The organism is Micromonospora sp. CA-248089 (assembly GCF_050948515.1).
GTDB lineage: Bacteria > Actinomycetota > Actinomycetes > Mycobacteriales > Micromonosporaceae > Micromonospora.
In genome coordinates this window covers 5,559,381-5,673,150 of record NZ_CP192016.1, presented here as the reverse complement: position 1 = coordinate 5,673,150, position 113,770 = coordinate 5,559,381, and the positions used below count along the sequence as shown (strand labels likewise).

Below are 113,770 nucleotides of genomic sequence, written 5' to 3'. Positions count from 1 at the left end.
TACCCATGTCGCGCTCGTCAGTCAGGAGCACCACGTGTTCATCGGCACGCTCGCCGACAACGTGGCGATGGTCCGGCCGGACGCCGGCCCGGAGCGGGTACGCGCCGCGCTGGCCGCCGTCGACGCGCTGGACTGGGCGCTGGCCCTGCCGGACGGGCTCGACACGCCGGTCGGCGCGGGCGGCCACCCGCTCACCCCGGCGCAGGCGCAGCAGCTCGCGCTGGCCCGGCTGGTGCTCGCCGACCCGCACACGCTGGTGCTGGACGAGGCCACCTCGCTGATCGACCCGCGGGCGGCCCGGGCCCTGGAACGGTCGCTGGCGGCGGTGCTTCAGGGCCGTACCGTCATCGCCATCGCGCACCGGCTCTTCTCCGCGCACGACGCGGACCGCGTGGCGGTGGTCGCCGACGGCCGCATCACCGAGCTGGGGTCACACGACGAACTGGTAGCGGCCGGTGACTCGTACGCCGCGCTGTGGCGGTCCTGGCACGGCTGACAAACGCGCGACGGGCCCCGGCGCACGTGCGCCGGGGCCCGCTCGACGGCCGGGTCACGAGCGGCGGGTCAGCCGCCAGGTCGCGTACCCGCCGGTGCCCAGTGCGATCAGGAACACCGCCCACACCAGTCCGGTGCCGACCTGCAGCCCACCACCGCTGCCCACGTTCGCCTGGGCGGCGGCGACGAGCGAGTCGCTCTGCGCGGGGGGCAGCGCGGCCGGCGGCAGCTGCTGCCAGCGCACCAGCCCGGTGCTCTCCAGCATGGTCATGTGGTCGTTGACGAACGTGTTCGCGTCCTCGGCCAGCTTGCGCACGATCGGGTCGCGGGTGCTGGCGCGGACCGCGCCGATCACCGGGAAGATCTTGCCGTGGGCGACCCGCAGCCGGGTGACGAAGATCTGGTCGAACCGGGCGCCGGTGGCGTTGCGCATCTCGGTCAGCCAACCCTGCTGCTCGGCCGTCGGATCCGTCGGCAGGGTGGCGCCGAGCTTGTTTGCCGCCTCCACCACCAGCTGATCCAGCTCCGCGTGCTGCTTGGCGATCTCCGCGCCGACCTCGCGTACCCGGGCGGACTGGCCCTTCTCGGCCGCCATCTGCCCGGCCGGCATCTCCCACAGCCCGGCCAGCCGTACCCCGTTGAGCAGCGTCATGTCGGCGGCGTTCATCTGCACGCCGGGGTTGGGCGCGGCCTGCGCCGTCCCGGGAACGACGCCGATCCCCGCGCCCAGCGCGGCGAGCAGCAGTACCACCCGGTGCGCCAGCTTGCGGCGTGCGGATTTCAGCGATGCCATGGTTGCGGTGCCTCCTCGGTCCGGACCGGTACGCGGGGTGTCGTGGACGGCCGCGCAAGCCGGCCGCCCGTCCGCACACTGGTACGGATCGGCGGGCCGATCAGTTCAGCGGGTCGGCGAGGAGTCGTTCGAACGCCAGCTCGGCGGCGCCGATCAGCGCCGCGTCGTCACCGAGCTTCGGGGTACGCAGCCGCACGTGCTCCAGGCACGCGGGCAGCCCGTTGGAGTTGAGCCGGCTGCGTACCTGCGCGGCGGAGGCCAGGTAGAGGTCGCGCATGGTGCCGCCGAAGATGACCATCTCCGGGTTGAAGATGTTCACCAGGTTCGCGACGCCGAAGCCGAGCCAGTCGCCGGCCTGCCGTACCGCGGTCTGCGCGCGGGCGTCGCCTCGGTCGGCGGCGTCGAAGACGGCGAGCAGCGCGTCCCGGCCGCGCGCCTCGGACCGGCCGGCGGCGCGCAGCAGCCCGTGCTCGCCGATCTCGGTCTCCCAGCAGCCGCGCCGGCCGCAGTCGCAGCGCACGCCGTCGCGGACCACCACCATGTGGCCCACCTCGCCGCCGTAGCCGCCGTGGCCCCGCAGCCGGCGGCCCCCGGCGATGATGCCCGCGCCCACACCGACGTCGCCGTAGATGTAGATGACGTTGTCGCAGCCGACCGCCGCGCCCCGGGCGTGCTCGGCGTACGCGGCCACGTCGGCCACGTTGCCCACCGTGATCGGTACGTCTATTCCCAGCTCGACGGCGAGCGCCGCACCGATCGGCTCGTCCACCCAGCCGGTGGTCGGGCTGAGCCGCACCAGCCCGTCCTCGCGGCGGACCATGCCGCACACCGCCACCCCGGCGCCCACGCAGATCGCGTCCGGCGGGACCGACTGGTGCATCTCCTTGACCGCGCCGGCGAGCAGCGGGGCGGCCTCCCCGGCGACCAGGTTGCGCGGCCGGTCCATCTCCCGGCGGTCGAGCACCTCACCGCCGAGCCCGACCCGCGCGGCCCGCAGCCGGTCCACCTCGACGCTGTACGCGTACGCGTAGACCCGCTCCGACTCGGGCCGGACGACGAGTGACGGTCGTCCGGCCCGGCCGGTCTCCTTCGGCGTCCCCTCGCTGACCAGCCCGGCGCCGGCCAGGTCCGCGGTCAGCGCGCCGATGGTGCTGCGGTTGAGTCCGAGCGCGGTGGTCAGCTCGGCGCGGGTGGTGGCCCCGTGAACGTGTACGTAGCGGAGCAATGCGCCCAGGTTCTGCCGACGGATCTCGTCCTGACTGGGGCCCGCGCGCATTGCCACTGCCATGGTGTCGATAACCGGGATCAGCGGGTACCGGTTGCGGCCGAACGTCGCCGGGACAGCGCGTCTACGCCGGCGGCGAGGAGCAGCACCAGGCCGGTGAAGATGAACTTCAGCCCGGAGCTGAGGTCGAGCAGTCCCATACCGTTGATGATGACAGCCACCACCGCGCCGCCCAGCACCGCGTTGATCATGCGGCCTTTGCCCCCGAAGAGGCTGGTGCCGCCGATGACGGCCGCGCCGACCGCGTAGAGGAGCACGTTGCTGCCGCCGGTGTTGGGATCCACCGACCGATCCCGGCTGGCGGCGATGATGCCGCCGACCGCCGCCATGCCCGAGCAGATCACGAAGGCCGAGATCTTGAGCCGGTCCACGTTGATGCCGGCCCGTCGCGCCGCCTCGGCGTTGCCGCCGACCGCGTAGAGGTGACGGCCGTAGGCCGTGCGGTTGAGCACGAACGTCCAGAACACCAGTAGGAGCGCGACGATCGGCACGACCACCGGCATGCCCTTGTTCGAGGTGATCAGCGGGTTGATGCTGCGCTCCTGGTTGAGCACGTAGACCGCGAGCACGATCAGCAGCGCCAGCCCGCCGATCCGGGCGCCCATCACGGCTGCCGGTTCGGTCACCAGGCCCCGGGAGACGCGATTGCGGTGACGCAGCAGCTGGGCGACGGCGTAGCCGAGAATCGCGACGGCGGCGAGCAGCCAGCCGATGGCAGGCGCGATGCGGCCATTCTCGATGCCGACGATCACGTCGTCGCTGATCGAGATGTTGCTGCCCTCCTTCATGAGCAGCAGCACCACGCCCTGGAAGGCGAGGAAGCCGGCCAGGGTCACCACGAAGGACGGGATGCCCACCTTCGCGACCAGGAATCCGAGGATCAGGCCGATCAGCACACCGGTGATCAGGGCCGCGAGGACGGCGACGTACCACGGGTAGCCGAGCACGCTGACCACGTTCGCCAGGATTCCGGCGCAGACGCCGCTGGCGAAGCCGGCAGAGAGGTCGATCTCGCCGAGCAGGAGCACGAAGATCAGCCCCATGGCGATCACGGTGACCGCGGCGCCCTGGGTGAAGAGGTTGGCGAAGTTCCCCGCGGAGAAGAAGACCGGGCGCACGATGGTGAACACCACGCAGAGCACCACGAGGCCGATGACCGCGGGCAGGGCGCCCAGGTCACCGCCGCGTACCCGGGCGAGGTAGTTGCGGACGTGGTCGCCGACGGTGTGTGCGGGCGTGACGGCGGCCGGTCCTTCCTTCTTCACGGCGGTGGCGGTCATCGGAGCGCTCCCGAGGTTGCGTCGGCGGATTCGGTGCCGTTGCCGGGTTCGGTGGAGAGACCGAGGTTGCCGGAACGGCCCGCGGTGATCAGCTCGACCACCTGCGAGTGGGTGATGTCGCTGGTCTTGACCTGGGCGACCATCTGGCCGAGGTAGAGCGCGGCGATCCGGTCGGAGACGGCGAAGACGTCGTTCATGTTGTGCGAGATGAGCACCACGGCCAGGCCGTTGTCCGCCAGCCGGCGCACCAGCTCCAGCACCTGGGCGGTCTGCGCGACGCCGAGCGCGGCGGTCGGCTCGTCCAGGATGACCAGCTTGCTGTTCCAGAGCACGGCCTTGGCGATGGCGACGGTCTGCCGCTGGCCGCCGGAGAGGCTGGCCACGTGCTGGCGCAGCGACTTCACGGTGCGCACGCTCAGGCCGGCGAGCGTCTCGGCGGCCATCTGCTCCATGGTCGGCTCGTCGAGCACGATGCCGCTGCGCTTCTCCCGGCCGAGGAACATGTTCTGCACGATGTCGAGGTTGTCGCAGAGCGCGAGGTCCTGGTAGACGACCTCGATCCCGAGGTCGGCGGCGTCGCGGGGGCTGTTGATGCTGACCGGCTTGCCGTCGAAGAGGAACTCGCCGGCGTCGGTGGGATGGATGCCGCTGATGCACTTGACCAGGGTCGACTTGCCGGCGCCGTTGTCGCCGACGAGCGCGGTCACCTCGCCGGGGTGCGCGGCGAAGGCGACGTCGCGGAGCACCTGGACGGGACCGAAGCTCTTGTCGATCCCGCGTAGCTCCAGCAGGGGGGTTGCGGACACGGGTTCTCCTTTGGGCGGAGGGAGGTCTCGGATCCCGTCCGGCGCGGGCGCCGCCCGGCACGGGGTTCTCCCGTGCCGGGCGGCGCCGCGTGAGGCGGGTGGGTCAGCTCACGCCGGCGTCGGTGCAGAGCTTCGCGAAGGCACCGGTGCAGAGCTCTTCCTTGGTGACGTAGCCGTCGGCCACCACGTCCTTGACGTTGTCCTTGTAGATGGCCTTGGGCTCCAGCAGCACGGACGGCACGTCCCGGCCGCCCTCCGGGTCCTTGACCGTCTGGCCGGTGTCCTTCCGCTCACCCTTGGCGAGCGCGATGGCCAGCTCGGCGGCGGCGTCCGCCTCCTTCTTGACCGCCTTGTAGACGGTCATGCACTGGTCACCGGCGAGGATGTTCTGCAGACCCTGGACGGTGGCGTCCTGGCCCGTCACCGGCACCTTGCCGTTGAGCTGGTTCTTCTTCAGCACCGAGATGGCCGCGTTGCCCAGGCCGTCGTTGGCGGCGAGCACGCCGTCGATCTTGCCCTTCTGCTGGGTGAGCATCTGCTCGAAGATCACACCGGCCTGCGCGTTGTCCCAGTCCGGGACGTTCTGGTCCGGGCCCTTCGTGTAATCACCCGAGTCGAACTTCGGCTTGAGGATCGAGTCGTAGCCGTTCTTGAACAGGGTCGCGTTGTTGTCGGTCTGGGAGCCGTTCAAGTAGGCGACGACCGGCTTCTGCGCGCCCTTGTCGGTCAGGCACTTGCTCAGGCCCTCGCCCTGGAGCTTGCCGACCGCCTCGTTGTCGAAGCTGACGTAGTACTGGGCGGAGCCGCCCAGGGTCAGCCGGTCGTAGTCGATGGTTGCGACGCCCTGCGACTTGGCCTTCTCCAGCACGGCCTTGCCGGTGCCCGAGTCCAGGTTGACGATCATGAGGGCGGTGACGCCGCTGGTCAGCATGCCGTCAGCGATGGTGGAGAAGGCGGACTTGTCGCCCTGGGCGTTCTGGATCGTGTAGTCGACGCCGGCGGCCTTGAACGCCGCCTCCAGGTACTTGCGGTCCGCGCCCTCCCAGCGGGCGGAGGACTTGCTGTCCGGCAGGATCACGCCGATCTTCGGCTTCTTGGCGTTGGAGCCGCCGGCCTCGTCGGAAGAACCGCCGTTGTCACCACAGGCGGCCATGCTGCCGGTCGCGAGAAGACCGACGGCCGCGAAGGTGAGGAAGCCCTTGCGCATGTGCAGGGTCCTTTCGGAGGTGGGGGAGTGGTGCTGGTTTGTTGTGTCCGGCAACGTATTCCCCGCCTCCCATGTGCCGCAAGACTGCCGAGGTCAGAAGTTTGTTGGCGGCGGTAACAATTCAGCAACGTTCGCGTAACTGGACAAAGTGACAGAGGGTGGGCTGAGCGTCGGGTCGACTCTGCTGCAGCATGTTGCCCTGCGCCTGGGGTGGAGGGTGAGTGCGTGCGGAGAGTGAAGCCCTTGCGTCCGGATCGCCCGATTCGTAGGGAAAGGTTCCACAAATATTCCGCATCTCCTATGGGTTGAGGATGGTTTGAGCAGGTGAAATACAGGCTTGGCCTTTGATCTACCTAGCGTGATCGCCTTCAAAGTCTTGCAATGAAGGCTGTCGCTTTCTAAGCTGACTTTACTTTCTAGTAGCGGGGAGAATTCGTTGTCTATGAGAAAAACGGCCGCCAGGTTCGGTGCGGTGGCACTGCTCGCGTTGGGGGCGGGCGCCTTCGGTGCGCAGCCAGCGCAGGCGGCAGTGAGCAAGTGCACCTCTGGAGGAGGTTTCCAGCTCTGTATTGGCTATCTGGTCAATTCGTCCGGTACGCTGACCGCCTACACTTCCACGGGATGCAATCTCAACGAGGCGGGAACTTCGATTAGTGCCAGAGTGACCATCCGAAAGAATGGTACTGTGATCGGCACGAAAACTGAGAAGACTACCTCTGGCAGCAGTTCGGCGGATGCGTGCGTAACTGCCACGGGCACGTCCACTAGAAATAACTCTGTGGATAAGTGCGGCGCCCTGTATGTTCCGTCTGACTCAGGTTTTGCATTGCTTACTGTTTGCGACAAGCTGACGGGGTAATTCTGCAGTAGGGGGGGCGGTATGAGTCCGCTCCCCCTGCCTTATTGCGGGGCGGGCTTGCTCTTGTTGTGAGTTATTGAGATTGTGCGCGCTGCACAAAGCGCAATTAGATCAAGCGGGTCAATCGCCACCTGCAACCCCCGGCGGCCCGCCGAGACGTACACCGTCGAGTGCGCCAGCGCGGAGGCGTCGATGACAGTCGGTAGGCGCCTGCGCTGCCCGAGCGGGCTGATGCCGCCGCGGACGTATCCGGTCGCCCGCTCGGCGGTCGTCCGGTCCGCCATCGTGGCCCGCTTGCCGCCGGCTGCGGCGGCGAGCGCCTTCAGGTCCAGCTCGCCGGTCACCGGCACCACCGCCACCGTCAGCCCGCCGTCGACCTCGGTGACGAGCGACTTGAAGACGCGCTCCGGTGCCACCCCGAGCGCGGTCGCGACGAGCGCGCCGTAGTTCGGCGCGTCCGGCGACACGTCGTAGGTGTGGGTGCTGTGGGCGATCTTCCGCTTGCTCAGCAACGCGATCGCCGGAGTGCCAGGGCCCGCCATGGGCGTCAAGCTAGCCCGGCCGGCGGCAGGCCGCGAGCCGAAACCGCGCGCCGAGGTCAGCCGCCGGGCGGAACCGGTCGGCAGACGAGCACCGTCGGGTCGCCCGCGACCCGGGTCAGCGCCAGACTCGCCGCCTCGTCGCCGGACAGCCTCAGGTCGCGGCGCAGCTTCTCCGGCTCCAGCGCCGACCCGCGCTTGCGGATCTCCACCCGGCCGACCCGCCGTTCCCGCAGCAGGGCGCGCAGCCGCTTCAGCGAGAACGGCAGCACGTCGGTGATCTCCAGGCAGCGGGCGAACGGGGTGGGCCGGGCCTCGTCCGCGTACAGGTAGGCGATCGACGGGTCGGCGAGCGTGGCGCCGAGGTCGGCGGCCAGCTCGGCGACCAGGTGGGCGCGTACCACCGCCGGGTCCGGGTCGTAGAGGAACCGCCGGACCGGTCCCACCGGCGCCTCGGCCGCGCCGGTGCCGGTGAGGTGATAGGAAGGGACCCTTTTACTACCGGAGGCGTTAAGAAGGGGCCCTTCCTTCTCGCGCAGCACTGTGGCGCGGCGGGGGACCTCGGCCAGCTCGCCGCACCACAGCGCCGCCTCGACCAGGTCGCCGTCCACGCTCACCCACTCCGCCTCGGCGCCGGGCGGGATCAGCGCGTGGTCGAGCCCGGGCGCCACCTTCACCACCGTCCGCGGCACCCGCGCGGCCAGGCCGGTGACGAAGTCCCACGGCGGGGAGTAGGCATTCGGGTCGAAGACGCGCCGCCCGGTGCCGGCCCGCCGCCGCGCCGGATCGCAGAACACCGCGTCGACAGGGCTCACGTCGAACTCCGTGGCGTCACCGCAGGAGACCGTCACCAGGTCGGCGAGCCCGGCCGCCTCGGCGTTCACGGCAGCCATCGCGGCGGTCAGCGGGTCGGCCTCCACCGCGTACACCCGGATGCCGGCGCGGGCCGCGGCGAGCGCGTCGGCCCCCAGGCCGCACCCCAGGTCGGCCAGCGTGGTCACGCCCGCGGCGCGCAGCCGTGCCGCGCGCCGGTCGGCGACCGCACGGCGGGTGGCCTGCTCCAGCCCGGCCCGGGTGAGGAACATCCCGGCCGCCGCCGCGCCGAACTTGCCGGCCGCCCGGCGGCGCAGCTCCGCCTGGGTGAGCGCCGCCGCCGCGAGGTCGCCCGGGATTCCGCCCGAGCGCAGCGCGGCCGCCGCCGCCAGCGGGTCGCCGCCGGCCACCCGCTCGGCCGCGGCGAGCGCCGCCGACCCCTCGGGGGTACGCAGCGCGGCGAGCTGGTCGAGATCCACGCGCTCATTCTCCCGGCCCGGTTCCGGCGCGACACGGAGGGCGACGCGTTGGCACTCTCCTTGACGGAGTGCTAGCCGAGGAATAACCTGCGATTAGCACTCTCACCCTGAGGGTGCCAACGCCCGAGCCTCGTGCCCGGGGGTTGAGCGCCAGGCGGACCGGCACCCGCGACGACGGCCCCGCCCGGTGGCATGTGGCAGATTGACGCTGGTCGGCGTGCCGGCCGGCAACGACACCAAGTACCCGGGAGGGTATGCCCGTGACTACCGCGACCAAGGTTGCGATCAAGCCGCTCGAGGACCGCATCGTGGTCCAGGCGAACGAGGCCGAGACCACCACCGCCTCGGGCATCGTGATCCCCGACACCGCCAAGGAGAAGCCGCAGGAGGGCACCGTCCTCGCTGTCGGCCCGGGCCGGATCGACGACAAGGGCAACCGCGTGCCGATCGACGTGAAGGTCGGCGACACCGTCCTCTACTCGAAGTACGGCGGCACCGAGGTCAAGTACGCCGGCGAGGAGTACCTGGTGCTCTCCGCCCGCGACGTCCTCGCGGTCATCGAGAAGTAAGCAACCGATCAGTGTCGTTGCCCCGGTCCGGCTCGCCGGGCCGGGGCAACGTCGCTTCGAAGGGATACTGATGGCGAAGATCCTCAGCTTCTCGGACGACGCCCGGCACCTGCTCGAGCACGGTGTCAACGCCCTCGCGGACGCGGTGAAGGTCACCCTCGGCCCGCGCGGGCGCAACGTCGTCCTGGACAAGAAGTTCGGTGCGCCCACGATCACCAACGACGGCGTGACCATCGCCAAGGAGATCGAGCTCACCAACCCGTACGAGAACCTCGGCGCGCAGCTGGTCAAGGAGGTGGCGACCAAGACCAACGACGTCGCCGGCGACGGGACCACCACCGCCACCGTGCTGGCCCAGGCGATGGTCCGCGAGGGCCTGCGCAACGTGGCCGCCGGCACCAACCCGACCGGCCTGAAGCGGGGCATCGACGCGGCGGCCGCCAAGGTCTCCGAGGCGCTGCTCGGCAAGGCCGTCGAGGTGGCCGGCAAGGAGTCCATCGCGCACGTCGCGACCGTCTCCGCGCAGGACGCCGCCATCGGCGAGCTGATCGCCGAGGCGATGGAGAAGGTCGGCCGCGACGGCGTCATCACCGTCGAGGAGGGCTCCGCGCTCGTCACCGAGCTGGAGGTGACCGAGGGTCTCCAGTTCGACAAGGGCTTCATCTCGCCGAACTTCGTCACCGACCTGGAGGCGCAGGAGGCGGTCCTGGAGGACCCGTACATCCTGATCACCACCCAGAAGATCTCGGCGATCGAGGAGCTGCTGCCGCTGCTGGAGAAGGTTCTCCAGAACAACAAGCCGCTGCTCATCGTCGCCGAGGACGTCGAGGGTCAGGCCCTGTCCACGCTCGTGGTCAACGCACTGCGCAAGACCGTCAAGGTCTGCGCGGTCAAGGCCCCCGGCTTCGGCGACCGCCGCAAGGCGATGCTCCAGGACATGGCGATCCTGACCGGTGCCGAGCTGGTCGCCCCGGAGCTGGGCTACAAGCTCGACCAGGTCGGCCTGGAGGTGCTCGGCACCGCCCGCCGCGTCGTGGTCGACAAGGAGAACACCACCGTCGTCGACGGTGGCGGGCAGGCCGCCGAGGTCGCCGACCGGGTCGCGCAGATCCGCAAGGAGATCGAGGCCTCCGACTCCGACTGGGACCGGGAGAAGCTGGCCGAGCGGCTGGCGAAGCTCTCCGGCGGCATCGCCGTGATCAAGGTCGGCGCGGCCACCGAGGTCGAGATGAAGGAGCGAAAGCACCGCATCGAGGACGCCATCGCCGCGACCAAGGCCGCGGTCGAGGAGGGTACGGTCCCGGGCGGCGGCGCTGCCCTGGCCCAGATCCTGCCGGCGCTCGACGACGACCTGGGCTTCACCGGTGACGAGAAGGTCGGTGTCTCGATCGTGCGCAAGGCGCTCGTCGAGCCGCTGCGCTGGATCGCCCAGAACGCCGGCCACGACGGCTACGTGGTGGTGCAGAAGGTCGTCGGCCAGGACTGGGGCCACGGCCTCGACGCCGCCACCGGCGAGTACGTCGACCTGGCCAAGTCCGGCATCATCGACCCGGTGAAGGTGACCCGCAACGCGGTCAGCAACGCCGCGTCGATCGCCGGCCTGCTGCTCACCACCGAGAGCCTCGTGGTGGAGAAGCCGGCCGAGCCGGAACCGGCCGCCGGTGGGCACGGCCACTCGCACGGCCACGGCCACCAGCACGGCCCGGGCTTCTAACCCGAGGAGTACGCCCGACGTCAGGGCACACCGCCGACCCGGTGGTGTGCCCTGACGCGTATGTCCTTACGGATCGCTGACGAGATTGGCAGCCGGCCCCGCGGGGCGACCAGACTGGATGCCGTGAGCACCCTTTCCCGCCGCCGCGCGGCGCTGGCCGGTGTCGTCGCCGCCGTGGTGGCACTCGGCACCGCCGAACCCGTGGCGGTCCTGACCGGTCCCCGGTCCGCTCCGCTCGTCGCCGTCGGCGGACTCGTCGTGGACCTGGTGCCCGAGCCGCTCAAGCAGTTCGCCATCGACGTCTTCGGCACGTACGACAAGATCGCCCTGCTGGTCGGTACGGCGCTGCTGCTGGCCGCCGTCGGGGCGCTGCTCGGCCTGGCGGCGGTCCGGCGCCTGGCGATCGGCCTGACCGGCGTCGCCGCGTTCACAGTGCTCGGCGTCGCCGCCGCGTCGACCCGGGCCGGCGCTGACGCGTTCGACGCGCTGCCCTCGCTGGTCGGGGGCGCACTGGGCGCGCTGACGCTGTGGGCGTTCGTGGCCGGTCCGCTGAGCGACGACCCGGCCCGGGGGCGGGCCGGGCGCGACCGGACCGACGCCGTGCGACGCGATCCGGCCGAGGCCGATCCGGCGAAGCACGCCGGGGCGGACCCGGCGGACGGCGAGCCGTCGTCCGCGCCGCCTCCGGCGGTTGCCGCGCTGGCCCGCGAAGGAGACGCGCCGGGCGGGTGGGAGCCGGTCCGGCACGACGACGACGCGGAGTCGCGTCGGCGGTTCCTGCGTGGCGCCGGGCTGCTGGCCGGAACGGCGGCGGTGGCCGGGCTGGGCGGGCACTGGCTGGCCGGACGGCGTGGCGTGTCGGCGGCCCGGGAGGCGGTGACGCTGCCCGCCTCGGCCGCGCCCGCCCCGCAGGTGCCGGCCGGAGCGGACCTGTCGCTGCCCCGGCTCGCGCCGTACGTGACGCCGAACCGGGAGTTCTACCGGATCGACACGGCGCTTGTGGTGCCGCAGGTGGACCCGGTGACGTGGCGGCTGCGGATCCACGGGCGGGTGCGTAACCCGATCGAGCTGAGCTTCGACGACCTGCTGGCCCGCCCGATGGTCGAGCGGTACGTGACGCTCGCCTGCGTCTCGAACGAGGTGGGCGGCGACCTGATCGGCAACGCGCGCTGGCTCGGCGTACCGATCAAGGAACTGCTCGACGAGGCCGACCCGGCCGACGGCGCGGACCAGGTGGTGGGGCGCGCGGTCGACGGCTGGACCTGCGGCACGCCGACATCGGTGCTGCGCGACGGGCGGGACGCGCTGCTCGCGGTCGGCATGAACGGCGAGCCGCTGCCGATCCGGCACGGCTTCCCGGTGCGGATGGTGGTGCCCGGCCTCTACGGGTACGTGTCGGCCTGCAAGTGGCTCACCGAGCTGGAGCTGACCAGCTTCGCCGACTTCGACGCGTACTGGGTGCCGCGCGGCTGGTCCGCGCAGGGCCCGATCAAGACGCAGTCCCGGATCGACACGCCCCGGCCCCGCAGCCGCCCGTCGGCCGGGCCGGTGACGGTGGCCGGTGTGGCGTGGGCGCAGCATCGCGGCATCGGCCGTGTCGAGGTACGCGTCGACGGCGGCCCCTGGCAGGAGGCGACACTGGCACCTGCCGTGTCGGCGGACACCTGGGTGCAGTGGTCCTGGCGGTGGGACGCGACACCGGGCGAGCACACGCTCCAGGTGCGGGCGACCGACACCACGGGCGAGACGCAGACGGAACAGCGCGCCCCGGTCGCCCCCGACGGTGCAACGGGATGGCACACGGTCAGGGTCACAGTCGCCTGACCCGCTGACCGCACCCCTCCTGAGTCGGGCCGTGTCCCCGCTCCTCGGCGCCTCTGCAAGAGATCTTGGTAGGAAACGGCCCCTATAGGGGCGTAAAGCTTTCAAGATCTACGGGTGTCCTAGCGACTGGAACGCTGATCCTGGTATTCGAAACGGATGGCCGGCGGATGCCCCCGGGGCCACGACACGACGCCGCGCCCCGGGGTCCGGGGCGCGGCGTCGAGGATCGTGAACCGGGTCAGGCGACCTTGCGCTGGTCCGGCACGGCGGTGTTGTGCGGCCGGCCGAGGCGCGCCTCCAGCCGGGCGATGTCCACCCGGGTCTGCCGGCGGTCGGCCAGGTCCTCCCAGCCGAGTGCGAGCAGCCGCAGCCGCTCGGACTCGCTGAACCCGCCCCAGACGCCGTACGGCTCGCGCACGGAGAGCGCGTGGGCGGCGCACTCGGCGCGTACCGGGCAGGCGCGGCAGACCGACTTGGCGCTCGTCTCGCGGCGCATCCGGGAGGAGCCGCGCTCGCCGTCCGGGTGGAAGAACTGCGCGCTGTCGCGGCCACGGCAGGCTCCGAGCCGCTGCCAGTCCCAGAGCTCGTCGATCGGTCCAGGCAGCCTACGTACGTTCGACATCAGCACCCCTCCTCCCGCGCGGCACCGCGGAGAATGTTCGTTGCCAGCTACCGGGCGGCGGTCCGCGCGGGATGCCGGTTCCGGATGAACCCCTCGGTACCCGAGCGGTCCGCGCCTCACACATCTGTGATCGAAAACCTCGGACACTCGGCGGCATATGCCCCATCTGTCGGAAAAGTTCGGATGATTGCCCGGAACCCCCTCCCGACCCCACCTCCGCATGGTCTGCTCTGAGTCGGAGAGGAGACCACTGTGCGTAGTGTTCTTGTGTGCGTTCGGACACCATTGGCGGCCCAGCATCTGACCTCCGCGGCGGCGCGGCTCGGGCTGTCCGGCGTCGTCCGGACGGCCGTCTCCGACCCGGAGGTGATGTTGCGGCTCGCCGAGCGTCCGGTGGACGTGGTGCTCGCCGACACCGCGCTGACCCGCCCGGACAGCGCCGGCTTCGTCCGGCGGGTGCTGGCCCGCGCCCCGCAGGCCGCGGTGCTGCTGCTCGGCGCCGAGGAGTCGGAGTCGGCGGCGGCCACCATCAGCGCCGGTGCGCGCGGCCTGATCCAGAACGCCGACCACGACCTGACCAGCGCGGTGGCCAAGGCGCTGCTGCTGCTCTCCGCCCCCGGGCGGAGCAACAGGCACCGGGTGGCGGACACCGCCCGGGACGCGGCGGCGGTGGGCGGACCGACCCGGTCGGCGGGGCGTACCCAGGGTGGGCCCGGCTGGCCGGCGACGGCGCCGGTGGACGCGGCGGGCCTGCCCACAGTGGTGCCGGTGCAGCGGGGTGAGGACCCGGACGACCCGGCGGCGGCCGACGGCGCGGAGGCACCCCGGGCCGGTGCGGCCCAGCGGCCGGCGCGGGCGCCGCGCAGCGCGATCGGGCTGACCGAGCGGGAGCTTCAGGTGCTGCTCGGCATGGCCGAGGGCAAGAGCAACGCGGAGATCGGACGGGAGCTGTTCGTCTCCGAGGACACGGTCAAGACGCACGCCCGGCGGCTGTTCCGCAAGCTCGGCGCGCGCGACCGGGCGCACGCCGTGGCGGCCGGATTCCGGGCCGGCCTGGTGGCCTGACCCGCGCGGGGATCACTCCTGCGCGGTGTCGTCGGTGCCCTCGGTGAGCGTGTCGTGCACGCCGTCGGCGTAGCCGCGGGCGTAGTCCCAGCTCACGTAGTGGTCCGGGTCGGGGTCGTAGGCCGGTTCGTGCACCCGGGGGCGCCCCGAGTTGAGCAGGTGGCGCAGGTTGCCGCGCAGCAGGTCCCAGTCGAAGTAGTGCGGCTCGCGGCAGTCCTCGCACTCGATCACCAGGCCGCGCACGCCGATCGGCTGGAGCAACGCCTGGTAGATCTCCAGATCGGCGAGATCCTCCAGGACGTCCTGACGCTCGACCTCGGTCAGCGGGTCGAGCGCGTCGTCGTCGCCGGGATCGTGCAGGCCGGCAGCCGGATCGGCCGGGTCGCCGTTGAACGGGTCGATGGGCTCGTCGTGCACCCCCTCACCGTAGACCCCGAGCCGCCGGAAAGCCCGCCCCAGCCCGTGCTGTGGCCCGGCCTACCCTCGGGCCCGCCGCTGCCCGGGCGCGGACGGGTAGGTGGGTACGATGAGGCGACGCGCCGTCACCCGGCGCCTGCCGGTGCCCCCGCGCGCCGCCTCGCTGCAGCCCGTTCGACCAGCTCAGGGGAGCAATCGTGGAGAATTCGCCCAGCACCGAGATTCCGGCCGGCGCCGACGGCGGGGAGCTGGGTGGCCATCTGCCCGAGCTGCCGGCCGGTTCGGCCCGCGTGGTGCCGCTCGGGCTGACCTTCGACGACGTGCTGCTCCAGCCGGGCGAGTCGGACGTCGTGCCCAGCCGCGTCAACACCCGCACCCGCCTCACCCGCAACATCGAGCTGACCGTGCCGCTGCTGTCCAGCGCGATGGACACGGTCACCGAGGCGCGGATGGCGATCGCCATGGCCCGCCAGGGCGGCATCGGCGTGCTGCACCGCAACCTCTCCGTCGAGGACCAGGCGCTCCAGGTCGACCTGGTGAAGCGCTCCGAGTCCGGCATGATCACCAACCCGGTGACCGCCAGCCCGGAGGACACGCTGCGCGAGGTCGACGCGCTCTGCGGGCGCTACCGCATCTCCGGCGTCCCGGTCGTGGACGGCCAGGGCCAGCTGGTCGGCATCGTCACCAACCGCGACATGCGGTTCGTCTCCGACCCGGCCACGCCGGTGCGCGAGATCATGACCCGCACCCCGCTGATCACCGCGCCGGTCGGCGTGAGCAAGGACGACGCGCTCGGCCTGCTGCGCCAGCACAAGATCGAGAAGCTGCCGATCGTGGACGCGGGCGGCAAGCTGCGCGGCCTGATCACGGTCAAGGACTTCACCAAGAGCGAGCAGTACCCGAACGCCACCAAGGACGACGCGGGCCGGCTCCGGGTCGCCGCCGCCGTCGGCGTGGGCGAGGACGGCTACAAGCGGGCCCGTGCCCTCGTCGACGCGGGCGTGGACGTCGTCATCGTGGACACCGCGCACGGTCACCAGCGCGCCGTGCTGGAGATGGTCGCCCGGCTCAAGCGGGACGTCACCATCGACATCGTGGGCGGCAACATCGCCACGTACGCGGGCGCGAAGGCGCTCGTCGAGGCCGGCGCGGACGGCGTCAAGGTGGGCGTCGGCCCGGGCGCCATCTGCACCACCCGGATCGTCGCCGGGGTCGGCGTACCGCAGATCACCGCGATCATGGAGGCGGCCCGTGCCGCCCGCCCGGCCGGCGTGCCGGTGATCGGCGATGGCGGCATCCAATACTCCGGCGACATCGCCAAGGCGCTCGTCGCGGGCGCGGACACGGTGATGCTCGGCAGCCTGCTGGCCGGCTGCGAGGAGAGCCCCGGCGAGCTGATCTTCATCAACGGCAAGCAGTACAAGGCGTACCGGGGGATGGGCTCGCTCGGCGCGATGCAGTCGCGCGGCCAGGGCAAGTCCTACTCCAAGGACCGCTACTTCCAGCAGGACGTGCTCGCCGAGGACAAGCTGGTCCCGGAGGGCGTCGAGGGCCAGGTGCCCTACCGGGGGCCGCTGTCCGCCGTCGCCCACCAGCTCATCGGCGGGCTGCGCGCCGCGATGGGGTACGTGGGCGCGGAGAGCATCCCGGAGCTGCACCGGCGTGGCCAGCTCATCCGGATCACCGCGGCCGGGCTCAAGGAGAGCCACCCGCACGACATCCAGATGACCGTCGAGGCGCCCAACTACCACTCCCGCTGACCCACCACCCCCAACCACCTGGAGTCCCCCATGCGTGACGTGGTCGAGATCGGGCTGGGCAAGACCGCGCAGCGCGGCTACCACCTGGACGACATCGCCATCGTGCCGAGCCGCCGCACCCGGGACGTCGACGACGTCTCCACCGCGTGGCAGCTCGACGCGTACCAGTTCGGCATCCCGTGCGTCGCGCACCCCTCCGACGCGACCATGAGCCCGGCCTCGGCGGTCCGGCTCGGTCAGCTCGGCGGCCTCGGCGTACTCAACGTCGAGGGCCTCTGGACCCGGTACGAGAACCCGGCCAAGATCCTGGAGGAGCTGGCCGGGCTCGGCGAGGACGCGCGGGCGACCAAGCGCCTCCAGGAGGTCTACGCCGAGCCGATCCGTCCCGACCTGATCGCCGAGCGGGTGCGCGAGCTGCGCGAGGGCGGCGGGACGGTGGCGGTGCGGGTCTCCCCGCAGCACACCCTGGCGCTGGCCCCGGTGATCCTGGACGCCGGTGTGGACATCCTGGTCATCCAGGGCACGCTCGTCTCGGCCGAGCACGTCTCCACCACCGACGAGCCGCTGAACCTCAAGGAGTTCATCGCCGACCTGGACCTGCCTGTCGTCGTCGGCGGCTGCACCGACTACAAGACCGCGCTGCACCTGATGCGTACCGGCGCGGCCGGCGTGATCGTGGGCATCGGCGGCGACGACTGGTCGACCACGGAGTCGGTGCTCGGCATCCGGGTGCCGATGGCCACCGCCATCGCCGACGCCGCCGCGGCCCGCCGCGACTACCTCGACGAGACCGGCGGCCGGTACGTGCACCTCATCGCCGACGGCGACATGCAGACCTCCGGCGACATCGCCAAGGCGCTCGGCTGCGGCGCGGACGCGGTGATGCTCGGCGAGCCGCTGTCGCTGTGCGAGGAGGCTCCGGCCGGCGGTGCCTGGTGGCACTCCGCGGCCAGCCACCCGTCGCTGCCCCGTGGTGCGTTCGAGGTGGCCGGCGAGCCGCTCGGCTCGATGGAGAAGCTGCTGTTCGGCCCGGCCGACGAGCCGGACGGCCAGCTCAACCTCTTCGGCGGCCTGCGCCGCGCGATGGCCAAGTGCGGCTACCGCGACCTGAAGGAGTTTCAGAAGGTCGGGCTGGTCCTCGACCGCTGAGCACCGGCTGAGCACCGCGTGACGGCGCGGGCGGCGGCGCGGACGTGTTCCGGCCCCGCCCGCGCCGTCGCGCGTCTAGGCTCGCCGGGTGAGACGGCGGCGGGTCTGGGCGGCAGGGCTGGTGGCGGCGGCGCTCGCGCTGGGCGGCTGCATCGGCGGTGACGACGACAACGGGTTCCGGCCGGGCGCGGCGGACGCCGGTGACCCGTACGTGCCGGGAGCCGGCAACGGCGGCTACGACGTGGGCCACTATGCGCTGGACGTGCGCTACGACCCGGCCGGCGACAAGCTCACCGGCACCGCGACGCTGACCGTCACCGCCACTCGGGCGCTGTCCCGGTTCCAGCTCGACCTGGCCGGGCTGGACGTCGAGCGGGTGCGGGTGGACGGGGAGGCGGCGAAGCACCGCCACGACGGTGCCGAGCTGATCGTCACCCCGCCGCGCGGGCTGCCGTCGGGGAAGCGGTTCACCGTCGAGGTGACGTACGGCGGGGTGCCGAAACCGCTGCCCAACGCCGAACTCGGCGACGGCGGCTTCCACGCCACACCGGACGGTGCGATAGCGCTCGGCCAGCCCGAGTCGGCGAGCACGTGGTATCCGGTGAACGACCACCCGTCGGACAAGGCCACCTACGACCTCGCGGTCACCGTGCCGGACGGCCTCGCCGCGCTGTCCAACGGCGTGCCGCGGGGCAAGACGTCCAGCGGCGGCTGGACCACCTGGCGCTGGGCGGAACGCGCGCCGATGGCCAGCTACCTGAGCACGCTGGTGATCGGCGACTACCGGGTCAGCAGCGGCACCCACGCCGGGAAGCCGCTGGTCACCGCCGTCGCGGCGGCGCTGCCGCCGGACGGTCCGGCCGCCGCGTCGGTGGCCCGCACCGGCGAGATCGCCGACTTCCTGGCCGCGCGCTTCGGGCCGTATCCGTTCGAGGCGTACGGCGGTGTCGTGGTCGCCGACGAGCGGATCCGGTACGCGCTGGAGACGCAGAGCCGGCCGGTCTACGGGCCGGGCTTCTTCCGGGGCGACCGGCCGAACACCGAGGTGGTCGCGCACGAGCTGGCCCACCAGTGGTTCGGCGACAGCGTCTCGGTGGCCCGGTGGAGCGACATCTGGCTCAACGAGGGCTTCGCCACGTACGCCGAATGGCTCTGGGCCGAGCACGACGGCGGGCGGACGGTGGCGCAGACCTTCGCGGAGCGCTACGCGGCCACCGACTGGTCCAGGCCCACAGTCGACCCGGGCCGGGCCGGGATGTTCGGCGACGCGGTCTACCAGCGGGGTGCGCTCGCGGTGCACGCGCTGCGCCGCGCCGTGGGCGACGAGACGTTCTACCGCGTGCTGCGCGGCTGGTTGGCGCAGCACCGCGACGGCAACGTCACCACCGCGGACTTCGTCGGGTACGCCGAACGCACGTCGGGCCGCCCGCTGCGGGCGCTGCTGGACGCCTGGCTGGTCGGTGGTACGCCGCCGGGACTGCCGTGACGCACGCGTGACCGCCGCTGGGTAGGCTGCCGCGGTCGGGGCGGCCCATGGGCGGGGCCGCCGAACGGCGCGGGAGGGATCGAGGCGATGACGCGGCGCGGCGCACGACGACGGCTCGGGTTGCTGACCTGCGGCACGCTGCTGGTCGCAGGTTGCGGTTCGGGCGACCCGGACCCCGGTCCCGCGTCACCCACCACGCCCACGCCGGCCGCCTCGCGAACCTTCGCGCCGGGTGCCGCCGGGGCCGGGGATCCGTACTTCCCGAGCTACGGCAACGGCGGGTACGACGTCGCCCACTACACCGTGAAGGTGCGCTACGACCCGGAGACGGACAAGCTCAGCGGCACCACCACGCTGCGGGCCACGGCAACCGCCAATCTGTCCGCGTTCAACCTGGACCTGGCCGGGCTGACCGTCCGCTCGGTCACCGTGGACGGCACCGCCGCCCGGCACAGCCGCACCGACGACGAACTGGTGATCACCCCGGAGATCGGGCTGACCTCCGGCAACGGGTTCACCGCCGAGATCCGGTACGACGGCCGGCCGGAGCCGCTGCGTACCGAGTCGCTGGGCGAGGGCGGCTGGCTGCACACCACCGACGGGGCGATCGCGCTCGGTCAGCCGGAGTCGGCGAGCACCTGGTTCCCGGTCAACGACCACCCGTCGGACAAGGCCACCTACGACATGGAGATCACCGTCCCGAAGGGACTGACGGCGGTCTCCAACGGCGTGCCGAAGGGGAAGACGACAAGCGGCGCCTGGACCACCTGGAAGTGGTCGGAGACCGCCCCGACGGCCAGTTACCTGACCACCGTGGCGATCGGGAAGTTCCGGGTCACCACCGGGGAGCACAAGGGACGACCGGTCTACAACGCGGTCACCACCCAGGTGGCGGAGGGCGCGCCGGACCGGTCCATCGCGCGCACGATCGAGGTCGCCGACTACCTGGAGAGCGTCTTCGGGCCGTACCCGTTCGAGGCGTACGGCGGCGTGGTGATCGACGACGAGCGGATCCGGTACGCGTTGGAGACGCAGAGCCGGCCGGTCTACTCGGCGAGCTTCTTCCGGCAGGGCGACAACACCGGTGTGGTCGCGCACGAACTGGCCCACCAGTGGTACGGCAACAGCGTGTCGATCCAGCGCTGGCAGGACATCTGGCTCAACGAGGGGCTCGCCACGTACGCCGAGTGGCTGTGGGCCGAGCACAGCGGCTCCACCACGGTGCAGCGGACGTTCGAGCAGAAGTACGCCAACGCCGGCGGGCAGGTGTGGCGTACGCCCCCGGGCAAGCCGGGCGTGGCGAACCTGTTCAGCCGCTCGGTCTACGACCGGGGCGGGATGACTGTGCACGCGCTGCGGGTGGCGGTGGGTGACACCGCGTTCTTCACCGTCCTGCGCACCTGGGCGGCGGAGCGGAAGAACGGCAACGCCACCACCGCCGACTTCGTGGCGCTGGCCGAGCGGATCTCCGGCAAGAAGCTGGCGAAGGTCTTCGACCCGTGGCTGTACGGCACCGAGCGCCCGCCCGCCCCCAAGTCGCTGTAGTGGGTCAGTTCTTGACGCGCAGCGACGGGTGGGCGGCCAGGAACGCGTCGGCCCGCCCGCCGCGCAGCGCGGTGAGGAAGTCGCGGCCGAGCGGCTTGAGCTGCTCACCCCGGTAGGCGCCGCCGCTGCTCACCCCGGCGCCGGGCAGCACGACGAGGGTGAGCCGGTCGGCCGGGATACCACCCAGGGCGTACGCGAAGTCGATCAACTTCCGGCCGCCCCCGGCGTACACCAGGGTCTTGCCCAGCGCGGCCACCACCTGCTCGACCCGCTGCGGGTCGCGGGCGGTGCCCTGGTCGAGGATCTTGCGGGCCAGTGCCCGGAGCAGTTGCTGCTGGTGCCGCTGCCGGGTGTAGTCGCCGCCGGCGGTGTAGCGCTGCCGCGCGTAGTCCAGCGCCTGCCAGCCGGTCAGGTGCCGGGTGCCCTTCCGGTAGACCATCTGCGGCCCGACGTATCCGCCGCCGGTCAGCGTCCGCATGGTGCCGTCCGGGCGGCGGTGCCGGGAGGCGACCTGCTGGTCGACGTAGAGGTCCACCCCGCCGAGCGTGTCCACCAGCTTGTCGAAACCGCCGAACGTGATCACCGCCCCGGCGTCGATGCGCAGCCCGGTGTAGCGGGAGACGGTGGTGCGCAGCAGCTCGTACCCCTGGGCGGTGCTGGGGTTGGCCTTGTCGCCCGGCACCCGGCTGCCGTAGCTCATCGCGTGGGTGAGCTTGGTCCGGCCGCCCGGGTAGCGGGCCTTCGGGTAGGCGGGGATGTCCACCACCAGGTCGCGGGGCAGCGAGAACAGGTACGCCTTGTCCAGCCCGGCCGGTACGTGCAGCAGCAGCACCGCGTCGGCGTGCGGCTCCCAGCCGGGGATGCTGACCCGGGTGTCCACGCCGACGAGCAGCAGGTTGAGCGGGCCCTTCAGGTCGGCGCCGGGCGGCGGCGTCGGGCTGGCGGTGGTCGGGGCGGGTGTGGGGGAGGCCGGCGGCGCGGTGCTCGGTGCGGCGGCCGGGGCGGACGGGCGCCCGGACACCAGCCGGGTGGTCACCACCGCTCCGGTGGCCACCAGCAGCGCCGCCACCAGTGCGGCCAGGCCCAGCAGGCGTCGTCTCGTCACGTTCGTGCCTCCCCGTGGAATTCGACGCGCCAGGGGATGCCAAAGGTTGCAGCGGCGGGAATCCCGGCGAATCGAGCGCTCTGCATGATCTGCGAAAAACACTCGCTGGCGCCATAGCTACCGGTCGGTAATGATGCGTTCATGCGTTACGACGTGCTCGTCATCGGTTCCGGGTTCGGCGGCAGCGTCACCGCGCTCCGACTGGCCGAGAAGGGCTACACGGTGGGCGTCCTGGAGGCGGGACGGCGCTTCGCCGACGACGAGTTCCCGCGTACGTCCTGGCGGGCGCGACGGTTCCTCTGGGCGCCCCGGCTCGGCTGCTTCGGGCTCCAGCGGATCACGCTGCTGCGCTCGGCCGACCGCAAGGCCGGCGGCGGCGTGCTGGTGCTCTCCGGCGCCGGGGTGGGCGGCGGGTCGCTCGTCTACGCGAACACGCTCTACGAGCCGCTCGACGCGTTCTACGCCGACCCGCAGTGGCGGGACATCACCGACTGGCGCGACGAGCTGGCCCGCCACTACGACCAGGCGAAGCGGATGCTCGGCGTCACCACGTACCCGATCGACACCCGGGCGGACCAGGCCGTCCGCGCGGTGGCCGAGCGGATGGGGGTCGCGCACACCTACCACCCGACCCCGGTCGGGGTGCACATCGGGCGCCCCGGCGAGCGGGTCGCCGACCCCTACTTCGGCGGGGCCGGACCGGACCGCACCGGGTGCAGCCACTGCGGGTCGTGCATGACCGGCTGCCGGCACGGCGCCAAGAACACGCTGGTGAAGAACTACCTCTGGCTGGCCGAGCGGCTCGGCGTGCAGGTGCACCCGCTGACCACTGTCACAGCGGTCCGCCCCGACCCGGCCGGCGGGTACGCGGTGCACACCGAACGCACCGGCGCGTGGCTGCGCAAGCGGCGCGAGGTGATCCACGCCGACCAGGTGGTCTTCGCCGCCGGCGCGCTCGGCACCCAGCGGCTGCTGCACGGCATGAAGGCGACCGGCGCGCTGCCGGCGCTCTCGCCCCGGCTGGGCGAGCTGACCCGGACCAACTCCGAGGCCATCCTCGGCGCCTCGGTGGCGCCCGGCGCGGCCCGGCGGCGCGGCCTCGACTTCACCGAGGGGGTGGCGATCACCAGCTCGTTCCACCCCGACCCGCAGACCCACATCGAGCCGGTCCGCTACGGCAAGGGCTCCAACGCGATGGGCCTGCTCCAGTCGCTGCTCGTCGACGGGGGTCCCCGCCGCGTCCGGCGCTGGCTGGGCAGCATCGTCCGGCAGCCCGTGCTGGCGGCGCGGATGCTGTCCGTGCGCCGGTGGTCCGAGCGCACCGTTATCGCGCTCGTCATGCAGTCGGTCGACAACTCGCTGACCACCCGCTACCGCCGGGGCCGGCTGGTCTCCGGCCCCGGCCACGGCGCGCCCCACCCGACCTGGATCCCGGCCGGCAACACGGCGGCCCGGCTGCTCGCCGAGGAGATCGGCGGCACCCCGGGCGGTGCGGTCACCGAGCCGTTCAACATTCCGGTGACCGCGCACATCCTCGGCGGCGCGGTCATCGGCGCCACCCCGGACGAGGGCGTGATCGACCCCTGGCACCGGGTGTACGGCCACCCGGGGCTGCACGTGGTGGACGGCGCGGCGGTCTCGGCGAACATGGGCGTCAACCCGTCGCTGACGATCACCGCGCAGGCCGAGCGGGCCATGTCGTACTGGCCGAACAAGGGCGAGGCGGACCCACGCCCGGCGCTCGGGTCGGCGTACACCCGGGTCGAGCCGGTCCCGCCGCGGCGCCCGGCCGTCCCCCCGCACGCCCCCGCCGCCCTGCGGTGAAAGGAAGGGCCCCTTCTTAACGCCTCCGGTAGAGGAAGGGCCCCTTGTTGACACATTCACCCCGCCACACCGCCGGGGCGCGTCCGGCGGCCCGGTGACTGTCGGTAGGCTTTGCGCACATGAGCACGCCTCGCCCCGTCCTCGTGGTGGACTTCGGAGCCCAGTACGCCCAGCTCATCGCGCGCCGTGTCCGCGAGGCGAAGGTCTACTCGGAGATCGTCCCGCATTCCATGCCGGTGTCCGAGATGCTGGCGAAGAACCCGGCCGCGATCATCCTGTCCGGTGGCCCGTCGAGCGTCTACGCGCCGGGCGCCCCGCAGATCGACGCCGGGATGTTCGAGACCGGCGTACCGGTCTTCGGCATCTGCTACGGCTTCCAGGCCATGGCCCAGGTCCTCGGCGGCACCGTCTCGCGCACCGGCAACCGCGAGTACGGCGGCACCCCGCTGCGCCCGCGCCTGACCGAGCCCGGCGTGCTGCTGCGTGACCTCCCGGCCGACCTGCCGGTCTGGATGAGCCACGGCGACTGCGTCACCGAGGCGCCGGAGGGCTTCACCGTCACCGCCGAGTCGGCGGGCGCCCCGGTGGCCGCCTTCGAGGACCTGGCGGGCCGCCGCGCCGGTGTGCAGTTCCACCCCGAGGTCGGGCACACCGCGCACGGCCAGGAGATGCTCACCCGCTTCCTGTACGACATCGCCGGCATCGCACCGACCTGGACGCCGTCGAACATCATCGACGAGCAGGTCGCCCGGATCCGGGAGCAGGTGGGCGACAAGGAGGTCATCTGCGGCCTCTCCGGCGGCGTCGACTCGGCGGTCGCCGCGGCGCTCGTGCACCGCGCCGTCGGTGACCAGCTCACCTGCGTGTTCGTCGACCACGGCCTGCTGCGGGCCGGTGAGGCCGAGCAGGTCGAGAAGGACTACGTGGCGGCGACCGGCATCAAGCTCAAGGTGGTCGACGCCCGGGAGCGGTTCCTCGGCGCGCTCGCCGGGGTGACCGACCCGGAGCAGAAGCGCAAGATTATCGGCCGGGAGTTCATCCGGGTCTTCGAGGCCGCCGCCCGGGAGATCGCCGCGCACGGCGACGTGGAATTCCTCGTGCAGGGCACGCTCTACCCGGACGTGGTGGAGTCCGGCGGCGGCACCGGCACCGCCAACATCAAGAGCCACCACAACGTCGGCGGCCTGCCCGAGGACCTCAAGTTCTCCCTGGTCGAGCCGCTGCGCACGCTGTTCAAGGACGAGGTCCGCACGATCGGCCTGGAGCTGGGACTGCCCGAGGCGATGGTCTGGCGGCACCCGTTCCCGGGTCCGGGCCTGGCCATCCGGATCATCGGCGCGGTCGACGAGGAGCGCCTCGCCGTGCTCCGCAAGGCCGACCTGATCGCCCGGCAGGAGCTGACCACGGCCGGCCTGGACCGGGGCGTCTGGCAGTTCCCGGTGGTGCTGCTGGCCGACGTCCGCAGCGTGGGGGTACAGGGCGACGGGCGCACCTACGGTCACCCGGTGGTGCTGCGCCCGGTCTCCAGCGAGGACGCGATGACCGCCGACTGGTCCCGGCTGCCCTACGACGTGGTGGCCCGGATCTCCACCCGGATCACCAACGAGGTCGCCGAGGTCAACCGCGTCGTCCTGGACGTCACGAGCAAGCCGCCGGGCACCATCGAGTGGGAGTGACGCCGCTCAGGCCGCGGGCGGCGTCTGCGGTCCGGCCCCGGGCTGCGGGGTAGCCGGCGGGACCGGTGCCGCCGGCGGGACCGGCGGCCACCCGGGCGCGGTGCCCGGCGGGTGCGGCCAGGCGGGCGCGCCGGCCGGCTCTTCGGGCATCAGGAACCACATGATCGGGTACGCGAGCGCGGCGAGCCCGCCGGTGAGCACCGTGGCGGTCGCGAAGATCACCCGGATCAGTGTGGGGTCGGCGGCGAAGTAGCGGCCGAGGCCGCTCGCCACACCGGCGATCATGCGGTCGCTGACAGGTCGGCGGAGCTGTTTGTACGGGGCCTGGGAGGGGTTCGGGAAGGTCATGTGTCAACGGTCCCGCGCGCTGCGGCGGTCGACCTCGGTGACCGCCCGGACGGTTACCCTGATCCGTCCCTGAGGCGCCAGCCAAGAGTCAGGAATCCGACTCTTTTCGATGTCGGTAACCCGCTCCGGGGAGAATTTGCTCCCGTGACCACCTCGCTGGAGCCGCTCCGCAGGATCGCGGCATACGCAGTTTGTGCTGATTCAAACGGCCGAGTGTTGCTGGTCCGCGCATCGGAGCGCTCCGGCACCCCCGGCACCTGGTCGCTCCCCGGAGGAGCGGTCGACCACGGTGAGGACCCCAAACACACAGTCGTCCGGGAGACCGCGGCCGAGACCGGGCTCTCGGTGGCGGTCGCCGGCCTCCAGGACGTGCTCGCCGACATGCGGGCGCTACCCGAGCGGCGCATCACGATCCACACCGACCGGCTCCTCTACACCGTGTCGGTCCGTGGCGGGACGCTCACCGATCGGGTCGACCGGCCGACCGACCTGGCCCGCTGGTTCACCCTTGACGAGGCCCGGGAGCTTCCGCTGCGGTCGTTCACCGCACGTGCCCTGGGCCTGCCCACCTCCACCGACGACATCGTGCCGGAGGAGGTGCCCGAGTTCCCCTCGTTCTACGCCGTCCCCGGCCCGGACGGGCTGCACCGGGCGCAGCGCTTCGCCGCGTACGCGGTGGTGACCGACCCGGACGAGCGCGTCCTGCTGACCCGGGTTTCCGACGGCTACCCGGGCGCCGGCTGCTGGCACCTGCCCGGCGGCGGCACCGACTACGGCGAGCAGCCGGGTGCGGCGCTGATCCGGGAACTGGTCGAGGAGACCGGCCAGACCGGCCGCCTGGTCGAACTGCTCGGGGTGGCCAGCCACCGGGACGCCGCCTCGCTCGGCCCGGAGGGCTACCCGATCGACTGGCACGGCGTACGCGCCTTCTATCGGGTGGTCGTCGACCAGCCCGCGCCACCCACCGTGGCCGACGTCGGCGGCTCCACCTGCGAGGCCCGCTGGTTCCGCCGCGACGAACTCGGCGCCCTTCCCACCGACCGCCTCACCGAGGTGACGGCCGAGGCAGTCCAGGCCGCCCACCTTCTCTGACCCGCACCCCCGAGCGCCCCACCCGGCGATCATGAGGTTGACGGCGGGAAATGCCCGCCTCGGTACCGCTAACCTCATGATCGACGGAGTGGGGCGCTCGGGTGCGGGGGAGTGGTGCGGGTGGAACAGCGGCGGCGGGTCGGGGCCTACGGGGTGCTGCGGGACTCCGACGGGCGGGTGCTGCTGGCACGCGGCTCGGCGAAGTGCCCGTACCCGGGGGTGTGGCAGCTGCCCGGCGGCAGCGTCGAGCACGCGGAGCACCCGGCCGACGCGGTGGTCCGCGAGTTCGCCGAGGAGACCGGGCTGACCGTCGCGCCCGGCGCGATCCGGGCCGCGGTGGCCGACGTGGCCGCGTTCGCCGACCTGGGGATCGCGCTGCACACCGACCGGTTGATCTTCGAGGTCGAGGAGCGGGGCGGGCGGCTGCGGCCCGAGCCGGCCGGCGGCACCGACGAGGTGGGCTGGTTCACCCCGCAGGAGGCCGCGAGCCTCCCGCTGATGGTGTTCACCGCCGAACTGCTCGGCCTGCCGGTGACGCCGCTGCCGGCCGGCCTGCCCCGAGGACTGCCCGTCGACCCGGCCGGGCGCTCCGCCGACCGGCGGCAGCGCTTCGCCGCGTACGGACTGGTCACCGACCCCGCCGACCGGGTGCTGCTGACCATGATCGCCGACGGGTATCCGGGCGCGGGTCGCTGGCACCTGCCCGGGGGCGGCACCGACCACGGCGAGCAGCCGGCCGCCGGGCTGCTGCGCGAGCTGGTCGAGGAGGCCGGACAGCTGGGCCGGGTGGTCGACCTGATCGCCGTGGACAACCTGCACAACCCGGCCGCGCTCGGCCCGGAGGGCCGCCCGCTGGACTGGCACGGCGTCCGGGTGATCTACCGGGTACGCGTGGACGCGCCGACCGACGCGGTGGTGACCGAGCTGGCCGGCGGCTCCACCGCGCGGGCCGCCTGGTTCGCGCCGGAGCAGGTAGCGGGCCTGCCGATGACCGACGTCGCCGCCCGCGCCACCGGCCGGCGGGTGAGCTGAATCGCTCGCCGAGCCGCCCTGGTTGACCTCCGGTACAGTCAGGAGTAGGGCCGACCGACGAAAACGGGCGTTGAGCCCCGAGGTGGGAATGAATGGGCGGTTCGCGCGGTTAAGGGAGATATAAGTACCGCCGGCAGCTATCGCCAAGCCCTGGTCCCCTGTGCAATGGTGTACTCCGCAAAAGGGCTGCCGGACCCGAAAGGTCCGGCACGAGACAGCCGGACACCCGCCCCACCGTGGGCGGCAAGCCGATCCGGTGATGGAGGAAACGTGCCGAGAGCCCCATGGCGCCGGCGTCGTACGACTGACAGTCCGCGCCCCGCAGGGCGTCGCTGGGCGGGCAGGTTGCGCCGCAGCAGTACGTTCGCCCGCCAGGTGCTGCTGGTCCGAGTGGGCCGCCGGGACGGCGCGACCGTCTCGGGGACCGACCGGGTCACCCCCGACCACCGTTACGCCGACCGCCAGCGCCTGCGCTACGGCCGGCTCGACACCGACATCGAGACCATGCGCCCGATCAGCCCGGCGCTCGCGCCGGCCGCCCCGGTCGACGACGAGTCTCCGGCGATGGCGATCCCGCTCCTGCCGGGTGAGCGCACCGCTGCCCGGCGGGCCAAGTTCGCGCTCGTCAACGCGTGCACGCTGAGCAGCCTCATGCTCGGCATGCTGGCCATCTTCCTGGCCATGCGCGGTGACGTGCAGATCGCCGCGATCTGCCTGATCGCGTGCGTCGCGTTCGACGGCCTCGACGGCGCGCTGGCCCGCAAGCTCGGTGTGGCCAGCCCGTTCGGCGCGCAGATGGACTCGCTCGCCGACATGTGCTCGTTCGGCCTCGCCGCGCCGGTCGTGGTCTACGCCTCGCTCGCCGGTTCGGTGCCCCCGGCCGCCGCCGCGGTCTCCTGCGCGCTCGTCGCCGCGTGCGCCGCGATCCGGCTCGCCCGGTTCAACGTCTCGCCGAAGGACGGCCGCTTCTTCTGCGGCGTGCCGACCACGATGGCGGCCGCCGTGCTGGCCCTGACCGTGGCCATCGGCGTACCGGTCTCCGGCCTGGTCATGGTGGCCGGCGTGGCACTGCTCGCCTTCGCCATGGTGTCCAGCTTCCCGTACGCCAAGCTGGCCCGGCTGCTGAAGCTGCCGCCGTGGCTCTGGCTGGCCCCGGTGGTCGGCGCGCTCATCGACATCCGGCTCACCTTCGCCCTCGTGGTGGTGGGCTACCTGGTCAGCGGGCCGCTGCTCTGGCTGCACCAGCGCCGTACCGCCTGACCCGACAACGACACAAAAGGGGCGCCGCTGCAGCGGCGCCCCTTTTGCGTGTCCGGCGGCTGTCAGCGCCAGCGGGCGATCACCGTCGCGCCGCCGACCACCTTGTCGCCCGGCCCGACGAGCGGGTCCGCGGCGTCGGCCGGCAGGTAGACGTCGGTACGCGAGCCGAACCGGATCAGGCCGAATCGCTCGCCCCGGGCCAGCAGCGACCCGACGGGTGCCCGCTGCACGATCCGGCGGGCGATCAGCCCGGTGCGCTGCGCCACCACGACGGTGCCGTGGTCGGTGTCCAGCACCGTGTACGCCGCCGCGTTGTGCTCGGCGTCCGGCTTCATGGCGTTGACGAATCCGCCGTCGGCGACGAAGTAGTCGACCACCTTGCCGGCCACCGGGGCGCGGTTGACGTGCACGTCCAGCACCGACAGGAAGACCGCGATCCGCAGCCACTCGCCGTCACCGAAGCGTTCGTCCTGGAGGCGCTGCACGGACAGCACCTGACCGTCCGCCGAGGCGACCACCGCCGACGGGTCCTCCGGCACGTCCCGCTCCGGGTCCCGGAAGAACGCGGCCACCGGCGCGGCGGCCAGCGCCGGCAGCAGCCAGAGCTTCGACTTCGGCCGGGCGGCCCGGGCCAGGGCGGCCAGGCCGAGCGTGATGCCGGCCGCGGCCACCCCGTTCGAGTCGATGTGCATGCCCCGGGTCAGCGGCACGCTCGACGGCCGGTACGCCGGGGACAGCGAGGCCGCGAGCGCGACCGGCGCCGGAGCGAACCGCAGGTGGTGCACCCGTACCGGCGGGGTGTTGCGCAGCACCAGGTCGCTGCGGACGCCGTGCAGCACGCCCTGCCGGTCCAACTCGCCGTCGGCGCCCTCGGTGCGGAACAGCGGCGCGGCGACGCTCAGCACCGCGCCCTCGGCGAGGTACTTCGCCAGCCCGTCGATCGCGGTGCGCGCCTCGTCCGCGGTGCCGGTGAACGGCTCGGCGACGACCACCACCGCGGCGGCGTCGGCCTCGGCGAGGGTGTCGACCACGCGTACCCGGTCGGCGACCCAGCGGCCCTGTGCGGTCACGTGTTCGCGCAGCGCGGCCGCCGCGGCGCCCTCCGCGGGCACCACGGTGAGCCGGTCGCCGGGGAGCAGCGCCTCGATCGCGGCGGCCAGCACCGCGGACTCCGGGGTCGCGCCGACCAGCAGGCCGGCCTTCGGGTCGTTACGCCGGGCGAACTCGCTGACGAGCGTGCGGGCGGCGCGCTCGCCGATGCGGACCGCACCGGAGGGACCGGTGACGCGCACGGCGGGTGACTGGGTCATGTCGGACGGGCTCCTGACGAGATAGCGAACGGACGGGGCGGCTCCGGCGACCCGACCGGCGGCTCCGGCATGGTCGGGGTGCGCGGGCCGGCCGGCGGAGGCGAGATCTCCGCCGACCAGCATAGGCCGCGTCCGAAGGGCGCCGCAGTGGCGCGGTCAGGCCGGATCCCCCGGCGTACGGCGTTCCGGAGCCGCCTCGCCGGCCGGTGGATCGAGCGCCGGCAGTTCGCGGGTGGCCGGCTCCGCGGAGTCGGTGGTGGCCCGGGTGGCCCACTCGTCGGCGCCGTCGGGCGTCTTCGTGTCGGTGACCGCCTCCACGTCGGCGGGAGTCTCCGCGCCGGCGGCCGGGGAGCCGTACGGTGCCGCGACAGTGACGTCCGGCGCGGGTTGTTCCGGCGCGCGGCCGGAGCGCAGCGCGCCGATCAGTCCGAGCAGGCCGATCAGCACCAGCCCGCCGGCCAGGAACCAGCCGACCGGAGGTACGGAGAGACCGAGGATCCGGGCGAGCAGCCACCAGACGGACAGGCCGAGGAAGACGAGTCCGAAAGCGAACGACACGATGTCGGTACGGTGTGCCTTCATCGGGTCACCTCCAGCTTGCCGGCGTTCACGTGGACGAAGAGGCGCAGCTTGCCCCCACCGGGACCGTCGGCACCGGCGTCGGTGGTCTCCCATTGGCGACCGCCGAGCCCGCCGCTGCGCCGGCCGAAGACCGTGGCGTCACCGGCGTTCACGTCGGCCACAGTGGTCACGTCGACGTTCGGCGGTACGACGACTGTCGCGTTGCCGAGGTTCACGTCGACGGTCACCTGGACGTCCTGCTTGTCGAAGTCGATCCCGCGCAGGTCGAGCGTCGCGTCACCGAGGTTGTTCTCGTACCGGTTCGCCAGGTCGCGCAGGTCGGTCGGGGCCCAGGTGACGTTGCCGTCGATGCCGCGTACCCGGTCGTAGGACTCGGCGACGGTGGCGATGCCGAGCGCCGCGGCGGTCACCAGGCCCAGGGCGATCAGCCAGCGGGCCCGGCCGAACCAGGTGCCGACGAGCAGGCCGAGGCCGATGGTCGCGAGCACCGCGGCGAAGTAGCCGGCGGCACCGACCGGGAAGACGTCGAGCAGGTCGAGCATGGCCACCACGCCGAGCGCCAGGAAGATCAGCGAGAACGTGATCGCGCCGAGCGCCGAGCGCTCCTTGGGCCGCTTCGGTGGCCGGGGCGGCCGGACCGGTGGTGGGACGGGTGGCTTTGCCGCGTAGGGGCCGTGCGGGGCGAACGGCGGCCGGTAACCGCCGGGCGGCAGCGGTGCGCCCACCGGCGTGGGCGGCGGCACGGCGGCCGGCTCGCCCGGCCAGGCCGGGCTCCTGCCGTACGCGGGCCAGGTGGCGGTGTCGGCGGCCGGCCCGGTCACGTGCGGCATCGCGACAGTCGTCGGCTCGGACGGGCCCGGCCGGGTGCCGGACGCGGCCGGCCAGCCCGGCGCCGGCAGCGTCGGGTAGCCGGTACCGGAGGGGCCCGCCTCGCGCTCCGCGTCGGACGTGGCCGGGTACCCCGGCTCGGCCGGTGGGTAGCCGGGCTCGGAGACGGACGCCGGCGGGTAGCCCGGTTCGGAGGCGGACGCCGGGGGAGAGCCCGGCTCGGGCCGGCCGGGCGGGGGATAGCCGGGCTCGGCGGGCAGGCCGCCGGACGGCGCCGCGCCGGGGTGTGCCGGTCCGGCGGGCGTGCCGGTCCACGGCGCCGCGGGGGAGCCGCGGTCCACGTACCCGGCGCCGGGGCCTGCGGTGCGGGCCAGGCCACCGGTGGCACCGGACCCGGCGGGGGAGCGTGCGGCGGCGCCGGCTGCGGCGGCTGCTGCCCAGTGCCGCGTTGCTCGCGGTTGAGCAGGAGCGCGCCGCCGATGAGGATCACCGCGCCCAGCAGGATCGCCCGGAACCCGTCGGTGACGACGTAGGCGAAGCCGAGCGCCACCACGATGCCGAGCACGATCACCGTGATCGGGGACATGCTGGACCGGCCCCGGCCGAGCATGGCCTCCACCGGCGAGGCGGTGTCGCCCTCGCCGGGGATGATCAGCCAGCCGGCGACGTACACGATGATGCCGATGCCGCCGAAGAAGCCGAGCACGGCCAGCAGCACGCGCCACAGCACCGGGTCGGTGTTCGTGGCCCGGCCGATGGCGGCGCACACCCCGGCCAGGTAGCGGCCCTCGCGGGGGCGTACCAGGCCGTACCGGGTGGTGAAGCCGGCGGCGCCGGGCGGTGGGGCGTACCCACCGGGTGGCGGACCGCCGAACGGCGTGCCGCCGCCGGGCGGCGGGGTCGCCTGGTCGGTGGTGGGCGCCGCTCCCGGCGGGGGCGGCGGCGGGGCGTCCTGTGCTGCCGCCCAGGGGCGGGGCGGACGGGCAGCGTCCTCGTTCATGCCTTCGATACTGCTGCCCCGGCCGCCCGAGCAGCCTCCGGACCCGACCCTGACCCCACCCTGAGATCCGCCGCCGGTGAAACTCCGGGGCGTCCCCGTGGTCCGGGGCCTCGCCGCCGTGTGACGATCTGAGCGTCGGTGCGCCGCCGGCACAACCGCCTCGACCTGGGAGCCTCCGATCAGCAGCACCCCCGCCCCGCACGCCCCGCGCCTCTACCGGGCCACCGACCACCGGCTGGCCGCCGGGGTGGCCGCGGGCATCGCCGAGCACCTGGGCATCCCGGTGCTGCGGGTACGCGTGGCGTTCATGGTGCTGCTCGGGCTGAGCGGGCTCGGGCTGCTGCTCTACGCCGCCTTCTGGGCGGTGGTCCCGCCCCGCCCCGGCGACACCGCCGTCCCGCCCCGCCGCGACCTCGCCCAGCTGCTGCCGTTCGTGGTGATCGGGCTCGGTGTGCTGCTGCTCCAGGTGGTCGCGTTCAACTCGGTGGGCGCGGCCGGCACCGCCGGCTGGCTGGTGGCGATCATCGCGGTCGGCGCGGGCGTCATCTGGCACCAGTCCGGCCCGGAACGCCGCCGGCAGTGGGGTGACTCGGCGGTGCCCTGGCTGGGCGCGGTGGTGGAGGAGAGCGACAGGCGCGCGTTCGTGCTGCGCTTCATCGGCGGCGGCGTACTCGTCGCGGTGGGCATCATCGGCGTGGCGGCCGTCTACTCGCCGGCGCAGAACTTCGACGCGGTGCTCAACGGCGTGATCTTCGCGCTGGTCGGGCTCGCAGGCGTGGGTGTGGTCACCGGTCCGGTGCTCTGGCGCACCTGGAACCAGCTCCGCTCGGAGCGGGAGGGCCGCATCCGTGAGCAGGAGCGCGCTGAACTTGCCGCGATGGTGCACGACCAGGTGCTGCACACGCTGGCCCTGATCCAGCGCAACGCCAGCGACGTCAAGACCGTCCAGCGGTTGGCGCGGGGTCAGGAGCGTTCGCTCCGCAACTGGCTCTACAAGCCGGCCGCGTCGCCCACGGAGCGCTTCGCCGCGGCCCTGGAGCAGGCCGCCGCCGAGGTCGAGGACACGTTCGCCATCACCGTCGAGGTGGTCGTGGTCGGCGACCGGGAGACCGACGAACGGGTGGGCGCGATCGTGGCCGCAGCCCGGGAGGCCCTGGTCAACGCGGCCCGGCACGCCGGCGTGCAGACCGTGTCGCTGTACGCCGAGGTGGAGCCGGAGCAGGTGAGCGTGTTCGTCCGGGACCGGGGCAAGGGCTTCGACCCGGATACGGTGGAGAATCACCGGCACGGCGTCCGGGGCTCGATCATCGGACGGATGAAGCGGCACGGCGGCCGGGCGGAGATCCGGTCCGAGCCGGGGGAAGGGACCGAGGTCCGGCTGATCCTGCCGATCAGCGGCTCCGGACCCACGGCGGAAAGGGACAAGTGACATGTCCGAGCAGGAACCGGTCGAGGGTACGGCGCCGCGCGGGCCGCTGCGCGTGTTCCTCGTCGACGACCACGCGATGTTCCGGGCCGGCGTCCGCGCCGAGCTGGGGGCGCGCGTGGAGGTGGTCGGTGAGGCCAGCTCGGTGGCCGAGGCGGTGACCCGGATCGCCGCCACCGCGCCGGACGTGGTCCTGCTCGACGTGCACATGCCCGACGGCGGTGGCCGCGCGGTGCTGGAGGCGATGCGGCGTACCCACCCGCAGGTGCGGTTCCTGGCGCTGAGCGTCTCCGACGCCGCCGAGGACGTGATCGGCCTGATCCGCGCCGGAGCGCGGGGGTACGTCACGAAGACGATCTCGCCGGAGGAGCTGACCGACGCGATCCGGCGGGTGGCCGACGGCGACGCGGTGTTCAGCCCGCGGCTGGCCGGGTTCGTGCTCGACGCGTTCGCCTCCCGGCCGGACGCGCCGGTGGCCGACCCCGAGCTGGACCAGCTCACCAATCGCGAGCGCGAGGTGCTGCGGCTGCTCGCCCGGGGGTACGCGTACAAGGAGATCGCCAAGGAGCTCTACATCTCGATCAAGACGGTCGAGACGCACGTCTCCAACGTGTTGCGCAAGCTCCAGATGTCGAACCGGTACGAGCTCTCCCGCTGGGCCGCCGACCGCCGCCTGGTCTAGAAATCCCACGTCCGCGCGGGGGCGGGGCCTCGGCGGCCTCGTACCCCCGGGCGCCTCTGTCGCCCGCTCAGTCGGTGTGGCATCATCCGGACGGACAGAAAACGAGACAGTCGCGCGTCCGTGGGAGTCGCTCAGGTCGGCGCGGTGAACGTCACAACCCTCCCTGCCGCAGGGATGCTTGTCGACCTTTCTATGCCCGTCTTGCCTGTTCAGGGCCCTATCGTCCGTGCGCTTTGTGATCTTTTCTCAAGTATCGGCAACGTGGCGAGCAACTAACGGCTTGATAACGGCACCTTCACGGAAAGGGCCGGTTGGTGTCACAGTGGCAGCACCTCACCCCCCGGTGTGAGGCATCTCGTCGGGCCTGCCGACCACGTGACGCCGCCATCAGCGCCGCCGCGTGGCCGACGGCCCTGCGCGATGTCTCGTCCAGGGTGTGGCGCCCGGCGGATCGGTACCCCTGGGGTGTCCCGAATTCCTCTGCGGTAAACCGGCTTCCTGCGGCTCGGGTCGCCGGTGGTGTCACCCCCAAAGACGTGCGTGAAACTCACGACGGAACCAGGTTAGAAAGAGGAGGCCCCTCGGAATGAGAGTCTCGAAGCGGGCGAGCGGCGCGCTCGCGGTGGGCGCGGCATTCGCGCTCGTCGCGTCCGGCTGCTCCAGCGGGAACAACGACGGTGGCGACGCCGGCGCCAGCTCGGACGGCGCCATCGTCATCGACGGCACCCAGCCGGAGAACCCCCTGGTTCCGGCGAACACCACCGAGACCGGTGGCGGCGCGATCATCGACTGGATGTGGAGCGGTCTGGTCGAGTACCCCAACAACGGTGGGGCGCCGCAGAACCTTCTCGCCGAGTCGATCGACACGAGCGACTCGAAGGTCTTCAAGATCAAGATCAAGCAGAACACCAAGTTCCACGACGGCACCACCGTCAAGGCCGAGAGCTTCGTCAAGGCCTGGAACTGGGCGGCGTACGGCCCGAACGGCGCGCAGAACGCCTCCTTCTTCTCCGACATCCAGGGCTTCGACGAGGTCTACACCGAGGACCCGGACGGCCCGGAGGGCCCGCAGAAGGCTCCGGAGCCGAAGGCCAAGGAGATGTCCGGCCTGAAGGTCGTCGACGAGTGGAACTTCGAGGTCACGCTCACCGCGCCGACCGCCGTGTTCCCGACCAAGCTCGGCTACAGCGCCTTCGTGCCGCTGCCGGACGCGTTCTTCTCGTCCGACCCGGCGACGTTCGGCAAGAAGCCGATCGGTAACGGCCCGGTCAAGCTCGTCTCCTGGCAGGACGACGTCGAGATCAAGCTGACCCGCTTCGACGACTACAGCCTGCGCGACAAGATGAAGATCAAGGACGTCACCGTCAAGATCTACCAGGACGACACGGCGGCGTACAACGACCTGCTCGCCGGCAACCTGGACTTCCAGCAGCAGGTTCCGGTCTCCGCGCTGGCCGGTGAGAAGTGGAAGACCGACCTGGGCGAGCGGGCCATGGCCTCGACCACCCCGTCGACCGGCATCATCGCCTTCCCGATCTACGACAAGCGCTTCCAGAACCCGAAGCTGCGCAAGGCGATCTCGCTGTCCATCGACCGGCAGTCGATCACCGACAAGATCTTCTTCGGTACCCGCAAGCCGGCCGACAGCTGGGCCAACCCGCTGACCCCGGGCGCCGAGCCGGGCAACTGCACCGCCTGCAAGTTCGACGTGGAAGAGGCCAAGAAGCTCCTCGCCGAGGCCGGTGGCTTCCAGGGCAAGCTGACCCTGTCGTACAACGCGGACGCCAGCCACAAGGAGTGGATGGAGGCCGTCGCCCAGCAGATCAAGACCAACCTGGGCATCGACGCGGTCGCCGTCGGCGTGCCGACCTTCGCGGTCTTCCGCGCCAACATCAACGCCTACAAGATGACCGGCGCGTACCGGGCCGGCTGGCAGCAGGACTACCCGGACGTGGAGAACTGGATCAACCCGCTCTACGTCACCGGTGGTTCCTCGAACGACGGCAAGTACAGCAACTCGCAGGTGGACGCCCTCGCCAAGGAGGCCACCGCGGCCCCCAGCATCGAGGAGGCCCACAAGAAGTTCGCTGAGGCCGTCAAGATCATCGACCAGGAAGTCCCGTCGATGCCGATCTACTTCGGTGGCCAGCAGTCCGGCCACTCGGAGAAGATCAAGAAGCTGGAGCTGACCAACGTCGGCGAGCTCGACATCACCTCGGTCGAGCTCTGATCCGAACGGTCTGACCCCGGGTCGGGCTCGCCTACCGGTGAGCCCGACCCGGGGCCGTTCCGCGAGGGGGTGTACAACGAACCCCTCGCACGTTGTCGCCGCCGCGCCGGCTCACCCGGCGCTCCCTGTCTGGAGGACCACCCCATGGGCCGTTATCTCTTGAGACGGCTGCTGCAACTCGTGCCGGTGTTCATCGGCACGACGTTCCTGATCTACTGGCTCGTCTGGTCCGTGCCCGGTGACCCCTTCGCCGGCAAGTGCGGCGACCGCGGTTGCCCCCCGAACTACCGGGCCATGATGACCGAGAAGTACAACCTCGACGAGTCGATCTGGGTGCAGTACGCCAGCTACATGAAGAACCTTCTGCAGGGTGACTTCGGTATCACGTTCGGCGGTCGCGAGATCAGCGACATCATCGCCACGTCGTACCCGAACACCCTGAAGCTGGCGGTGGTCGCCCTCGCCATCGAGGCCGTGATCGGTCTCGGCGCGGGCATCCTGACCGGTCTGCGGCGCAACGGCTTCCTGGACAACCTGGTCCTGGTCTCCACCCTCTTCCTGATCGCCCTGCCGGTCTTCGTCATCGGCTTCGTGCTGCAGTGGCTGCTGGGCGTCAAGTGGGGCATCATCAACCCGACCGTGTCCAACGAGATGCGGTTCAGTGAACTGATCGTGCCGGGCTTCGTGCTCGGAAGCGCATCGATGGCGTACATCGCCCGGGTGGCGCGTACGAGCATCGCCGAGAACCGGCGTGCCGACTACGTCCGTACCGCGATCGCCAAGGGCCTGCCCATGCGCCGCGTGGTCGGCGTGCACCTGCTGCGCAACTCGCTCATCCCGGTGGTCACGCTGCTCGGCACCGACCTCGGCGCCCTGATGGGTGGCGCGATCGTGACCGAGGGCATCTTCGGCATCAACGGCATCGGCCGGCAGGTGCTCCGCTCGATCGTCACGAAGGAGAGCGCTACCGTTGTCGGCATCGTGGTGGTGCTGGTGCTCGTCTATCTCGTGATGAACCTGGTGGTCGACCTGCTCTACGCCGCCCTCGACCCGAGGATCCGCTATGAGTGACCGCCGCAGCGAACGAATCGTCCCAGCAGTCTGCGCGGGCAACCACGCCCGCGCCGAGCGCAACGAGGTGCGGGCATGAGTGACCCGAATACCGCGTCGATCGTGACGACGCCGCCCGCGACCATGCCCACCCAGGCCGGTTCGGGCGCTCCCACCAACGCCGGCCTGCCGGAGAGCGCGAAGCAGCAGAAGCCGCGTGGTCTGCTCGGCGACGCCTGGATCGACCTGCGCCGCAAGCCCTTGTTCTGGATCTCGGCGACGATCATCGTGGTGTTCCTCGTGATGGCGGCCTTCCCCTGGCTGTTCACCTCCGGCGACGCGGTCAACGGCACGCTGGAGCGCAGCCGGGTCGAGCCGTCGTCGGCCGCGTGGTTCGGCTACGACGTGCAGGGCCGCGACGTCTACGCCCGGGTCATCTACGGCGCCCGCGCCTCGATCGTGGTCGCGGTGGTCTCCACCGCCCTGACGCTGCTGGTCGGCGGCACGATGGGCATCATCGCCGGCTACCGCGGCGGCTGGGTGGACGCGCTGCTGTCCCGCATCGCGGACATCTTCTTCGGCCTGCCGTTCGTGCTCGGCTCGATCGTCATCCTGACCACGTTCAACGGGTCCGGCACCGACAACGGCGAGTGGACGATCATGGGGCTGGTCATCCTGTCCCTGAGCGTGCTGAGCTGGCCGGTCGTGATGCGGCTGATGCGCTCCTCGGTGCTCGCCACCAAGGAGGCCGACTACATCGTGGCGGCCCGCGCGCTCGGCGCCGGCACCGGCCGGATCATCCTCAAGCACCTGCTGCCGAACTGCCTGGCCCCGCTGCTGGTCTACGGCACGATCATGGTCGGTTCGTTCATCGGCGCGGAGGCCACGCTCTCGTTCCTGGGCATCGGCCTGAAGAGCCCGGTCGTCTCCTGGGGCATCATGATCAGCGAGGCGCAGAACTACATCCGGGTCTCGCCGTTCCTGCTGTTCTTCCCCGCCGCGTTCCTCGTCGCCGCCGTGCTGAGCTTCGTCATGCTCGGTGAGGCGGTCCGCGAGGCCCTCGACCCGAAGCTCCGTTAGGGGAACTGAGTTGTCCGACATTCTCGTGTCCGAGCAGTCCGCCCCGGGCGCCGACGGATCCGGCCGCCCCTCGGGCCGCCTGCTCGAGGTCGACGACCTTCGGGTGGAGTTCCGCACCCGGGACGGCGTCGCCAAGGTCATCAACGGGGTCACGTACCACGTCGACGCGGGGGAGACCCTCGCCGTGCTCGGCGAGTCCGGCTCCGGCAAGAGCGTCACCGCGCAGACCATCATGGGCATCCTGGACACCCCGCCCGGGTTCGTCACCGGCGGGCAGGTCCGCTTCCACGGCAAGGACATGCTCACCATGTCCGCGGAGCAGCGGCGGCGGATCCGGGGCGAGGGCATCGCCATGATCTTCCAGGACTCGCTCTCGGCCCTCAACCCGGTTTTCACCGTCGGCTTCCAGATCGCCGAGCAGTTCCGCGTCCGGCGCGGCATGAGCCGCTCGGACGCCAAGAAGCGCGCGATCGAGATGCTCGACCAGGTGAAGATCCCCAACGCCAAGGGCCGGTTCAGCAACTACCCGCACCAGTTCTCCGGCGGTATGCGGCAGCGCGCCATGATCGCCATGTCGCTGGCGCTGGACCCCGAGGTGCTGATCGCCGACGAGCCGACCACCGCGCTGGACGTGACCGTGCAGGCCCAGATCATGGACCTGCTCGGCGAACTCCAGCGGGAGCGGCAGATGGGCATGATCCTGATCACCCACGACCTCGGCGTGGTCGCCGACGTCGCGGACCGGATCGCGGTCATGTACGCCGGCCGGATCGTCGAGGAAGCCGACGTCTACGACCTGTACCGCAAGCCGGGACACCCGTACACGCTCGGCCTGCTCAACTCGATCCCGCGGATGGACGAGAAGGGCCAGGAGCTCCGCACCATCAAGGGCCTCCCGCCGAACCTGATGAACATCCCGCCGGGCTGCGCGTTCAACCCGCGGTGCCCGATGGCGCAGCCGGTGTGCCGGGAGAAGGTCCCGCCGCTGCTGCAACTGGGCAACGGCCGGGCCAGCGCCTGCCACTTCGCCGAGGAACTGGTGAACCGTGACTGAGAACATCATCGAGGTCCGTGACCTGGTCAAGCACTACCCCGTGACCCGGGGTGTGGTGTTCAAGAAGACCATCGGTCAGGTCAAGGCGGTCGACGGCGTCTCCTTCGACCTCAAGGCCGGCGAGACGCTCGGCGTGGTCGGCGAGTCCGGCTGCGGCAAGTCGACGCTGGCCCGGGTGCTGATGAACCTGGAGAAGCCGACCGGCGGCCAGGTGCTCTACAAGGGCCAGGACATCTCCAAGCTCTCCGGTGGCGCGCTGCGGCGGCTGCGCCGGCAGATCCAGCTGGTGATGCAGGACCCGTACACCTCGCTGAACCCCCGGATGACGGTGGGTGACCTGATCGGCGAGCCGTTCGAGATCCACCCCGAGGTGGCCCCGCGCGGCAGCCGGCGCAGCAAGGTCAAGGAGCTGCTCGACCTGGTCGGTCTCAACCCGGAGCACATCAACCGGTACCCGCACCAGTTCTCCGGCGGTCAGCGGCAGCGCATCGGCATCGCCCGGGCGTTGGCGCTGCGGCCCGAGGTGATCGTCTGCGACGAGCCGGTGTCGGCCCTGGACGTCTCGATCCAGGCCCAGGTGATGAACCTGCTGGAGAAGCTCCAGGCCGAGTTCGGGCTGTCGTACGTCTTCATCGCCCACGACCTGTCCGTGGTGCGGCACCTCTCCGACCGGGTCGCGGTGATGTACCTGGGCAAGATGGTGGAGATCGGCACCGAGGACGAGATCTACGAGCGGCCGACCCACCCGTACACCCAGGCACTGCTGTCGGCGGTGCCGGTGCCGGACCCGACCGTGCGGGAGAGCAAGGCGATCATCCGGCTCCAGGGCGACGTGCCCTCGCCGGTCAGCCCGCCCTCGGGCTGCCGGTTCCGCACCCGGTGCTGGAAGGCGCAGGACGTCTGCGCCCAGGAGGTGCCGCTGCTCCAGATCCGGCCGGGCTCGGACCACCCGAGCGCCTGCCACTTCGCGGAGAAGCGGGAGATCGTCGTCACCCACGAGGTGGCCTGATCCGTTCCGGACCGCCTGCCGGCGTCAGCTCGACGCCGGCAGGCGGTTCGTCGTCTCCGGGGGCGTCACGGCGTCGGCGCGGACGTCACAGCGGGCCGCGACCGGCGCGCAGCAGCAGAAGCGCCAGCTGGGTGCCGTCGGCGCCGAGTTCGCCGCGGAACCGCTCCAGGATCTCCCGCTCGCGGGAGAGCACGAGCCGGGTCCCGCCGGAGGCCATCCGGGTCGCGCCGACCTCCTGGGAGAGCGCGGCCCGCTCCTGCCAGAGCGCGATGAGGGTGCGGTCGATCTCGTCGATCCGCCGCCGGATCTCACCGATCCGCTCCGCCGCCGCCACGTCGTCGGTGCCGGTCCGGGCCGCCGCGGCGCCGGTCGGGTCGCCGCCGGCCGGCCGGCCGTTGCGCGCCGGGCTGCCGCTGGACTCCACCACGTCAGTCATCATCGTCGTCCCTCTCGGGGCTCGGGCCCGGTACCCGGATCCCGGAACGAAAACGCCCCGGGCTCTGGGGAGCCCGGGGCGTTTCGTAGGTCTGTGATCAGGCGCGACCCACGGCTGCCGGACTCCCGGTGCCGTAGTAAAAGTAGAAGCGCTGATCGAACACGTCGTCGAGTATGCCGACCACCCGGGCGGCCGCGCAAGAAGACGCACCAACAGGTGAGACGTCCGGCGCGCGCCGAGCGGTGGCGCGGGCGGGGAAGTGTCCGCCCGGCGGCATAGACTCGGGCTGCGATGCATCCTCTCTTCGACATCCCCACATCCCCGTCCGCGCCGGAGTCCCCGCCCGCGCCGGAGTCCCGGCCGACCCCGCCGCGCCGCCCCGGGGCCGCCGGGTCGGACCCGCGGGCCCTCCTCGACGGCCTGAACGGCCCCCAGCGGGACGCGGTGACCCACGCCGGCTCCCCGCTGCTGATCGTGGCCGGTGCCGGGTCCGGCAAGACCCGGGTGCTGACCAACCGGATCGCCTACCTGCTCGCCGCCCGCGACGTGCACCCCGGCGAGATCATCGCGATCACGTTCACCAACAAGGCCGCCGGCGAGATGAAGGAGCGGGTGGCCGCGTTGGTCGGCCCGCGCGCCCGGCTCATGTGGGTCTCGACGTTCCACTCCGCCTGCGTACGCATCCTGCGCGCCGAGCACGAGCACGCCGGCCTGAAGTCGACGTTCTCGATCTACGACGCGGACGACTCGCGCCGGTTGATGCAGATGGTCGCCCGCGAGCTGGACCTGGACCCGAAGCGCTACCCGGCCCGGGGCCTGGCCGCCCAGGTGTCGAACCTGAAGAACGAGCTGGTCGACCCGGAGGAGTTCGCCGGCCGGGCCAAGGGGCCGAACGAGCGGGCGCTGGCCGAGGCGTACACGCTCTACCAGCGGCGGCTGCGCGAGGCGCACGCGCTGGACTTCGACGACCTGATCATGACGACCGTGCACCTGCTCCAGTCGCACCCGCACGTGGCGGAGAGCTACCGGCGGCGGTTCCGGCACGTGCTCGTCGACGAATACCAGGACACCAACCACGCCCAGTACGTGCTGATCAAGGAGCTGGTCTCCGGCACCGAGGGGATCCCGCCGGCCGAGCTGTGCGTGGTCGGTGACGCCGACCAGTCGATCTACGCGTTCCGCGGCGCCACCATCCGCAACATCCTGGAGTTCGAGCGGGACTTCACCGACGCCCGCACGATCCTGCTGGAGCAGAACTACCGCTCGACCCAGACCATCCTCAACGCGGCGAACGCGGTCATCGACCGCAACACCTCCCGCAAGCCGAAGCGGCTGTGGAGCGACGCCGGGTCCGGCGAGCAGATCGTCGGGTACGTCGCCGACACCGAGCACGCCGAGGCCGACTGGGTGGCCCGGGAGATCGACCGGCTGGTCGACGACGGCGACACCCGCCCGGGCGACGTCGCGGTGTTCTACCGCACCAACGCCATGTCCCGCGTGTTCGAGGAGGTGTTCATCCGGGTCGGCCTGCCCTACAAGGTGGTCGGCGGGGTGCGCTTCTACGAGCGCAAGGAGGTCCGCGACGCGCTCGCGTACCTGCGCGCGGTGGTGAACGACGACGACACGGTCAGCCTGCGCCGCATCCTCAACACCCCGCGCCGGGGCATCGGCGAGCGGGCCGAGGCGTGCGTGGAGGCGCTGGCCGCGCGGGACCGCATCTCCTTCGGCGCCGCGCTGCGCCGGGCCAAGGACGCACCGGGCATCTCGACCCGGGCGGCGAACGGCATCGCCGAGTTCGTCGCGCTGCTCGACGCGGCCCGGGAGCTGGCCGACACCGGCACGCCGGAGGAGGTGCTGGAGGCGGTGCTGACCCGCTCCGGCTACCTGGCCGAGCTGGAGGAGAGCCTCGACCCGCAGGACGCCGGCCGGGTGGACAATCTCCAGGAACTGGTGAGCGTCGCCCGGGAGTACACCGAGCGGATCGAGGCGCTCGGCGCCGACGACGAACGGGCCACGCTCGCCGGGTTCCTGGAGCAGGTGGCGCTCGTCGCCGACGCCGACCAGATCCCCTCCGACGACCCGGACCATCAGGGCGTGGTCACGCTGATGACGCTGCACACCGCCAAGGGCCTGGAGTTCCCGGTGGTCTTCCTGACCGGCCTGGAGGACGGCGTCTTCCCGCATCTGCGCTCGCTCGGCGACACCCGCGAGCTGGAGGAGGAGCGGCGGCTGGCGTACGTGGGCATCACCCGGGCGCGCCAGCGCCTCTACCTGTCCCGCGCGGTGACCCGCTCGGCGTGGGGCGCGCCCGCCTACAACCCGCCGTCGCGGTTCCTCGAGGAGTTGCCGCCGGAGCTGGTCCGCTGGGAGCGCACCGAGGGGTCGTACACCTCGTGGGGTGGCGGGGGCGGCGGTGTCGGCGGCCGGGCGGACCGCGTGGGCCGCGGTGGCTTCGCCGGCGGCACGCCGAAGGCGACCGAGCTGGCGAAGCGGCTGGGCGTGGACGCCAGCCGCCTGGCCACCGCGAGCGAGCTGAAGCAGGCCCCGAAGGTCTCGGTGGGCGACCGGGTCAACCACCAGCGGTACGGCCTGGGCCGGGTGCTGGCGGTGGAGGGTGCCGGACCGGGCGCCCGGGCGCAGATCGACTTCGGCGACCAGACCATGTGGCTGGTGCTGCGGCACGCCCCGATCGACAAGCTCTGAGCGCCGAGCGGGCCCGGTCCGGCTTGTGGCCGGGCCGGGCCCTCCTCGTTTCGTGGTGCTGTCAGCAGGCCACGTCGATGCCCCGGGCGCGCAGGAACGGCGCCGGGTCGATCTGGTTCCACATCGCGCCCTGGTGCACCTCGAAGTGCAGGTGCGGGCCGGTGGAGTCGCCGGTGGAGCCCTCGTAGCCGATGACCTGACCGGCCTTGACCGTGTCGCCCACGGCGACGGCGAGCCGGCTCTGGTGGGCGTAGTGGGTCAGGTAGCCGTTGTGGTGGTCGATGAAGACCGAGATGCCGTAGCCGTCGCCCACGTCACCGGCCTTGACCACGGTGCCCGCCGCGGCGGCGTGGATCGGTGTGCCGGCCGGCATGGCGAAGTCGATGCCGGCGTGCTGGGTGCCCCAGCGGGGCCCGTAGCAGGACGTGATGCCGGCGCCCTTCATCGGGATGACCCAGGTCGGCTTCTTCGCGACCGTCTTCTTCTTCGGCTTGGGCTTCGCGGTCGCCGTCTTCTTCGGTGCCGGGGTGGTCGTGGTCGCGCTCGGGCTCGGCGACGGGCTGGCCGGTACGGGCGACGGGGTGAGCGGCTCGCGGGCCGAGCGGTCGGCGCGGGCGGCGTCGTCGGCGCGGGCCGCGGCACCGAGGTCGACGGCGGCCGGTGTGGGGTCGGCCGGGGCGGTGGTGACGACGACGCCACCGATGCCGAGGCCGAGCAGGGCCACCGCGCCGGTGACCACGTAAACGGTGCGCCGGGCGCGGCGAGGACGCCGGTGCCGGGCGGGAGCGTTGTCCGGGGTGGGGCTGCTGTGCTGCACGGGATCCTTCATCGGTTCGAGGGGCACGTGACCTCGAAATACTGGTGTCGGTGCAGGTCGCAGCGGGTATCGGGGGTGCGGAGGCGGTGGCCTGCCCGGCCACCGCGCGTCCGGTTGTGGACCGGGCGTCCGGCTCGGTCGAAGAGACGATCATCGGCTCGCGTGTTCCCGCTCACACTCGCCGGTGTGACGTGGCAGACATCGGCACAGACGAAACCGCCCGGACCATACGATCCGGGCGGTGACGGGGCGGTACGGAGCGTCAGGACGCGGCTACGTCGCTGTAGAACTCCTCGAGCTCGAGCTGGATGTTCACGCCGCGGTCCTTCAGGAACGCCACCGGGTCCTGCGGCTGGCCCTTGACATGGATCTCCAGGTGCAGGTGGGAGCCGTAGGAGTGGCCGGTGTTGCCGACCAGGCCGAGCTGGTCACCGGCCTTCACCTCCTGGCCCTCCTTGACCGTCACCGCGGAGGAGTGGCCGTAGATGGCCTCGCTGCCGTCGGAGTGCTTGACGATGACGGCGTAGCCGTAGCCGCCGAACCAGCCGGCCTTGGTGACGGTGCCGGCGTGGACCGCCTTGTAGGGCGTGCCCTCCGGGGCGACCAGGTCGACGCCGGTGTGCAGCTTGCCCCAGCGCATGCCGTACGGGGACTTGAAGTCGTAGCCGTGCAGCGGCAGGAGCCATGGGTCCTGCTCGGTGGCCTTGCTGTCGGAGCGGTCGGAACGGGAGGCGGTGTCCGCGCTCTTGCCACGGTCGGCGGCGTCCTGGCTGGCGACCGAGGCCTGCCGGAGCTCGTCGAGGACCGACGGGTTGACGCTCTTGGCGTCGGGGAGGGCGTTCGCGCCGATGGCGACGATGCCGGCGCCGACGAACGCGGTGGTGACCACCGCGGCGTAGCGGCTCCGCGGGGGCGTGGGTACGCGGCGGCGGCCGCGATAGCGATCGGGCTCAGACGACAGGCGCTGGCGCACGCACACCCTCCGTTGTCGGGGATCCGATGCGACTCCGGACCGTTCGGTGAAGCTCTGTCGAACCTCCGGTGTCGCGTCGTCACCCGTCCGTGGACCTGATGACAACCGTGGACACGTTAGCCAACCGCCACTCCTGTCACAAGCCGAAGCGCCGAAATGCTGATTCGTTATGTCCAATTCCATCCGACCTTGTCATATCTCGTGCCGCCGGTCGGGTGGCTTGTCGACTGCCCATTCGTCGCGGACAGTGACCGAACGGCGGAGGTGTCCGGCTTTCCGCGTACCCGGGTGGGCGGTAGGGGCCTGGCTCGAATGTGGGAAGGTCCGGCCCGGCTTCCCGCCTCCCGTCCGGCCGGGTTACCGTTCGTTCAGGTCAGGAGTGCCGGTGAAAGGTGTGCGCAGATGAGCTCTCGTATCCGGGTCGTCGTCGCGAAGCCCGGCCTGGACGGCCACGACCGGGGGGCGAAGGTGGTCGCCCGCGCCCTGCGCGACGCGGGCATGGAGGTCATCTACACCGGCCTGCACCAGACGCCCGAGCAGATCGTCGAGACCGCCATCCAGGAGGACGCGGACGCGGTCGGCCTGTCGGTGCTCTCCGGCGCGCACATGACGTTGTTCAAGCGGGTCGTCGAACTGCTGACCGAGCGCGAGGCCACCGACATCGTGGTGTTCGGCGGCGGCATCATCCCCGAGGCCGACATCCCGGAGCTGGAGCGGCTCGGCGTCGCGAAGATCTTCACCCCGGGTGCCACCACCGGGTCGATCGTCGAGTGGGTACGGGAGAACGTGGCCCAGCCGGTCGGCTGACCGCCGCGTTTCCGGCCCCGGGCACGGGGGAGGGGCCGGACGCACCCCTCACACGTCCGGCCCCTCTATGCACGATGCCCCGCCGCCACCCCTCGACCGACAGGGCATCGGCCGCTCCCGTCGTCGCGCTTGACCAGCGCGCCGACATCACACTCAACGACGCCCCCGACGGGCGGTTACGCCCCGGCCCGGACATCCCCCGGACGGCTGACGCCCGCGCGTGCCGGCGCGGTCGCGACCGGCCCGGCCGGGTCCGGCCTGTGCATTACCGCACACACCGCACCCGCTCGGTTGCCGCCGGTTCCCATCTCGTTAGGCTGCGGCAAATGGCCTGTCTGTTCTGATGACAGGCGTCAAACTGATTTTCCGAAGCTGGTGGCGGCGCGACGGCGCGCCGCGGAGACGGGACGGGACGCGCAAACGTGGACCTGTACGAGTACCAGGGGCGGGACCTGTTCGAGCGGCACGGCTTGCCCGTGCTCGCCGGCGGCGTCGCCACGACCCCGGAGGAGGCCCGCGCGATCGCCGAACGCCTCGGCGGCCGGGTGGTCGTCAAGGCGCAGGTGAAGGTCGGTGGCCGCGGTAAGGCCGGCGGCGTGAAGCTGGCCGAGGGCGCGGAGGAGACGGTGGCCCGGGCCACCGACATCCTCGGCATGGACATCAAGGGTCACACCGTCCACAAGGTCATGATCACCGTGACCGCGGACGTGGCCGAGGAGTACTACTTCTCATACCTGCTCGACCGGGCGAACCGCACGTTCCTCTGCATCGCCAGCGTCGCCGGCGGCATGGACATCGAGCAGGTCGCGGCCGAGACGCCGGACCGGGTCGTGAAGGCGCCGATCGACGCCAACACCGGCGTGGACGAGGCGAAGGCGCGCGAGATCGTCAGCGCGGCCGGATTCCCGGCCGAGATCGCCGACCAGGTGGTCGAGGTCGCGGTCAAGCTGTGGCAGGCGTTCGTGGCCGAGGACGCCACGCTCGTCGAGGTGAACCCGCTGGCCACCACCAAGGACGGCAAGCTGCTGCTCCTGGACGCCAAGGTCACCCTGGACGAGAACGCCGGGTTCCGGCACCCGGACCACGAGGCCCTGGTCGACCAGGCGTCGGTGGACCCGCTGGAGCAGGCCGCGAAGGCCAAGGACCTCAACTACGTCAAGCTCGACGGCGAGGTCGGCATCATCGGCAACGGCGCGGGCCTGGTCATGTCCACGCTCGACGTGGTCGCGTACGCGGGCGAGCGGCACGGCGGCGTCAAGCCGGCCAACTTCCTCGACATCGGCGGCGGCGCGAGCGCCGAGGTGATGGCGAACGGCCTGGAGATCGTCCTGTCCGACCCGTCGGTCAAGAGCGTCTTCGTCAACGTCTTCGGCGGCATCACCGCCTGCGACGCGGTCGCCAACGGCATCGTGCAGGCGCTGGCGCTGCTGGAGCAGCGCGGCGAGAAGGCCACCAAGCCGCTCGTCGTGCGCCTCGACGGCAACAACGCCGAGGCCGGTCGGGCGATCCTCGACGACGCGGCCAACCCGCTGATCCAGCGGGTCGACACCATGGACGGCGCGGCCGAGCGGGCCGCCGAGCTGGCAGCTGCGGGGGTCTGACAATGGCTATCTGGCTGACCAAGGACTCCAAGGTCATCGTGCAGGGGATGACCGGTTCCGAGGGTTCCAAGCACACCCGGCGGATGCTCGCCGCCGGCACCAACGTGGTCGGCGGTGTCAACCCGCGCAAGGCCGGCACCACTGTCGACTTCGACGGCACCGAGCTGCCCGTCTTCGCCTCCGTCGCGGACGCGATGAAGGAGACCGGCGCGGACGTCACTGTCATCTTCGTACCGCCGCAGTTCACCAAGGCCGCGGTCGTCGAGGCGATCGACGCCGGCATCGACCTGGCCGTGGTGATCACCGAGGGCGTGCCGGTGCACGACACCGCCGCGTTCTGGGCGTACAACCAGTCCAAGGGCGAGCGCACCCGGATCATCGGCCCGAACTGCCCGGGCATCGCCTCGCCGGGCGCCTCGAACGCCGGCATCATCCCGGCCGACATCACCGGCTCCGGCCGCATCGGCCTGGTCAGCAAGAGCGGCACGCTGACCTACCAGATGATGTACGAGCTGCGCGACATCGGCTTCTCCACCTGCGTCGGCATCGGCGGTGACCCGATCATCGGCACCACCCACATCGACGCCCTGGCCGCCTTCGAGGCGGACCCGGAGACCGACGCGATCGTCATGATCGGTGAGATCGGCGGCGACGCCGAGGAGCGGGCGGCCGAGTTCATCAAGGCCAACGTCACCAAGCCGGTGGTCGGCTACATCGCCGGCTTCACCGCCCCGCCCGGCAAGACCATGGGTCACGCCGGCGCGATCATCTCGGGCTCGGCGGGCACCGCCGACGCCAAGAAGGCAGCGCTGGAGGCGGTGGGCGTCAAGGTCGGCAAGACCCCGACCGAGACCGCCAACCTGATGCGGGAGCTCATGTCCGGCCGCTGAGCGGTCGTGCGAGACGCCGAGAGGGCCGACCGGGGAACCGGTCGGCCCTCTCGCGTTCAGCGATACCAGTACGGGTAGTACGAGTTGCCCCGGGCGCGCACGATGGCGCTGGCGACGATGTTGATCACACCGAACGCGATGCCCAGCCAGCCGAGCAGCTGCGACTTGCCGTTGCGCCGGGCGTCGCGGATCGACAGCGCGCCGAAGACGATGCCGAGGACGCCGCAGCAGAACAGGCCGAAGACTATGCCGAGGACGCCCCAGAGCGTGGTCCGGTCCCGGCCGACGGCCGGTGGCGGCGGGGGCGGCGGATACGGAGCGTGCACGGCTTCCTCCGAGCGGTCGGCGCCGCGACGGAAACGGACGCGTCTGAGGCCGAGGCTAGACCGGATCACCGCCGCGGGGCCGGGGTTCGCGCGAACTCGCCACGCTGCCGACCCGGTATCGGACTGCCGTCCTTCCCGCGGCGTGCCAGAGTAGACACGATGTCACGCGTCACCCCTGACCAGCCCCGCCGTCCGGCCACCGGTCCCCCCGCCGGCTCCCGGCCGCCCGGCCGTGCCCGCCCGGCCGCGCGGGTGCCCGCGCCCCGACCGGGTGAGGAGCCCCGCAGCCGGGCTCCCCTACCGGTCGCCGCCGGGGTGGCCGCGCTCTGGGCGGCGCTGACCTCCTGGCTGCCGGTCTCCGTCGTGCTGGGCCTCGCCCAGCTCAGCGAGGACGCCGGCTCGTTCGGCGGCGCGCTGCGCGCCGGCCTGGCCGGCTGGCTGCTCGGCCACGGGGTGCCGCTGGGCACCACCGCCGGGCCGCTCGGCCTGGCGCCGCTCGCACTCAGCGTGCTCGCCGTCTGGCGGCTCACCCGCGCCGGGGTGCACGTCAGCCGGGCCGTCGGGGCGCGCGGTGGGGGCTCGCCCCGCCAGGCGCTCACCGTCGCGGTCGCCGTCGGCATCGGGTACGCGCTGCTCGGCGCGCTCGCCGCGTTCGCCGTCGACGTGGGCGGCCTGCGGGTCTCCCCGGTGACCGCCGCGTTCACGTTCGCCGCGTTCGGCGTACCGGCCGCTCTGGTCGGCGCGCTGCGCACCACCGGTGTGTGGGCGCTGCTGGCCGCGCGCTGCCCGCCGCCGGTGCGCGACGGCCTGCGTACCGGACTGGTCGCGGCGCTGCTGTTGTGCGGCGCGGGCGCCGGCGCGGCCGGGCTGGCCGTGGCCACCGGCGGCGGCGACGCGGCCGACATGATCGGGGCGTACCGGACCGGGGTGGCCGGCCAGGCGGGCATCACGCTTGTCAGCCTCGCCTACGCGCCGAACGCGACCGCCTGGTCGGCGAGCTACCTGCTCGGTCCCGGGTTCGCGGTCGGCACCGACACCGCCGTCCGGACGAGCGAGGTGTCCGTGGGCGCGCTGCCGGCCGTACCGCTGCTGGCCGGCCTGCCGCGTGGCCCGATGGACGGGCTGGGCGGCGCGCTGCTCGCAGTGCCGGTGCTGGCCGCGATGGCGGCCGGCTGGCTGCTGGCCCGGCGGCTGCTGCGCGCGGCCGCCGAGGAACGGGCCGAGGTCCGCTGGCCGGCGCTGCTGCTGCCGGCTGTGCTCGCCGGGCCGGTCGCCGGCGCGCTGCTGGGGCTGTTCGCGGCGGCCTCCGGGGGATCGCTCGGCGGTGGCCGGCTGGCGGAGGTCGGGCCCTCACCGTGGGCGGTGGCCGTGGTGGCCACGCTGGTGATCGGGGTGGGCGCGGTGCTCGGCGCCGCCGCCACCCGCACGCTGACCCGCACCCGCTGACGCGCCGCCTCCGGGGGCGGGATACGCGTCAGGGGCGCCCACCGGTCGGTGGACGCCCCTGGACGGCGGACGATCAGGGCTGGGCCGGCAGGCTGAGGTTGGCGAAGATGCCCAGGATGATCAGGACGATGCCCAGGCCGGCGCCGATCGCGCCGCAGATCAGACCGGTCTTGGCCTGACCGTCGTTGTTGGCGAGCCCCTGCGCGGCCTTCTGGCGGCCCAGGTAGCCGGTGACGGCCGCCGCGATACCGAGCGGGATGCCGAGGTAGAAGCAGCAGACCATCGGGATCGAGGCGATACCGAGGATCATGGACACGAGGCCCAGCGTGTTGTTCGGGGCCTGGCCCGGACCGGCCGGGTAGCCGGCGCCCGGATACTGCGGCGCGGCGCCGTACGGCTGCTGCTGCTGCTGCGCGTACGGGTCCTGGCCGTAGGCGGGCTGACCCGAGGTGGGCTGGCCGTACGGCTGGCCCGAGGTCGGCTGCTGGCCGTACTGCGGCTGCTGCCCGTACGGGGGCTGCTGGCCGTACTGCGGGGCCTGCGGCGGCGGGGCGTACGGGTCGTGCGGCTGAGCGGTCGGGTCCTGGTTCGGCTGCTGGCCGTACGGGTCCTGTCCGGGGTAACCGGGCTGCATGTCTGGGTGCTCCTCAGATCGGTTCGGGTTGTCGGTCAGTTGCTGCCGCTGTTGCCGGCGAGACCAGCCAGGCCGCCGAGGAGGCAACATCCCACCACGATGACGCCGATCCAGATCAGACCGACGATGAGGGCCCACTTGGACCACTTCTTGGACTCGGCTGCGGCGGCCTGGGCGCCGGCGTAGTCACCCTGCTGGATCAGCGGGTTGACCTTTGACGCGTTGATGATGGCCGGGATCGCGAGCGGCCAGAACAGGAAGATCGCGACGATGGACATCGTCATGTTGTTGTCGATCTGCTGCGGCTGCTGCGGGGGGTATCCGGGCTGCATGGGACGTACTCCTCGGTCCGGCGGCACGCGGCGTGCCGGGTTCACTGGGGGTGCGGGCCGGGCACGGGGCCGGACACCGGGCGACCGGCAGCGTACCGCGACCACGCCATCCGAGAGGTCACCCGATGAGCCGCCGCCCCGCGGCCGAGCCGCCTGACCTGCCCGATAGGGTTGCCCGGTGACCGAGCCCGCGTCCGTCGCCCGCCTCGTCGTCCTCGTCTCCGGTTCCGGCAGCAACCTCCAGGCGCTGCTGGACGCCACCGCCGACCCCGCCTACGGCGCCCGGGTGGTCGCCGTCGGCGCCGACCGGGACGGGATCGCCGGCCTGGACCGGGCCGCCGCAGTTGGCGTGCCGTCCTTCGTCGAGCGCGTCAAGGACCACCCCACCCGCGACGACTGGGACAAGGCGCTCACCGCGCGGGTCGCCGAGCACCGGCCCGACCTGGTCATCAGCGCCGGCTTCCTCAAGCTCGTCGGCCCGGAGTTCCTGGCCGCGTTCGGCGACCGCTACCTCAACACGCACAACACGCTGCTGCCGGCGTTCCCCGGCATCCACGGCCCCCGCGACGCGCTGGCGTACGGCGTGAAGGTCACCGGGGCCACGCTGTTCTTCGTCGACGCCGGGATGGACACCGGGCCGATCGTGGCCCAGGTCGCCGTGCCGGTGCTCGACGACGACGACGAGGACACGCTCACCGAGCGCATCAAGTCCGCCGAGCGGCGCCAGCTCGTCGAGCAGGTCGGCCGCCTGGTCCGTGAAGGCTGGACGATCACCGGAAGAAAGGTCACCATCCCGTGAACGCCACTGAGGACGCCGGTCGCCGCCCGATCCGGCGCGCGCTGGTCAGCGTCTACGACAAGACCGGCCTGGTCGAGCTGGCCCGCGCCCTGCACGAGGCCGGAGTCGAGATCGTGTCGACCGGGAGCACCGCGTCGACGATCGCCGGCGCCGGGGTGCCGGTGACGCCGGTCGAGCAGGTCACCGGCTTCCCGGAGATCCTCGACGGGCGGGTCAAGACGCTGCACCCGAAGATCCACGGTGGCCTCCTGGCCGACCTCCGCAAGGACGCGCACGCCGCGCAGCTCGACGAGCACGGGATCGCCGGCATCGACCTGCTGGTCTCCAACCTCTACCCGTTCCAGGCCACCGTCGCCTCCGGCGCCGACACCGACGAGTGCGTCGAGCAGATCGACATCGGCGGTCCGGCGATGGTGCGGGCCGCGGCGAAGAACCATGCCTCGGTGGCGGTGGTGACCGACCCGGCCGCGTACCCGGCGGTGGTGGCCGCGCTCGCCGAGGGCGGCTTCACGCCGGCCCGGCGCCGGGCGCTGGCGGCCCGTGCGTTCGCCGACATCGCCGACTACGACGTGGCGGTGGCCGACTGGTTCGCCACCACCGTGGCGCCGGCCGAGGACGGCTGGCCGGAGTTCGCCGGGCTGGCGCTGCGTCGCCAGGCGGTGCTGCGGTACGGCGAGAACCCGCACCAGGCGGCGGCGCTCTACACCGACCCGGGCGCGCCGGCCGGGCTGGCCCAGGCCGAGCAGCTGCACGGCAAGGAGATGTCCTACAACAACTATGTCGACGCGGACGCCGCCTGGCGGGCCGCGAACGACTTCCCGGACCAGCCGGCGGTGGCGATCATCAAGCACGCCAACCCGTGCGGCATCGCTGTCGGCGCGGACGTGGCCGAGGCGCACCGCAAGGCGCACGCCTGCGACCCGGTCTCCGCGTTCGGCGGCGTGATCGCGGTGAACCGGCCGGTCGACGCGGCGCTGGCCGGCCAGGTCGCGGAGATCTTCACCGAGGTGCTGGTGGCGCCCGGCTTCGACGAGGACGCGCTGGATCTGCTGCGGGCAAAGAAGAACCTCCGCCTGCTGCGGGCGCCCGAGTTCGCGGTGCGGCCGGCGGAGTGGCGGCAGGTCAGCGGCGGCGTGCTGGTGCAGTCGCGGGACGCCGTCGACGCGCCGGGCGACGACCCGTCCGGCTGGGCGCTCGCGACCGGCGACCCGGCCGACGAGGCGACGCTGCGCGACCTGGCGTTCGCCTGGCGGGCGGTCCGCGCGGTCAAGAGCAACGCGATCCTGCTGGCCCGCGACGGCGCCACGGTCGGTGTCGGCATGGGACAGGTCAACCGGGTGGACTCGGCGCGGCTGGCGGTCAGCCGGGCCGGTGACGAGCGGGCCCGCGGCTCGGTCTGCGCCTCGGACGCGTTCTTCCCGTTCGCCGACGGCCCGCAGATCCTCATCGACGCCGGGGTGCGGGCGATCGTGCAGCCGGGCGGCTCGATCCGGGACGAGGAGACCATCGCGGCCTGCAAGGCGGCGGGCGTCACCATGTACCTGACCGGGACCCGGCACTTCTTCCACTGACCGGCCCCGCCGGGAAGCCTCGGCCCCGGGTGCGTCCGTCGTTCACGCGACAGGCGCACCCGGGGCCGTGCCGTTGCCCGGCGTCGGAGGCGGTTGCTAGCGTGTGCGCGGCGACGATCGAGCGTCTCCGCTGTCTGTGAGCCCGGCAGGTGTGCCATGCGTGTTCGCGACCGGTTGACCGCCGTCGTCGTCACGCTGGCGCTCGTCCTGGCCGGCCTGGGCGTGGCCGTCGCACCCGCCGCTCCGATCGTCGAAGGCGTTTTCCCCGTCGCGCCGTCCGCTTCCGCCGCTGCCTCGGCGAGCGGAACGAGCCCGGTCGGGCTGCGTGCCGCGTACCCCGAACGGTCCTGGCCGGAGCTCGCCGCCGGGCCGTGGCACGACCACGGCGGCGGCCTCGGCTACGCCGACGGACCGGACGACCTGGCCCCGGCCGCGCTTCCGCGCGCTGCCGGTCCGGTCGTGCCGGAGCCGGTCGTGCCCGCGCCCCGGCCGCCGGTCGTGCCGCTGCCGCCGCGCGGACCGCTCGCCGCGCGCGCCCCGCCGGCCGCCTGAGCCGCACCGAACCCGCAGCCCGCACCGGGACGCGCGCTCGCGCCGCACCGGAACCCGCCGCGTCGACCCGGCGGTTCCGCCGCGAGCTGCCGCCCACCGGTACGGCGGCGCGCCTCACGCCGCCGGTCCGGCTCGGGTTCGCCCCGGGTCCGCCGTCCGCACGCGTGCCCGCATCGAAGGCCTCGTCCCCACTTCCTCCGGGGGACGGGGCCTTCGTCGCGCTCACGTCTCGGTGCGGACCTCGGCGAAGTGGCAGGCGCTGGGGTGCGGGTCCGCCGCGCGGGGCACCGCCTGCGGGTCCTGCGTCGCGCAGACCTCCTCGGCCTTCCAGCAGCGGGTCCGGAAGTGGCAGCCGGACGGCGGCTCGGCCGGGCTGGGCACGTCGCCGGTGAGCCGGATGATGGTCCGCCGGTCGCGGGCCTCCGGGTCGGGCACCGGCACCGCGGACAGCAGCGCCTGGGTGTACGGGTGGGTCGCGCGCTGGTAGATCTGCTCCTCGGTGCCGATCTCCACGATCCGGCCCAGGTACATCACCGCGACCCGGTCGGAGATGTGCCGCACCACCGACAGGTCGTGGGCGATGAAGATGTACGACAGCCCCAGCTCGTCCTGGAGCTGTTCCAGCAGGTTGATCACCTGCGCCTGGATGGACACGTCGAGCGCCGACACCGGTTCGTCGCAGACGATGATCTCGGGACGCAGCGCGAGCGCCCGGGCGATGCCGATGCGCTGGCGCTGGCCGCCGGAGAACTGGTGCGGGTAGCGGTTGACGTGTTCCGGGTTGAGCCCGACCACGTCCAGCAGCTCCTGCACCCGCTGCCGCCGGCTGCGCTTCGGCGCCGCCTCCGGGTGGATCTCGAACGGCTCGCCGATGATGTCGCCGACCGTCATGCGCGGGTTCAGCGAGGTGTACGGGTCCTGCATCACCATCTGCATGTTCCGCCGCAGCCGGCGCAGGTCGGCACCGCCGGCCCGGAGCAGGTCGCGTCCCTCCAGCGTGACCCGCCCGGCGGTGGGCGTCTCCAGGCGCATGAGCAGTCGCGCCAGCGTGGACTTGCCGCAGCCGGACTCGCCGACCACGCCGAGCGTCTCGCCGCGCCGCAGCTCGAACGAGACGCCGTCGACCGCCTTGACCTGGCCGATCGTCTTCTTGAACAGCACGCCCTGGCTGATCGGGAAGTGCTTGACCAGGTGGTCGACGGCGAGGATCGTCTCGCCGCGCACCTTGGCGGGCTCAGCCGTCGCGGTCATCGTGCACCTCCTGGGCGAAGTGGCACGCGCTGGTCCGTCCGTCGCCGAGCACCAGGTCGTGCGGCACCTCGTCCACACAGACCGGCTGGACGTACGGGCACCGGGGGTGGAACGGGCAGCCGGACGGGATCGCCATCAGGTTCGGCGGCAGCCCGCGGATGCTGGACAACGCCTGGCCGCGCACGTCCAGGCGCGGGATCGACTCCAGCAACCCCTTGGTGTACGGGTGGGCCGGCGCCCGGTACAACGCGTACACGTCGGCGTGCTCGACGATCCGGCCCGCGTACATGACCGCGATCCGGTCCGCGACCCCGGCGACCACGCCCAGGTCGTGGGTGATGAGGACGAGCGCCATGCCGAGGTCGCGGCGCAGGTCGGCCAGGAGGTCCATGATCTGCGCCTGCACGGTGACGTCCAGCGCCGTGGTCGGCTCGTCGGCGATCAGCACCTTCGGGTCGAGCGCCAGCGCCATGGCGATCATGACCCGCTGGCGCATGCCACCGGAGAACTGGTGCGGGTAGTCGCCGAGCCGCTTCGCCGCGGCCGGAATCCGGACCAGGTCCATCAGCTCGACGGTGCGCTTCCGGGCGTCGGCCCGCGACATCCCGGCTCGCTCGCGCAGCGACTCGCCGATCTGCCAGCCGACCGGAAAGACCGGGTTCAACGCCGACAGCGCGTCCTGGAAGATCATCGCGATCTCGGCGCCGCGGATCTGCCGGCGTTCCTCCTCCGGCCGGGTGAGCAGGTCCCGCCCCTGGTAGAGGATCTGCCCGGCGCGCACGTACGCGGGCGGGGTGTCCAGGATGCCCATGATCGCCTGGGCGGTGACGGACTTGCCGGAGCCGGACTCGCCCAGCACCGCGAGCGTCTCACCGGCGTCCAGGTGGTACGTCACCCCGTTGATCACGCGGGCCACGCCCTCGCGGGTGCGGAACTCGACGTACAGGTCCCGTATCTCCAGCAGGTGCCCGCCGGGCGGGGTGGGTGAGGCCGGCGTGGGCCGGACCGCGTTCTGCGTCATGAGAAGTCACCGGAGCTTCGGGTCGAAGGCGTCGCGGATCGCGTCGCCGAGCATGATGAAGGCGAGCACGGTCAGGGCGAGGAACGTCGACGGCACGATCAGCGGCGTCGCCGACTCCCGCATGTGCACCCGGCCGGCGTCGATGTCGATGCCCCAGGAGATGGTCGGCGCCTTCAGCCCGATGCCGAGGAAGCTCAGTGTCGCCTCGGCCGCGATGAACGACCCGAGCGCGATGGTGAGCACCACGACGGCCGGGGCCAGCGCGTTCGGCAGGATGTGCCGCCACATGATCCGGCCGTTGCCGGCCCCGAGCATCCGGGCGGCGGCCACGTAGTCCTGCTCCCGGGCGGTGATCACCGAGGACCGGACCACCCGGGCCGCCGTGGTCCAGCCGAGCAGCGCCAGGACGAGGATCACCGCGAACAGCCGTACCGTGTCGCCGCTCGTGCTGACCCGCTTGAGCAGCACGATCGCGGCCAGCAGCAGTGGGATGCCGAGCACGATGTCGATCACCCGGGACAGCACCGCGTCGACCCATCCGCCGAAGTAGCCGGCGACCATGCCGACGACGAGCGCGATCACGCCGGTGATCAGCGCCGAGAACGCGCCCACGAGCAGTGAGGCGCGGGCGCCGTAGACCGCCCGGGCGAACGTGTCGCAGCCCTGGAAGTCGTACCCGAAGATCGCCCCGCCGGACGGCCCGGCGTGCTGCCGGGACAGCACGCAGTCGCGTGGGTCGTTCGCGGCGAACAGCCCTGGCGCCACGGCCATCGCGGCGACCAGCACCACCAGGAACAGGCTGATCCAGAAGACCGGGTTGCGGCGCAGGTCCCGCCAGGCGTCACCGGCCAGGCTGCGGGCCCGGTCCGGCCGTCCGGCCCGGCCGGGCGTGCCCGGTTCGCCGGACACGCCGCGCCGCGCGGCCTGGTTCTCCGTCGCCGCCACCGTCTCGAAGTCGCTCACTGCGGCACCTCGCTGCGCTCACTCATAGCGGATCCTCGGGTCGAGGACGGCGTAGAGCACGTCCACCACCAGGTTGGACAGCAGGTAGACCACGACGAGCACGCTGACGATGCCGACCACCAGGGGGCCGTCCTCGGTGCGGATGCCGCGGAACAGGTTGAAGCCGACGCCCGGGACGTTGAACACGCCCTCGGTGATGATCGCGCCGCCCATCAGGTTGCCCAGCTCGACGCCGAGGAAGGTGACCACCGGGATGAGCGAGTTGCGCAGCACGTGCACGCCGACGATCCGGCGTCGCCGCAGGCCCTTTGAGCGGGCGGTCCGGACGTAGTCGGCGCGCAGGTTCTCGGTCACCGAGGTACGGGTCAGCCGCAGCGCGGTGGCCAGGGACAGCGACCCGAGCACGATGCCGGGTAGCAGCAGCGCGTAGAAGGACGGCTGGGCGCCGGCGGTGGGCGGGAAGACCGGCCAGCGTACGCCGAGGAAGTACTGCGCCAGCGGGGCCAGCACGATGGTGGGGATGCCGAGCACCAGCAGCGTCAGTACGAGCGTGGCGTGGTCGAACACGCCGGAGCGCCGGATCGCGGCGATGACGCCCGCGGTGACCCCGAAGATCACGGTCACGGCCATCGCGATCACGGCGAGCTTCAGGGTGACCGGCCAGGCGGCGGCGAGGATGTCGCTGATCTGCCGCCCGGTCAGCGACTGCCCGAGGTCACCCCGGACCAGGCCGCCGAGGTAGTCGAAGTAGCGGTAGAAGAAGCCGCCGACACCTGTCGCGTCCAGATGGTACTTCTCGGTCAGGTAGGCCCGCTGCGCGGCGGTCACCGGCCGCTCTCCGGCGAGGGCCTGGATCGGGTCTCCCTGCCCCGCGAACATCAGCGCGTACACGATCAGAGTGGTCCCGAAGAAGGCGAGGACCATCTGGAGCAGCCGCCGCAGGATGAACCGGAACATGCTGGCAAGTCTGCCGAAAGCGGCCGAAATGCGTGCCAATGCGAGGGCCGGGCCACCCGGTGGGGGTGGCCCGGCCCGTCAGCAGGGTGTCAGGCGCGTTCGATCTTCAGCAGGTCCACCCGGTCGAAGAGGTCCACGTGGACGTTCTTGACCTTGGTCGAGTGGCCGAAGTTGTTCTGCCCGTACCGGAGCGGGATCACCGGCATGTCCTGCGCGAGCAGGTCCTCCGCCGCCTGGTACTTCTGGATCGCCTCGTCCTCGGTCGCCGCGCGGGCGCCCTCGGCGAGCAGCTTGTCGAACTCCGGGTTGCTGTAGCCGTAGTAGTTCGACGAGCCGGTGCTGCTGTACAGCGGGCCGAGGTAGTTCTCCATGGACGGGTAGTCCATGACCCAGCCCATCCGGAACAGGCCGACCGGCTGCTTCTGCTTCAGCTTGGTCAGCAGGTCCGCGAACTTCGGCTCGGCGGTGCCGACGCACTCCACATCCAGGTTGGCCTTGAGCTGGTTGCAGGTCGCGTCGATCCAGTCCTTGTGGCCGCCGTCGCCGTTGTAGGACAGCTCGATCTTCTTCGGGCCGCCCGCGGCCTCGTACGCGGCCTTGGCCTTGACCGGGTCGAACGCGCCCGCGGTGCCGATGGTGTTCTCCCGGTAACCGGCCACCACCGGCGAGACGAACGAGCGGGCCGGCTGCTGCGAGTCCTTGAAGATCGACTTGGTGATCTCGTCGCGGTCGATCGCCATCGAGATCGCCTTGCGCACCTCGGGCTTGCTGAACTCCTCCTGGAACGTCGGGAAGGCCAGCACCTGCAGCGACGAGGCGGGGCTCTGCTGGAAGCGGTCGCCCAGGTCGGTCGCGGCGGTGGACAGGTTCTCGGTCGGGATCGTCTTGATCACGTCGAGGTTGTCCGACAGCACGTCCGCGTACGCGGCGGTCGGCTGCTGGTAGATGCGGAACTCGACGCCGCCGACCTTGGGCTGCTGGCCCGGGAACGCGTCGTAGCGCTCCACCTCGACCTTGGCGTCGTGCTGCCAGCTGCCCTTCATCTTGAACGGGCCCTGGCCGATCGGCGCCTGCTCGTAGCCCTCGGCGAGCACGCCCGGCGCGGAGAAGGCCGCCTTGGGCAGCGGGTAGAAGGCGGTGTAGCCGAGCATGGACTTGAAGTCCACGTACGGCTGGCTGAGCGTCACGGTGAAGGTCAGGTCGTCGACCTTCTTCAGGCCGCTCATCGTCGTCGCCTTCGGGTTCTCGCCCTGAAGGTCGTCGTAGCCGGCCACCTTCTCGAAGAAGTAGCTGGAGTTCTGGCCGTTCGGCGCGTACGCGCCGTAGTTCCAGGCGTCGATGTAGTTGTCGGCGGTGACCTTCTCGCCGTTGTGGAAGGTGTAGCCGGGCTTCAGCTTGACCGTCCAGACCTTGTTGTCCGACGTCGTCACCGAGTCCGCCGCCACCTCGTGCGGCTTGTTCGCCTCGTCGTAGTCGACGAGCGGGCTGAACAGGGCCGACAGGACCTGGGAGCCGCTCGTCTCGTTGGTGTTTGTGGGCACCAGGTGCTGCGGCTCGGCGATCTCGATCCGCACGGCCGCGTCGGAGTCGCCGGCACCGCCGCCGCCACCGCCCGAGCCGCAGGCCGTCAGGCCCAGCGTCACCGCGAGCGGGAGCGCGGCCCAGGCCGCGAGCCTACGAACACGCATGGGGGTCTCCTCATCTCCTCACGCTGCGCGGTCGTCCCGACGCTGGGTGACTCTGCGCAACGAGCGGTAACGGTAGGTCGCGATCCGGCCGGTCGACAACATTCGCGTGGTCAATCGATGACGGATCGTGTTCGCCAGGCGTTGCCGCTGCCGGATCTGTCTGCTACGCGTGGACTTCACCAGGCCTTTTCTTCGCCGACGCTGAACCGATCAGAGCGCTACGGGTGGCCCTGGGGCGTCCGTCCCGATCGTCAGGTGCCTGCCCCCAAGGGTGCTGACGGCCCGGCGCGTCACCGTGACTGGTCACTCTCGGTGATGTATCGCACGTTGCGCAGCGTGATCGTCAGCCGTCGTCGTCCGGGTCCGTCCGCGGCCGTGAGACGATCACGACGTGACGGCGACGATCCTGGACGGCAAGGCCACCGCGGCGGAGATCAAGGACGAGCTACGAGCCCGGGTCAAGGCGCTCGCGGAACGCGGCATCACCCCCGGCCTCGGCACGGTACTGGTCGGGGAGGACCCCGGCTCCCAGGCGTACGTCAACGGCAAGCACCGCGACTGCGCCGAGGTGGGCATCGCCTCGCTGCGGGTCGCGTTGCCGGCCGACGCCACCCAGGAGCAGCTCGACGCGGCGCTCGCCGAGCTGAACGCCGACCCGGCCTGCCACGGCTACATCGTCCAGCTCCCGCTCCCCGGCCACCTCGACACCCAGCGCGCGCTGGAGTCGATCGACCCGGACAAGGACGCCGACGGGCTGCACCCGGTCAACCTGGGCCGGCTCGTCCTCGGGTACGACGGGCCGCTGCCCTGCACCCCGCGCGGCATCGTGGAGCTGCTGCGCCGGCACGACGTGCCGCTGCGCGGCGCGAACGTGGCAGTCGTCGGCCGGGGCAACACGGTCGGCCGCCCGCTGGGCCTGCTGCTGACCCGGCGCAGCGAGAACGCCACCGTGACGCTCTGCCACACCGGCACGCTCGACCTGGCCGCGCACACCCGCGCCGCCGACGTCGTCATCGTCGCCGCCGGGGTGCCGGGCCTGCTCACCGCCGACATGATCAACCCGGGCGCGACGGTCGTGGACGTCGGCATCACGCGGGTCATCGGCGAGGACGGCAAGGGCCGCTACACCGGCGACGTGGACCCGGAGGTGGCCGAGGTCGCCGGCAAGCTGGTGCCGATGCCCGGCGGTGTCGGCCCGATGACCCGGGCGATGCTGCTGACGAACGTGGTCGAACGGGCCGAGCGGACCGCCTGACGCCCACGCAGGTCATAACCGTCCGCCCCTGGCCCGATCGGTGCCAGGATGGCTGATACGGTCCGGAAAACCGACTGGTATCAGGGAGTGGGACGACCATGGGTAAGAAGGTCACTGTCGTCGGCGCCGGCTTCTACGGCTCGACCACCGCACAGCGCCTGGCCGAGTACGACGTCTTCGACACCGTTGTGATCACCGACATCGTGGAGGGCAAGCCGGCGGGCCTCGCGCTCGACCTCAACCAGTCCCGCGCGGTCGAGGGCTTCGAGACCAAGGTCGTCGGCGTCACCACCGGCCCGAACGGCGAGGGCTACGACGCCATCGAGGGCTCGGACGTCGTCGTCATCACCGCCGGCCTGCCGCGCAAGCCGGGCATGAGCCGGATGGACCTGCTGGAGACCAACGCCAAGATCGTCCGGCAGGTCTCCGAGAACGTCGCCAAGTACGCCCCGAACGCCGTCGTCATCGTGGTGTCCAACCCGCTCGACGAGATGACCGCGCTGGCCCAGCTCGCCACCCAGTTCCCGAAGAACCGGGTGCTCGGCCAGGCCGGCATGCTCGACACCGCCCGCTTCACCAACTTCGTCGCCGAGGCGCTGAGCGTACCGGTGAAGTCGGTACGGACCCTGACGCTCGGCTCGCACGGCGACACCATGGTCCCGGTGCCGTCCAAGAGCACCGTGAACGGCAAGCCGCTGCGTGACGTCATGCCGGCCGAGCAGATCGAGGAGCTGGTCGTCAAGACCCGCAACGGTGGCGCCGAGGTCGTCGCGCTGCTCAAGACCGGTTCCGCGTACTACGCCCCGTCCGCCGCCGCGGCCCGGATGGCGAAGGCCGTGGCCGAGGACTCCGGCGCCGTCATGCCGGTCTGCGCCTGGGTAGACGGCGAGTACGGCATCTCCGGCGTCTACCTGGGCGTCGAGGCCGAGATCGGCGCCGAGGGCGTGAAGCGGGTCGTGGAGACCGACCTGGACGCCGACGAGCTGGCCGCGCTGAAGGAGGCCGCCGAGGCCGTCCGCGCCAAGCAGGGTGACGTCGCCAGCATGTGACGCCCGTCCCATCGCGTCGAAGGCCCGTCGGCTTCGCCGGCGGGCCTTCTGCCGTCCCGCCCGCGCCCGTCCCCCGTCCTCCCCGTCGATCATGAAGTTGACGGCGGAAAAGGAGATCAACTCACCGGCCAACCTCATGATCGACGGCGTGAGGCGCGGGTGTGGGGCGCGGGGTGGGGTGGGTGGTGAAGGGGGCGGTCAGGTGGGGGGTGGCCAGGACGGCGGGGGAGAGGGTCGCCAGCAGGTGCTGCCGGGAGCGGCGGGCCGTGGCCGGGTCCTCCTCGTGGGCGTACGCCAGCGCCGGGTCGACCAACTGGATCGCGTGCACCAGCAGGTCGCCGGTGACCAGGAGGCGCTCGTCGTCCGCCTCGACCAGCACCGACTGGTGACCCGGCGTGTGCCCGGGGGTGTGCAGCAGTCGTACCCCCGGGGTGAGGGGCGTGTCGCCGTCGACCACCCGCAGCCGGCCGGCGGCGCGCAACGGCCCCAGCAGCCGGGCCGGCAGGTCCGGGTGGAACAGCTCCAGCGCGTCCACCTCGGCGCGCTGGACCAGGTGGTCCGCGTTCGGGAACAGCGCGCCGGCCCAGCCCACGTGGTCGGTGTGCAGGTGGGTGAGGACCACGGTGCGGACGTCGGCCGGGTCGATCCCGGCGGCGGCCAGCTCGGCCGGGAGCCGGCCCGGGACCGGCGCCCAGCTCGCGGCGAGCGAGCCGGCCGGGCCGCCGGCGTCGACAAGCGTGACCGGCCCGTCGCCGGCCCGCACCGCGAACGCGCGGAACCGCAGCCACCAGCGGCCGTCGCCGGTGACGGCGCCCGGATCGAGCCGGTCGGCAGTCGCCCAGTGCGCCCGGGTGGCGTCGGGAAACGCCTCGCCGCGGGGCTGGAAGAAGGGCCCCTCGCCGTCGGCCAGCGCGGTGACCGTGATAGACCCGAGGGTGCGGCTGTGCGGCATCGGACGATGATGCCAGCGGCCCGAGGCGCGGCGCAGCCCGCTTTTCCGGCGGCCCACCCGGGCCGCCTGGGGACTGCCGGCCAGTTTCCAGTACGCTCGTACTGCTTGAGCACGTGTCCCCCGAGAGGAGCGCCGGCCGATGGCGAAGATCAAGGTAAACAACCCGGTCGTGGAGATCGACGGCGACGAGATGACCCGGATCATCTGGAAGCAGATCCGGGAGCAGCTGATCCTGCCCTACCTCGACGTCGACCTGCACTACTACGACCTGTCGATCCAGCACCGTGACGCCACCGACGACCAGGTCACCGTCGACGCCGCCAACGCCATCAAGGAGCACGGCGTCGGCGTCAAGTGCGCCACCATCACCCCGGACGAGGCCCGGGTGGAGGAGTTCGGCCTGAAGAAGATGTGGCGGTCGCCCAACGGCACCATCCGCAACATCCTCGGCGGCGTGGTCTTCCGCGAGCCGATCATCATGTCGAACGTGCCGCGGCTCGTCCCGGGCTGGACCAAGCCGATCATCATCGGCCGGCACGCGCACGGCGACCAGTACAAGGCCACCGACTTCGTCGTTCCCGGCCCGGGCACGGTGACCATCACCTACACCCCGGCCGACGGCGGCACCCCGATGGAGATGGAGGTCGCCAACTTCCCCGGCGGCGGCATCGCCATGGGCATGTACAACTACGACGAGTCGATCCGGGACTTCGCCCGCGCCTCGTTCCGGTACGGCCTGGACCGCAACTACCCGGTCTACATGTCCACCAAGAACACCATCCTCAAGGCGTACGACGGCCGGTTCAAGGACATCTTCGCCGAGGTGTTCGAGAACGAGTTCAAGGCCGAGTTCGACGCCGCCGGCCTCACCTACGAGCACCGGCTGATCGACGACATGGTCGCCGCCGCGCTCAAGTGGGAGGGCGGGTACGTCTGGGCCTGCAAGAACTACGACGGTGACGTGCAGTCCGACACCGTCGCGCAGGGCTTCGGCTCGCTCGGCCTGATGACCTCCGTGCTGCTCTCCCCGGACGGCCGCACCGTCGAGGCGGAGGCCGCGCACGGCACCGTCACCCGGCACTACCGGCAGTACCAGAAGGGCGAGAAGACCTCGACCAACCCGATCGCCTCGATCTACGCCTGGACCCGGGGCCTGGCCCACCGGGGCAAGCTGGACGGCACCCCGGCGGTCACCGAGTTCGCGAACACGCTGGAGAAGGTCATCGTGGACACCGTCGAGGGCGGCCAGATGACCAAGGACCTCGCGCTGCTCATCTCGCGGGACGCCCCGTGGCTGACCACCGACGAGTTCATGAACGCGCTCGACGAGAACCTGGCGCGCAAGCTCGCCGCCTGAGTGTAAGGAAGGGCCCCCTCTTAACGCCTCGCGTTGTAGAAGGGGCCCTTTTTAACACCTCGGGCCGGTCGGGACGGGCGTGACTTCGCCCGGTGCGCCCTCGTTGACAGGGTGGACGAGATGCCAGTCGCGTCCAGGAAGGTGGGCCGTGGCCGCGCGCCGGCCGGCCGATCTTCGTGGCTGCTCAGCGCAGCCAGCCGTCCCTTCCCTGCGGGGGGTCCTGTCCCGGGCCCCCCGCGCCCCCATGCGCGCGCCGCGGTGGTTAAGAAGGGGCCCTTCCTCTACCGCAGGCGTTAATAAGGGGCCCTTCCTTTCACGCGGTGCGGAGCAGTTCGGCGGCTCGCTCGGGGGCGATGTCGTTGATGAACACGCCCATGCCGGACTCCGACCCGGCCAGGTACTTCAGCTTGTCCTTGGCCCGCCGGATGCTGAACAGCTGCAGGTGCAGGTGGCCCAGCTCCCTGTCGATCCGTACCGGCGCCTGGTGCCAGGCCGCGATGTACGGCATGGGCAGGTCGAACAGCCCGTCGAAGCGGCGCAGCAGGTCCAGGTAGAGCGGCCCGAACGCGTCCCGCTCGGCGTCGTCGAGCGCCGGGATGTCCGGCACCGGCCGGTGCGGCGCCACGTGCACCTCGAACGGCCAGCGGGCCGCCGCCGGTACGTACGCGGTCCAGTGCTCGTTGCTCGTCACCACCCGTTCCCCGGCGGCGCGCTCGGCGGCCAGCACGTCGGCGTAGAGGTTGCCCCCGGTGCGGTCGGCGTGCCGCCGGGCGGCGGCGAGCATGGTCCGGGTGCGCGGCGTGACGAAGGGGTACGCGTAGATCTGCCCGTGCGGGTGGTGCAGCGTCACTCCGATCTCCACGCCGCGGTTCTCGAACGGGAAGACCTGCTCCACGCCGGGCAGCGCGCTCAGCGCCGTGGTGCGGTCGGCGAGCGCGTCCAGCACCGTTCGCACCCGTCGCGGCGAGAGGCGGGCGAAGGAGGCGTTGTGGTCGTCGGTGAAGCAGACCACCTCGCACTTTCCGCGTCCGGGGCGTACCGGGGTGAACGGCGTGATCTCGGCCGGCTCGTCGGCCACCCGCTGGCTCAGCGAGGGGAACCGGTTCTCGAAGACCACCACGTCGTAGTCGGGCGCCGGGATCTCGCTGTGCCGGTCACCGCGGGACGGGCAGAGCGGGCACTGGTCGGCCGGGGGCAGGAACGTGCGGGTCTGGCGGTGCACCGCCACCGCCACCCACTCGTCGGTCAGTGGGTCGTACCGCAGCTGCGAGGCGGGCGGGGGAGGGGGCAGGTCCCGCCGGTCCGGCTGGTCGCGGACCGCGTCGTCCCGCTCGTCGAAGTAGATCAGCTCGCGGCCGTCGGCCAGTGCGATCTGCGTACGCTTCACTCCGCCCCCCTCGTCGTGGGCACCGTCACCAGCTCGCCCACCCTGTCCTCGAGTACCCGTCGGGCCTCGGGTGCCAACCGGTCGTCGGTGACCAGCACGTCCGCCGCGTCCAGCGGCACGATCGACGAGATGCCGACGGTGCCCCACTTGGTGTGGTCGGCGAGCACCACCAGGCGGTCCGCCGCGGCCACGAGCGCCCGGTTCGTGTCCGCCTCCATCAGGTTGGGCGTGGTGAAACCGGCCCGTTCGCTGATCCCGTGCACGCCGAGGAAGAGCAGGTCCAGGTGGAGCGCGGCGATCGCGGCCACGGCGAGCGGGCCGACGAGCGCGTCCGACGGGGTGCGGACGCCGCCGGTGAGCACCACCGTCTGGTCCGGCCGGCCACCGACGTGCAGGGCCTCCGCCACCGGAAGCGAGTTCGTGACCACTGTGAGGCCGGGCACGTCGACCAGTCGCCGGGCCAGTTCGGCGGTGGTGGTGCCGGCGGAGAGCGCGATGGCGGCGCCGGGCCGGACCAGTCCCGCGGCGTGCTCGGCGATGGCGGCCTTCTCGGCGGACTGGCGGACGGACTTGGCGTGGAAGCCGGGCTCGTCGGTGGAGCCGGGACCGGCCGGTGTCGCGCCGCCGTGCACCTTGGCGAGCAGGCCCGCCTCGTGCAGCGTGTCCAGGTCGCGCCGGATGGTCATGTCGGAGACGCCGAACTCGGCCGCGAGCTCGGTGACCCGGACGCCACCGGCGCGGCGCAGTCGTTCCAGGATGGCCGTCTGCCGCTGCCGCGCCAGCATCCCCGGCTCACCTCCGCGCCTCACCGACTCACGTGGGCACTCCACGCGGTCGAACGTGTTCCAACAAAGACGAACACTACCGCGCAACGAGGGGTGATGCGAGACCGCCGCCGTCCGGAAGCCGGACGACGGCGGTCGAGGTGCTCACAGGCCGGACGCGTCCGGCGTCAGGAGGTCAGGCGGGCTGGAGGCGGGGCTCCACCCAGCCGGTCTCGGTGAGGTGCTCCATCACCTTCCCGATGGCCTCCTCGACGCTCAGATCCGAGGTGTCGACCACCAGGTCGGCGTCGGTGGGCTCCTCGTACGGGTCGTCGATGCCGGTCATCCCGGTGATCAGACCGGCCCGGGCGCGGGCGTACAGGCCCTTGCGGTCACGCTGCTCACAGACCGCCAGCGGCGTCGCCACGTGGACCAGCAGGAACCCCGCCCCGGCCGTCTCGGCCATCTCCCGGGCGGTGGCGCGGGCCGCCGCGTACGGCGCGATCGGGCAGCAGATGCCGACGCCCCGGTGCCGGGCGATCTCCGCGGCCACCCAGCCGATCCGGCGGACGTTGAGATCCCGGTCGGCCTTGCTGAATCCCAGCCCGGCGGAGAGTTCGCGCCGCACCACGTCGCCGTCGAGCAGCGTGATCGTGCGGTCGCCCTGCTCGCGGAGCACGTCGGCCAGCCCACGGGCGATCGTCGACTTGCCCGAGCCGGACAGCCCGGTCAGGAAGATCACCAGGCCCCGGTGCCGCCGCGGCGGGCGCGCCCGGGTCAGTTCCTTCGCCACCGCCGGCGGCGTGTGCCACTCGGGCAGCGGGAAACCCCGGTCCAGCAGGTCGTCGATCTCCTGCGTGCTCAGCGCCAGCCGCCGGTTGCGGGGCGGGATGTCCTCGCGCCAGCGCCACTGCCCGTCCCGGTTGTCGTAGGCCAGCTCGCGCGGCACCAGCACGCGCAGGCCGGCACCGGAGAGCATGCCCTCGGTGGAGAGCAGGTGGGTCACCCCGTACGCGGCGGCGACCCGGGCCCGCAGCAACGCGTCGCTGATCTCGTCGCGTCGCCGGGCCAGCGGCACCGCCACGAGCGTGGCCGGGGGCATCCGGTCACGCGCGGCGAACACGCTGCGCACCAGCGCCTCGGCCGGCAGCCCGGCGATCGACTCCTCGCCGATCGGGATCATCACCAGCAGGTGCGCGCCGAGCGTCCGGGCCGCGTGCGCGATCTGCGCGAGCTGCGGCCGGTGCAGCGGGCGGTCGGCGAACACGCCGAGCACCCGGCCCGGCGGCAGCAGTCCGCGTACCTCGTCGGGGCCGCGCCGCAGCCGCTGGAACGGCCCGTGGCCGCCGTCGCCCAGGCGGCGTACCGCGCCGCCGACACCCACCATGCCCTCGCGGCCCGGCCAGACGTCGGTCACGTCCATCGCCGCCACGGGTGCGCCCTCACCGTCGGTGAGCACCACCGCACGGCGGGTCGGGTCGGCCGGGTCCAGCCCGTCGGCGAGCGCCGCCGGCACCTGGAGCGTCACCGGCACCGGCCACGGCTTGCCGTCGGCCAGCCGGCCGCGCCGGTTCAGCGAGGCCAGGTCGGCCCGGCTCATGAAACCGGTGAGCGGTGCGTACGCCCCACTCAGCAACAACTGGAGATCGGCCAGCTCAGCGGGCCTGGGCGCGTACGACGGCGCATCCCGCAGAACGTCCTCGGGCAGCAGCCACCCGTTGCTCATCGAACCCCCAACTCACCGGCCGGCACACAGTTTCGCAGCCCACCGGCGATCGGTCGAGAGCGCCACCCGGCCTCCCGGTGATCGCGTGTCCGGCGACGGTGCCGAGGGCGAACCGGGGTCATCGAATCCTAACGGCGAGCGGCGGCCGGCCGATCGTGCGAACGGCTGCCGGCGCGCGCCGACCGGCCGAGCGCGCGGTCCCGGATCCGCCGGACCGCGCGACGGAGCCGGGACCGGAGCCGGCGCGGGTCCTCCACCCGGGGCACGCCGCCGTCGGCCGGGCAGCGCACCACGATCGGCAGGCGGGCGTCCAGCGCCCAGCCGGCCTGGATGACCCGGGCCCGGACCTCCCAGGTGCCCCGGGTCCGGCCACCGTTGAGTGTCGCGAAGTCGACGGTGGCGGTGCTGCGGTGGCGTACCTCGCCGGCCTCGGCCCGCTCGGTGGTGGCGGCCACCGGCAGGAAGAACTCCTCCCGGGTCTCCCGCCGGCGGACGACGACATCGGTCCTCGCCCCGCCCGCCCGCATCACGACCCCGGCCGGTACCGCGTCGGCCACCGGGAGCACCGGCAGCCCCTGGTCGTCGAAGCGCAGCGGCTCGTCACCCGCCCGCAGGCCGGCGGAGACGGCGACCGTCAGCGTCCGCCCGTCGATCCGCCAGCTGTCGACGGCGGCGTGCGGCCGGACGCTCACCTCCCACTCCGCCAGCCGGCGCAGGTCCGCCACCCGGCCCTGCGCGGCGAGGTGCGCGATCACCTGGAACATCGGCGGGAGCCCGGCGACCGCCTCCGGCGGGAAGCGCTCCTCGACGAGCCGGCCCACCTCGCCGGCCACCTGGTCGGCCCACTGCTCCGGCGCGCTCAGCAGGGTCTGCCCGCGCAGCCGGCTCAGCATCTCCTTGCGCAGCCAGCGCCGCTGCAGGCGGAGGCGGGTCGCGGCGGGCGACCGGTTCGCGTCCACGATGTCCAGCGCCTCCCGCAGCGCCGCGTAGTACTCGGCCGGGTCCATCCGGGTGGCGGTGACGTTGCCCGCGTCCGCCCGGCGGACGTGGTGGTAGCAGGGGTGGTCGGCCAGCACGCAGACGCGCCCGGCCAGCAGGTAGGCCGCCGCCATCAGCCGGTGGTCCTCCAGGCGGCGCGGGTGGCCCTCCGGGAACCGCAGCCCGTGCCGGTCCAGGAAGGACCGCCGGAACAGCGCGTGGCAGGTCATGCTGTCGGCCAGTGGCGCGTCCGCCAGCGTGACGCCGAACCGGTTCTCCCGGAACAGCTCCCGCGGTACGCCCCGCCGGTGCCCGACCATCCGCCCGATGACGATGTCCGCGTCGTGATCGCGGGCGCAGGCGTGCAGGCGGGCCAGCGCGTCGTCGCCGAACCAGTCGTCGTCGTCGGCGAAGAAGACGTACTCGCCGCGCGCCTCCTCCAGCCCCCTGTTGCGCGGATGCGACGGCCAGCCCGAGTGCTCCAGGTGCAGCACCCGTACGTGCGGGTCGGCGGCGGCCAGCTCGTCCAGGCGCTGCGGGGTGCCGTCGGTCGACCCGTCGTCGGCGAAGATCACCTCGTACGAACCGGGCGGCAGCCCCTGCTTCGGCAGCGACGCGACGAGCGGATCGAGGTTCGCGCCGCAGTTGTACGCGGGCACCACCACGCTCACCATCGGCCGGTCCGTATCGTCGGTCATGCCGCCCCCCGTCGAGTCGCCTCACCCGGTGGCAGCATCCCGGAGCGGTCGCCGCCCCGCTACCCCGTCCCTTCACCCAGGAGGCCCGGACGTCCGGAGGCCCGGACGCCACCTAGGGGCCGCAACGGCCGAGGATCAGGGGATCGCAGGGGTCAGGACGGGCTCCGGCGAGGCATCCGAGTTCTACGCTGAACGGCGTGACACTGCTCGCGACCGAGTCGCTGACCAAGACGTACGGAGGCCGGGTCACCGCGTTGGCCGACCTCACCGTGTCGGTCGAGCCGGGGATCATCGGGCTGGTGGGCGCGAACGGCGCCGGCAAGTCCACTCTGATCAAGATCCTGCTGGGTCTGCTCCCGCCGACCAGCGGCCGGGTACAGGTGCTCGGCCTCGACCCCACCACCGACCCGGCCGCGGTCCGCGCCCGGGTCGGCTACATGCCCGAGCACGACGCCCTCCCGCCCGACCTGTCCGCCGCCGAGCTGGTCACCCACCTGGGCCGGATCAGCGGGCTGCCGCGCACCGTCGCCCGGGAACGGGCCTCCGAGGCGCTGCGCCACGTCGGTCTGCACGAGGAGCGGCACCGGGCCGTCGGTGGCTACTCCACCGGCATGAAGCAGCGGGTCAAGCTCGCCCAGGCGCTCGTACACGATCCCGACCTGCTGTTGCTCGACGAGCCGACGAACGGCCTCGACCCGGCCGGCCGGGACGCCATGCTCGCGCTGATCCACCGGATCGGCACCGAGTTCGGCATCTCGGTGGTGGTCTGCTCGCACCTGCTCGGCGAGGTGGAGCGGATCTGCGACACGCTCGTCGCCATCGACGGCGGGCGGCTGCTGCGCGCCGACCGGGTGTCCGCCATGACCACGGCCACCGACGTGCTCGCCGTCGAGGTGAGCGAGGGCACCGAGGAACTGGCCGCCCGGCTCACCGCGCTCGACCTGCCGGTGACCCGCGACGGGCGGCTGCTGCTCGTCCCGCTCGCCGACGACGCCACCTACGACCAGATCCTCGGCGCGGTCGCCGAGCTGGACCTGCCGCTGCACCGGCTGGACCAGCGACGGCACCGGGTGGCCGAACTCTTCGCCGCGAGGGAGCCCAGCCATGTCTGACGCGACCGGGGTCATCCACGACATCGGCTACCAGCGCTACACCGGCCCGCGGCTCGGCCGCCGGCAGGTCTTCGGCGCGCTCTACCTGCACGGCGTGCGTACCGTCTTCGGGCTGGGCCGCAGCGCCAAGGCCAAGATCTTCCCGTGGCTGGTGGTTTCCGTGGTCACCGTGGTGGCCGCCGGTGTCACAGCGGTGCGCAGCCAGATCGGCGAGGTGGTGATGACGTACGCCCAGTTCGCCGACGCGATGAGCTGGCTGGTCATCTTCTTCGCCGCGGTGGCCGCGCCCGAGCTGGTCTCCCGCGACCTGCGCAGCGGCGTGCTGCCGCTGTACTTCTCCCGGCCGCTGCCGCGCGGCGACTACGCGCTGTCCAAGTTGCTGGCGCTCGTCACCGCGCTCTGGCTGCTGCTCGGCGGCCCGCAGCTGGTGATGTTCCTCGGTGCCGCGTTCACCACGAACCGGGGCGTACGCGGGGTGTGGGACGAACTGCTCGACCTGCTGCCCGGGCTGCTCTACGCCGGGCTCTGGGCGGTGGTGTTCGCCTCGATCGCCCTGCTCGTCGCCTCGCTCACCGGCAAGCGCGCGTTCGCGGCCGGCGGCATCGTGGCGGTCTTCCTGATGACCACGCCGGTGGTCGGCGTGCTGTCCATCCTGCCCTCGCAGACGATCAACGAGCTGGCCTTCGTGGCCTCCCCGCCGACGCTCGTCGGCGGCGTGGGCAACTGGGCGCTCGGCGACCGGCTGACCCAGGGACGCGGCGGCATGCCGATCGGCGACTTCGGACCGGTCTACGCCGTGGCCGCCGTGCTGCTGGTCGCCGCCTGCGTCAGCCTGCTGCTCCTGCGATACCGGAAGGTGGCCGCCCGATGACGGCGATCAGCACCCAGTCGACGGCCGGCGCGCCCGCCGCCGCGACGAGCACGCTCGACCTGGCGGGCGTGTCCCGCTGGTACGGCAACGTGGTGGCGGTGAACGACGTCACCATGCGGCTCGGTCCCGGCGTGACCGGCCTGCTCGGCCCCAACGGCGCCGGCAAGACCACGCTGCTGCACATGATGGCGGGCTTCCTGTCCCCGTCGCGCGGCACCGTGACGCTGGACGGCGAGCCGACCTGGCGCAACCCCGCCGTCTACCGGCGGCTCGGCCTGGTCAGCGAGCGCGAGGCGGTGCACACGTTCCTCAGCGCGTACGAGTTCGTGCTCGCCAGCGCGAAGCTGCACCGGCTGCCCGACCCGGAGGCCGCCACCCGGCGGGCGATCGAACTGGTCGAGATGGAAGACGCGCAGACCCGCCGGATCGGCACCTACTCCAAGGGCATGCGGCAGCGCACCCGGGTCGCCGCCGCGCTCGTGCACGATCCGCAGGTGCTTCTGCTCGACGAGCCGTTCAACGGGATGGACCCGCGCCAGCGGCTGCACATGATGGCGCTGCTGCACCGCCTCGGCGACGCGGGACGGACCATCCTGTTCAGCTCGCACATCCTGGAGGAGGTCGAGCAGGTCTCCGGCACGGTCCAGGTGATGGTGGCCGGCCGGCTCGCCGCTTCCGGCGACTACCGGACCATCCGCCGCCTGATGACCAACCGGCCGCACGTCTTCGCGGTCCGCTCCACCGACGACCGGGCGCTGGCGGTGGCGCTGATGGCCGAGGCGTCGGTCTCCGGCGTCGAGCTGGACCGTACCGGCCTGACGGTCAAGGCCGGCGACTACGGCGCGTTCACCCGGGCACTGCCCCGGATCGCGCTCCGGCACGGCATCCGGGTCCGGCAGCTCCTGCCGGAGGACGAGTCGCTGGAGAGCGTCTTCTCGTATCTGGTGGAGGCATGATGTCGACAGTCACCTGGATCACCGCGCGTGGCCTGTTCGGCCGGAGCCGGTTCCTCATGCTGCTGCCGTTGCCGCTGGTCCTGATCGGCTTGGCGGTGCTGTGCCGGTCGCTCGGCGTCGACCCCGGTGAGTGGGGCCCGCCGGTGCTCGTCGGCCTCGGGCTCGCGGTGGTGCTGCCGGTGGTGGCGCTGATCGTGGGCACCGGCGTGCTCGGCGCGGAGATCGACGACGGCACCGTCGTGCACATTCTCACCAAGCCGCTGCCGCGTTGGCAGATCGTGCTGCCGAAGCTGGCGGTCGCGGCCGGCGTCACAGCGGTCACCGTCGGCATCCCGATCTACGTCGCGGGCGTGCTCGCCGATTCGGTACGCCTCGGACTCGCTCTGGTCGCCGCCTCGGCGGCGGGCGCGCTGGCGTACTCGGCGCTGTTCCTGGCGCTGAGCCTGGTGACCCGGCGGCCGGTGCTGCTCGGCCTGGTCTACGTGCTGATCTGGGAAGGGCTGCTGGGCCGGTTCGTCGGCGGCACCCGGGTGCTGTCGATCCAGCAGTGGGTGATCGCCCTGGCCGACCGGATGGCGCCGACGCCGCTGCTCGGCACCACCGTCTCGGTGCCGGTGGCGGCGGTGCTCACCGCCCTGGTGGCGGTCGGGTTCACCGTGCTGGCGATCGACCGCCTGCGCTCGTTCAGCGTGGCCGGCGAGACGAGCTGAACCCCCGGGGCGGAACCCGTTCTCCGGTACGAGCGCCGGAAAACGGGTTCTGCCCTGCCGTGTCCGGTCTGTTAGTTTGCGGCGGCTACGCACACCGACACGGGGAGAACACCTTGCGTTCAGCTCGCCTCGCCCTGCTGGCTCCGGCCGCGGTGGCGATGATCGTCATGTCCGGCTGCGGCGACGACGAGGAGACGCCCTCGGCCGGGTCGGCGGCGCCCTCCGCCCCGGCTGCCACGTCCGTTCCGCCGGTGACGCCGGCCCCGGTGGGCCTCGACGAGGCCACCCGGAAGACCTGCGCGACGGCGGAGAAGGACATCACGGCCGCGCTGAAGGAGGTGGCCGAGGCGGAGAAGATCGGCCCGCCGGCCGGCCACTCGGCGGTCAGCGCCCAGTACTCCGCGGGCGCGGCCACGCTCTACACGCACGCCTTCACCAGCAGCGACGAGGTGAACGCCGCGGTGAAGGGGGTCGCCACGGCCATGACCGACCTCGCCGACACCTGGGCCAAGGCGCCGGGCAAGGCGCCGAGCAAGGCGGATCTGACCACCGCCCGGGACAAGCTCAAGGCGGCCTGCGCGGCCGACTGAGGCACGCACCGCCGCCGGCCTTTCGGGGTGTTGAGAAGGGCCCCTTCAACAACGCGAGGCGTTGACAAGGGGCCCTTCCTTGCACGGGGTCAGAACGCGCAGGCGACGACCAGTTCGGTGGTGCGGTCGGGCAGCAGGTCCAGCTTCGCGATCCGGCCCGCCGCGCGCAGGTCGTCGGCGACCGTGCCGAGCTGCTCCAGCACGGCTGCCGGTCCGAGCGCCTCGGCCAGCGGCACCTCCGCCTTCATCGACAGCTTCCGTTCCGACTTGGCGCGGCGCACCTGACCCAGCGCGTCCGCGGCCAGCCGCAGCAGCTCCGGGTCACCCGGCGCCTCCATCGCGCGGCCCACCTCGTACGTGGTCGGCCACGGCGCGCGGTGCACCGACCCGTACCGCCACCACGACCAGACCTCCTCGGTGACGAACGGCAGCACCGGCGCGAACAGGCGCAACTGCACCGACAGCGCGGTCGCCAGCGCCGCCCGGGCCGAGTCGGCGGCCGGCCCGGTGCCGTAGGCGCGTTCCTTCACCAACTCGATGTAGTCGTCGCAGAACCGCCAGAAGAACGCCTCCGTGGCCATCAGGGCGGCCGTGTGGTCGTACCCGTCGAACGCGGTGGTCGCGGTCGCGACCACGCCGGACAGTTCGGCGAGCATCGCGGTGTCCAGCGGTTGGGTCGCCGCGGCCCGCAGCGCGTCGGCGGCGCCCAGCCCGAGCGCGAACCGCGACGCGTTGAGCAGCTTGGTGGCCAGCCGGCGGCCCACCTTGACCTGGGCCGGGTCGAAGGCGAGGTCCATGCCCGGCTTGCCGTTGGCGGCCCAGTAGCGGACCGCGTCGGACCCGTTGCGCTCCAGCAGCGCCATCGGGGTGACCACGTTGCCCTTGGACTTCGACATCTTCTTGCGGTCCGGGTCGAGGATCCAGCCGGAGAGCACAGCGGTGTGCCACGGCAGTGCGCCGTGCTCCAGGTGGGACCGGGCCACCGTGGCGAACAGCCAGGTGCGGATGATGTCGTGCCCCTGCGGGCGCAGGTCCATCGGGAAGACCCGGCCGAACAGGTCCGGGTCGGTCTCCCAGCCGCCGACGATCTGCGGGGTCAGCGACGAGGTGGCCCAGGTGTCCAGCACGTCCGGGTCGCCGGTGAAACCGCCCGGCACGCCGCGCTGCGACTCCTCGTATCCGGGCGGCGGTTCGCTCGTCGGGTCGATCGGGAGCGACGCCTCGTCCGGTGTGAGAGGGTGGGACCAGTCCGGCTCGCCAGTGTCGTCGAGCCGGTACCACACCGGCACCGGCACGCCGAAGAACCGCTGCCGGCTGACCAGCCAGTCCCCGGTGAGGCCGCCCACCCAGTGCTCGTAGCGGTGCCGCATGTGCTCCGGCACCCAGCGCAGCTCCCGCCCCCGGGCCAGCAGCTCCTCACGCAGGCCGGCGTCCCGGCCGCCGTTGCGCAGGTACCACTGCCGGGTCGAGACGATCTCCAGCGGCCGGTCGCCGCGCTCGTAGAACTTCACCGGGTGGGTGATCGGGCGCGGCTCGCCGACGAGCTCACCCGCGTCGGCCAGCAGCTCCACCAGCGTCCGCCGGGCACCGTTCGCCGTCTGCCCGGCCAGCGCCGCGTAGGGCTCCGCCGGCACGCCGGCCGGCGGCTCCGGCAGCAGCCGCCCGTCCCGGCCGATCACCACGCGGGTGTCCAGCCGCAGCTCACGCCACCAGGTCACGTCGGTGAGGTCACCGAACGTGCAGACCATCGCGATGCCCGTGCCCTTGGCCGGGTCCGCCAGCGGGTGCGCGCGCACCGGCACCTCGACCCCGAACACCGGGGTACGCGCAGCGGCGCCGACCAGGTCCGCGTAGCGCTCGTCGTCGGGGTGGCAGACCAGCGCCACGCAGGCCGGCAGCAGCTCCGGCCGGGTGGTGTCGATCAGCACCTCGCGGCCGTCCGGCCCGGTGAACCGCAGCCGGTGGTACGCGCCCGGCCGCTCCCGGTCCTCCAGTTCCGCCTGCGCGACGGCGGTGCCGTACCCGACGTCCCACAGTGTCGGCGCCTCCGCCTGGTACGCCTCACCCCGGGCCAGGTTGCGCAGGAACGCGCGCTGGCTGGCGGCGCGGGCCGCCGACCCGATCGTGGTGTACGTCAGCGACCAGTCCACTGACAGCCCGAGCCGCCGCCACAGCGCCTCGAACGCCTTCTCGTCCTCCACCGTGAGCAGCTCGCACAGCTCGATGAAGTTGCGCCGGGAGATCGCCGTCGGGTTCTTCCGGGCCGCGTCGTCCACCGGCGCCGTCGGCGGGCGCCAGTCCTCGTCGTACGGCAGCGCCGGATCGGGACGCACGCCGTACACGTTCTGCACCCGGCGTTCGGTGGGCAGCCCGTTGTCGTCCCAGCCCATCGGGTAGAAGACCGTGCGTCCGCGCATCCGCTGGAACCGGGCCACCGTGTCCGTGTGCGTGTACGAGAAGACGTGCCCCATGTGCAGCTCGCCCGACACGGTCGGCGGGGGAGTGTCGATCGCGTATACGTCCGACCGCTCCTTCGTGCGGTCGAACGCGTACGTGCCGTTCTCCTGCCAGCGGCGGGCCCAGGTCTCCTCGAGGCCGTCCAGGCTCGGACGCTCGGGGACGCCGCCGCGGGCGCTCCTCGTCGTGTCGGTCATCAGCCGATGGTAGGCAGCCCGGCTGCGCCGCTCCACGACTTTCCCCACCCCGCGCGTCCCCGCGGGAGAGCTAGAGGAGGGAGTCGCGCCACTGCCGGTGCAGGGCGGCGTAGCGGCCGTCGGCGGCGATCAGCTCGGCCGGTGGGCCGTCCTCCACGATCCGGCCGTCGTCGAGCACCAGGACCCGGTCGGCCGTCTCGACTGTGGAGAGCCGGTGGGCGATGACGAGTGCGGTGCGGTCGCGCAGCACGCTGTGCAGGGCCCGCTGCACCAGGCGTTCGGTCGGCACGTCGAGCGCCGAGGTCGCCTCGTCGAGGATCAGCACCCGGGGGTCGGCGAGGAACGCGCGGGCGAACGCGACGAGCTGACGCTGCCCGGCGGAGAGCCGGCCGCCGCGACGGTGCACGTCGGTGGCGTACCCGTCGGGGAGCGCGGCGATGAAGTCGTGCGCGCCGATGGCCCGCGCGGCGGCGACCACCGCCTCGTCGTCGGCGTCCGGGCGGCCGAACCTGATGTTGTCGGCCACGGAACCGCTGAACAGGTGGGTCTCCTGGGTCACCAGCACCACCGCCCGGCGCAGCTCGGCATCGGCCAGGTCGCGCAGATCCACCCCGTCCAGCCGGACCGCACCCGCGTCCGGGTCGTGGAAGCGGGCGACGAGCTTCGCGACAGTGGACTTGCCGGCGCCGGTCGGCCCGATCAGCGCCACTGTCTGCCCCGGCGGCACGGTCAGGTCGAGGCCGGACAGGATCGGCGTCCGGCGGCGGTAGCCGAAGTCGACGTCGCGGAAGACGATCGCACCGCGCGGTGGCCCGCCGGGCAGCGGCAGCGGCCGGGCCGGTTCGGGCACCGCCGGGTGCTCGTCCAGCACGCCGGCCAGCTTCTCCAGCGCGGCGGTCGCCGACTGCAGCGAGTTGTAGAACTGGCTCAGCTCCTCCATCGGCTCGAAGAACCGGCGCAGGTAGAGCAGGAACGCGGCGAGCACGCCCACCTCGACGCCGCCGCCCAGCACCCGCCAGCCGCCGTACCCGAGCACCACCGCCGCGGTCAGGTTGCCGATCAGCCGGATGCCCGGCGAGTAGATCGCGATCAGCCGGAACGCGCGCAGGCTGGAGCGCCGGTAGTCGTCGTTCACCGCGCCGAAGATGCGGTCGTTGCGGTCCTCCCGCCGGTACGCCTGCACGGCCCGGATCCCGCGCAGCGACTCGACGAAGTGCACGATGACCAGCGCCACCGCCTCCCGGGTCCGCCGGTACGCCCCGGCCGACGCGCGGGCGAACCAGCGGGACAGCACGAACAGGAACGGGAACGCGAGCAGTGTCACCGCCGCCAGCGGCAGGTCCAGCCAGAGCAGGATGCCCGCCACGGACAGTACCGACAGCCCGGCCATCACCAGCTTGTCGATGCCGCCGTCGACCAGCTCGCCGATCGACTCGAGGTCGCTGGTCAGCCGGGACACCATCCGCCCCGACGTGTAGCGCTCGTGGAACCCGACGTCGAGGCGCAGGAAGTGCCCGTACACCCGGCGGCGCAGGTCCAGCAGGACGGCCTGGCCGATCCGGGCGGCGAGGGTGAGGAACGCGCGCCGGGCCGCGTACTCGACAGCGGTGGCGACCACGAACGCGGCGGCGACGGCGATCAGCGGGCCGGGGTCGCCGGCCCGCAGCGGCCCGATGCCCCTGTCGATGCCGAGCATGACCAGGTACGGCCCGGACATCGCGGCGGCGTTCTGCGCCAGCAGCAACACCACCGCCAGCCCGAGCGCACGCCGGTGCGGGCGGAGCAGCAGCCGCAGCAGCAGCCGGCTGCGGGCGCGCAGCCGGGCCACCGCCTCCGGGGACGAGTCCTCGGCCCGGCTGCGGTCGGCGTCCGGATCGGTGGCCCGCCCCCGCCACCGGGACAGGTCGTCACCGCTGCCACCGCGTGCGCCGGTCGTCCCGGAGCCGTTCGGCGCGTCGCGGGGCCGGGGCACTCGCGGCGCGCGGCCGGTCACGAGCGCACCAGGCCGACGCCGTCGCTCCGTCGCTCCGGCTCGGCGGACAGCACCGCCCGGTAGGCGGGTACCCGGGCCAGCAGCTCCGAGTGGGTGCCGACGGCGACGATCCGGCCGCCGTCGAGCAACGCCACCCGGTCCGCCAGCGCCACCGTCGAGGGTCGGTGCGCCACCAGCAGGGTCGTGGTGGCGGTCTCCCGCAGCACCCGGCGCAGGGCCGCCTCGACGAGCGCCTCGGTGTGCACGTCGAGCGCGGAGAGCGGGTCGTCGAGCACCAGGACCGCGGGCCGGCCGAGCACCGCACGCGCCAGCGCGAGGCGCTGCCGCTGCCCGCCGGACAGCGACAGCCCCTGCTCACCGACCCGGGTTGCCAGGCCCCACGGCAGCTCGTACGCGAATTCCGCCTGGGCCAGCGTCAGCGCGGCCCGGACGTCGTCCTCGCTGGCGTCCGGCCGGCCCAGGGTCAGGTTCTCCCAGACCGACATGGAGAACAGCGTCGGCTCCTCGAACGCGACGGCGACCAGCCGGCGCAACGAGTCCAGCCGCAGGTCACGTACGTCGTGCCCGTCGAGCGTGATCCGGCCGCCGGTCACCTCGTGCAGCCGGGGGACCAGCGACAGCAGCGTGCTCTTGCCGCAGCCGGTGACGCCGACCAGCGCCATCGTCTCGCCCGGCTCGACGGTCAGGTCCAGGTCGCGCAGCACCGGGCCGGACGTGCCGGGGTAGCGGAAGCGGACCCCCTCGAAGCGGAGCCGGCCGCGTACTTCGCCCCGGTCGAGCGACCGGGCGTGCGGGGCGTCCACGATGGTCGGCGGCGTGTCCAGGACCTCCTGGATCCGGTCGGCGGCGGTCGCGGCCTCCTGGCCGTTGGCGATGATCCAGCCCAGCGACTGCACCGGCCAGATCAGCATGAGCTGAAGGCTGACGAACGCGACCAGCTCCCCGATGGACAGCACGCCGTCGGCGACCGCTGCGGCGCCGGCCACCAGGACCACGCCGAGCGTCAGGTTCGGCACCAGGTCGAACAGCGCGGAGGTACGCGCCAGCAGCCGAGCCTTGCCGATCCCGGTGTCGTGCAGCCGGCGCGCACCGACGGCGAACCGGGCCGCCAGTTCCGGCCCGCGCCCGTACGCCCGCATGGTGCGCAACCCCAGCGCGGTCTCCTCGACCAGCGTGGCGACGTCGCCCTGCTGGTCCTGCATGCGGCGCGACGCCGCGTGGTAGTGCCGGGCGAAGCGGCGGCTGATCAGGAACAGAGGTACGGCGCTGGCCGCCACCAGCAGCCCCAGCCACTGGTGCAGCCGGATCAGCAGCGCCACCACCGCCGCGTAGGCGACCAGGTTGAGCACCAGGAACAGCAGCCCGAAGGAGAGGAACCGCCGGATCACCGAGAGGTCGCTGGTGATCCGGGACAGCAACTGGCCGGACTGCCAGCGGTCGTGGAAGCCGGCCGGAAGCCGTTGCAGGTGGGCGTAGATGTCGGCGCGGATGGCGGCCTCCATGCCCACCGAGGACGACGACTGCGTCCAGCGGCGGATGAAGATGAGGACCGCCTCGGCCACGCCGAGCAGCAGCGCCAGCGCGCCGAGCCGCAGCAGCCCGGCCTCGTCGTGCCGGGCCACCGGCCCGTCGACGACCCGCTGCACCACGAGCGGAACGGCCAGGCTCGCCGCGGTGGCCGCGAGCGCCGCGACCAGCAGCCAGGCGAATTCCGTCGCGTACGGGCGCAGGTAGGGCCGCAGCCGCCAGAGGTTGCGCAGCGGCTGGGACCGGGCGTCGATATGCGCCGCGGGGTTGCCGTCGCTGGACGCGGGCACTACCCGACGGTAGCCGCCGGGGGTGACAGTCTCGCTGTCAGCTAGCCGTCACCCGTCCCTCATGCCCGAGAAGCCACTTCTTCACGTCCAGCCCCCAGCGGTAGCCGCCGAGTGAGCCGTCGGTACGCAGCACCCGGTGGCAAGGGACGAACAGCGCGGCGGCGTTGCGCGCGCAGGCGGCCGCGGCGGCCCGGATCGCAGCCGGCCGCCCGGCCAGCGCGGCGAACGCGGTGTAGGTGACCGGGTCGCCGGGCTTGACGTCGCGCAGCACCTGCCAGGCGTGCGTCAGGAAGGGCCCACCGGTGTGCTGCTCGACGGCGATCGCGTCGATGGCGGCCAGGTCACCGTCCAGGTAGGCCCGGACGGCGGTGGTCACCGGACCGAGGTCGGCCCGTTCCCGCAGGTCGCCGCGCAGTCTCGGGTGGATCAGCGGCAGCAGGGCCGCCGGTTCGGCGGTGAAGCCCGCCGCGCGTACCGCGCCGGCCGGGCCGGCGAGCACGCTCAACGGGCCGGCGGGAGTGTCGATGACAGTGCTGTCCACAGTGTTCATGCTGCTCTCCAGAGTCGGATCGTCGCGTACGACCGCCAGGGACGCCAGCGGTCGGCGTACGCGGTCAGGGTCTTCGGGTCGTCGGACAGGCCGAGCGCGGCTGCGCCGCGGCGTACGCCCAGGTCGGTGGTGAGGGCGACATCGGGGTCGCCGAGTGCGCGCATGGCCAGGTAGCCGGTGGTCCACGGGCCGATGCCGGGCAGCGCGGCCAGTCGCCGGACCGCCTCCTCCCGGTCGCCCCCGGGTTCCAGGTCGAGTTCGCCGTCGGCGACGGCGCGGGCCAGCGCCCGGATCGTCTCCCGGCGTGCCGCCGGCATCCGGAACGCCGCGTCCGGCGCCGCGAGCATCTGCGCCGGGCCGGGGAACGCCACCAGGCCGTCCGCCGGATCGTCGGTGCCTGCACCGCCGGTGGATCGGGTGGCGGCCAGCAGGCGGGTGAGCGTGGTCCGTGCCGAGGTCAGCGAGACCTGCTGGGTGGCGACGGCACGGACGGCCAGCTCGAACCCGTCGACCGCGTGCGGGAGCCGGACGCCCGGCTCGGCCGCGACGGCCGAGGCCAGCGCGGGGTCGTCGGCCAGGGTGGCGTCCACCGCGACCGGGTCGGCGTCCAGGTCGAGCAGGCGGCGGCAGCGGGCCACCGCGGGGGCCAGGTCACGCATGTCGGCCAGCCGCAGCGTGGCGGCCACGTGGCCGTCGGCAGGGGTCAGCGCCACCGTGGCGGGACCGTGCGGGAGGCGCAGCCCGCGGTGGTAGGTGCCGTCGCGGACCACCTCGACGTCGGGCAGCGCGCGCAGCGCGAGGAAGTCCAGCAGCGCGCCCGCGTGCAGCGGGGGCCGGTATGCCAGCCGCAGCGAGAGCGTGCCCGCCCCGGTGGTCGCGGCCGGGCTGCGGCGCCCGACCCGCAGCTCGGACGGGGTGCCGCCGTAGACCTCGCGAACCGTGTCGTTGAACTGCCGGACGCTGCCGAACCCGGCGGCGAAGGCCACCTCGGCGAGGCCGAGACCGGTGGTCTCGATCAGGATCCGGGCGGTCTGCGCGCGCTGGGCGCGGGCCAGCGCCAGCGGGCCGGCGCCCAGCTCGGCCCGGAGCATCCGGTGCAGGTGCCGCTCGGTGTAGCCCAGCCGGGTGGCCAGCCCGGGCACCCCGTCGCGGTCGACCACGCCGTCGGCGATCAGCCGCATGGCGCGGCCGACCAGGTCGGCTCGGACGTCCCACTGGGGCGAGCCGGGCGCCGCGTCCGGCCGGCACCGGCGGCACGCCCGGAGCCCGGCCCCCTGCGCGGCGGCTGCGGACGGAAAGAACCGGACGTTGCGCCGTTTCGGTGTCATCGCCGGACAGGACGGCCGGCAGTAGATCCCGGTCGACGTCACGCCGGTGTAGAACCAGCCGTCGAACCGCGGGTCGCGGCTGTCGACGGCTCGGTAGCACCGCTCGAAGTCCAGTTCCATGCCACGATCCTGCCCTGCAGCTCCGACGCTCGGCTGGCGGGATTCGGACATGACGTGCGGCAGTCGCGCCAGCTCGGGGAAGTGGCGGTGTCAACGGTCCCGGGATGCCGCCACCTCGCCGAGGTGGCGCGGATCATGGACGGCGGACCCGAGAAAGTGTCGTAAGTGGTCGGTACCGTCCCGCCACCAACTCAAGAAAAGGTGCGGGGCATGGCGAGCGTGGCCGGGCGGGGTGTCCGCTGATGCGATCGGGGCGAGCACCGCTTGACGCCGCGGTGGTGGAGGGCTTCTACGAGCGGATGCGGGTGGTGGCGCCGGCCGCCTACGGCGCGATCGAGCGTGACCGGGCCGGTGACCCCGGTCGCCCCTTCGCGGACACCGCTTGCGGCCGGCTGGCCGGCTCCCTCGACCCCGATGGGCTGCGCGCGCTCGGCATGTGGGCCCACCACTGGTGCATGCGCTTCTACGACGACGACACCCGGGTCGGCCTGCGACTGGTCCGCGAGATCGCCGCCCGCTCCGGCCTGGGCTGGACCGCCGACGAGGTGCGGTGGCTGCTCGACCGGTCGTACGCGGCCGGGCCCGCCGCCGCGCACCGGTTCACGCTTCCGCTCGCGGCAGCGGCGCAACTACCGGCCGGTGCGCTGCCCGAGGGCGTCGCCGCCGAGGCGTGGCCGGACGACTGGCGCCGGCTGCGGGCCGGCTGAGCGCCGGGTGGGATCGCTGTCCGGTCCGGCATCTGGGCCAGCACCATCGCCCCCACCGCCACCGCGAAACCGGTGAGCTGGACCGGGTCCAGCGCCTCACCGAGCACCACCCAGCCGAGCGCCGCGGCGGTGAGCGGGCTCAGCGCGCCGAGCACCGACACGCGGGAGACGGGCAGTCGTGCCGCGCCCCGGAACCACAGCACGTACGCCAGGGCGGTGCCGGCCAGCCCGAGCCACGCGTACCCGAGAAGGGCCGGCCCGTCGGGCACTGGTGGCGCGCCCTCGACGGCGGCGGCGACCGGCACGATCATCAGGCCACCGGCGACGAGCTGCCAGCTCGTCGCGGCCAGGACGCCCACGCCGGGCGGCCGGCCCCAGCGGCTGGTGAGCACCAGCCCGGCGGCCATCGCCACGGCCCCGGCCAGTCCGGCGGCGACGCCGAGCGGGTCGAGGCCGGCGCCCGGGCGCAGCACCACGAGGGCGACGCCGAGCGGGGCGGCCACGGCGGCGGCCAGCGCCGGCCGGGTGGGGCGGTCGCGGAGCAGCGCGACGGTCAGCACCGCCACCAGCAGCGGCTGCGCGGCGCCGAGGACGGCGGCGGTGCCGCCGGGTAGCCGGTACGCGGCGAGGAACAGCAGCGGGAAGAACACCCCGATGTTGAGCGCGCCGAGCACAGCGGCCCGCCCCCACCAGAGGCCGTGTGGTCGCCTGCGGGTCAGGGCGAGCAGCAGCAGGCCGGCCGGGAGGGCGCGGATCGCCCCGGCCCAGAGCGGCCGGTCCGGGGGCAGGAGTTCGGCGGTGACCAGGTACGTGGTGCCCCAGGTGATCGGTGCGGCGGCGGTGAGCGCGACGTCGGTCCAGCGGGGGTTCATGTCGGCCTCTTTCTCAGCCCTAAGTATCTTAGCGCTAAGCTAATCAGGCCCGAGCGAAAAGGGGAAGTGGGACGTGCGGCACAATCGGCAGCCGTGACAGGCGACGAGGTGGACGCGATCGTCGAACAGTGGCGGCGGGAGCGGCCCGGCATGCGGCCCGAGCCGATGGCCGTGTTCGGCCGCATCTACCGGCTGGCCCGGCTGGTCGGCGACAGCCAGGAGAAGGTGTACGCGGGCTGGGGCATCGGCCGGGGCGAGTTCGACGTGCTCGCCGCGCTGCGGCGCTCCGGTTCGCCGTACACGCTGGCGCCGAAGGCGCTCGCCGCCTCCCTGATGCTCACCTCCGGCGGCATGACCGGGCGGCTCGACCGCCTCGAACGGGCGGGCCTGGTACGGCGCTCGCCGGACCCGGCCGACCGGCGGGCGCTGCGGGTCACCCTCACCGACACCGGCCGGCGGGTGGTCGAGGACTCGGCCGAGGCCGGGCTCGCGGTGCAGCGGCGGATCCTCGACGCGCTGCCGCCCGCCGACCAGGACCGGCTGGCCGATCTGCTGCGCGCGTTGCTCGCGGCGGCCGAGACCGGGCCCGCGGATCCGGCACAATGATCGGCACCGTCACCGCCCGGGAGGACAACCGTGCCCGCCACCGAACCGACGATCGTCGCCACCAGCATGGGTTTCGCCGGCCGTCGCCGCGGCCCGTGGGACGCCCGGCCCAGCGCCCTGTTCGACCTGATGGCCGACCTGGCCGGGGCCGGTGACGCGCCGCGCGTCTGCTACCTCGGCCAGGCCACCGGCGACCAGCCGACCGGCTTCACCGTCTTCTACGGCGCCTTCGCCGGCACCCGGTTCCGCGCCTCCCACCTGGCGCTCTACCCGATGCCCAACGTCGAGGACATCCGCGCCCACCTGCTCGCGCAGGACATCATCTGGGTCGGCGGCGGCAGCGTGGCGAACCTCTGCGCGGTCTGGCGGGTGCACGGCCTGCCGGAGATCCTGCACGAGTGCTGGCAGGCCGGCGTGGTGCTCGGCGGGGTCTCCGCCGGCTCGATCTGCTGGCACACCGGCGGCGCCACCGACAGCTACGGCCCGACGCTGCGGCCCTTCACCGAAGGGCTGGGCTGGCTCCCGTACGGCAACGGCGTGCACTACGACAGCGAGGAGCAGCGCCGCCCGCTGATGCACCGGCTGGTCGCCGACGGCACGCTGCCCGCGAGCCACTGCACCGACGACGGCGTGGGGCTGATCTACCGGGGCACCCGGCTGATCGAGGCGGTGGCCGACCGGCCCGGCGTTGCCGCGTACGAGCTGGTCCGCGCCGAGGACGGCACCGCCCGGGAGACCCGGATCGAGCCGCGCCTGCTGTCCGCCGCGCCGCGGTGACCGGCTTCGCGTACCTGCCTGCCCGGCGGTGGCGGCGAGGCGCGTAAGCTGGTTCGTCGTGAGTCTCACCATCGGCATCGTCGGCCTGCCCAACGTGGGCAAGAGCACCCTGTTCAACGCGCTGACCAAGAACGACGTGCTCGCCGCGAACTACCCGTTCGCCACCATCGAGCCGAACGTCGGCGTGGTCGGGCTGCCCGACGAGCGGCTGGCCAAGCTGGCCGAGATCTTCTCCTCGCAGAAGGTGCTGCCGGCGCCGGTCTCGTTCGTCGACATCGCCGGCCTGGTCCGCGGCGCCTCCAAGGGGCAGGGGCGGGGCAACGCGTTCCTCGCCAACATCCGCGACGCCTCGGCGATCTGCCAGGTGGTGCGCGCCTTCTCCGACCCGAACGTGGTGCACGTCGACGGCAAGGTCTCCCCGGCCGACGACATCGAGACGATCAACACCGAGCTGATCCTGGCCGACATCCAGACGCTGGAGAAGGCGCTGCCCCGGCTGGAGAAGGAGGCCAAGCTCCGCAAGGACCGGGCCGCCGCCGTCGAGGCCGCCAAGAAGGCGGTCGAGGTCCTGGACAACGGCGTGACCCTGTACGCGGGCGCCGCCGCCGCGAAGGTCGAGCTGGAGCACCTGCGTGAGCTGCACCTGCTCACCACCAAGCCGTTCCTCTACGTCTTCAACGTCGACGAGGCCGAGCTGGGCAACGAGGAGTTCCTCGACGAGCTGCGCGGCCTGGTCGCGCCCGCCGAGGCGATCTTCATGGACGCCAAGATCGAGTCCGAGCTGGTCGACCTGCCCGAGGACGAGGCCCGCGAGCTGCTGGAGTCGATCGGGCAGTCCGAGCCCGGCCTGAACCAGCTCGTCCGGGTGGGCTTCCGGACGCTCGGGCTCCAGACGTACCTGACCGCCGGCCCCAAGGAGGCGCGGGCCTGGACCGTCCCGGTCGGCGCGACCGCGCCGGAGGCCGCCGGGGTGATCCACAGCGACTTCCAGCGCGGCTTCATCAAGGCCGAGGTGGTCTCCTACAACGACCTGGTCGAGGCCGGATCGATGGCGGCGGCGAAGGCCGCCGGCAAGGTCCGGATCGAGGGCAAGGAGTACGTCATGCAGGACGGCGACGTGGTGGAGTTCCGCTTCAACGTCTGATTTGATTCTGGACTGAGCGCTGCATCAGCAGGATCATCGAGCAGTTGGCTGCTCGTGCAAGGATGCTCCGATGGAACCGGCGACATCGGCGGACGACGTTTGGCGCGCGCTCATGGAGGACACGCAGGGCTGGTGGGTGGATGATCCGGTCTTCCGGGCAGCCTATGAGCACCCCACGTTGCGCGCCCTCTTCCCTATGGCAACGCACGGGACGATCAAGTTCTTCAGGACCGCTTGGAGCTGGCCCGATACCCCTGCCCACGATCTGCCTCTCATCGCCTGCGGCGGCCCTCCTTACCAGGTCATTGCCGCCGGTTATGAGCGGATCATCGGCTTGGCCGCAACGGCGGAAGAAGCCGCAGAGCTGGTAGTCGAGAACCTGCCGCCGGCCCCGGTGATTCCCGGCTCGACGTGTGCAATGCCGTCAGGCGGCGACCAGCGCTGACCGCCCGCAACGCCCTGCCAGCAGGCCGTGAGTCCTGTTCCCGCTGCTGGCGACCCGTGGCGTCCTTGGTTCCGCTTCGACGTCTGAATCCTGGCGGGTCGGCCCTCGGCGTGGCCTGACCGATGTCTTCCCGGCGCCGTGCTGGTCTCTACGACGAGTACCGACCCACGGAAGGCTGGCACGATGCGCAAACTGACCTTCGCCATGAACGTGAGCCTGGACGGCTACGTCGCCGCGCCCGGTGACGACCTCGGCTGGAGTACGCCGAGCGACGAGTGGTTCCAGTGGTGGTCCGACCGGGTGGCGGCGACCGGCACGGCGCTCTACGGGCGGCGGCTGTGGGAGGCGATGAGCTCTCACTGGCCGACCGCCGATCAACAGCCGGGCGTCACAGCGGCGCACGCCGAGTTCGCCCGTCGCTGGCGGGACATGCCGAAGGTGGTGTTCTCCTCGACGACCAGGACGGTCGACTGGAACACGCGCCTGGTCACCGGCGACGCGGTCACCGAGATCAGCCGGCTGAAGGCCGAGGACGGTGGTCCGATGGACATCAGTGGCGCCACCCTTGCCGCGGCGGCCATGCGGGCCGGGTTGATCGACGAGTACGTGCTCGTCACCCATCCGGTCTTGATCGGTCGCGGTATGCCGTTCTTCACGGCCCTGGACAACTGGGTGAACCTGGCCCTGCGGGAGACCCGGACGTTCCCGGGCGGCGTGCTCCTCACCAGGTACGAGGCCAGGCGCTGACCGCCCCCTCCACATGGAGACGCGGCGTCACTCCTGCGCGTCGAGGTCGCGCAGTGCGAAGCGGAGGTGCTCCCACTCCTCGTCGAAGATGACGTGGAGGCAGTGCAGGACCGGTGCCTCGTGTTCGGGTGACCACGCTGACGGTCGAGGCTCGGCGAGCAGCTCCGGAGTGACGCCCGTGAGGAACTCCCGCACCATGGCCTGCCGCTCGGCCCGCAGATCGAGCACCTGGGCGAGACTCGGGCGCGCCGCGGGGAAGATCGACATGTCGAGTCCGTCCGTCTCGTACTCGGCGTGTGGCTGCCCGAGCGGATGGAAGGGCTGCGGCAGGCGCAGGATCGCCTTGCCGAGCCAGGCGTCGGTGGCGAACGCGAGGTGGCGCAGGGTCTGCGCGAACGACCACTCACCGTCGATCGAGATGTCGGCGGCGCCGTCGGGCATGGACACGACCCGGTCGACCGCGGCCGCCCAGGCTCGTTCGAGCGCCGCCCAGGCCGCGCGCAGGCCATCGGGATCCTCGGCATGCCTCAGCTCGCGCCCGGGGAACCGCCGGTTGAGTTCGGCCTCGACGAGCGGCACGACGTCGACACCGTTGACCAGCAGCGCGCCGTCGGTGAGCCACGGCGCGTCGATGTCGAGCCCGCGCACGTCGACGCCGCGCATCACCGCGCCGGCCAGCGTCGACCTGGTGAAGCGTGCGCCTTGCAGGTCCCTGTCCACGAACGTCCTGAGGTCGCTCTGGTCCACGGCGCACCCCTCTCGTCGGCGATCGCGGCAATGCTAGCGAGCGGGTCCGACAACGACTGTCGATGCGACCGGACGAAGTTGTCGGCCGCCGGAACATGGCTGTGGCGGCCGCCGGCCCGCATCGCGGACCGGCGACCGCCACCCGTGCCTGTCGTCAGGCGTTCGCCCGGCGGATGGCCGCCATGCCTCCGAGCGCGGCCACCGCGGCGATCAGGGCGGGCCACCCCACCAGCAGGCTGACCTGGTGCTGGCTGCTCAGCCACTGCCAGATGTCACCGAACCAGCCCTGCCAGGTGATCAACGCGACGAGCAGGCCGGTCACCAGGATCAGGGCCGCGCCGGCCCCGAGCAGGCCGTTCATGCCGAACCGGACGTACCAGACGGCGACGAAGACGGCGAGGAAGTTCAGGAACAGGAACGGGACCGCGTAGACGGCGATCTGCAGCAGCCCGTTGTCCACGTCGATGTACGGGATCCGGAAGAACCGCAGCTGGATTCCGAAGCCGCCGGTGGCGCCCTCGATCAGGTTGAGCAGGTAGAGCAGGACGCCGTAGACGACCGCCTGCACCACGTTGACGAGCACCGTGGCGAGGTAGAAGGTGCGCCGGGTGACGCCCATGCCGAGCGCGAACGGGAACACCTGGCTGATCGAGGCGGCGGCGACGATCGAGCAGACGATGTAGAGGCTGGCCAGACCGCCTGTGGTGTTCTTGCCCGGCGCCGCCTCGTCGATCGAGGCGAAGATCAGCAGGTTGACGCCGAGCGAGATGGCCATGATGCCCCACGGCCAGGCCAGCTGGCCGATCCAGGCGATGGTGTGCATCCGGGCGACGTCGAGGATGCGAGTCATCGGGTCTTCGTCCTTTCCGTCGTCAGGCGCACCACTGCCTGCTGGAGCGACACCGGCGCCAGGTCGATGCCGAGCTTCTTGGCGCGCATCCGTTCGGCGTTGTCGAACGACCCGCGCAGCGACGCGCGGACCGCGCCGCCGAGCTGCTCGCGGTGCAGCACCCGGTACGCGGCTGCGAACTCGTCCACCACCGCGGCCGGGCCGGACGCCTCCATCACCTCGCCGCGCAACTCGTCGCTGGGTGCGTCGAGCAGCAGCTTGCCGCGGTCGAGCAGCAGCACGTGCTCGATCAGGTCGGCCACCTCGTCGATGAGGTGGGTGGAGAGCACGACAGTGCGCGGGTTTTCGGCGTAGTCGGCGAGCAGCCGGTCGTAGAAGAGCTGCCGGGCGACCGCGTCGAGACCGAGGTACGGCTCGTCGAAGAAGGTCAGCGGCGCGCGTGCGGCCAGGCCGATCGTCACGCCCAGCGCGGACAGCATGCCGCGGGACAGCTTGCGCACGTTGCGCTTGCGCGGCAGGTCGAAGTCGTCCACGAGGGACTGTGCGAAGTCCTCGTCCCAGTTGGGGAACAGCCGCTTGGCCAGGCTCAGGACGTGCCGGACCTGGTAGGCGGCCGGGTACGTCTGGCTCTCCTTGATGAAGGCCACCTGCGCCAGCGCCTGCTCGTTCTCGTACGGGCGCTCGCCGAAGAGTGTGAGGTCGCCGCTGGTGCTGCTGTTCTGGCCGGTGATCAGCTGCATCAGCGTCGTCTTGCCGGCGCCGTTGCGGCCGAGCAGGCCGTAGATCTTGTTTCCGGTCAGCGTGAAGGTGATGTCGTCGAGAGCGGTCACGTCGCCGAACCGCTTCGTGAGGCCGGCTGCCGCCACGACGCTCATCGCTGTTCCTCCCCTGTCTCGATGAGCTTCTTCAGCTCCTCGGTGCCGATGCCCAACTTGCGTGCCTCCTCGATGAGGGGCCGCACGTACTGGTCGGAGAACTCGCGCCGGCGGCGTTCCCGGAGTGTTTCGACGGCCCCCGTTGCCACGAACATTCCGATCCCCCTGCGCTTGTAGAGAAGCCCGTCATCGACCAGGCGGTTGATCCCCTTGGCGGCGGTCGCCGGGTTGATCCGGTGGAACGCCGCCAGTTCGTTGGTGGACGGCACCTGGGTCTCCTCCGCGTACGTCCCGTCGATGATCGAGTTTTCGATCAGCTCCGCGATCTGGACGAAGATCGGCCGGCCGTCATCCATCCCGGTTCTTTGGTTCATTACTCATGTAACTAACCATGGCACCCCGGAGGTTGGGCGTCAAGTGCCACAGGGGACCCCAACCGCCGGCGATCAAGGAGTTCGGGTCACGCCGACCGGCCCGACCGGACACCAACTCCTTGATCATCGGGCGCGGGCAAGGGCGCGGGCAGGGCGGGGGCGGATCAGGTGATTCGGGGACTGCGGCGTTCGATCAAGGTCACGTCCCGCCAGGTGCCGTGGTGGCGGCCCACCCGCTCGCGGGTGCCCACGACGCGGAAGCCGCACGTCGCGTGCAGCGCGAGGCTGGCGGTGTTCTCCGGGAACACGCCGGACTGGATGGTCCAGATCCCGGCCGCCTCGGTGGAGGCGATCAGCGCGTCCAGCAGTGCCCGGCCGACCCCGCGCCCGCGCCCCCGCGGGTGCACGTAGACGGAGTGCTCCACCACCCCGGCGTAGACGCAGCGGTCGGAGACCGCCGAGCAGGCCACCCAGCCGAGCACGTCGCCGGCCTCGTCGAGCGCCACCCAGCGGTGGCCGGGCAGGCGGGTGGCGGTGAAGCGCGCCCAGTCCGGCGGCGCGGTCTCGAACGTGGCGTTGCCCTCGTCGATGCCGAGGCGGTAGATCTCCAGCACGGCGTCGGCGTGCGAGTCGTCCATGGCGGCGACGGTGACTGTCATCGGTACCTCCCGGCCGGGACGGCGGACACCGGCGCCGTCAGCGTATCGGCGCAGGCCGAGGGCCGGGACGCGAGACCCCGGCCCTCGACGGAAGCGCTACCGCCGCCGGTAGACGGAGATGTGCGAGCGGCTGTCCGCGTCGAACGGCGACCGGTCCCAGTCGGCGTACCGCTCGGTGAGCCGCAACCCGGCCCGCTCCGCCAACTCGTCGATCTGCTCGGGCCAGGCGTACCGCATGGCGAACGGCTTGAGGTGCACGCCCGAGGCGTCGAACGTGACGGTCTGCCGCACGAACGTCTGCGCAGCCCGGTCGTACCGGTGCACGCGGATGGTGGCCGAGTCCTCGGTCACCTCCCGCACCTGCACCTGCTCGTCCCGGTCGAAGTCCGCCGGGTCGGGCACGAAGGTCTCGATGACGAACGCCCCGCCGGGCGCGAGCACCCGGGCGACGTTGCGGAAGCATGCCGCCTGGCGCTCCTCGGAGACCAGGTTGAACAGCGTGTTGAACACCAGGAAGACCAGACGGTACGGCCCGGCGACCGGGACGTCCGCCATGTCGCCGATGGTGACGGGCATGTCCGCGCCGCCCGGCTTGGCGCGCAGGTGCGCGACCATCTCCGGGGACGCCTCGACGCCCTCCACGGCGATGCCGCGGGCGGCCAGCGGCAGGGCCACCCGGCCGGTGCCGACAGCGAGTTCGAGCACCGGGCCGCCGTCGGCCAGCGGCGCGAGGAAGTCGACGGCCGGGGCTGGGTCGGGATTGCCGGGGCCGTCGTAGGTGGCGGCCCAGAGCCGGCCGAACAGGCCGGGATCGTCGAAGACGGACATCACACGCCCTCCCGCCGGGCGGAAGGGACAGGACGCGGCGCGAGGTCAGCGACCTCCGCCGGAATGGGGTACGACAACACGAAGCCTCGTTTCGAATGAGGTGACGACGGGTCGGTTGGGCTTCGCAGCGTGTGGCATGGCGGTGCTCCCTCCGGTCGGCTTCGAGGGGTCCAGCAGACCAGCGGCCGCCCGAGGGGACAACCGGATTACGCCCGCAGCGCGTCGTCCACAGCGGTCTCCCGGCGGCCGAGGTGCACCGGATCCCGCCCGGTCAGCACGTCCACGGCGGCCTTGACGCACGCCCCGTACTCCCGGGTGGAGCTGATCCGCCACTGGCCGCCGTACCGGCGGGCGGTGGCGTCGCCGACGCCGACGGTGTCGATGCCCGCGTCCCGGCAGAGTGCCACCGCGCGCGGCAGGTGGAACGACTGGGTGACCACAGTGGCCCGCCGGACCCCGAAGACGCGGTGCGCGCGGACGCACGAGTCGTACGTGTCGAACCCGGCGTGGTCGAGCACCGTCCTGTCCGCCGGGACGCCCCGGTCGACGAGCCAGCGCCGCATCGCGTCCGGCTCGTCGTAGTCCCAGTTCATGTGGTCACCGGAGAGCAGCAGCACCTTGACCTTGCCGGCGGCGTACAACTGGCGGGCGATCTCCAGCCGGGCGGCGAGGAACGGCGCCGGCGTGCCGTCCGGGTTCACCTTGGTGCCCAGCACGAGGGCCACCGGCGTCTCCGGCGCGTCCGCGGCGTCGAACAGGCGGCCCTCGGCGGCGTCGCGGACCCAGACCGCGCTGGCGGCCGTGGCGGCGCCCAGCAGCACCACGGCGGCGGTGGCGAGCACCAGGAGGCGGCGGACCAGGCGTACGGCGCGCGGACGGTCGCTCCGCCAGGCCCGCCATCGCGCCGTCAGCCGTCGCATGGCGGCGATTGTGCCAGGGCGGGTCAGGAGATGTGGTGCAGGATCACGTTGTGCACGTGGTGGCTCTTCTGTGCGCCCCGGAACTCGACCTCGTAGGTGTGCGTGCCGACGTGCACGGCGATCGAACCGGTGGAGAAGAACGAACCACCCCAGGACTTGTTGCTCACCACGCTCACGCTGGTGATCTTCGAGTAGGGGATGCTGGTGATCGCGTACCGCTTGCCGACGAAGGAGCGGTCCTGGATGATCACCCGCCGGTCGGTCAGGCCGATGAAGCCGGTGCCGGTGCCCACCGCGTCGTAGACGGCGATGATCTGCTCACCGGGCAGCAGCCCGCTCTGGATCTGCTGGAACTGTTCCTTGCGGTCGTACGTGGGGCCAGACATGCACCCGAGGGTAGGCGGGGCGTGCCAGTGGGTCAGGGTTCGGTGACCGCGCGGACCGCGTCCTCGATGCGCGCCGCGAGCAGCACCTCACCCTCGGTGAGTGGCTCGCCGTCGCCGTGGCCCAGCCGGATCTGGGTACGATCGGCCCGGCGGCTGATCTCCGGGCGCAGCCGCAGCGCGTCGGCCACGACCGCGACCCGCTCGGTGAGCGCGGCGTGCTGGGTGTCGTCGAGGACGATCGTGCGGCGGATCTGTTCGCCCTCGCGCGTCCATCCCGACAGCAGGGCCAGGGCGTCGCTGAGGTAGTCGTGCTTCGCACGGCCGCTGAACAGCACGCGCATCACCGCACCTCCCAGGCGTCGTTGCCGGCTTGTGGCCAAATCGTCGCCATCCCGTGTCCCAGTCGACGCCCTCTAGTCTCTCGCCACTCAGATGGTGTGTCCACGCCCACACTTCCGTGTTCTGTTGACCTGACGGACGACGCAGCTACCCAAACCGCCGATTGATCTGGCACGCTGGTGGCCCGTGCGGACCGAACGGGTTAGCGGAAGCGGGCAGACCGACCGGCGGGAGCCGAGGGTGGTCGTCGGGGCGGCGATCATCGAGGGCGGCCGGGTGCTGGCGTGCGAGCGCTCCGCGCCCCCCGAGGTGGCGGGGCGCTGGGAGTTCCCGGGCGGAAAGGTCGAGCCGGGCGAGGCCGAGACCGACGCGCTGGCCCGGGAGTGCGTCGAGGAACTCGGCGTACGGGTGGCGATCGGCGCGCGCGTCGGCCGGGACGTACGGATGGCGCACGGCCGATCCGTGCTGCGCGTCTACGCCGCCCGCCTGCTGCACGGCGACGAGCCGAAGGCCTTGGAGCACGCCGACCTGCGCTGGCTCTCCGCCGCCGACCTGGACAGCGTCGACTGGCTGCCGGCCGACGTGCCGATCGTGGCCGCGCTGCGCCCGCTGCTCGACACCCCCTGAGCGACCGCGGCGCGAGCCGGGCCGTCCGGTGAACCGGACAGCCGGGCAGAAACGGGACGAGGGCCCGCGGCGCGTGCCGCTGGCCCCCGTCGTCGTGCTGCTGTTCAGTGCTTCGGCTCGTCCTGCTGCGGGTGAGCGAAGTTGAGGTGCTCGGGCGGCAGCGGGAACGTCACGTCGTCGCCGAACGGCGACGGCGCGGCGGCCTTGTTGAACGTCAGTTCGGTCAGCGGCAGCTTGCCGTTGGCGTCCACCGCCGGGGCGGTCGGGTGCGGCACCTCGCGGTGCCAGTTGACGCCCTGCTGGGCCTGGCGCTCCGCGGCGCTGTCGTGCGAGCCGCCCGCGTGCGAGTGCACCCCGCCGGCGTGCGAACCGCCGCCGTGCGCGTGCGCCCCGCTCTGCGCCCCTCCGGACGTGACGGCACCGCTCGAATGCCCGCTGGTCGCGCTGGTCTGAGGCACCTGACCCCTCCGGAAGATCTTGTTACCGAGCCACACAAGGGGATCGTACCTGCGGTCGACGACCCGTTCCTTCATGGGGATGATCCCGTTGTCGGTGATCTTGATGTGCTCGGGGCAGACCTCGGTGCAGCACTTGGTGATGTTGCAGAATCCGAGTCCCATGTCCGACTGCGCGTACTCCCGGCGGTCGGTCCGCGCGTCGAGCGGATGCATGTCCAGCTCGGCCGCCCGGATGAAGAACCGGGGACCGGAGAACGCCGGCTTGTTCTCGTCGTGGTCACGGATCACGTGGCAGACGTTCTGGCACAGGAAGCACTCGATGCACTTGCGGAACTCCTGCGAGCGCTCGACGTCGACCTGCTGCATCCGGTAGTCGCCGGGCGCCACGTCGGCCGGCGGCGCGAACGCCGGGGTCTCCCGGGCCTTCTCGTAGTTGAACGAGACGTCGGTGACCAGGTCCCGGATCACCGGGAACGTGCGCAGCGGGGTGACCGTGACGGTCTCCGACTCCTCGAACGTCGACATCCGGGTCATGCAGCCCAGCCGCGGCTTGCCGTTGATCTCCATCGAGCAGGAGCCGCACTTGCCGGCCTTGCAGTTCCACCGGCACGCGAGGTCCGGCGCCTCGGTGGCCTGGAGCCGGTGGATCACGTCGAGGACCACCTCGCCCTCGTTCACCTCGACCGTGTAGTCCTTCAGGTCGCCGCCGGTCTCGTCGCCCCGCCAGATGCGGAACTGGCGTTTCGCGCCCGGCTTGCCGGTCGCCTGCTGCGGATCGGTTCCCATTCCTCAGCGCTCCTGTTCGGTGAGGGCGTCGAACTCGGCGAGTTCCTCGTCGGTCAGGTACTTGGCCAGCTCGGCCCGGTCGAACAGCCCGATCAGCTCCGGCCGCATCTTCGGCAGCGGCTTGTGGGTCAGCCGGACCGCGTCCCCGTCCAGCGAGCAGACCAGGTTGACGCTGCGCCACTTCGGGTCCATCGCCGGGTAGTCCTCCCGGGTGTGCCCGCCGCGCGACTCCTGCCGCTCCAGCGCCGCCATCGCGGTGCACTCCGAGACCACGAGCATGTTGCGCAGGTCCAGCGCCAGGTGCCAGCCCGGGTTGTAGCGCCGGCCGCCGACCGCGCTGACCTTCGCCACCCGCTCCCGCAGCTCGGCCAGCCTGCGCATGGCGTCCGCGAGTTCACCCTCGCGCCGGATGATCCCGACCAGGTCGCCCATGACCGCCTGGAGGTCCTGCTGGAGCTGGTACGGGCTCTCACCGGTGTCGCGCTGCAGCGGCGCGAGCGCCGTCTCCACGGCGGCCTCGACCGCCGCCACCGACACCGCCGGGCGGGTGGTGAGCTGATCGGTGTACGTGGCCGCGTGCCCGCCCGCGCGCTTGCCGAACACCAGCAGGTCGGACAGGGAGTTGCCGCCGAGCCGGTTGGAGCCGTGCATGCCGCCGGACACCTCACCGGCGGCGTAGAGCCCGCGTACCGTGCCGTACGCCGCGCCGGAGTCCGGGTCCACCTCGACGCCGCCCATCACGTAGTGACAGGTCGGGCCGACCTCCATCGGCTCCTTGGTGATGTCGACGTCGGCCAGCTCCTTGAACTGGTGGTACATCGACGGGAGGCGGCGGCGGATCTCGTCGGCCGACTTACGGGAGGCGATGTCCAGGTAGACGCCGCCGGCAGGCGTACCCCGGCCTTCCTTGACCTCGCTGTTGATCGCGCGGGCGACCTCGTCGCGGGGCAGCAGCTCCGGCGGACGCCGGTTGTTGTCCGGGTCGGTGTACCAGCGGTCCGCCTCCTCCTCGGTCTCCGCGTACTGCTTGCGGAACACGTCGGGGACGTAGTCGAACATGAACCGCTTGCCCTCGGAGTTCTTCAGCACGCCGCCGTCGCCGCGTACCGACTCGGTGACCAGGATGCCCTTCACCGAGGGCGGCCAGACCATTCCGGTCGGGTGGAACTGGAGGAACTCCATGTTGATCAGCGTGGCCCCGGCGCGCAGCGCCAGCGCGTGGCCGTCGCCGGTGTACTCCCACGAGTTCGAGGTGACCTTGTAGGACCGTCCGACGCCGCCGGTGGCGAGCACCACCGCGGGCGCCTCGAACAGGACGAACTCGCCGGACTCGCGGTAGTAGCCGAACGCCCCGGCGACGCGGTCCCCGTCGAGCAGCAGCTCGGTGATCGTGGTCTCGGAGAAGACCCGGATCCGCGCGTCGTAGCTGCCGAACTCCTGCTTGTCCTCCTGCTGGAGCGAGACGATCTTCTGCTGGAGCGTACGGATCAGCTCCAGGCCGGTCCGGTCGCCGACGTGCGCCAGGCGCGGGTACTCGTGACCGCCGAAGTTGCGCTGCGAGATCTTCCCGTCCTTGGTGCGGTCGAACAGCGCGCCGTACGTCTCCAGCTCCCAGATCCGCTGCGGCGCCTCCTTGGCGTGCAGCTCGGCCATCCGGAAGTTGTTGAGGAACTTGCCGCCGCGCATGGTGTCCCGGAAGTGCACCTGCCAGTTGTCGCGCGAGTTCACGTTGCCCATCGCGGCCGCGGCGCCGCCCTCGGCCATCACCGTGTGCGCCTTGCCGAACAGCGACTTCGAGATGATCGCGGTCTTCTTGCCGGCCAGCCGGGCCTCGATCGCCGCGCGCAGGCCGGCGCCACCGGCCCCGATCACGACGACGTCGTAGTGGTGTCGTTCGATTCGCGTCTCAGTCATGTCCAGGCTCTCAGTTGATGAACCGCAGGTCGTTGATCCAGCCGGCGGCGACCGCCATCACGTAGAAGTCGGTGAGCGCCAGGGTGCCCAGGGTGATCCAGGCGAGCTGCATGTGCCGGACGTTCAACCAGGACACCCCGGTCCACGCCTTGTAGCGCATCGGGTGCTTGGAGAAGTGCTTGAGCCGCCCGCCGATGATGTGCCGGCAGGAGTGGCAGGAGATCGTGTACGCCCACAGCATCACCACGTTGCCGAGCAGGATGATGTTGCCCAGGCCGAAGCCGAAGCCCTCGGGGGAGTGGAAGGCCAGGATCGCGTCCCAGGTGTTGATCAGCGAGATGATCGCCGCGGCGTAGAAGAAGTAGCGGTGCAGGTTCTGCCCGAGCAGCGGGAACCGCGTCTCGCCGCTGTACGACTGGTGCCCGTCCGGCACCGCGCAGGCCGGCGGCGACAGCCAGAACGACCGGTAGTACGCCTTGCGGTAGTAGTAGCAGGTCAGGCGGAACAGCAGCAGGAACGGCAGGGTGAGCGCCGCGTCCGGGATGATCCACCAGCCGGGCAGGAACTGGCCGAAGTGCGAGGAGCCCTCGACACAACGGTCGGTGACGCAGGGGGAGTAGAACGGCGTCAGGTAGTGGTACTGCTCCACCCAGTACCACTTGTGCATGAAGACCCGGACCGTCGCGTAGATGACCCAGGCGCTGAGCCCCACCACGGTGATCAGCGGCGCGAGCCACCATCTGTCGGTCCGCAACGTCTTCGCCGCGATGGCGGCGCGTGCCCGCCCTCCCCGCGGCTGCGGTCTCGGCGTCCTGGCCGACGTAGTTGTCATTCGAGTCATCTCCCTGACGTCACTGTCACGTCCTGCGCACGCGCGAGGCCACACCGGCGAACCGGTGCGGCTAAGTGACACACGTTACGCCGATCTTCACGGCCCGGCCGCGCAACGCAGTGTCCCGTGTGTCCCGCAGCTTGGAAAGAGTCAGTTCATGATCAATGTGGCGGGTCGGTCGAACGGTGCGCCGACCGGTGGCGTGACGCGCCGGGCGGCGCACCGGGTCACCCGGACGCGCCGCCGGTGAAGTGCCAGGAGGACAGGCGCAGCGCGGGTGCCTCGTACCAGGAACCGTCGACGCGGCCCGGCTGACGCACCGCCGCCCGGCCCAGGCCGAGCACCCGGCCCGGACCCAGCGCACGGGGGTACGACTCGGTGAACCGGAAGTCGCGCACCGCCCGGGTCGGCACGCCGTCCTCGACCAGCCACACCCCGTTGCGGGTCAACCCGGTGACCACGAGCTGCTTCGGGTCCAGCACGCGGGTGTACCAGAAGTCGCTCACCAGCAGCCCGCGCCGCATCCCGGCCACCAGTGCGGCGGTGTCCGGGTCGCCCACCGCCCCGGTCACGCCCGCGCTCACCGGCCCGGCGGCCGACTCCACACCGGCGTGGACACCTGCCGCCAGCAGGCGGATGTTGTGCGGGATCGGGCCGAACGTCGCGCTGCCCGGCATGCCGTGCCCGGTCGACAGGGTGCCCGCCTCGGCGCCACCGCGCCTGTCGTACGCCAACGACCCGGTGGTGCCGCCCTCCACCAGCGGCAACGCCCGCCGCGGCGTGCCCTCCAGATCGAACGGCAGCGTACTGGTGTGCAGCGGGTCGTCCACCAGCGTCACCGCCGGGTCGAACTGCGCCGTACCCGGCTCGGCGAAGGACTGCCGCTCGGCGTACCGCTTGCCGTTGAAGCCGTACCAGGCCAGGTTCTGCAGCAGGTCGGCGACCGCCGCCGGTTCGAGCACCACCTCGTAGTGCCCGGGCGGCAGCTCGACGGGGTCGGCCGCGGCGCGCGCCTTCGCCGCCGCGCGGGCACCCAGCGCCGCGCCGTCGAGATCGGCCAGCCGGTCGGCGCCGAGCCGCGCGACCCCGTCGGCGCCGCCGGCCCGGGCGATGCCGTCCATCGCCGCCTCGGCCGCCCGGCCCACGGCGGTGTGCCCGGCCGAGCTGGCGAACGCCCCCGACCGGTACGCGGTGCGGCAGTAGCCCGCCGCCTCCAGCCCGTCGACCGCGTCCACGAACGCGCGTACCCGCTCGGCCCGCTCGTCGGGTGAGGCGAACGCCGTCGCCTCGTCGACGGCCGGGCCCGACGGCACGGGCACCGGTGCGGTCAGCCCCGGCCAGGCCGGGTCGGGCGGCGCGAGCCGGGCCGCCGCCCGGGCCCGCTCGACCAGGGCGGCCAGCCCGTCGGCCTCGACCCGGCTGCCGCTGCCGGTCGCGGTCCGCCCGTCCACGTGCAACCGCAGGTGTACGGAGACGCCGGTCTCGGACACGTTCTGGTGGATGAACGAGTTGGCGAACCGGGTCAGCGCCAGGTCGGAGCGGGTCACCAGCACCTCGGCCTCGGCGCCCGGACCGGCCGTACGCCGGACCAGGTCCACCACCCCGGCGGCGATCTCCAGCTCGGCGCTCATGCCCGCACTCCCACCCGGACGCCGCGGAACCGGGCCGGCGCGGCCGGGTGACCGGTGTGCCCGACCTGACCCGGCTGCCCCTTCCCGCAGTTGGGCGTGCCCCACGCGACCGTCTCCGAGGAGAGCATGTCCATCGAGCGCCAGAAGACCGGCCCGATGCCGGTGTAGGTCGGGTTGCGCAGCATCCGCCCCCGGCGGCCCTTCTTGACCTCCCAGCCGACCTCGCAGCCGAACTGGAAGTTGAGCCGCTTGTCGTCGATCGACCAGGACCGGTTGATGTCCATCAGCACCCCGTCGTCGGTCGCCTCGATGATCTCGTCGAGCGTGTGCGGGCCGGGTTCCAGGCCCACGTTCGTCATCCGCACCATCGGCAGCCGGGCCCAGCCGTCGGCCCGCACGCTGCCGCCGTAGTCCAGGCCGGCGGCGGCGGCCGAGTCACGGCCGGCGAGCACCCCGACCCACCGCCCCTCGCGGACCGCGTCCCGGGCGACCGCCGGCGAGCCCTCGTCGTCGTAGCCGAAGCTGCCCAGCGCGCCCGGGATGGTCGGGTCGATGGTCACGTTCATCAGCTCCGAGCCGTAGCGCAGCGAACCGAGGCGGGCCAGGTCGAGCCAGGAGGTGCCGGCGAACGCCGCCTCCCAGCCGAGGATGCGGTCCAGCTCGATGGCGTGCCCGACCGACTCGTGAATCTGGAGCGCGAGCTGCTCGCCGCCGAGGATCAGGTCGGTCTCGCCGGCCGGGCAGGGCGGCGCGGTGAGCAGTTCGCGGGACTCCTCGGCGATCCGGGCGGCGTGCGCGGCCAGGTCGAGTGAGGTGACCAGCTCCCAGCCGGTGGTGCCGTACTGCCCGCGGTAGCTCGGGTAGGACCGCCGCTGGGTCTCGCCGGCACCGATCGAGGTGGCCGAGATGCCGCCGCCGCACTCCCGGATGCGCTGGTCGATCCGGTGGCCCTCGCTGGAGACGAACCACTTCGAGGTGTCCCAGATCTGGTAGAGCCCTTCGGCCAGGTCGGCGCCGTGCTCGCGCATCGTCGCGGTGGCGCGGACCAGCAGGTCGCCCTTGTCCGACAGCGGCACCCCGAGCGGGTCGACGACGCAGTCCGAGGCCCAGCTCGCCACCGTCGCCTCGACCGGCACCAGGTCGATCGGCGGGCCGGGAACCCGCGCGCTCGCGGTGGCGATCGCCGCGGCGCGCCGGCCGGCGTCGCGGGCCGCCGCGTCGGACAGATCGGGTACGGCGTGGAAGCCCCACCCCGATCCGACGAGCGCGCGTACGCCCAGCCCGATGCTCTCGTCCTGGCTCAGCTCCTCAATGTCGCCGTTGCGTGCCGACATCGACTCGTAGCGGCGGTGCATAACGCGGGCGTCGGCGTAGCGGGCGCCCGCGTCGAGAGCGGCCTGGACGGCGGCGGTCGCCGCGTCGAACTCGCTCATGCTGGCACTCCGTTGCCCTGCTGACGCTCGCTCATGCGCCGACCCTAGGCGAGCGCACCGACATCCGTCAGGCGAGCAGATCCTCAGGCCGGATCGTCGCGTGGACCGGATCCGTCAGCTCCAGTACCTCGCCGGCCTTCGTGACGGACCGCTCGACGTAGTGCGCTCCTTGCCGCTGGTAAAGGTGCATCGTCAGGGTTTCCTGGTCGACAAGGAGATACCACTCGATGCCGGCGGCAGCATAGTAGTGCATCTTGAGCACTTTGTCCGTGGCGGCGTTGCTCGGGGAGATGATCTCGCAGACCAGCCGGACGCTGCTCGCCTCGATAACGGGAACCCGGAGATCAACGTCGTCGACAATGGCGAGGTCGGGGATCGGTATCCGGCCCGGCCTGAGTCGGACGTTCACCGCTTCCAGTACGCGAAGCCCGGCTTGGCGCACTGGTGCCCGGAGTGTGGCCCGCAGCTCACCGGAGATGTTCTGGTGCAGCGGGGTGGGACCTGGAGTCACGTAGAGGCTCCCGTCGAAGAATTCGACGCGTTCCTGCGTCTCGCCGAGGGCGAGGTACTCCTCTTCGGTCCACGGGCCGTCGTGGCCGAACACCGCCGCGGTCATGGTCACCTCCACCTCGTGCTGGTGAGAATCCTTCCCTGATCGCCACGACCATCGTCGCACGACGGGTGCGACGACGAGGCGGCGACGCCCAATCGCGGCTGTGGATGTCCCAGGTGAGGGGCGTGCGGACGGGAGACCGAGTCGTTACGCTCGGACCGCTGACAGACCGCTCGATGTAGCTTATTTTCGCCTCTGGGGATTTCCTGTAGGTTCTCTTCATCACCGAAGGGGAGGCGGTCAATGGGCAGGTCGGAGGCGGTGCCGTCCGGGGAGCCGGACCGCCCGGAGGTGCCGGAGCAGCGCTCCGGCGACGGGCCCTATCTCCAGGTCAGGGACCTGCGGGTGCGGTTCGACACCGAGGACGGTGTGGTGCGGGCGGTGGACGGGGTGTCGTTCGCGGTGGAGCGGGGTCGCACGTTGGGGATCGTGGGGGAGTCCGGTTCCGGTAAGAGCGTCACGTCGCTGGCGATTCTCGGTTTGCACAACGCGAAGCGCACGGCCATCTCGGGGGAGATCTGGGTGGGTGGGCGTCAGCTGGTGGGGTTGGGTGAGGAGGAGGTGCGGCGGCTGCGGGGCCGGGACATGGCGATGATCTTTCAGGATCCGTTGTCGGCGTTGCATCCGTACTACTCGGTGGGTAGGCAGATCGCGGAGGCGTACCGGGTGCATCACCCGAGGGCCGGGAAGCGGGAGGCGCGCAGCCGGGCGGTGGACATGCTGGGGCGGGTGGGGATTCCGCAGCCGGCGAGGCGGTTCGAGCAGTTTCCGCACGAGTTCTCCGGTGGGATGCGGCAGCGGGCGATGATCGCGATGGCGCTTGTGAACGACCCGGATCTGCTGATCGCCGACGAGCCGACGACGGCGTTGGATGTGACGGTGCAGGCGCAGATCTTGGATCTGCTGGCGGATCTGCAGGAGGAGTTCCGGTCGGCGATCGTGTTGATCACCCACGATCTGGGTGTGGTGTCGCAGGTGGCTGATGACGTGTTGGTGATGTATGCGGGTCGGGCGGTGGAGCACGGGAGTGTGGAGCGGGTGTTGCGGGCGCCGCAGCATCCGTACACGTGGGGGTTGTTGTCGAGTGTGCCGTCGTTGCACGGCGACGCGGACGCGGACCTGCTGCCGATCCCCGGCAACCCGCCCAGTCTGATCAACCTGCCGTCGGGGTGCGCGTTTCATCCGCGTTGCCGGTGGGCCGGGGTGAACGGCGACCGGTCCCGCGCGGAGGTACCGGAGCTGGGCACCGCTGGTGCGCCGGGTCATCTGGCGGCGTGTCATCTGCCGGTAGCGGCGCGGGAGCGCATCTACCGCGACGAGGTCGCACAGGTGGGGGTGGCCCGATGAACGGTGTGGCGAACGGGCAGGTGCCGGTGGTGGGCGTCTCGGGGGCGGGAAGCGACGCGGGCGGCGCGGCCCGGCTCGCGGCGGAGCCGCTGCTGTCGGTGCGCGGTCTGACGAAGCACTTCCCGGTGCGGCAGGGCCTGCGTGCCACGGGTGCGGTGCGGGCGGTCGACGGGTTGGACTTCGACGTGCGCCCCGGCGAGACCCTCGGCCTGGTGGGGGAGTCGGGCTGTGGGAAGACCACGACCGGGCGGATGCTCGTGCGCCTGCTGGAGCCGACCGCCGGGTCGATCGCGTTCGCGGGGCGGGACATCACGCATGCGAAACGTGGTGAGTTGCGCGGGTTGCGGCAGGACCTGCAGATCATCTTCCAGGACCCGTACGCGTCGTTGAACCCCCGGCACACCGTCGGGCGGATCGTGGCGATGCCGTTGCAGGTCAACCGGATCACCCCACCCGGCGGCGTCAAACACCGCGTCCAGGAACTCCTCGAACTCGTCGGGTTGAACCCGGAGCACTACAACCGGTACCCGCACGAGTTCTCCGGCGGGCAACGCCAACGCATCGGCATCGCCCGCGCCCTCGCCCTGAAACCGAAACTCATCGTCGCCGACGAACCCGTCTCCGCGCTGGACGTATCCATCCAGGCGCAGGTCATCAACCTGCTACGCAGCCTGCAACGCGACCTGGACCTGGCGTTCGTGTTCATCGCCCACGACCTCGCCGTCATCCGCCACTTCTGCCACCGCGTCGCCGTCATGTACCTCGGAAAAATCGTCGAGATCGGCGACCGCGACACCATCTACACCCGGCCCCAGCACCCCTACACCAGGGCCCTGCTGTCCGCCATCCCCGACGTCACCACCCTCGGACCCGCCGGCCGCATCCGCCTCACCGGCGACGTCCCGACCCCGCTGAACCCGCCATCGGGCTGCCGCTTCCGCACCCGCTGCTGGAAAGCCACCGACCACTGCGCCACCGAAGAACCGGCGCTGACCACGCGGGACGGCGGCGGGCAGCTCACCGCCTGCCACTACCCGGAGAGCGGACCGGTCGGCGTGCCGACCGGCGAACCCGTGGAGGTGTCGAAATGAGCCTGTCGCCGGTCGAGGGCGTCGCGCTCGCCGAGATCGAGTCCCCCGGTGAGGGCGACGAAAGCGGTAAGAAGGAGTTCGTCGGCCGGTCACCCGGCCAGCTCGCCCTCGCGCGGCTCAAGCGGGACCGCACCGCGCTGATCAGCGGCGGTCTGCTGGTGTTCTTCGTCCTCGTCGCGCTCGCGGTGCCGCTCATCGAGGCGCTGTACGGGGTGGGACCGAAGGAACAGTTCCAGAACCGCCTCGACGGCTACGGCATGCCGCTGGGCTACGCCGGTGGGGTGACCGGGGAGCACTGGTTCGGGCTGGAGCCCGGCCTCGGCCGGGACATCTTCATCCGGATGGTGCACGGGCTGCGGACGTCGCTGTTCATCGCGTTCGCCGCCGCCGTGCTGACCGCGGTGATCGGCGTGACGCTCGGAACGCTCGCCGGCTACCTGGGCGGCTGGCTGGACACCGTGATCAACTGGATCACCGACCTGACCCTGGCCATGCCGTTCCTGATCATCGCGCTGGCCCTGATGCCGACCGTCGCGCTGCGCTTCTACGGCCAGCGCGAGGCCGTGCCGGCGTACTTCCAGATCGGTGTGCTCATCGCGATCTTCGCCCTGTTCGGCTGGACCGGGACGGCCCGGCTGGTCCGGGGCCAGATCATCGCGCTGCGGGAGCGCGAGTTCGTGGAGGCGGCGCGGGCCAGCGGCGCCGGTCTCGGGCACATGCTGTTCCGCCAGTTGCTGCCGAACGCCTGGGCACCGATCCTGGTCGCCTTCTCGCTGGCGGTGCCGCAGTACATCACCAGCGAGGCCGCGTTGTCGTTCATCGGCGTCGGCCTCACCGACGAGACGCCGAGCTTCGGCCGCATGATCTACCGCAGCCTCGACTACCTGCAGACCGACCCGGCGTACGTCTTCTTCCCGGGCATCACCATCTTCGCGCTCGTGTTCGCCTTCAACCTCTTCGGTGACGCGCTGCGCGACGCGCTCGACCCGAAGTCGTCCCGGTAGGAGGCCGGTCCATGACGCGATTCCTCATCCGCCGGCTGCTGTCCGCCGCGCTCACGCTGTTCGCGGTGAGCGTGCTCAGCTTCCTGATGTTCTTCGCGCTGCCGCGCGACCCGGTCACCGGCATGTGCCCGAAGAACTGCAACCCGGAGCGACTGGAGCGAGTCCGCCAGGAGCTGGGCCTGCGGGACCCGCTGATCAGCCAGTACGCCGGCTACATGAAGGGCATCTTCACCGGCCGGGACCTGGGCAGCGCCCAGGGCGGTCGGTGCGACGCCCCCTGCCTCGGCTGGTCGTACGTGTCGAACGAGGCGGTCTCGGACACCATCGCCCGGGTGCTGCCGGTGACGCTGAGCATCGTCATCCCGGCCGCCATCCTGTGGCTGCTGCTCGGCGTCGGCCTGGGCATGCTCTCGGCGCTGCGCCGGGGCAGTTGGCTGGACCGGGCCGCGATCGGCTTCTCGCTGACCGGCGCCTCGTTGCAGCTCTACTTCGTCGGCGCGGTGCTGCTCATCGTCTTCGTCTACAACCTGCGCCTGCTGCCGGTGCCGAGCTACACCTCGCTGTTCGAGAACCCGCTGAAATGGACGAGCGGGCTGGTCCTGGCCTGGGTGGCGCTGGCGTTCCTCTTCTCCGCGATCTACGCGCGACTGTCCCGGGCGCAGATGCTGGAGACACTGTCGGAGGACTTCGTCCGGACCGCGCGGGCGAAGGGCCTGGCCAAACGCAAGGTGTACGGCCGGCACGCGCTGCGCGCCGCGATCACACCGGTGGTGACGATCGCCGGTCTGGACGTGGGCGGGGCGCTGGGCGGCACGGTGATCACCGAGACGACCTTCGGTCTGAACGGTATGGGGCGTACCGCTGTCGACGCGGTCCGCTCGGGGGACCTGCCGACGATCATGGCGACCGTGCTGATCGCGGCGGTCTTCGTGGTGCTGGCGAACGTGGTCGTGGACCTGCTCTACGCGGTGATCGACCCGCGGGTACGGCTCGGCTGAACCGCGACGAAATTTATCGACAACTGTTACCCAAGTTGTAGTTTTTCTTCTTTACGATCCTCGGGACGTCGGCGGATGCGCTCGGCGCACGGGTGGAGGAGGTAGGACATGCGACCACGCGCAGCGGCCGCCGCTGGCGGTGCCATCGCACTGGTTGTGGCACTCGGTGCCTGCTCGGAGAACACGGGCGAGGGCACCAAGGTGGACACCAACCGGCAGCAGACAGGGGTCATCGCGACCGACCCGAAGGACTCGCAGGGGCCGGCCGCCGAGATCGACGGCGCGGCCAAGGGCGGGACGTTCACCATCATCCGGGAGACCCCCATCTCCCACCTGGACCCGCAGCGGACGTACTCGTTCGCCGGCCTGATGGCCAACCCGCTCTTCGCCCGCTACCTGACCACCTGGAAGGACGACGGCAAGGGTGGCCTGGTCCTCGTGGGTGACCTGGCCGAGACCCCGGGCAAGAACGTCAACAACGACTGCAAGGTCTGGGAATTCACGATCAAGGACGGGGTGAAGTTCGAGGACGGGAGCCCGATCACCTCCAAGGAGATCGCCTACGGCATCGCCCGCTCCTTCGACCCGGACCTCACCGGCGGCCCCACCTACATCCAGGAGTGGCTGGCCGACACCGCGCAGTACGACACCAAGTGGGACTTCAAGAAGAACAAGACGTCGCTGCCGCCGGGCCTGACCACGCCGGACGACAAGACGCTGCGCTTCGAGTTCGCCAAGCCCCGCTGCGACCTGCCGTTCGCGGTCTCGCTGCCCACCACGGCGCCGCTCAAGCCGGAGAAGGACACCGGGGTCAACCTCGACCAGAAGCCCTTCTCGTCCGGCCCGTACAAGATCGCCAAGAACCAGGTCGGGGTCCAGCTCACGCTCGACCGCAACCCCAACTGGGACGCGAAGACCGACCCGGTGCGGCACCAGTACCCGGACCAGTTCGTGTGGAGCTTCGGGCCGACCGCCGACGCCGCGAACAACCGGGTGATCGCGGACAACGGCGCCGACCAGAGCGCGCTGGCGTTCAACTCGGTGCCCGCCTCGCTCGTGGCCAAGGTGGCCGGTGACCCGGCGCTGAAGTCCCGGACGCTGCTGTCCCCGACCCCGAGCGCCAACCAGCTCGTGATCAACACCCAGCGGGTCAAGGACCTGAAGATCCGCCAGGCGCTGAACTACGCGATCGACCGTGAGGGCCTGGTCAAGGCGCTCGGTGGCCAGACCGTCGCGCAGCCGATCACCACGCTGATGCCGCCGTCGACCATCGGCTACAAGGCGTACGACGCGTACCCGGCGGGCGCCAACGGCAACGTGGAGAAGGCCAAGGAGCTGCTCGGCGGCCAGACGCCGGAGCTGGTGCTCGGTGTCGCCGACAACACGACCGAGCAGGCGGAGGCGGTCCAGCTCAAGGGCAACCTGGAGCGCGCCGGCTTCAAGATCACCGTCCGGAACATCCCGGACGACGCGAAGCTGGACGAGGTCAAGAAGAAGAACAACCCCTGGGACCTGTACATCGGCAACTGGGCGGCGGACTGGCCCAGCGGCGCGTCGATCCTGCCGGTGCTCTACGACGGCCGGACCATCAAGGCCGAGGGCAACAGCAACCAGTCGTACTTCAACGACGACGCGATCAACGCCGAGATGGACCGGATCCTGGCGCTGCCGCCGTCCGAGCAGGGCCCGGAGTGGGGCAAGCTCGATGAGCGGATCATGAAGGAGCACGCGCCGGTGGTGCCGCTCTACGTGGACGTGGCGTACAACGTGCACGGGTCCAAGGCGGGCGGGGTGTTCATCTCCTCCGTGTTCGGCTACCCGAACTTCGTCAACGCGTACGTCAAGCAGTAGCCGTAGGCGAAGGAAGGGCCCCTTGTTAACGCGCGGCGTTAATAGGGGGCCCTTCCTCTACCGCAGGCGTTAATAAGGGGCCCTTCCTTATAAGTAGCGGCGGAGGAAGTCGAGCTCCAGCCGGAGCAGGCGCTCGGACACCCCGCCGGCGGCCAGGTGGCTCGCGCCGGTCAGCGGCAGCACCGCGTGCGGGCGGCCGGTGGACAGCAACGCCGCGGACAGCCGTAGCGTGTGCGCGGCCAGCACGTTGTCGTCGGCCAGGCCGTGCACCAACAGCATCGGCCGGGCCTGCGCCGGGTCACCGAGCGGCTCGGCGGCCAGCTCGATCAGCGAGTGGTGGGCGTAGATGTCCATCCCGTCATCGGGCATGCCGAGGTAGCGCTCGCTGTACGCGGTGTCGTACAGCGCCCAGTCGGTGACCGGCGCGCCCACGATCGCGCACTTGAACAGCTCCGGGTGACGCAGCACCGCGAGCCCGGCCAGCCAGCCGCCGAACGACCAGCCGCGTACCGCCACCCGTTCCAGGTCCAGATCCGGGTGCTTGTCGGCGAGCGCGGTGAGTGCGTCCACCTGGTCGGTGAGGATCACGTCGGCGACCCGGCGGTGGATCGCCTTCTCGAACGACGGCGCGATGCCCGGGGTGCCCCGGTTGTCGATGGTGACCACCGCGAAGCCCTGCTCGGCCCACCACTGCCGTTCCAGCCAGGCACCGCGGGCCGCCACCACCTCCTGATGGCCGGGCCCGCCGTAGACGTCCAGCAGCACCGGCAGCCGGGTGCCCTTGACGTGCTCGGCCGGGTAGAGCACCGCGCTCGGCAGCCGCCTGTCGGTCACCCGGACCATCGTCGGCCGCGGCGCGTACGAGCTGGTGGCGGCGAACGAGCGCAGCTCACCCACCTCGCGGTCGCCGTGCCACACCCGCCAGCGGACCCCGGCGTGCTCCAGCGACGCGATGCCCACCGCCAGTGTGGACCCGCCGATCGAGGCGGTGTGCCAGCCGGGGTCGCTGCCCATCCGGCGGGCGTCCATGCCGCCGCCGATGGTGGTCCGCACCCGGTAGAGGTGGCGCTGGCTCGGCTCGCCCTCGCTCGCCTCCACCAGCAGGTCCGCCGCCGCGTTCGGGCCGTTCGGCAGCCGCCCGACGACCCGCCGCACGTACAGCGAGGGCGGGGTGAGCAGCGTGCCGTCGGCGAACAGGCAGCGGGCGTCGTACCCGTCGTGGGCCAGTTCGCCGCCGACCAGCACCCGCCCGTCGGGCAGGTGTGCCGGGGTGCCGGGGATGGGCTCCACCCAGCGCGGGTCGGCCAGCTCGGCGTGCACCTGCGTCTCCCCGGTGCGCGGGTCCACCGCGAGCACCAGGCCGTGCTGCTGCGAACGGCGCAGCACGGTGATCAGCGGCCCGCCCTCGGTCCAGTCGACGGAACTCAGGTACGGATAGGTCTCGCGGTCCCAGTGCACGTCGACCCAGCCGCCGTCGAGGTCGAGCAGGTGCAGGCTGACCTCCGCGTTCGGGCCACCCGCGACGGGGTACGCCAGCGACGTCGGCGGGCTCGCCGGGTCGGCCGGGTCGTGCAGGTACCAGCGTTCCAGCCGGGACTCGTCGACCCGGGCGGCCAGCACGCTGCGCCCGTCCGGCGCCCACCAGTAGCCGCGGTAGCGGTCGAACTCCTCGGCGGCGATGTGCTCGGCCAGCCCCCAGGTCACGCCGCTGTCCTCACCGGCGAGCAGGTTGTCCGTGCCGTCCGGCTCGACCACCCGCAGCTGGCCCCGGCGCACCCCTTCGGCGGCGTCGGTGACGTACGCGAGCCGTTCGCCGGCCGGGTCGGGGCGCGGGTCGATCACCGGCCCGACGGCGGCCACCTCGACCACGTCGCCGTGCACCAGGTCGGCCCGGAACAGCCGCCCGGCCAGCGCGAACGCGGCGACCCGGCCGGCCGCGTCCAGCGCGTACGAGCCGATGCCGCCGGAGCTGAGCCGCAGCCGCTCGCGCAGCGCCCGCTCACCCGCGGACAGGCGGGCCGGATCGGCGTCCGCGCCCAGCAGCACCGCTGGATCGGCGACCAGGCGTTCCTCGCCGCTGTCGATGTCGAGCAGCCAGAGCGCGTCGGCCGGGTCCTCCGGTCCCGCGGAGCGCAGGAAGACGACCCGGGAGCCGTCGCCGGAGACGGTGACGGCGCGCGGCGCCCCGTGGCTGAACCGACGGGTACGGGCGGCCAGCTCGGGAAAGTCCACGCCTGCAGCGTAGGCGGGCGCCGGAGGTGATGTGGCCGACCTGGGCGGACGCATCACCGCCGAGCGGGCAGGACCGCCGGTTAGAGTGACGGGCGTGACGACGCTGCCCGACCGACGCCTCCTGCTGGTCCACGCGCACCCCGACGACGAGTCGATCGGCACCGGCGCGACGATGGCGCACTACGCCGCCACCGGCGCCCACGTCACGCTCGTCACCTGCACGCTGGGCGAGGAGGGCGAGATCCACGTACCGGCGCTGGCCCAGCTCTGCGCGGCCGAGGCGGACCAGCTCGGCGGCTACCGGATCGGCGAGCTGGCCGACGCCTGCGCCGCGCTCGGCGTCACCGACCACCGGTTCCTCGGCGGCGCGGGCCGCTACCGCGACTCGGGCATGATGGGCATGGCCACCAACGAGCACCCGCGGGCGTTCTGGCAGGCCGACCTGGACGTCGCCGCCGGTCACCTGCTGGAGGTCATCCGCGAGGTCCGTCCCCAGGTGCTCGTCACGTACGACCCGAACGGCTTCTACGGTCACCCGGACCACATCCAGGCGCACCGGGTGGCGATGCGCGGCGTGGAGCTGGCCGCGGCCGAGGGGATCGCCCCGGCGAAGGTCTACTGGACGGCCATGCCGCGCAGCGTGCTCGACGCCGGGCTGGAGACGTTCACCGAGTCGTCGGACAACCCGTTCGCCGGCATCGAGAGCGCCGACGAGCTGCCGTTCGGCACGCCGGACGCGGAGATCGCCGCCCGGATCGACGGCACCGACCAGCACGCCGCCAAGGAGGCGGCGATGCGCGCCCACGCCACCCAGATCCCGGCGAACTCCTGGCTCTACTCGATCGCCGGCAACTTCGGCGGCGAGTTCATGGGCGTCGAGTACTTCACGCTCGCGGTCGGCGAGAAGGGGCCGGGCCACGGCCCGTACGGCTGGGAGGACGACCTCTTCGCCGGGATCGCCCTGGACACGCCGGAGCGCTCCCCGGTCGCGGCGGCCGGTCTCCGGTGACGCTGCCGGCCGTACCCGTGTCGACACTTGCCGAGCAGCCGCCCGAGGCCGCGCCGCCGAGCCGGGCGGAGCGGGCGCTGGATCGCGCGCTGCGGGTGACCGGCGGAGTGGTGACGGTCTGGGCCGGCGTCCTGCTCGCGCTGCTCGAACTGATCGTCGCGACCTGGGCCTGGAGTGTCGTGCAAGGGCTCTCCGGCGCGGCGCAGGCACTGGTCGGGATCGGGGCGGCGGTCGTCGGGGTTCCCGCCGTGGTGGCGGCGACGGTGCTGCTGGGCTCGTACGCGCACCGGTCGACAGGAGGCCGGTGGGCGATCGTGCTGGCCGCGCTGCCGTGGTTCGTGGTGATCGTGGCGGGTGGTGTCCGTACCGTCGAGGGTGATCTCGGGCTGGTCGGCGACAACGTGCTCGGCCTCGCGCTGATCGTGACCGGGGCGGTCACGTTCGCGGTGGTGGGATTCCGGCACCTGGTGACGCCGCCGCCTGGCCGGTGAGGTGCTGACGCCGCACAGGCGGCGATGGTAGACATTCCTGCCAGAGGCCCGCCGAGGGAGCGGGCGGTACGGCGGGAGGCGTGCGATGGGTCAGCGGTGGCGTGCGGTAGCTGTGCTGGCGGCCGCGTTGTTCGGGGTGAACGTGGTGGCCCGGCTGGTCATCAGATTCGCGTTCCCGGACGACGACACCGCCTCGGGCCGCGTCTCGCTCGCCATGTTCCTGGTCATCGGGCTGATCCTGGCCGGCA

Annotated in this window: 101 protein-coding genes and 4 pseudogenes (2 of these 105 only partly in view); 53 read left to right on the top strand and 52 right to left on the bottom strand. The window is 72.0% G+C overall.

What is annotated here, in order from left to right:
• Positions 1-496 carry the 3' end of an ABC transporter ATP-binding protein gene (locus ACQP26_RS26500; protein ID WP_433494275.1) on the top strand. Its footprint begins 1,265 nt before the window's first position, so 496 of the gene's 1,761 nt are visible here — the last part of the coding sequence; its start codon lies beyond the left edge, outside the window; it ends in the stop codon at positions 494-496.
• A 54-nt stretch (positions 497-550) separates the two neighbouring features.
• Here the strand turns inward: ACQP26_RS26500 and ACQP26_RS26495 are convergent, their stop codons facing one another.
• From ACQP26_RS26495 to ACQP26_RS26465, 7 genes are all read right to left on the bottom strand, one after another.
• On the bottom strand, positions 551-1,288 hold the full coding sequence (locus tag ACQP26_RS26495) for a DUF4142 domain-containing protein (RefSeq protein WP_269704057.1): 738 nt from the start codon (positions 1,286-1,288) through the stop codon (positions 551-553).
• 100 nt (positions 1,289-1,388) lie between these two features.
• Complete coding sequence (locus ACQP26_RS26490) at positions 1,389-2,564, bottom strand: ROK family protein (protein ID WP_262013264.1); 1,176 nt, start codon at positions 2,562-2,564, stop codon at positions 1,389-1,391.
• A gap of 29 nt (positions 2,565-2,593) precedes the next feature.
• Positions 2,594-3,853, bottom strand: a complete 1,260-nt coding sequence (locus ACQP26_RS26485) for a sugar ABC transporter permease (protein WP_269704058.1) — start codon at positions 3,851-3,853, stop codon at positions 2,594-2,596.
• Positions 3,850-4,659, bottom strand: a complete 810-nt coding sequence (locus ACQP26_RS26480) for an ATP-binding cassette domain-containing protein (RefSeq protein ID WP_269704059.1) — start codon at positions 4,657-4,659, stop codon at positions 3,850-3,852. The genes ACQP26_RS26485 and ACQP26_RS26480 overlap by 4 nt, the downstream gene beginning before the upstream one ends.
• 103 nt (positions 4,660-4,762) lie before the next feature.
• Positions 4,763-5,866, bottom strand: a complete 1,104-nt coding sequence (locus ACQP26_RS26475) for a sugar ABC transporter substrate-binding protein (RefSeq protein ID WP_269704060.1) — start codon at positions 5,864-5,866, stop codon at positions 4,763-4,765.
• Positions 5,867-6,766: 900 nt separating this feature from the next.
• The gene (gene ybaK / locus ACQP26_RS26470; RefSeq protein WP_433494274.1) at positions 6,767-7,267 is read right to left on the bottom strand and encodes a Cys-tRNA(Pro) deacylase; all 501 of its coding nucleotides are present in this window, start codon (positions 7,265-7,267) and stop codon (positions 6,767-6,769) included.
• Between the two features lie 56 nt (positions 7,268-7,323).
• On the bottom strand, positions 7,324-8,556 hold the full coding sequence (locus ACQP26_RS26465; RefSeq protein WP_433494273.1) for a THUMP-like domain-containing protein: 1,233 nt from the start codon (positions 8,554-8,556) through the stop codon (positions 7,324-7,326).
• A 254-nt stretch (positions 8,557-8,810) separates the two neighbouring features.
• On the opposite strand from ACQP26_RS26465, the gene groES reads away from it, so the two are divergent.
• The 4 genes and pseudogenes from groES to ACQP26_RS26445 all read left to right on the top strand — a co-directional run.
• On the top strand, positions 8,811-9,125 hold the full coding sequence (gene groES / locus ACQP26_RS26460) for a co-chaperone GroES (RefSeq protein WP_018222648.1): 315 nt from the start codon (positions 8,811-8,813) through the stop codon (positions 9,123-9,125).
• A 70-nt stretch (positions 9,126-9,195) separates the two neighbouring features.
• Complete coding sequence (gene groL / locus ACQP26_RS26455; RefSeq protein ID WP_269704063.1) at positions 9,196-10,839, top strand: chaperonin GroEL; 1,644 nt, start codon at positions 9,196-9,198, stop codon at positions 10,837-10,839.
• Between the two features lie 123 nt (positions 10,840-10,962).
• A pseudogene (locus ACQP26_RS26450) lies at positions 10,963-11,403 on the top strand (molybdopterin-binding oxidoreductase); the annotation flags it as partial.
• A gap of 192 nt (positions 11,404-11,595) precedes the next feature.
• Positions 11,596-12,663: pseudogene (locus ACQP26_RS26445) on the top strand (molybdopterin-dependent oxidoreductase); the annotation flags it as partial.
• Between the two features lie 238 nt (positions 12,664-12,901).
• Here the strand turns inward: ACQP26_RS26445 and ACQP26_RS26440 are convergent.
• Positions 12,902-13,285 (bottom strand): WhiB family transcriptional regulator, encoded by a 384-nt coding sequence (locus ACQP26_RS26440; protein ID WP_269704065.1) that lies wholly within the window; start codon positions 13,283-13,285, stop codon positions 12,902-12,904.
• Positions 13,286-13,537: 252 nt separating this feature from the next.
• Between ACQP26_RS26440 and ACQP26_RS26435 the strand changes: the two genes are divergently transcribed.
• Positions 13,538-14,350 carry a response regulator transcription factor gene (locus tag ACQP26_RS26435; protein ID WP_269704066.1) on the top strand — a complete coding sequence of 271 codons (813 nt, stop codon included), beginning with the start codon at positions 13,538-13,540 and terminating at the stop codon, positions 14,348-14,350.
• 12 nt (positions 14,351-14,362) lie between these two features.
• On the opposite strand, the gene ACQP26_RS26430 is transcribed toward ACQP26_RS26435, so the two are convergent.
• Complete coding sequence (locus tag ACQP26_RS26430; RefSeq protein ID WP_269704067.1) at positions 14,363-14,767, bottom strand: DUF5319 domain-containing protein; 405 nt, start codon at positions 14,765-14,767, stop codon at positions 14,363-14,365.
• 197 nt (positions 14,768-14,964) lie between these two features.
• On the opposite strand from ACQP26_RS26430, the gene guaB reads away from it, so the two are divergent.
• The 4 genes from guaB to ACQP26_RS26410 all read left to right on the top strand — a co-directional run bounded on the left by guaB (position 14,965) and on the right by ACQP26_RS26410 (position 20,707).
• Positions 14,965-16,527, top strand: a complete 1,563-nt coding sequence (guaB, locus tag ACQP26_RS26425) for an IMP dehydrogenase (protein ID WP_433494272.1) — start codon at positions 14,965-14,967, stop codon at positions 16,525-16,527.
• Positions 16,528-16,557: 30 nt separating this feature from the next.
• A complete protein-coding gene (locus ACQP26_RS26420; protein ID WP_013288539.1) occupies positions 16,558-17,676 on the top strand; it encodes a GuaB3 family IMP dehydrogenase-related protein in 1,119 nt (372 codons plus the stop codon).
• A gap of 88 nt (positions 17,677-17,764) precedes the next feature.
• On the top strand, positions 17,765-19,162 hold the full coding sequence (locus tag ACQP26_RS26415; protein WP_433494271.1) for a M1 family metallopeptidase: 1,398 nt from the start codon (positions 17,765-17,767) through the stop codon (positions 19,160-19,162).
• Positions 19,163-19,249: 87 nt separating this feature from the next.
• Positions 19,250-20,707, top strand: coding sequence for a M1 family metallopeptidase (locus ACQP26_RS26410; RefSeq protein ID WP_433494270.1), 1,458 nt, complete (start codon positions 19,250-19,252; stop codon positions 20,705-20,707).
• Between the two features lie 4 nt (positions 20,708-20,711).
• Here the strand turns inward: ACQP26_RS26410 and ACQP26_RS26405 are convergent, their stop codons facing one another.
• Positions 20,712-21,812, bottom strand: coding sequence for an LCP family protein (locus ACQP26_RS26405; RefSeq protein WP_269704071.1), 1,101 nt, complete (start codon positions 21,810-21,812; stop codon positions 20,712-20,714).
• 141 nt (positions 21,813-21,953) lie between these two features.
• Here ACQP26_RS26405 and ACQP26_RS26400 point away from each other — a divergent pair, with 141 nt between their 5' ends.
• Both ACQP26_RS26400 and guaA read left to right on the top strand, forming a co-directional pair.
• Positions 21,954-23,636: an FAD-dependent oxidoreductase gene (locus tag ACQP26_RS26400; protein ID WP_433494269.1), complete on the top strand. Its 1,683-nt coding sequence runs from the start codon at positions 21,954-21,956 to the stop codon at positions 23,634-23,636.
• Positions 23,637-23,755: 119 nt separating this feature from the next.
• Positions 23,756-25,312 (top strand): glutamine-hydrolyzing GMP synthase, encoded by a 1,557-nt coding sequence (gene guaA / locus ACQP26_RS26395; protein WP_433494268.1) that lies wholly within the window; start codon positions 23,756-23,758, stop codon positions 25,310-25,312.
• A gap of 6 nt (positions 25,313-25,318) precedes the next feature.
• Here guaA and ACQP26_RS26390 read toward each other — a convergent pair whose 3' ends face one another.
• Entirely contained in the window at positions 25,319-25,660 is a 342-nt protein-coding gene (locus tag ACQP26_RS26390; RefSeq protein WP_269704074.1) for a PspC domain-containing protein, read from the bottom strand.
• A 144-nt stretch (positions 25,661-25,804) separates the two neighbouring features.
• Between ACQP26_RS26390 and ACQP26_RS26385 the strand changes: the two genes are divergently transcribed.
• From ACQP26_RS26385 to ACQP26_RS26375, 3 genes are all read left to right on the top strand, one after another.
• Positions 25,805-26,752, top strand: a complete 948-nt coding sequence (locus ACQP26_RS26385; protein WP_269704075.1) for an NUDIX hydrolase — start codon at positions 25,805-25,807, stop codon at positions 26,750-26,752.
• A gap of 120 nt (positions 26,753-26,872) precedes the next feature.
• Entirely contained in the window at positions 26,873-27,784 is a 912-nt protein-coding gene (locus ACQP26_RS26380; protein ID WP_433494267.1) for an NUDIX hydrolase, read from the top strand.
• Positions 27,785-28,129: 345 nt separating this feature from the next.
• Complete coding sequence (locus ACQP26_RS26375) at positions 28,130-29,044, top strand: CDP-alcohol phosphatidyltransferase family protein (RefSeq protein WP_433494266.1); 915 nt, start codon at positions 28,130-28,132, stop codon at positions 29,042-29,044.
• A 62-nt stretch (positions 29,045-29,106) separates the two neighbouring features.
• Here the strand turns inward: ACQP26_RS26375 and ACQP26_RS26370 are convergent, their stop codons facing one another.
• The 3 genes and pseudogenes from ACQP26_RS26370 to ACQP26_RS26360 form a co-directional block, all read right to left on the bottom strand.
• Positions 29,107-30,354, bottom strand: coding sequence for a phosphatidylserine decarboxylase (locus ACQP26_RS26370; RefSeq protein WP_433494265.1), 1,248 nt, complete (start codon positions 30,352-30,354; stop codon positions 29,107-29,109).
• 156 nt (positions 30,355-30,510) lie between these two features.
• Positions 30,511-30,936 carry a hypothetical protein gene (locus ACQP26_RS26365; RefSeq protein ID WP_433494264.1) on the bottom strand — a complete coding sequence of 142 codons (426 nt, stop codon included), beginning with the start codon at positions 30,934-30,936 and terminating at the stop codon, positions 30,511-30,513.
• Positions 30,933-32,764, bottom strand: a pseudogene (locus ACQP26_RS26360) (PspC domain-containing protein). The gene ACQP26_RS26365 and the pseudogene ACQP26_RS26360 overlap by 4 nt, the downstream one beginning before the upstream one ends.
• 178 nt (positions 32,765-32,942) lie before the next feature.
• Here ACQP26_RS26360 and ACQP26_RS26355 point away from each other — a divergent pair.
• The 7 genes from ACQP26_RS26355 (at position 32,943) to ACQP26_RS26325 (ending at position 41,295) form a co-directional block, all read left to right on the top strand.
• Complete coding sequence (locus ACQP26_RS26355) at positions 32,943-34,193, top strand: PspC domain-containing protein (protein ID WP_433496204.1); 1,251 nt, start codon at positions 32,943-32,945, stop codon at positions 34,191-34,193.
• Between the two features lies 1 nt (position 34,194).
• A complete protein-coding gene (locus tag ACQP26_RS26350) occupies positions 34,195-34,872 on the top strand; it encodes a response regulator (RefSeq protein WP_030501521.1) in 678 nt (225 codons plus the stop codon).
• Between the two features lie 586 nt (positions 34,873-35,458).
• Positions 35,459-37,102, top strand: a complete 1,644-nt coding sequence (locus ACQP26_RS26345) for a peptide ABC transporter substrate-binding protein (RefSeq protein ID WP_269704081.1) — start codon at positions 35,459-35,461, stop codon at positions 37,100-37,102.
• A gap of 144 nt (positions 37,103-37,246) precedes the next feature.
• Positions 37,247-38,173, top strand: coding sequence for an ABC transporter permease (locus ACQP26_RS26340; RefSeq protein WP_121685977.1), 927 nt, complete (start codon positions 37,247-37,249; stop codon positions 38,171-38,173).
• A 75-nt stretch (positions 38,174-38,248) separates the two neighbouring features.
• Positions 38,249-39,232, top strand: coding sequence for an ABC transporter permease (locus tag ACQP26_RS26335; RefSeq protein WP_269704082.1), 984 nt, complete (start codon positions 38,249-38,251; stop codon positions 39,230-39,232).
• A 25-nt stretch (positions 39,233-39,257) separates the two neighbouring features.
• A complete protein-coding gene (locus ACQP26_RS26330; protein WP_269706996.1) occupies positions 39,258-40,286 on the top strand; it encodes an ABC transporter ATP-binding protein in 1,029 nt (342 codons plus the stop codon).
• Positions 40,279-41,295, top strand: coding sequence for an ABC transporter ATP-binding protein (locus ACQP26_RS26325; RefSeq protein ID WP_145754060.1), 1,017 nt, complete (start codon positions 40,279-40,281; stop codon positions 41,293-41,295). The genes ACQP26_RS26330 and ACQP26_RS26325 overlap by 8 nt, the downstream gene beginning before the upstream one ends.
• An 85-nt stretch (positions 41,296-41,380) precedes the next feature.
• Here ACQP26_RS26325 and ACQP26_RS26320 read toward each other — a convergent pair whose 3' ends face one another.
• The gene (locus tag ACQP26_RS26320; protein WP_281579777.1) at positions 41,381-41,734 is read right to left on the bottom strand and encodes a chorismate mutase; all 354 of its coding nucleotides are present in this window, start codon (positions 41,732-41,734) and stop codon (positions 41,381-41,383) included.
• A gap of 288 nt (positions 41,735-42,022) precedes the next feature.
• Here ACQP26_RS26320 and pcrA point away from each other — a divergent pair, with 288 nt between their 5' ends.
• On the top strand, positions 42,023-44,434 hold the full coding sequence (gene pcrA / locus ACQP26_RS26315; protein WP_433494263.1) for a DNA helicase PcrA: 2,412 nt from the start codon (positions 42,023-42,025) through the stop codon (positions 44,432-44,434).
• 61 nt (positions 44,435-44,495) lie between these two features.
• On the opposite strand, the gene ACQP26_RS26310 is transcribed toward pcrA, so the two are convergent.
• Positions 44,496-45,263 (bottom strand): M23 family metallopeptidase, encoded by a 768-nt coding sequence (locus tag ACQP26_RS26310; RefSeq protein WP_433494262.1) that lies wholly within the window; start codon positions 45,261-45,263, stop codon positions 44,496-44,498.
• A 250-nt stretch (positions 45,264-45,513) separates the two neighbouring features.
• The gene (locus tag ACQP26_RS26305) at positions 45,514-46,224 is read right to left on the bottom strand and encodes a M23 family metallopeptidase (RefSeq protein ID WP_269704086.1); all 711 of its coding nucleotides are present in this window, start codon (positions 46,222-46,224) and stop codon (positions 45,514-45,516) included.
• A 402-nt stretch (positions 46,225-46,626) separates the two neighbouring features.
• Between ACQP26_RS26305 and ACQP26_RS26300 the strand changes: the two genes are divergently transcribed.
• From ACQP26_RS26300 to sucD, 3 genes are all read left to right on the top strand, one after another.
• On the top strand, positions 46,627-47,031 hold the full coding sequence (locus tag ACQP26_RS26300; RefSeq protein ID WP_269704087.1) for a cobalamin B12-binding domain-containing protein: 405 nt from the start codon (positions 46,627-46,629) through the stop codon (positions 47,029-47,031).
• A gap of 422 nt (positions 47,032-47,453) precedes the next feature.
• Complete coding sequence (gene sucC, locus ACQP26_RS26295; protein ID WP_281579779.1) at positions 47,454-48,632, top strand: ADP-forming succinate--CoA ligase subunit beta; 1,179 nt, start codon at positions 47,454-47,456, stop codon at positions 48,630-48,632.
• A 2-nt stretch (positions 48,633-48,634) separates the two neighbouring features.
• A complete protein-coding gene (sucD, locus tag ACQP26_RS26290) occupies positions 48,635-49,522 on the top strand; it encodes a succinate--CoA ligase subunit alpha (protein WP_269704089.1) in 888 nt (295 codons plus the stop codon).
• Between the two features lie 56 nt (positions 49,523-49,578).
• On the opposite strand, the gene ACQP26_RS26285 is transcribed toward sucD, so the two are convergent.
• A complete protein-coding gene (locus ACQP26_RS26285) occupies positions 49,579-49,848 on the bottom strand; it encodes a DUF4190 domain-containing protein (protein WP_269704090.1) in 270 nt (89 codons plus the stop codon).
• Between the two features lie 159 nt (positions 49,849-50,007).
• Here ACQP26_RS26285 and ACQP26_RS26280 point away from each other — a divergent pair, with 159 nt between their 5' ends.
• Complete coding sequence (locus ACQP26_RS26280; RefSeq protein WP_269704091.1) at positions 50,008-51,294, top strand: cell division protein PerM; 1,287 nt, start codon at positions 50,008-50,010, stop codon at positions 51,292-51,294.
• 73 nt (positions 51,295-51,367) lie between these two features.
• On the opposite strand, the gene ACQP26_RS26275 is transcribed toward ACQP26_RS26280, so the two are convergent.
• Together ACQP26_RS26275 and ACQP26_RS26270 are read right to left on the bottom strand one after the other, a co-directional pair.
• Entirely contained in the window at positions 51,368-51,928 is a 561-nt protein-coding gene (locus tag ACQP26_RS26275) for a DUF4190 domain-containing protein (RefSeq protein ID WP_433494261.1), read from the bottom strand.
• 35 nt (positions 51,929-51,963) lie between these two features.
• On the bottom strand, positions 51,964-52,260 hold the full coding sequence (locus ACQP26_RS26270; protein ID WP_269704093.1) for a CD225/dispanin family protein: 297 nt from the start codon (positions 52,258-52,260) through the stop codon (positions 51,964-51,966).
• 178 nt (positions 52,261-52,438) lie between these two features.
• Here ACQP26_RS26270 and purN point away from each other — a divergent pair, with 178 nt between their 5' ends.
• The 3 genes from purN (at position 52,439) to ACQP26_RS26255 (ending at position 55,182) form a co-directional block, all read left to right on the top strand.
• The gene (purN, locus tag ACQP26_RS26265) at positions 52,439-53,059 is read left to right on the top strand and encodes a phosphoribosylglycinamide formyltransferase (RefSeq protein ID WP_269704094.1); all 621 of its coding nucleotides are present in this window, start codon (positions 52,439-52,441) and stop codon (positions 53,057-53,059) included.
• A complete protein-coding gene (purH, locus tag ACQP26_RS26260) occupies positions 53,056-54,630 on the top strand; it encodes a bifunctional phosphoribosylaminoimidazolecarboxamide formyltransferase/IMP cyclohydrolase (RefSeq protein ID WP_269704095.1) in 1,575 nt (524 codons plus the stop codon). The genes purN and purH overlap by 4 nt, the downstream gene beginning before the upstream one ends.
• Positions 54,631-54,786: 156 nt before the next feature.
• Positions 54,787-55,182, top strand: a complete 396-nt coding sequence (locus ACQP26_RS26255; protein ID WP_433494260.1) for a hypothetical protein — start codon at positions 54,787-54,789, stop codon at positions 55,180-55,182.
• Between the two features lie 222 nt (positions 55,183-55,404).
• Here ACQP26_RS26255 and ACQP26_RS26250 read toward each other — a convergent pair whose 3' ends face one another.
• The 5 genes from ACQP26_RS26250 to ACQP26_RS26230 form a co-directional block, all read right to left on the bottom strand.
• Positions 55,405-56,433 (bottom strand): ABC transporter ATP-binding protein, encoded by a 1,029-nt coding sequence (locus ACQP26_RS26250; RefSeq protein ID WP_269704097.1) that lies wholly within the window; start codon positions 56,431-56,433, stop codon positions 55,405-55,407.
• A complete protein-coding gene (locus tag ACQP26_RS26245) occupies positions 56,417-57,454 on the bottom strand; it encodes an ABC transporter ATP-binding protein (RefSeq protein ID WP_433494259.1) in 1,038 nt (345 codons plus the stop codon). Before ACQP26_RS26245 ends, ACQP26_RS26250 begins: the two co-directional genes overlap by 17 nt.
• A gap of 6 nt (positions 57,455-57,460) precedes the next feature.
• Positions 57,461-58,417 (bottom strand): ABC transporter permease, encoded by a 957-nt coding sequence (locus ACQP26_RS26240; RefSeq protein WP_269704099.1) that lies wholly within the window; start codon positions 58,415-58,417, stop codon positions 57,461-57,463.
• 18 nt (positions 58,418-58,435) lie between these two features.
• The gene (locus ACQP26_RS26235) at positions 58,436-59,374 is read right to left on the bottom strand and encodes an ABC transporter permease (protein WP_433494258.1); all 939 of its coding nucleotides are present in this window, start codon (positions 59,372-59,374) and stop codon (positions 58,436-58,438) included.
• Positions 59,375-59,463: 89 nt separating this feature from the next.
• Entirely contained in the window at positions 59,464-61,062 is a 1,599-nt protein-coding gene (locus tag ACQP26_RS26230) for a peptide ABC transporter substrate-binding protein (protein ID WP_433494257.1), read from the bottom strand.
• A 391-nt stretch (positions 61,063-61,453) separates the two neighbouring features.
• On the opposite strand from ACQP26_RS26230, the gene ACQP26_RS26225 reads away from it, so the two are divergent.
• On the top strand, positions 61,454-62,317 hold the full coding sequence (locus ACQP26_RS26225) for a bifunctional methylenetetrahydrofolate dehydrogenase/methenyltetrahydrofolate cyclohydrolase (protein WP_433494256.1): 864 nt from the start codon (positions 61,454-61,456) through the stop codon (positions 62,315-62,317).
• A 98-nt stretch (positions 62,318-62,415) separates the two neighbouring features.
• On the top strand, positions 62,416-63,366 hold the full coding sequence (gene mdh, locus ACQP26_RS26220) for a malate dehydrogenase (protein ID WP_120573187.1): 951 nt from the start codon (positions 62,416-62,418) through the stop codon (positions 63,364-63,366).
• A 121-nt stretch (positions 63,367-63,487) separates the two neighbouring features.
• Here mdh and ACQP26_RS26215 read toward each other — a convergent pair whose 3' ends face one another.
• Entirely contained in the window at positions 63,488-64,318 is an 831-nt protein-coding gene (locus tag ACQP26_RS26215) for an MBL fold metallo-hydrolase (protein WP_433494255.1), read from the bottom strand.
• A gap of 139 nt (positions 64,319-64,457) precedes the next feature.
• Here ACQP26_RS26215 and ACQP26_RS26210 point away from each other — a divergent pair, with 139 nt between their 5' ends.
• Positions 64,458-65,675, top strand: a complete 1,218-nt coding sequence (locus tag ACQP26_RS26210) for an NADP-dependent isocitrate dehydrogenase (RefSeq protein ID WP_120573189.1) — start codon at positions 64,458-64,460, stop codon at positions 65,673-65,675.
• Between the two features lie 313 nt (positions 65,676-65,988).
• Here ACQP26_RS26210 and galT read toward each other — a convergent pair whose 3' ends face one another.
• The 4 genes from galT to ACQP26_RS26190 all read right to left on the bottom strand — a co-directional run bounded on the left by galT (position 65,989) and on the right by ACQP26_RS26190 (position 71,228).
• Positions 65,989-67,062: a galactose-1-phosphate uridylyltransferase gene (gene galT / locus ACQP26_RS26205; RefSeq protein ID WP_281579781.1), complete on the bottom strand. Its 1,074-nt coding sequence runs from the start codon at positions 67,060-67,062 to the stop codon at positions 65,989-65,991.
• Positions 67,059-67,847 (bottom strand): DeoR/GlpR family DNA-binding transcription regulator, encoded by a 789-nt coding sequence (locus ACQP26_RS26200; RefSeq protein ID WP_281579782.1) that lies wholly within the window; start codon positions 67,845-67,847, stop codon positions 67,059-67,061. The genes galT and ACQP26_RS26200 overlap by 4 nt, the downstream gene beginning before the upstream one ends.
• A 175-nt stretch (positions 67,848-68,022) precedes the next feature.
• Positions 68,023-69,552: an adenylyl-sulfate kinase gene (cysC, locus tag ACQP26_RS26195; RefSeq protein ID WP_269704106.1), complete on the bottom strand. Its 1,530-nt coding sequence runs from the start codon at positions 69,550-69,552 to the stop codon at positions 68,023-68,025.
• A gap of 128 nt (positions 69,553-69,680) precedes the next feature.
• Positions 69,681-71,228, bottom strand: coding sequence for a glycosyltransferase family 2 protein (locus ACQP26_RS26190; RefSeq protein WP_433494254.1), 1,548 nt, complete (start codon positions 71,226-71,228; stop codon positions 69,681-69,683).
• 197 nt (positions 71,229-71,425) lie between these two features.
• Between ACQP26_RS26190 and ACQP26_RS26185 the strand changes: the two genes are divergently transcribed.
• The 5 genes from ACQP26_RS26185 (at position 71,426) to ACQP26_RS26165 (ending at position 75,467) form a co-directional block, all read left to right on the top strand.
• The gene (locus tag ACQP26_RS26185; protein ID WP_013288493.1) at positions 71,426-72,340 is read left to right on the top strand and encodes an ABC transporter ATP-binding protein; all 915 of its coding nucleotides are present in this window, start codon (positions 71,426-71,428) and stop codon (positions 72,338-72,340) included.
• Complete coding sequence (locus ACQP26_RS26180; protein WP_269704108.1) at positions 72,333-73,211, top strand: ABC transporter permease; 879 nt, start codon at positions 72,333-72,335, stop codon at positions 73,209-73,211. The genes ACQP26_RS26185 and ACQP26_RS26180 overlap by 8 nt, the downstream gene beginning before the upstream one ends.
• Positions 73,208-74,167 (top strand): ABC transporter ATP-binding protein, encoded by a 960-nt coding sequence (locus ACQP26_RS26175; RefSeq protein WP_269704109.1) that lies wholly within the window; start codon positions 73,208-73,210, stop codon positions 74,165-74,167. Before ACQP26_RS26180 ends, ACQP26_RS26175 begins: the two co-directional genes overlap by 4 nt.
• Positions 74,167-74,877, top strand: coding sequence for an ABC transporter permease subunit (locus ACQP26_RS26170; protein ID WP_269704110.1), 711 nt, complete (start codon positions 74,167-74,169; stop codon positions 74,875-74,877). Before ACQP26_RS26175 ends, ACQP26_RS26170 begins: the two co-directional genes overlap by 1 nt.
• 152 nt (positions 74,878-75,029) lie before the next feature.
• The gene (locus tag ACQP26_RS26165) at positions 75,030-75,467 is read left to right on the top strand and encodes a hypothetical protein (protein ID WP_332367330.1); all 438 of its coding nucleotides are present in this window, start codon (positions 75,030-75,032) and stop codon (positions 75,465-75,467) included.
• A gap of 89 nt (positions 75,468-75,556) precedes the next feature.
• On the opposite strand, the gene valS is transcribed toward ACQP26_RS26165, so the two are convergent.
• From valS to ACQP26_RS26140, 5 genes are all read right to left on the bottom strand, one after another.
• The gene (gene valS / locus ACQP26_RS26160) at positions 75,557-78,121 is read right to left on the bottom strand and encodes a valine--tRNA ligase (RefSeq protein WP_433494253.1); all 2,565 of its coding nucleotides are present in this window, start codon (positions 78,119-78,121) and stop codon (positions 75,557-75,559) included.
• Positions 78,122-78,191: 70 nt separating this feature from the next.
• The gene (locus ACQP26_RS26155) at positions 78,192-80,024 is read right to left on the bottom strand and encodes an ABC transporter ATP-binding protein (RefSeq protein WP_433496203.1); all 1,833 of its coding nucleotides are present in this window, start codon (positions 80,022-80,024) and stop codon (positions 78,192-78,194) included.
• A gap of 86 nt (positions 80,025-80,110) precedes the next feature.
• Positions 80,111-81,931 (bottom strand): ABC transporter ATP-binding protein, encoded by a 1,821-nt coding sequence (locus tag ACQP26_RS26150; RefSeq protein ID WP_433494252.1) that lies wholly within the window; start codon positions 81,929-81,931, stop codon positions 80,111-80,113.
• A 37-nt stretch (positions 81,932-81,968) separates the two neighbouring features.
• Entirely contained in the window at positions 81,969-82,481 is a 513-nt protein-coding gene (locus tag ACQP26_RS26145) for a methylated-DNA--[protein]-cysteine S-methyltransferase (RefSeq protein WP_433494251.1), read from the bottom strand.
• Positions 82,478-83,929: a DNA-3-methyladenine glycosylase 2 family protein gene (locus tag ACQP26_RS26140; RefSeq protein WP_433494250.1), complete on the bottom strand. Its 1,452-nt coding sequence runs from the start codon at positions 83,927-83,929 to the stop codon at positions 82,478-82,480. The genes ACQP26_RS26145 and ACQP26_RS26140 overlap by 4 nt, the downstream gene beginning before the upstream one ends.
• A gap of 242 nt (positions 83,930-84,171) precedes the next feature.
• Here ACQP26_RS26140 and ACQP26_RS26135 point away from each other — a divergent pair, with 242 nt between their 5' ends.
• The gene (locus ACQP26_RS26135) at positions 84,172-84,636 is read left to right on the top strand and encodes a hypothetical protein (protein ID WP_269704116.1); all 465 of its coding nucleotides are present in this window, start codon (positions 84,172-84,174) and stop codon (positions 84,634-84,636) included.
• 98 nt (positions 84,637-84,734) lie between these two features.
• On the opposite strand, the pseudogene ACQP26_RS26130 reads toward ACQP26_RS26135, so the two are convergent.
• A pseudogene (locus ACQP26_RS26130) lies at positions 84,735-85,508 on the bottom strand (EamA family transporter); the annotation flags it as partial.
• A gap of 93 nt (positions 85,509-85,601) precedes the next feature.
• Here ACQP26_RS26130 and ACQP26_RS26125 point away from each other — a divergent pair.
• The 5 genes from ACQP26_RS26125 to ACQP26_RS26105 all read left to right on the top strand — a co-directional run bounded on the left by ACQP26_RS26125 (position 85,602) and on the right by ACQP26_RS26105 (position 89,227).
• Positions 85,602-86,114 (top strand): MarR family winged helix-turn-helix transcriptional regulator, encoded by a 513-nt coding sequence (locus tag ACQP26_RS26125; RefSeq protein WP_433494249.1) that lies wholly within the window; start codon positions 85,602-85,604, stop codon positions 86,112-86,114.
• Between the two features lie 30 nt (positions 86,115-86,144).
• The gene (locus tag ACQP26_RS26120; RefSeq protein ID WP_433494248.1) at positions 86,145-86,891 is read left to right on the top strand and encodes a Type 1 glutamine amidotransferase-like domain-containing protein; all 747 of its coding nucleotides are present in this window, start codon (positions 86,145-86,147) and stop codon (positions 86,889-86,891) included.
• A 58-nt stretch (positions 86,892-86,949) separates the two neighbouring features.
• On the top strand, positions 86,950-88,035 hold the full coding sequence (gene ychF / locus ACQP26_RS26115) for a redox-regulated ATPase YchF (protein WP_269704119.1): 1,086 nt from the start codon (positions 86,950-86,952) through the stop codon (positions 88,033-88,035).
• 70 nt (positions 88,036-88,105) lie between these two features.
• Positions 88,106-88,480, top strand: coding sequence for a DUF6193 family natural product biosynthesis protein (locus tag ACQP26_RS26110; RefSeq protein WP_366621836.1), 375 nt, complete (start codon positions 88,106-88,108; stop codon positions 88,478-88,480).
• 183 nt (positions 88,481-88,663) lie between these two features.
• The gene (locus tag ACQP26_RS26105; protein WP_433494247.1) at positions 88,664-89,227 is read left to right on the top strand and encodes a dihydrofolate reductase family protein; all 564 of its coding nucleotides are present in this window, start codon (positions 88,664-88,666) and stop codon (positions 89,225-89,227) included.
• 27 nt (positions 89,228-89,254) lie between these two features.
• Here ACQP26_RS26105 and ACQP26_RS26100 read toward each other — a convergent pair whose 3' ends face one another.
• From ACQP26_RS26100 to ACQP26_RS26060, 9 genes are all read right to left on the bottom strand, one after another.
• Positions 89,255-89,974 (bottom strand): DinB family protein, encoded by a 720-nt coding sequence (locus ACQP26_RS26100; protein WP_433494246.1) that lies wholly within the window; start codon positions 89,972-89,974, stop codon positions 89,255-89,257.
• Positions 89,975-90,128: 154 nt separating this feature from the next.
• Positions 90,129-90,824, bottom strand: coding sequence for an ABC transporter permease (locus ACQP26_RS26095; RefSeq protein WP_433494245.1), 696 nt, complete (start codon positions 90,822-90,824; stop codon positions 90,129-90,131).
• Positions 90,821-91,699: an ATP-binding cassette domain-containing protein gene (locus tag ACQP26_RS26090; protein WP_269704125.1), complete on the bottom strand. Its 879-nt coding sequence runs from the start codon at positions 91,697-91,699 to the stop codon at positions 90,821-90,823. The genes ACQP26_RS26095 and ACQP26_RS26090 overlap by 4 nt, the downstream gene beginning before the upstream one ends.
• A complete protein-coding gene (locus ACQP26_RS26085; protein WP_128137275.1) occupies positions 91,696-92,055 on the bottom strand; it encodes a GntR family transcriptional regulator in 360 nt (119 codons plus the stop codon). The genes ACQP26_RS26090 and ACQP26_RS26085 overlap by 4 nt, the downstream gene beginning before the upstream one ends.
• Before the next feature lie 182 nt (positions 92,056-92,237).
• Positions 92,238-92,732, bottom strand: coding sequence for an N-acetyltransferase family protein (locus ACQP26_RS26080; protein ID WP_433494244.1), 495 nt, complete (start codon positions 92,730-92,732; stop codon positions 92,238-92,240).
• Between the two features lie 96 nt (positions 92,733-92,828).
• A complete protein-coding gene (locus tag ACQP26_RS26075; protein WP_269704127.1) occupies positions 92,829-93,560 on the bottom strand; it encodes a class I SAM-dependent methyltransferase in 732 nt (243 codons plus the stop codon).
• 206 nt (positions 93,561-93,766) lie between these two features.
• The gene (locus ACQP26_RS26070) at positions 93,767-94,480 is read right to left on the bottom strand and encodes a SanA/YdcF family protein (protein ID WP_433494243.1); all 714 of its coding nucleotides are present in this window, start codon (positions 94,478-94,480) and stop codon (positions 93,767-93,769) included.
• Between the two features lie 23 nt (positions 94,481-94,503).
• On the bottom strand, positions 94,504-94,866 hold the full coding sequence (locus ACQP26_RS26065) for a PH domain-containing protein (protein WP_013288454.1): 363 nt from the start codon (positions 94,864-94,866) through the stop codon (positions 94,504-94,506).
• A 32-nt stretch (positions 94,867-94,898) separates the two neighbouring features.
• A complete protein-coding gene (locus ACQP26_RS26060; protein ID WP_018784696.1) occupies positions 94,899-95,207 on the bottom strand; it encodes a 4a-hydroxytetrahydrobiopterin dehydratase in 309 nt (102 codons plus the stop codon).
• A gap of 184 nt (positions 95,208-95,391) precedes the next feature.
• Between ACQP26_RS26060 and ACQP26_RS26055 the strand changes: the two genes are divergently transcribed.
• Entirely contained in the window at positions 95,392-95,832 is a 441-nt protein-coding gene (locus tag ACQP26_RS26055) for a (deoxy)nucleoside triphosphate pyrophosphohydrolase (RefSeq protein WP_269704130.1), read from the top strand.
• 104 nt (positions 95,833-95,936) lie between these two features.
• Here the strand turns inward: ACQP26_RS26055 and ACQP26_RS26050 are convergent, their stop codons facing one another.
• From ACQP26_RS26050 to ACQP26_RS26025, 6 genes are all read right to left on the bottom strand, one after another.
• Entirely contained in the window at positions 95,937-97,076 is a 1,140-nt protein-coding gene (locus tag ACQP26_RS26050; protein ID WP_433494242.1) for a succinate dehydrogenase/fumarate reductase iron-sulfur subunit, read from the bottom strand.
• Positions 97,077-97,079: 3 nt separating this feature from the next.
• Positions 97,080-98,990: a fumarate reductase/succinate dehydrogenase flavoprotein subunit gene (locus ACQP26_RS26045; RefSeq protein WP_433494241.1), complete on the bottom strand. Its 1,911-nt coding sequence runs from the start codon at positions 98,988-98,990 to the stop codon at positions 97,080-97,082.
• Between the two features lie 10 nt (positions 98,991-99,000).
• The gene (locus ACQP26_RS26040) at positions 99,001-99,822 is read right to left on the bottom strand and encodes a hypothetical protein (RefSeq protein ID WP_269704134.1); all 822 of its coding nucleotides are present in this window, start codon (positions 99,820-99,822) and stop codon (positions 99,001-99,003) included.
• A 227-nt stretch (positions 99,823-100,049) separates the two neighbouring features.
• A complete protein-coding gene (locus tag ACQP26_RS26035; RefSeq protein ID WP_433494240.1) occupies positions 100,050-101,453 on the bottom strand; it encodes a metallopeptidase TldD-related protein in 1,404 nt (467 codons plus the stop codon).
• Positions 101,450-102,886: a TldD/PmbA family protein gene (locus ACQP26_RS26030; RefSeq protein ID WP_433494239.1), complete on the bottom strand. Its 1,437-nt coding sequence runs from the start codon at positions 102,884-102,886 to the stop codon at positions 101,450-101,452. Before ACQP26_RS26030 ends, ACQP26_RS26035 begins: the two co-directional genes overlap by 4 nt.
• A 67-nt stretch (positions 102,887-102,953) precedes the next feature.
• Positions 102,954-103,502 carry a Uma2 family endonuclease gene (locus ACQP26_RS26025; protein WP_433494238.1) on the bottom strand — a complete coding sequence of 183 codons (549 nt, stop codon included), beginning with the start codon at positions 103,500-103,502 and terminating at the stop codon, positions 102,954-102,956.
• Between the two features lie 240 nt (positions 103,503-103,742).
• On the opposite strand from ACQP26_RS26025, the gene ACQP26_RS26020 reads away from it, so the two are divergent.
• The 5 genes from ACQP26_RS26020 (at position 103,743) to ACQP26_RS26000 (ending at position 109,790) form a co-directional block, all read left to right on the top strand.
• Complete coding sequence (locus tag ACQP26_RS26020) at positions 103,743-104,846, top strand: ABC transporter ATP-binding protein (RefSeq protein ID WP_433494237.1); 1,104 nt, start codon at positions 103,743-103,745, stop codon at positions 104,844-104,846.
• Entirely contained in the window at positions 104,843-105,937 is a 1,095-nt protein-coding gene (locus tag ACQP26_RS26015) for an ABC transporter ATP-binding protein (RefSeq protein WP_433494236.1), read from the top strand. The genes ACQP26_RS26020 and ACQP26_RS26015 overlap by 4 nt, the downstream gene beginning before the upstream one ends.
• Positions 105,934-106,941 carry an ABC transporter permease gene (locus ACQP26_RS26010; RefSeq protein ID WP_269704141.1) on the top strand — a complete coding sequence of 336 codons (1,008 nt, stop codon included), beginning with the start codon at positions 105,934-105,936 and terminating at the stop codon, positions 106,939-106,941. Before ACQP26_RS26015 ends, ACQP26_RS26010 begins: the two co-directional genes overlap by 4 nt.
• Positions 106,942-106,952: 11 nt before the next feature.
• The gene (locus ACQP26_RS26005; protein WP_269704143.1) at positions 106,953-107,939 is read left to right on the top strand and encodes an ABC transporter permease; all 987 of its coding nucleotides are present in this window, start codon (positions 106,953-106,955) and stop codon (positions 107,937-107,939) included.
• Positions 107,940-108,047: 108 nt separating this feature from the next.
• On the top strand, positions 108,048-109,790 hold the full coding sequence (locus ACQP26_RS26000) for an ABC transporter substrate-binding protein (RefSeq protein WP_269704144.1): 1,743 nt from the start codon (positions 108,048-108,050) through the stop codon (positions 109,788-109,790).
• Positions 109,791-109,877: 87 nt separating this feature from the next.
• Here ACQP26_RS26000 and ACQP26_RS25995 read toward each other — a convergent pair whose 3' ends face one another.
• Complete coding sequence (locus ACQP26_RS25995; protein ID WP_433494235.1) at positions 109,878-112,022, bottom strand: prolyl oligopeptidase family serine peptidase; 2,145 nt, start codon at positions 112,020-112,022, stop codon at positions 109,878-109,880.
• Between the two features lie 85 nt (positions 112,023-112,107).
• Here ACQP26_RS25995 and mshB point away from each other — a divergent pair, with 85 nt between their 5' ends.
• From mshB to ACQP26_RS25980, 3 genes are all read left to right on the top strand, one after another.
• Positions 112,108-113,031 carry an N-acetyl-1-D-myo-inositol-2-amino-2-deoxy-alpha-D-glucopyranoside deacetylase gene (gene mshB, locus ACQP26_RS25990; RefSeq protein ID WP_433494234.1) on the top strand — a complete coding sequence of 308 codons (924 nt, stop codon included), beginning with the start codon at positions 112,108-112,110 and terminating at the stop codon, positions 113,029-113,031.
• 17 nt (positions 113,032-113,048) lie between these two features.
• The gene (locus ACQP26_RS25985) at positions 113,049-113,522 is read left to right on the top strand and encodes a hypothetical protein (protein WP_269704147.1); all 474 of its coding nucleotides are present in this window, start codon (positions 113,049-113,051) and stop codon (positions 113,520-113,522) included.
• 85 nt (positions 113,523-113,607) lie between these two features.
• Positions 113,608-113,770, top strand: the 5' end (the start) of a protein-coding gene (locus ACQP26_RS25980) for a hypothetical protein (RefSeq protein ID WP_269704148.1). It continues 302 nt past the right edge of the window; only the first 163 of its 465 coding nucleotides appear in the window; it begins with the start codon at positions 113,608-113,610; its stop codon lies off the right edge, out of view.

Excerpts from the sequence above, each read along its gene's own strand:
- ACQP26_RS26495 (WP_269704057.1), bottom strand. The coding sequence starts at position 1,288 with ATGGCATCGCTGAAATCCGCACGCCGCAAGCTGGCGCACCGGGTGGTA.
- ACQP26_RS26490 (WP_262013264.1), bottom strand. The coding sequence starts at position 2,564 with ATGCGCGCGGGCCCCAGTCAGGACGAGATCCGTCGGCAGAACCTGGGC.
- ACQP26_RS26485 (WP_269704058.1), bottom strand. The coding sequence starts at position 3,853 with ATGACCGCCACCGCCGTGAAGAAGGAAGGACCGGCCGCCGTCACGCCC.
- ACQP26_RS26475 (WP_269704060.1), bottom strand. The coding sequence starts at position 5,866 with ATGCGCAAGGGCTTCCTCACCTTCGCGGCCGTCGGTCTTCTCGCGACC.
- ybaK (WP_433494274.1), bottom strand. The coding sequence starts at position 7,267 with ATGGCGGGCCCTGGCACTCCGGCGATCGCGTTGCTGAGCAAGCGGAAG.
- groES (WP_018222648.1), top strand. The coding sequence starts at position 8,811 with ATGCCCGTGACTACCGCGACCAAGGTTGCGATCAAGCCGCTCGAGGAC.
- groL (WP_269704063.1), top strand. The coding sequence starts at position 9,196 with ATGGCGAAGATCCTCAGCTTCTCGGACGACGCCCGGCACCTGCTCGAG.
- ACQP26_RS26440 (WP_269704065.1), bottom strand. The coding sequence starts at position 13,285 with ATGTCGAACGTACGTAGGCTGCCTGGACCGATCGACGAGCTCTGGGAC.
- ACQP26_RS26420 (WP_013288539.1), top strand. The coding sequence starts at position 16,558 with ATGCGTGACGTGGTCGAGATCGGGCTGGGCAAGACCGCGCAGCGCGGC.
- ACQP26_RS26410 (WP_433494270.1), top strand. The coding sequence starts at position 19,250 with ATGACGCGGCGCGGCGCACGACGACGGCTCGGGTTGCTGACCTGCGGC.
- ACQP26_RS26400 (WP_433494269.1), top strand. The coding sequence starts at position 21,954 with ATGCGTTACGACGTGCTCGTCATCGGTTCCGGGTTCGGCGGCAGCGTC.
- guaA (WP_433494268.1), top strand. The coding sequence starts at position 23,756 with ATGAGCACGCCTCGCCCCGTCCTCGTGGTGGACTTCGGAGCCCAGTAC.
- ACQP26_RS26390 (WP_269704074.1), bottom strand. The coding sequence starts at position 25,660 with ATGACCTTCCCGAACCCCTCCCAGGCCCCGTACAAACAGCTCCGCCGA.
- ACQP26_RS26370 (WP_433494265.1), bottom strand. The coding sequence starts at position 30,354 with ATGACCCAGTCACCCGCCGTGCGCGTCACCGGTCCCTCCGGTGCGGTC.
- ACQP26_RS26365 (WP_433494264.1), bottom strand. The coding sequence starts at position 30,936 with ATGAAGGCACACCGTACCGACATCGTGTCGTTCGCTTTCGGACTCGTC.
- ACQP26_RS26350 (WP_030501521.1), top strand. The coding sequence starts at position 34,195 with ATGTCCGAGCAGGAACCGGTCGAGGGTACGGCGCCGCGCGGGCCGCTG.
- ACQP26_RS26345 (WP_269704081.1), top strand. The coding sequence starts at position 35,459 with ATGAGAGTCTCGAAGCGGGCGAGCGGCGCGCTCGCGGTGGGCGCGGCA.
- ACQP26_RS26340 (WP_121685977.1), top strand. The coding sequence starts at position 37,247 with ATGGGCCGTTATCTCTTGAGACGGCTGCTGCAACTCGTGCCGGTGTTC.
- ACQP26_RS26335 (WP_269704082.1), top strand. The coding sequence starts at position 38,249 with ATGAGTGACCCGAATACCGCGTCGATCGTGACGACGCCGCCCGCGACC.
- ACQP26_RS26320 (WP_281579777.1), bottom strand. The coding sequence starts at position 41,734 with ATGATGACTGACGTGGTGGAGTCCAGCGGCAGCCCGGCGCGCAACGGC.
- pcrA (WP_433494263.1), top strand. The coding sequence starts at position 42,023 with ATGCATCCTCTCTTCGACATCCCCACATCCCCGTCCGCGCCGGAGTCC.
- ACQP26_RS26310 (WP_433494262.1), bottom strand. The coding sequence starts at position 45,263 with ATGAAGGATCCCGTGCAGCACAGCAGCCCCACCCCGGACAACGCTCCC.
- ACQP26_RS26300 (WP_269704087.1), top strand. The coding sequence starts at position 46,627 with ATGAGCTCTCGTATCCGGGTCGTCGTCGCGAAGCCCGGCCTGGACGGC.
- sucD (WP_269704089.1), top strand. The coding sequence starts at position 48,635 with ATGGCTATCTGGCTGACCAAGGACTCCAAGGTCATCGTGCAGGGGATG.
- ACQP26_RS26280 (WP_269704091.1), top strand. The coding sequence starts at position 50,008 with ATGTCACGCGTCACCCCTGACCAGCCCCGCCGTCCGGCCACCGGTCCC.
- ACQP26_RS26275 (WP_433494261.1), bottom strand. The coding sequence starts at position 51,928 with ATGCAGCCCGGTTACCCCGGACAGGACCCGTACGGCCAGCAGCCGAAC.
- ACQP26_RS26270 (WP_269704093.1), bottom strand. The coding sequence starts at position 52,260 with ATGCAGCCCGGATACCCCCCGCAGCAGCCGCAGCAGATCGACAACAAC.
- ACQP26_RS26255 (WP_433494260.1), top strand. The coding sequence starts at position 54,787 with ATGCGTGTTCGCGACCGGTTGACCGCCGTCGTCGTCACGCTGGCGCTC.
- ACQP26_RS26250 (WP_269704097.1), bottom strand. The coding sequence starts at position 56,433 with ATGACCGCGACGGCTGAGCCCGCCAAGGTGCGCGGCGAGACGATCCTC.
- ACQP26_RS26245 (WP_433494259.1), bottom strand. The coding sequence starts at position 57,454 with ATGACGCAGAACGCGGTCCGGCCCACGCCGGCCTCACCCACCCCGCCC.
- ACQP26_RS26235 (WP_433494258.1), bottom strand. The coding sequence starts at position 59,374 with ATGTTCCGGTTCATCCTGCGGCGGCTGCTCCAGATGGTCCTCGCCTTC.
- ACQP26_RS26230 (WP_433494257.1), bottom strand. The coding sequence starts at position 61,062 with ATGCGTGTTCGTAGGCTCGCGGCCTGGGCCGCGCTCCCGCTCGCGGTG.
- mdh (WP_120573187.1), top strand. The coding sequence starts at position 62,416 with ATGGGTAAGAAGGTCACTGTCGTCGGCGCCGGCTTCTACGGCTCGACC.
- ACQP26_RS26215 (WP_433494255.1), bottom strand. The coding sequence starts at position 64,318 with ATGCCGCACAGCCGCACCCTCGGGTCTATCACGGTCACCGCGCTGGCC.
- ACQP26_RS26210 (WP_120573189.1), top strand. The coding sequence starts at position 64,458 with ATGGCGAAGATCAAGGTAAACAACCCGGTCGTGGAGATCGACGGCGAC.
- ACQP26_RS26200 (WP_281579782.1), bottom strand. The coding sequence starts at position 67,847 with ATGCTGGCGCGGCAGCGGCAGACGGCCATCCTGGAACGACTGCGCCGC.
- cysC (WP_269704106.1), bottom strand. The coding sequence starts at position 69,552 with ATGAGCAACGGGTGGCTGCTGCCCGAGGACGTTCTGCGGGATGCGCCG.
- ACQP26_RS26190 (WP_433494254.1), bottom strand. The coding sequence starts at position 71,228 with ATGACCGACGATACGGACCGGCCGATGGTGAGCGTGGTGGTGCCCGCG.
- ACQP26_RS26180 (WP_269704108.1), top strand. The coding sequence starts at position 72,333 with ATGTCTGACGCGACCGGGGTCATCCACGACATCGGCTACCAGCGCTAC.
- ACQP26_RS26175 (WP_269704109.1), top strand. The coding sequence starts at position 73,208 with ATGACGGCGATCAGCACCCAGTCGACGGCCGGCGCGCCCGCCGCCGCG.
- ACQP26_RS26170 (WP_269704110.1), top strand. The coding sequence starts at position 74,167 with ATGTCGACAGTCACCTGGATCACCGCGCGTGGCCTGTTCGGCCGGAGC.
- valS (WP_433494253.1), bottom strand. The coding sequence starts at position 78,121 with ATGACCGACACGACGAGGAGCGCCCGCGGCGGCGTCCCCGAGCGTCCG.
- ACQP26_RS26145 (WP_433494251.1), bottom strand. The coding sequence starts at position 82,481 with ATGAACACTGTGGACAGCACTGTCATCGACACTCCCGCCGGCCCGTTG.
- ACQP26_RS26140 (WP_433494250.1), bottom strand. The coding sequence starts at position 83,929 with ATGGAACTGGACTTCGAGCGGTGCTACCGAGCCGTCGACAGCCGCGAC.
- ACQP26_RS26135 (WP_269704116.1), top strand. The coding sequence starts at position 84,172 with ATGCGATCGGGGCGAGCACCGCTTGACGCCGCGGTGGTGGAGGGCTTC.
- ACQP26_RS26110 (WP_366621836.1), top strand. The coding sequence starts at position 88,106 with ATGGAACCGGCGACATCGGCGGACGACGTTTGGCGCGCGCTCATGGAG.
- ACQP26_RS26105 (WP_433494247.1), top strand. The coding sequence starts at position 88,664 with ATGCGCAAACTGACCTTCGCCATGAACGTGAGCCTGGACGGCTACGTC.
- ACQP26_RS26095 (WP_433494245.1), bottom strand. The coding sequence starts at position 90,824 with ATGACTCGCATCCTCGACGTCGCCCGGATGCACACCATCGCCTGGATC.
- ACQP26_RS26090 (WP_269704125.1), bottom strand. The coding sequence starts at position 91,699 with ATGAGCGTCGTGGCGGCAGCCGGCCTCACGAAGCGGTTCGGCGACGTG.
- ACQP26_RS26085 (WP_128137275.1), bottom strand. The coding sequence starts at position 92,055 with ATGGATGACGGCCGGCCGATCTTCGTCCAGATCGCGGAGCTGATCGAA.
- ACQP26_RS26080 (WP_433494244.1), bottom strand. The coding sequence starts at position 92,732 with ATGACAGTCACCGTCGCCGCCATGGACGACTCGCACGCCGACGCCGTG.
- ACQP26_RS26075 (WP_269704127.1), bottom strand. The coding sequence starts at position 93,560 with ATGTCCGTCTTCGACGATCCCGGCCTGTTCGGCCGGCTCTGGGCCGCC.
- ACQP26_RS26070 (WP_433494243.1), bottom strand. The coding sequence starts at position 94,480 with ATGCGACGGCTGACGGCGCGATGGCGGGCCTGGCGGAGCGACCGTCCG.
- ACQP26_RS26065 (WP_013288454.1), bottom strand. The coding sequence starts at position 94,866 with ATGTCTGGCCCCACGTACGACCGCAAGGAACAGTTCCAGCAGATCCAG.
- ACQP26_RS26060 (WP_018784696.1), bottom strand. The coding sequence starts at position 95,207 with ATGCGCGTGCTGTTCAGCGGCCGTGCGAAGCACGACTACCTCAGCGAC.
- ACQP26_RS26050 (WP_433494242.1), bottom strand. The coding sequence starts at position 97,076 with ATGGGAACCGATCCGCAGCAGGCGACCGGCAAGCCGGGCGCGAAACGC.
- ACQP26_RS26045 (WP_433494241.1), bottom strand. The coding sequence starts at position 98,990 with ATGACTGAGACGCGAATCGAACGACACCACTACGACGTCGTCGTGATC.
- ACQP26_RS26040 (WP_269704134.1), bottom strand. The coding sequence starts at position 99,822 with ATGACAACTACGTCGGCCAGGACGCCGAGACCGCAGCCGCGGGGAGGG.
- ACQP26_RS26035 (WP_433494240.1), bottom strand. The coding sequence starts at position 101,453 with ATGAGCGCCGAGCTGGAGATCGCCGCCGGGGTGGTGGACCTGGTCCGG.
- ACQP26_RS26030 (WP_433494239.1), bottom strand. The coding sequence starts at position 102,886 with ATGAGCGAGTTCGACGCGGCGACCGCCGCCGTCCAGGCCGCTCTCGAC.
- ACQP26_RS26025 (WP_433494238.1), bottom strand. The coding sequence starts at position 103,502 with ATGACCGCGGCGGTGTTCGGCCACGACGGCCCGTGGACCGAAGAGGAG.
- ACQP26_RS26020 (WP_433494237.1), top strand. The coding sequence starts at position 103,743 with ATGGGCAGGTCGGAGGCGGTGCCGTCCGGGGAGCCGGACCGCCCGGAG.
- ACQP26_RS26015 (WP_433494236.1), top strand. The coding sequence starts at position 104,843 with ATGAACGGTGTGGCGAACGGGCAGGTGCCGGTGGTGGGCGTCTCGGGG.
- ACQP26_RS26010 (WP_269704141.1), top strand. The coding sequence starts at position 105,934 with ATGAGCCTGTCGCCGGTCGAGGGCGTCGCGCTCGCCGAGATCGAGTCC.
- ACQP26_RS26005 (WP_269704143.1), top strand. The coding sequence starts at position 106,953 with ATGACGCGATTCCTCATCCGCCGGCTGCTGTCCGCCGCGCTCACGCTG.
- ACQP26_RS26000 (WP_269704144.1), top strand. The coding sequence starts at position 108,048 with ATGCGACCACGCGCAGCGGCCGCCGCTGGCGGTGCCATCGCACTGGTT.